Source organism: Bacillus sp. 165 (assembly GCF_017742235.1).
Lineage (GTDB): Bacteria > Bacillota > Bacilli > Bacillales > Bacillaceae_G > JAGHKQ01.
The window spans coordinates 173015-264665 of sequence record NZ_JAGHKQ010000005.1 but is presented as its reverse complement, the minus strand read 5'-3'; the positions used below and the strand labels follow the sequence as shown (position 1 = coordinate 264665).

The 91651-nt window shown below is 39.3% G+C and carries 88 protein-coding genes, 3 pseudogenes and 1 riboswitch (1 of these 92 only partly in view); of the genes and pseudogenes, 68 read left to right on the top strand and 23 right to left on the bottom strand.

Annotation, left to right across the window (positions count from 1 at the left end):
• A partial coding sequence (locus J7Q84_RS10675; protein WP_209094546.1) for a transposase occupies positions 1-110 on the bottom strand: 110 nt, incomplete at its 3' end.
• 1293 nt (positions 111-1403) lie between these two features.
• Between J7Q84_RS10675 and J7Q84_RS10670 the strand changes: the two genes are divergently transcribed.
• The 5 genes from J7Q84_RS10670 to J7Q84_RS10650 all read left to right on the top strand — a co-directional run bounded on the left by J7Q84_RS10670 (position 1404) and on the right by J7Q84_RS10650 (position 7184).
• A complete protein-coding gene (locus tag J7Q84_RS10670) occupies positions 1404-2873 on the top strand; it encodes an ATP-binding protein (protein ID WP_209094525.1) in 1470 nt (489 codons plus the stop codon).
• A 247-nt stretch (positions 2874-3120) separates the two neighbouring features.
• Positions 3121-3927 (top strand): hydroxyethylthiazole kinase, encoded by an 807-nt coding sequence (gene thiM, locus J7Q84_RS10665; protein WP_209094524.1) that lies wholly within the window; start codon positions 3121-3123, stop codon positions 3925-3927.
• Between the two features lie 3 nt (positions 3928-3930).
• Complete coding sequence (thiE, locus tag J7Q84_RS10660; protein WP_209094523.1) at positions 3931-4596, top strand: thiamine phosphate synthase; 666 nt, start codon at positions 3931-3933, stop codon at positions 4594-4596.
• 129 nt (positions 4597-4725) lie between these two features.
• Entirely contained in the window at positions 4726-5958 is a 1233-nt protein-coding gene (locus J7Q84_RS10655; protein ID WP_209094522.1) for an aminopeptidase, read from the top strand.
• Between the two features lie 65 nt (positions 5959-6023).
• Positions 6024-7184, top strand: a complete 1161-nt coding sequence (locus J7Q84_RS10650) for a GNAT family N-acetyltransferase (protein WP_209094521.1) — start codon at positions 6024-6026, stop codon at positions 7182-7184.
• Between the two features lie 42 nt (positions 7185-7226).
• On the opposite strand, the gene J7Q84_RS10645 is transcribed toward J7Q84_RS10650, so the two are convergent.
• Positions 7227-8372, bottom strand: a complete 1146-nt coding sequence (locus J7Q84_RS10645) for a glycerate kinase family protein (RefSeq protein WP_209094520.1) — start codon at positions 8370-8372, stop codon at positions 7227-7229.
• Between the two features lie 263 nt (positions 8373-8635).
• Here J7Q84_RS10645 and J7Q84_RS10640 point away from each other — a divergent pair, with 263 nt between their 5' ends.
• The gene (locus J7Q84_RS10640; protein ID WP_209094519.1) at positions 8636-9835 is read left to right on the top strand and encodes an MFS transporter; all 1200 of its coding nucleotides are present in this window, start codon (positions 8636-8638) and stop codon (positions 9833-9835) included.
• A gap of 186 nt (positions 9836-10021) precedes the next feature.
• On the opposite strand, the gene J7Q84_RS10635 is transcribed toward J7Q84_RS10640, so the two are convergent.
• Positions 10022-11254: an aminopeptidase gene (locus J7Q84_RS10635; RefSeq protein WP_209094518.1), complete on the bottom strand. Its 1233-nt coding sequence runs from the start codon at positions 11252-11254 to the stop codon at positions 10022-10024.
• Between the two features lie 295 nt (positions 11255-11549).
• On the opposite strand from J7Q84_RS10635, the gene J7Q84_RS10630 reads away from it, so the two are divergent.
• Positions 11550-12659: an alpha/beta fold hydrolase gene (locus J7Q84_RS10630; protein ID WP_209094517.1), complete on the top strand. Its 1110-nt coding sequence runs from the start codon at positions 11550-11552 to the stop codon at positions 12657-12659.
• Positions 12660-12692: 33 nt separating this feature from the next.
• On the top strand, positions 12693-13148 hold the full coding sequence (locus tag J7Q84_RS10625; protein WP_209094516.1) for a MarR family winged helix-turn-helix transcriptional regulator: 456 nt from the start codon (positions 12693-12695) through the stop codon (positions 13146-13148).
• A gap of 40 nt (positions 13149-13188) precedes the next feature.
• On the opposite strand, the gene pdxK is transcribed toward J7Q84_RS10625, so the two are convergent.
• Positions 13189-14016, bottom strand: coding sequence for a pyridoxine/pyridoxal/pyridoxamine kinase (pdxK, locus tag J7Q84_RS10620; protein ID WP_209094515.1), 828 nt, complete (start codon positions 14014-14016; stop codon positions 13189-13191).
• 496 nt (positions 14017-14512) lie between these two features.
• On the opposite strand from pdxK, the gene J7Q84_RS10615 reads away from it, so the two are divergent.
• From J7Q84_RS10615 to J7Q84_RS10570, 10 genes are all read left to right on the top strand, one after another.
• A complete protein-coding gene (locus J7Q84_RS10615; protein WP_209094514.1) occupies positions 14513-15838 on the top strand; it encodes an N-acetylglucosaminidase in 1326 nt (441 codons plus the stop codon).
• A 435-nt stretch (positions 15839-16273) separates the two neighbouring features.
• Positions 16274-17455, top strand: a complete 1182-nt coding sequence (locus tag J7Q84_RS10610) for a ParM/StbA family protein (protein WP_209094513.1) — start codon at positions 16274-16276, stop codon at positions 17453-17455.
• A 10-nt stretch (positions 17456-17465) separates the two neighbouring features.
• Entirely contained in the window at positions 17466-18023 is a 558-nt protein-coding gene (locus J7Q84_RS10605) for a hypothetical protein (RefSeq protein ID WP_209094512.1), read from the top strand.
• A gap of 290 nt (positions 18024-18313) precedes the next feature.
• Positions 18314-18413, top strand: a riboswitch (SAM riboswitch).
• Positions 18414-18715: 302 nt separating this feature from the next.
• Positions 18716-19621, top strand: a complete 906-nt coding sequence (metA, locus tag J7Q84_RS10600) for a homoserine O-acetyltransferase MetA (RefSeq protein ID WP_209094511.1) — start codon at positions 18716-18718, stop codon at positions 19619-19621.
• 189 nt (positions 19622-19810) lie between these two features.
• On the top strand, positions 19811-21106 hold the full coding sequence (locus tag J7Q84_RS10595) for a homoserine dehydrogenase (protein ID WP_209094510.1): 1296 nt from the start codon (positions 19811-19813) through the stop codon (positions 21104-21106).
• Positions 21106-22164, top strand: coding sequence for a threonine synthase (thrC, locus tag J7Q84_RS10590; RefSeq protein WP_209094545.1), 1059 nt, complete (start codon positions 21106-21108; stop codon positions 22162-22164). The genes J7Q84_RS10595 and thrC overlap by 1 nt, the downstream gene beginning before the upstream one ends.
• Entirely contained in the window at positions 22161-23090 is a 930-nt protein-coding gene (gene thrB, locus J7Q84_RS10585) for a homoserine kinase (protein WP_209094509.1), read from the top strand. The genes thrC and thrB overlap by 4 nt, the downstream gene beginning before the upstream one ends.
• Positions 23091-23246: 156 nt before the next feature.
• Complete coding sequence (locus J7Q84_RS10580; protein WP_209094508.1) at positions 23247-24062, top strand: SGNH/GDSL hydrolase family protein; 816 nt, start codon at positions 23247-23249, stop codon at positions 24060-24062.
• Entirely contained in the window at positions 24059-24988 is a 930-nt protein-coding gene (locus tag J7Q84_RS10575) for an ABC transporter ATP-binding protein (RefSeq protein WP_209094507.1), read from the top strand. The genes J7Q84_RS10580 and J7Q84_RS10575 overlap by 4 nt, the downstream gene beginning before the upstream one ends.
• Complete coding sequence (locus J7Q84_RS10570; protein WP_209094506.1) at positions 24981-25973, top strand: ABC transporter permease; 993 nt, start codon at positions 24981-24983, stop codon at positions 25971-25973. Before J7Q84_RS10575 ends, J7Q84_RS10570 begins: the two co-directional genes overlap by 8 nt.
• Before the next feature lie 61 nt (positions 25974-26034).
• On the opposite strand, the gene J7Q84_RS10565 is transcribed toward J7Q84_RS10570, so the two are convergent.
• Positions 26035-26511: a nucleoside deaminase gene (locus tag J7Q84_RS10565; protein ID WP_209094505.1), complete on the bottom strand. Its 477-nt coding sequence runs from the start codon at positions 26509-26511 to the stop codon at positions 26035-26037.
• 100 nt (positions 26512-26611) lie between these two features.
• On the opposite strand from J7Q84_RS10565, the gene J7Q84_RS10560 reads away from it, so the two are divergent.
• A complete protein-coding gene (locus J7Q84_RS10560; protein ID WP_209094544.1) occupies positions 26612-27301 on the top strand; it encodes a uracil-DNA glycosylase in 690 nt (229 codons plus the stop codon).
• 62 nt (positions 27302-27363) lie between these two features.
• Here J7Q84_RS10560 and J7Q84_RS10555 read toward each other — a convergent pair whose 3' ends face one another.
• Positions 27364-28185, bottom strand: coding sequence for a Cof-type HAD-IIB family hydrolase (locus tag J7Q84_RS10555; protein ID WP_209094504.1), 822 nt, complete (start codon positions 28183-28185; stop codon positions 27364-27366).
• A 149-nt stretch (positions 28186-28334) separates the two neighbouring features.
• Positions 28335-28679 (bottom strand): annotated as a pseudogene (locus J7Q84_RS10550) (purine/pyrimidine permease); the annotation flags it as partial.
• A gap of 141 nt (positions 28680-28820) precedes the next feature.
• On the opposite strand from J7Q84_RS10550, the gene J7Q84_RS10545 reads away from it, so the two are divergent.
• Positions 28821-29111, top strand: coding sequence for a YwdI family protein (locus J7Q84_RS10545; RefSeq protein WP_209094503.1), 291 nt, complete (start codon positions 28821-28823; stop codon positions 29109-29111).
• Between the two features lie 69 nt (positions 29112-29180).
• Positions 29181-29552, top strand: coding sequence for a DUF423 domain-containing protein (locus J7Q84_RS10540; RefSeq protein ID WP_209094502.1), 372 nt, complete (start codon positions 29181-29183; stop codon positions 29550-29552).
• Between the two features lie 36 nt (positions 29553-29588).
• On the opposite strand, the gene gerQ is transcribed toward J7Q84_RS10540, so the two are convergent.
• The 3 genes from gerQ to hemQ form a co-directional block, all read right to left on the bottom strand.
• A complete protein-coding gene (gene gerQ / locus J7Q84_RS10535; protein WP_348519845.1) occupies positions 29589-30038 on the bottom strand; it encodes a spore coat protein GerQ in 450 nt (149 codons plus the stop codon).
• 43 nt (positions 30039-30081) lie between these two features.
• On the bottom strand, positions 30082-30513 hold the full coding sequence (locus tag J7Q84_RS10530; protein ID WP_209094501.1) for a cell wall hydrolase: 432 nt from the start codon (positions 30511-30513) through the stop codon (positions 30082-30084).
• 317 nt (positions 30514-30830) lie between these two features.
• Positions 30831-31574 carry a hydrogen peroxide-dependent heme synthase gene (gene hemQ / locus J7Q84_RS10525; RefSeq protein ID WP_209094500.1) on the bottom strand — a complete coding sequence of 248 codons (744 nt, stop codon included), beginning with the start codon at positions 31572-31574 and terminating at the stop codon, positions 30831-30833.
• A 210-nt stretch (positions 31575-31784) separates the two neighbouring features.
• On the opposite strand from hemQ, the gene pta reads away from it, so the two are divergent.
• Positions 31785-32756: a phosphate acetyltransferase gene (gene pta, locus J7Q84_RS10520; RefSeq protein ID WP_209094499.1), complete on the top strand. Its 972-nt coding sequence runs from the start codon at positions 31785-31787 to the stop codon at positions 32754-32756.
• A gap of 101 nt (positions 32757-32857) precedes the next feature.
• Here pta and lipL read toward each other — a convergent pair whose 3' ends face one another.
• From lipL to J7Q84_RS18750, 3 genes and pseudogenes are all read right to left on the bottom strand, one after another.
• Positions 32858-33697, bottom strand: coding sequence for an octanoyl-[GcvH]:protein N-octanoyltransferase (gene lipL, locus J7Q84_RS10515; protein ID WP_481747545.1), 840 nt, complete (start codon positions 33695-33697; stop codon positions 32858-32860).
• 190 nt (positions 33698-33887) lie between these two features.
• A pseudogene (locus tag J7Q84_RS18755) lies at positions 33888-34211 on the bottom strand (RsfA family transcriptional regulator); the annotation flags it as partial.
• A gap of 95 nt (positions 34212-34306) precedes the next feature.
• Positions 34307-34589 (bottom strand): annotated as a pseudogene (locus J7Q84_RS18750) (RsfA family transcriptional regulator); the annotation flags it as partial.
• A gap of 234 nt (positions 34590-34823) precedes the next feature.
• Between J7Q84_RS18750 and J7Q84_RS10505 the strand changes: the two are divergent.
• Both J7Q84_RS10505 and J7Q84_RS10500 read left to right on the top strand, forming a co-directional pair.
• Positions 34824-35045, top strand: a complete 222-nt coding sequence (locus tag J7Q84_RS10505) for a YuzB family protein (RefSeq protein WP_209094497.1) — start codon at positions 34824-34826, stop codon at positions 35043-35045.
• A 245-nt stretch (positions 35046-35290) separates the two neighbouring features.
• Positions 35291-36592, top strand: a complete 1302-nt coding sequence (locus J7Q84_RS10500) for an HD domain-containing protein (protein ID WP_209094496.1) — start codon at positions 35291-35293, stop codon at positions 36590-36592.
• Positions 36593-36622: 30 nt separating this feature from the next.
• Here J7Q84_RS10500 and J7Q84_RS10495 read toward each other — a convergent pair whose 3' ends face one another.
• Positions 36623-36811 carry a 2-hydroxymuconate tautomerase gene (locus tag J7Q84_RS10495; protein ID WP_209094495.1) on the bottom strand — a complete coding sequence of 63 codons (189 nt, stop codon included), beginning with the start codon at positions 36809-36811 and terminating at the stop codon, positions 36623-36625.
• A gap of 121 nt (positions 36812-36932) precedes the next feature.
• On the opposite strand from J7Q84_RS10495, the gene J7Q84_RS10490 reads away from it, so the two are divergent.
• On the top strand, positions 36933-37607 hold the full coding sequence (locus J7Q84_RS10490) for a site-2 protease family protein (RefSeq protein ID WP_209094494.1): 675 nt from the start codon (positions 36933-36935) through the stop codon (positions 37605-37607).
• 48 nt (positions 37608-37655) lie between these two features.
• Complete coding sequence (locus J7Q84_RS10485; RefSeq protein ID WP_209094493.1) at positions 37656-38174, top strand: YwhD family protein; 519 nt, start codon at positions 37656-37658, stop codon at positions 38172-38174.
• A 104-nt stretch (positions 38175-38278) separates the two neighbouring features.
• Here J7Q84_RS10485 and J7Q84_RS10480 read toward each other — a convergent pair whose 3' ends face one another.
• Positions 38279-40333, bottom strand: coding sequence for a transglycosylase domain-containing protein (locus J7Q84_RS10480; RefSeq protein WP_209094492.1), 2055 nt, complete (start codon positions 40331-40333; stop codon positions 38279-38281).
• A gap of 280 nt (positions 40334-40613) precedes the next feature.
• On the opposite strand from J7Q84_RS10480, the gene speE reads away from it, so the two are divergent.
• The 4 genes from speE (at position 40614) to argS (ending at position 44766) form a co-directional block, all read left to right on the top strand.
• Positions 40614-41441, top strand: coding sequence for a polyamine aminopropyltransferase (gene speE / locus J7Q84_RS10475; RefSeq protein ID WP_209094491.1), 828 nt, complete (start codon positions 40614-40616; stop codon positions 41439-41441).
• 90 nt (positions 41442-41531) lie between these two features.
• Entirely contained in the window at positions 41532-42410 is an 879-nt protein-coding gene (gene speB / locus J7Q84_RS10470) for an agmatinase (RefSeq protein ID WP_209094490.1), read from the top strand.
• 248 nt (positions 42411-42658) lie between these two features.
• Positions 42659-43099, top strand: a complete 441-nt coding sequence (locus J7Q84_RS10465; protein ID WP_209094489.1) for a YwiB family protein — start codon at positions 42659-42661, stop codon at positions 43097-43099.
• The gene (argS, locus tag J7Q84_RS10460; protein ID WP_209094488.1) at positions 43096-44766 is read left to right on the top strand and encodes an arginine--tRNA ligase; all 1671 of its coding nucleotides are present in this window, start codon (positions 43096-43098) and stop codon (positions 44764-44766) included. Before J7Q84_RS10465 ends, argS begins: the two co-directional genes overlap by 4 nt.
• Before the next feature lie 74 nt (positions 44767-44840).
• Here the strand turns inward: argS and map are convergent, their stop codons facing one another.
• From map to cls, 3 genes are all read right to left on the bottom strand, one after another.
• Entirely contained in the window at positions 44841-45593 is a 753-nt protein-coding gene (map, locus tag J7Q84_RS10455; RefSeq protein WP_209094487.1) for a type I methionyl aminopeptidase, read from the bottom strand.
• Between the two features lie 372 nt (positions 45594-45965).
• Positions 45966-46922, bottom strand: coding sequence for a UV DNA damage repair endonuclease UvsE (uvsE, locus tag J7Q84_RS10450; protein ID WP_209094486.1), 957 nt, complete (start codon positions 46920-46922; stop codon positions 45966-45968).
• A gap of 12 nt (positions 46923-46934) precedes the next feature.
• Complete coding sequence (gene cls, locus J7Q84_RS10445; RefSeq protein WP_209094485.1) at positions 46935-48131, bottom strand: cardiolipin synthase; 1197 nt, start codon at positions 48129-48131, stop codon at positions 46935-46937.
• 256 nt (positions 48132-48387) lie between these two features.
• Here cls and J7Q84_RS10440 point away from each other — a divergent pair, with 256 nt between their 5' ends.
• From J7Q84_RS10440 to J7Q84_RS10370, 15 genes are all read left to right on the top strand, one after another.
• On the top strand, positions 48388-50502 hold the full coding sequence (locus J7Q84_RS10440) for a (Fe-S)-binding protein (RefSeq protein WP_209094484.1): 2115 nt from the start codon (positions 48388-48390) through the stop codon (positions 50500-50502).
• A gap of 82 nt (positions 50503-50584) precedes the next feature.
• The gene (locus J7Q84_RS10435; protein ID WP_481747546.1) at positions 50585-51796 is read left to right on the top strand and encodes an acetyl-CoA C-acetyltransferase; all 1212 of its coding nucleotides are present in this window, start codon (positions 50585-50587) and stop codon (positions 51794-51796) included.
• 107 nt (positions 51797-51903) lie between these two features.
• Positions 51904-52752 (top strand): 3-hydroxybutyryl-CoA dehydrogenase, encoded by an 849-nt coding sequence (locus J7Q84_RS10430; RefSeq protein WP_209094540.1) that lies wholly within the window; start codon positions 51904-51906, stop codon positions 52750-52752.
• A gap of 36 nt (positions 52753-52788) precedes the next feature.
• Complete coding sequence (locus J7Q84_RS10425; RefSeq protein ID WP_209094482.1) at positions 52789-53922, top strand: acyl-CoA dehydrogenase; 1134 nt, start codon at positions 52789-52791, stop codon at positions 53920-53922.
• Positions 53923-53937: 15 nt separating this feature from the next.
• Positions 53938-55077 carry an acyl-CoA dehydrogenase gene (locus J7Q84_RS10420; RefSeq protein ID WP_209094481.1) on the top strand — a complete coding sequence of 380 codons (1140 nt, stop codon included), beginning with the start codon at positions 53938-53940 and terminating at the stop codon, positions 55075-55077.
• 228 nt (positions 55078-55305) lie between these two features.
• Positions 55306-55953, top strand: a complete 648-nt coding sequence (locus J7Q84_RS10415) for a TetR/AcrR family transcriptional regulator (RefSeq protein ID WP_209094476.1) — start codon at positions 55306-55308, stop codon at positions 55951-55953.
• Positions 55954-55962: 9 nt separating this feature from the next.
• Positions 55963-59202 carry a fused isobutyryl-CoA mutase/GTPase IcmF gene (gene icmF, locus J7Q84_RS10410; RefSeq protein WP_209094539.1) on the top strand — a complete coding sequence of 1080 codons (3240 nt, stop codon included), beginning with the start codon at positions 55963-55965 and terminating at the stop codon, positions 59200-59202.
• A gap of 360 nt (positions 59203-59562) precedes the next feature.
• On the top strand, positions 59563-60105 hold the full coding sequence (gene rpoE / locus J7Q84_RS10405; RefSeq protein ID WP_209094474.1) for a DNA-directed RNA polymerase subunit delta: 543 nt from the start codon (positions 59563-59565) through the stop codon (positions 60103-60105).
• A 338-nt stretch (positions 60106-60443) separates the two neighbouring features.
• A complete protein-coding gene (locus J7Q84_RS10400; protein ID WP_209094472.1) occupies positions 60444-62051 on the top strand; it encodes a CTP synthase in 1608 nt (535 codons plus the stop codon).
• A gap of 396 nt (positions 62052-62447) precedes the next feature.
• Positions 62448-63380 (top strand): ABC transporter permease, encoded by a 933-nt coding sequence (locus tag J7Q84_RS10395; RefSeq protein WP_209094468.1) that lies wholly within the window; start codon positions 62448-62450, stop codon positions 63378-63380.
• 11 nt (positions 63381-63391) lie between these two features.
• On the top strand, positions 63392-64312 hold the full coding sequence (locus J7Q84_RS10390; RefSeq protein WP_209094467.1) for an ABC transporter permease: 921 nt from the start codon (positions 63392-63394) through the stop codon (positions 64310-64312).
• Between the two features lie 5 nt (positions 64313-64317).
• Complete coding sequence (locus J7Q84_RS10385; RefSeq protein ID WP_209094465.1) at positions 64318-65349, top strand: ABC transporter ATP-binding protein; 1032 nt, start codon at positions 64318-64320, stop codon at positions 65347-65349.
• Positions 65346-66953, top strand: coding sequence for a peptide ABC transporter substrate-binding protein (locus tag J7Q84_RS10380; RefSeq protein ID WP_209094464.1), 1608 nt, complete (start codon positions 65346-65348; stop codon positions 66951-66953). Before J7Q84_RS10385 ends, J7Q84_RS10380 begins: the two co-directional genes overlap by 4 nt.
• Before the next feature lie 96 nt (positions 66954-67049).
• The gene (locus tag J7Q84_RS10375; RefSeq protein ID WP_209094462.1) at positions 67050-67937 is read left to right on the top strand and encodes a C40 family peptidase; all 888 of its coding nucleotides are present in this window, start codon (positions 67050-67052) and stop codon (positions 67935-67937) included.
• Positions 67894-68694: a serine hydrolase gene (locus tag J7Q84_RS10370; protein ID WP_209094461.1), complete on the top strand. Its 801-nt coding sequence runs from the start codon at positions 67894-67896 to the stop codon at positions 68692-68694. Before J7Q84_RS10375 ends, J7Q84_RS10370 begins: the two co-directional genes overlap by 44 nt.
• Before the next feature lie 163 nt (positions 68695-68857).
• Here the strand turns inward: J7Q84_RS10370 and J7Q84_RS10365 are convergent, their stop codons facing one another.
• Positions 68858-69382, bottom strand: coding sequence for a DUF2529 domain-containing protein (locus J7Q84_RS10365; protein WP_209094460.1), 525 nt, complete (start codon positions 69380-69382; stop codon positions 68858-68860).
• A 169-nt stretch (positions 69383-69551) separates the two neighbouring features.
• Between J7Q84_RS10365 and J7Q84_RS10360 the strand changes: the two genes are divergently transcribed.
• The 14 genes from J7Q84_RS10360 to J7Q84_RS10295 all read left to right on the top strand — a co-directional run bounded on the left by J7Q84_RS10360 (position 69552) and on the right by J7Q84_RS10295 (position 82248).
• Positions 69552-69920, top strand: coding sequence for a response regulator (locus tag J7Q84_RS10360; RefSeq protein WP_209094458.1), 369 nt, complete (start codon positions 69552-69554; stop codon positions 69918-69920).
• 220 nt (positions 69921-70140) lie between these two features.
• Positions 70141-71001, top strand: a complete 861-nt coding sequence (locus tag J7Q84_RS10355; RefSeq protein WP_209094457.1) for a class II fructose-bisphosphate aldolase — start codon at positions 70141-70143, stop codon at positions 70999-71001.
• A 197-nt stretch (positions 71002-71198) separates the two neighbouring features.
• Positions 71199-71843, top strand: coding sequence for a fructose-6-phosphate aldolase (gene fsa, locus J7Q84_RS10350; protein WP_209094455.1), 645 nt, complete (start codon positions 71199-71201; stop codon positions 71841-71843).
• 44 nt (positions 71844-71887) lie between these two features.
• On the top strand, positions 71888-73174 hold the full coding sequence (locus J7Q84_RS10345) for a UDP-N-acetylglucosamine 1-carboxyvinyltransferase (RefSeq protein ID WP_209094454.1): 1287 nt from the start codon (positions 71888-71890) through the stop codon (positions 73172-73174).
• Between the two features lie 23 nt (positions 73175-73197).
• Positions 73198-74163, top strand: a complete 966-nt coding sequence (gene glpX / locus J7Q84_RS10340) for a class II fructose-bisphosphatase (RefSeq protein ID WP_209094453.1) — start codon at positions 73198-73200, stop codon at positions 74161-74163.
• A 287-nt stretch (positions 74164-74450) separates the two neighbouring features.
• Complete coding sequence (gene rho / locus J7Q84_RS10335; RefSeq protein ID WP_209094452.1) at positions 74451-75722, top strand: transcription termination factor Rho; 1272 nt, start codon at positions 74451-74453, stop codon at positions 75720-75722.
• A gap of 143 nt (positions 75723-75865) precedes the next feature.
• Positions 75866-76111 carry a type B 50S ribosomal protein L31 gene (locus tag J7Q84_RS10330; protein WP_209094451.1) on the top strand — a complete coding sequence of 82 codons (246 nt, stop codon included), beginning with the start codon at positions 75866-75868 and terminating at the stop codon, positions 76109-76111.
• A 211-nt stretch (positions 76112-76322) separates the two neighbouring features.
• Positions 76323-76898, top strand: a complete 576-nt coding sequence (locus J7Q84_RS10325; protein WP_209094450.1) for a thymidine kinase — start codon at positions 76323-76325, stop codon at positions 76896-76898.
• Positions 76899-76980: 82 nt separating this feature from the next.
• Positions 76981-78048 carry a peptide chain release factor 1 gene (gene prfA, locus J7Q84_RS10320; protein WP_209094449.1) on the top strand — a complete coding sequence of 356 codons (1068 nt, stop codon included), beginning with the start codon at positions 76981-76983 and terminating at the stop codon, positions 78046-78048.
• Positions 78048-78905: a peptide chain release factor N(5)-glutamine methyltransferase gene (gene prmC, locus J7Q84_RS10315; protein WP_209094448.1), complete on the top strand. Its 858-nt coding sequence runs from the start codon at positions 78048-78050 to the stop codon at positions 78903-78905. Before prfA ends, prmC begins: the two co-directional genes overlap by 1 nt.
• A 227-nt stretch (positions 78906-79132) precedes the next feature.
• Positions 79133-79954, top strand: coding sequence for a stage II sporulation protein R (spoIIR, locus tag J7Q84_RS10310; protein WP_209094447.1), 822 nt, complete (start codon positions 79133-79135; stop codon positions 79952-79954).
• A gap of 63 nt (positions 79955-80017) precedes the next feature.
• Positions 80018-80506, top strand: a complete 489-nt coding sequence (locus J7Q84_RS10305; protein WP_209094446.1) for a mechanosensitive ion channel protein — start codon at positions 80018-80020, stop codon at positions 80504-80506.
• An 80-nt stretch (positions 80507-80586) separates the two neighbouring features.
• Positions 80587-81630 carry an L-threonylcarbamoyladenylate synthase gene (locus J7Q84_RS10300; RefSeq protein WP_209094445.1) on the top strand — a complete coding sequence of 348 codons (1044 nt, stop codon included), beginning with the start codon at positions 80587-80589 and terminating at the stop codon, positions 81628-81630.
• Positions 81631-81687: 57 nt separating this feature from the next.
• Positions 81688-82248 (top strand): manganese efflux pump MntP, encoded by a 561-nt coding sequence (locus J7Q84_RS10295; RefSeq protein ID WP_247739190.1) that lies wholly within the window; start codon positions 81688-81690, stop codon positions 82246-82248.
• Between the two features lie 63 nt (positions 82249-82311).
• Here the strand turns inward: J7Q84_RS10295 and J7Q84_RS10290 are convergent, their stop codons facing one another.
• From J7Q84_RS10290 to J7Q84_RS10275, 4 genes are read right to left on the bottom strand one after another with little or no spacing between them, the layout of a single operon-like run.
• The gene (locus J7Q84_RS10290) at positions 82312-82923 is read right to left on the bottom strand and encodes a flavin reductase family protein (protein ID WP_209094444.1); all 612 of its coding nucleotides are present in this window, start codon (positions 82921-82923) and stop codon (positions 82312-82314) included.
• A gap of 14 nt (positions 82924-82937) precedes the next feature.
• Positions 82938-83549, bottom strand: a complete 612-nt coding sequence (locus tag J7Q84_RS10285; protein ID WP_209094443.1) for an alpha/beta hydrolase — start codon at positions 83547-83549, stop codon at positions 82938-82940.
• Positions 83549-84493, bottom strand: coding sequence for a ring-cleaving dioxygenase (locus J7Q84_RS10280; RefSeq protein WP_209094442.1), 945 nt, complete (start codon positions 84491-84493; stop codon positions 83549-83551). The genes J7Q84_RS10285 and J7Q84_RS10280 overlap by 1 nt, the downstream gene beginning before the upstream one ends.
• Before the next feature lie 43 nt (positions 84494-84536).
• Positions 84537-84923 (bottom strand): DoxX family protein, encoded by a 387-nt coding sequence (locus tag J7Q84_RS10275; protein ID WP_209094441.1) that lies wholly within the window; start codon positions 84921-84923, stop codon positions 84537-84539.
• A 218-nt stretch (positions 84924-85141) separates the two neighbouring features.
• Here J7Q84_RS10275 and J7Q84_RS10270 point away from each other — a divergent pair, with 218 nt between their 5' ends.
• The 9 genes from J7Q84_RS10270 to J7Q84_RS10230 all read left to right on the top strand — a co-directional run.
• Positions 85142-85633, top strand: a complete 492-nt coding sequence (locus J7Q84_RS10270; RefSeq protein WP_209094537.1) for a PTS sugar transporter subunit IIA — start codon at positions 85142-85144, stop codon at positions 85631-85633.
• A gap of 181 nt (positions 85634-85814) precedes the next feature.
• Entirely contained in the window at positions 85815-86231 is a 417-nt protein-coding gene (locus J7Q84_RS10265; protein WP_209094440.1) for an organic hydroperoxide resistance protein, read from the top strand.
• Between the two features lie 145 nt (positions 86232-86376).
• Positions 86377-86820, top strand: a complete 444-nt coding sequence (locus tag J7Q84_RS10260) for a low molecular weight protein arginine phosphatase (RefSeq protein WP_209094439.1) — start codon at positions 86377-86379, stop codon at positions 86818-86820.
• Positions 86821-86852: 32 nt separating this feature from the next.
• Entirely contained in the window at positions 86853-87296 is a 444-nt protein-coding gene (gene rpiB / locus J7Q84_RS10255; RefSeq protein WP_209094438.1) for a ribose 5-phosphate isomerase B, read from the top strand.
• Positions 87297-87403: 107 nt separating this feature from the next.
• Positions 87404-87979, top strand: a complete 576-nt coding sequence (locus tag J7Q84_RS10250) for a TIGR01440 family protein (RefSeq protein ID WP_209094437.1) — start codon at positions 87404-87406, stop codon at positions 87977-87979.
• 53 nt (positions 87980-88032) lie between these two features.
• The gene (locus tag J7Q84_RS10245) at positions 88033-88344 is read left to right on the top strand and encodes a hypothetical protein (protein ID WP_209094436.1); all 312 of its coding nucleotides are present in this window, start codon (positions 88033-88035) and stop codon (positions 88342-88344) included.
• Between the two features lie 106 nt (positions 88345-88450).
• On the top strand, positions 88451-89692 hold the full coding sequence (gene glyA / locus J7Q84_RS10240) for a serine hydroxymethyltransferase (protein WP_209094435.1): 1242 nt from the start codon (positions 88451-88453) through the stop codon (positions 89690-89692).
• Positions 89693-89834: 142 nt separating this feature from the next.
• Entirely contained in the window at positions 89835-90464 is a 630-nt protein-coding gene (gene upp / locus J7Q84_RS10235) for a uracil phosphoribosyltransferase (protein ID WP_209094434.1), read from the top strand.
• 129 nt (positions 90465-90593) lie between these two features.
• Positions 90594-91651 carry the 5' portion of a S8 family serine peptidase gene (locus J7Q84_RS10230; protein ID WP_280635583.1) on the top strand. It continues 1120 nt past the right edge of the window, so 1058 of the gene's 2178 nt are visible here — the first part of the coding sequence; its start codon is at positions 90594-90596; the stop codon falls past the right edge of the window.

The window sequence follows — 91651 nt, the reverse complement described above, 5'->3', positions numbered from 1 at the left end:
GTCAGATCATACTCACGAATAATCTCTTTTCTTGGTTTTCCATTTTGGTAAAGCTGCACGATCTGTTGCTTGAAATCTTCAGTAAAGGTTCGGCGTTCTCTTTTGGCCATGTAGATTCTCCTCAAATGTTTTTATATGTAGTCTACTTGACCTTAAAAATTCTGTCCAACTAAGTGTAGCCTATCCAAAGTAAGATGGGCATTTTAAGAGTAAGGCTGTATTAATTAATGTGATGGCCGAGTAGTATTCTTAAAATAGATACTTTTTTATTTTGAAAATTACGACTAGTCCTTATTTTAAACAACGTCTTTTAGAATTAGGAGAACAGTTCATATGACCTATACCATTACCTATGTTTTCTTAAATCATTTCTGAATACGGCAGAATGTTATTTTATACAATTTGCAGACATTCATGTTATAAGCAAGTGATAAATATTATTTAACCAATTGATAAACTAAGGGTTTAAGGGTATTCATAGAAATAAAAGAGGAACTGATTTGAATAGAGAAGAAAAAACGGTTCTTGCAGGAAGCTAGCTTGGAGAATCGCCTGCTATTCGGTGTGGTGCTAATGGAATTAAGGTTGGGAAATAATTAGCTTAACTATATTTAAAAAGAAAAACCAAAGAGATTTAAGGATATACAGAGCAGTTTAAGTATACTTTGATAAGCGATCCCCTAGCTGAAGAAACGACCCGTCTAATGACTCTAATTGCATATAAATACATCACTTATCTCTTATAGCCTTTAAAGTAAAGTGTAAGCATAACAGAAATTATTATCCCAATAATTAATAAAGAGCCTATTCCTGAACTATATACTACGTATATAGTAATATGGCGGAAAGCATTTACTATAAGAAACAGAAGTAAAAAGACACCTAAAATCAAAACCAAAGCCATATTTTTATTTCGATTTCTGTTCAAATCAACCAGCCCCTTTTTAGAAGCTTTACTTAAATAATAAAGACCCTTCATTACAATTTGCTTCGTTATAAAACACTATGTTAATTACATCTTGTATTATTCTAGGAGGAAGAAAATAATTCCTTTAATGACCATTTTTTCATAAGTAAGACAATGAAGAGTTCTTGGACAAAGACTTTACAAAATGACCATTCTTCAAACAGTTTGAGTCCTTCTCTCTTTTTTATTTTATTTTTGAATAGAATTAAGCAGCCGTATGGCTCATGTTAATATATTCGAGATTATTATATTGCTATAAAACACATTTAAATTGGTGTATAAAATATAGTTTTTCAGCCTAAATGTACTGCTGGATAAAATATCATATGGCATTTTTGTGGGAACATAAGGAGATACCGAAAAAAAGGTGGTAAAATGGTAATCAGCATATGAGATAAATCAATCATTTTCATCAATTTATATAAGAGGGAGATTCATGGTGAATATAAATAAACATTATCCAGGAGATCAGCCTGTTGTAACACAGGACAATCTGATCTTGGAACATTATGGTTTAAATGAATTAAACTTTGAATCCATTAAAAGCTATCGTCAAAAATTTCAAACAGCTAAGCCAAATCATCCGTGGAATGGACTTGAAATAAAAGAGTTTTTATACAAGATTGGTGCATGGGGAAAGTTGCGTAACACAAGTAAAGAGGGGCTCACACTGGCTGGGTTATTGATGTTTAGTGAAGAGAGAATCATCTCGGAAGTTTTACCTCAATATTTTCTGGAATATAGAGAAAGTACGGATGGTATACCGAGTGAGGGTTGGAGCAATCGATTCACTTCACAGGATGGTACATGGTCAGGGAACGTCTATGATTTTTATTTTAAGACTATGCAGGATTTAACGGGTGATATAACAGACTCACCTAAAGTGGATGGAGAGCTTGTACATGCTTGTCTACATGAAGCGCTAGTTAATGCACTAGTACACGCTGATTACTACGGTGAAGGCGGTATCGTGATTGAAAAAGAAAAAATGATATTTCGCTTCTCCAATCCAGGCTTATTAAGAACACCCACGGAGCAAGCACTGGAAGGGAGGATTAGTAATCTTCGCAATCCAAATATATTCAAAATGTTCATTCTAATTAACTTTTGTAAACGAGCGGGATCGGGATTAAAGAAAATTGAATCTGTTTGGTCGATTTATAACTGGGATGAACCAGATTTAATGCAGGATACGCAGTTAAATCGAACTATTTTAACCTTGGATAGACAAAGTACAATCGATAAACAACAGTATAGGAGCAATGATACATTTGTGAACGAGGAGTATGATTATTTTGATATAGAAATGAGCAAAAAAACAGACTCCATAAATAAAAATACCAACTCCTATAACAAGGAATTGGACTCCTACAATAAAGAATTTGAGTCCGTAAATAACGAATTGGACTCCGTTAATAAGGGTATAAACTCCATAAATAAAGAAACCAACTCCTTAAATAAAGAGAAAAACCCCTGTAATAAGGAAAGAAACTCCGTTAATAAGGGGGTTGACTCCATGAATAATGAAGAACCGCTTTTTAATATGACAGATGAGTTAGAAGAGGATAACCAGGACGTGAATCTTATTCCTGATGATGTAGAGCTTGGCATGCAAGAAATGGCGGCAAATATCGAGAATGATGAATCTCTTGATCATAAATTATGGACAATATCAGAAGTGGCAAGAAAGAAAAGACGCTTGAGCCCGCGTGTACTAGAAGGTATTATTTTGTCCCTTTTAGAAGTAAAGCCGTTAATGTTAAAAGAATTAGCTCATTTGTTAGAAAGAACTCCTGATGGATTACGTAATAATTATTTAGGAAAGCTTTTAAATGAAGATAAAATTCAGCTTAAATACCCAAATCAAATCAATCATCCAAAGCAGGCTTATATTATTGGCAGGTAAGATTAGATAATATACTATGCTTGTTATTTTACTCATTAAAGAGTACACTTTGACTGAATAGAATATTATATCGGGAGTTTGCGGAAGCAGACTGAGAGTACGGCTAATCTGTCGTTGACCGTTAGAACCTGTTGGGTAATGCCAGCGTAGGGAGAGTGTAGAACACAATTACAGGCACTTTTGCGTACGCAGAGTGTCTTTTTGCTTTTTATATATCTCCCTAAGGTAAGAAAGGGGATAAAAGAGGATGAGAAAAAAAGATGTCGTAAAAATATTAGAAAAGATTCGGGAAAACAACCCGCTTATACACAATATTACAAATGTAGTTGTTACTAATTTTACTGCAAACGGTTTGCTGGCATTAGGAGCTTCTCCAGTAATGACATATGCCAAAGAGGAAGCAGCGGATATGACTAAACTTGCAGGAGCATTAGTATTAAATATTGGTACATTGCGAGAGGAAGAAGTAGAGGCTATGCTACATGCCGGTGCTTCTGCAAATCAGCATGAAGTACCAGTTATTTTTGATCCTGTAGGAGCAGGAGGGACTCCTTATCGTACCGATACTGCGAGAAACATTATAAAAAAAATCAACATTGCGGTTCTAAGAGGAAATGCAGCAGAAATTGCCAATGTTATTGGAGAAGAGTGGACAATAAAAGGGGTAGATGCAGGAGCTGGTAATGGAGACAGCATTACGATTGCAAAAAAAGCTGCACAACGGCTAGGTACAGTTGTAGTGATAACAGGGAAAGATGATGTGGTTACAGATGGTGAAACAACCTATATCATACATAATGGCCACCCTTGTTTAACGAAGGTAACCGGAACAGGATGTCTTTTAACGTCTGTCATTGGTGCATTTGCAGCAGTAGAGTCAAATAAAGTACAAGCTGCGGCTTCTGCATTAGTGTATTATGGAATTGCTGCTGAATTAGCAGCAGACAAAACAGAGGGGCCTGGAAGTTTTCAGATGGAGCTTTTAAATCAATTGGCACTCGTTACATCTCAACACATTGAAGAATATGCTTCTTTTACGAAGGCAAAGGTGTAAGAGATGGCTCAAATAAGCAAGGAACAAATGAGAGAATTATTGAAGGTCTACTTTATTATGGGCAGCAGTAACTGTAATAAGCACCCATTAGATGTGATGAAAGAGGCTATAGAGGGGGGCATCACTCTTTTTCAATATCGTGAAAAAGGGAAGGGCGCTTTAAGTGGTGACGAATATTATGAACTAGGGAAGCAAATACAAGCACTTTGCAAGCAGCATAATATTCCATTTATTGTGAACGATGATGTGAAATTGGCGTTAGCTCTTGATGCAGATGGCATTCATATTGGACAAGAAGACGAAGCAGTTGAGATAGTACGCAAAAAAATAGGAGATAAGATATTGGGCGTTTCTGCTCATACGATAGAGGAAGCGCGTGTTGCCGTAGAAAAGGGGGCTGATTATCTAGGAATAGGCCCAATCTTCCCTACGGCTTCTAAGGAAGATGCAAAGGCAGCGCAAGGGACTATAATGATTGAAAGCTTACGTAAGATAGAAATGGATATTCCTGTTGTAGGGATTGGGGGTATTAACGCTGTGAACGCAGCTTCAGTAGTAGAAGCTGGTGCAGACGGTGTATCACTTATTTCCTTTATCAGCCTCTCTTCTTCTCCATATGAAAGTACGAAACAGATAGTAGAAGCAGTGGGAAAGGGTCTAAGAAAATAAGAGGAATTTCAGTCGGATAGAATATGTATCCGGCTTTTATTTTTATCATTCGTTTCGGAATTTTCTGTTATAATCAAGATGAGGAAACCTGTTTATATTTTTAAATACATATAGATGGAGGAAAAAGACATGAATCAATTTGAACAAAACCTTGAAAAATATGCAGAACTTGCTGTTCGTGTAGGAGTTAGAGTAGAAAAAGGACAAACGCTTGTGATTAATGCTCCGCTTCCTGCCGCGGAATTTGTTCGCAAAATTGCTGATAAAGCATACGAAGCAGGCGCAAAAAATGTTCATGTAGAGTGGAATGATGAAAAGCTTACACGCATTAAATACGAAAAAGCACCAGATGAGGCTTTTACTGAATTTCCTATGTGGAAAGCTAAAGGATTTGAAGAAATGGCGGAGAACGGAGCTGCATTCTTAAACATTTATTCACCAAATCCAGATCTTTTAAAAGGGATCAATCCGGAGCGTATTGCAGCTGCTAATAAAACAAGTGCAACAGCGATGAAAAACTATCGAAGCTATCTTATGGCAGATAAAGCACGTTGGTCTATCATTTCTATTCCGACGGTAGATTGGTCTAAGAAAATCTTCCCTGATGTGACAGAAGAGGAAGCAATGGAACAGTTATGGGAGGCAATTTTTAAAGTTACTCGTATTGATCAAGAGGATCCAATTGCAGCGTGGCATCAGCATAATGAAACTTTAAAGCAAAAGGTAGCATACTTAAACAGCAAGCAATATAAGCAGCTTGTTTACGAGGCTCCAGGAACAAATCTAACTGTGGAATTACCTGAAAATCATTTATGGCAAGGGGGAGGTTCCGTAAGTCAAAGTGGAACTCCATTCAATCCGAATATGCCGACAGAAGAAGTATATACAATGCCTCATAAAGATGGAGTCAACGGTACTGTCTGCAGTACAAAACCGTTAAACTACGGTGGGAACGTTATTGATAACTTTACTTTAACGTTTGAAAACGGGAAAGTAGTCGATTTCACAGCTGAAGAAGGATATGATACATTAAAACTTTTACTAGATACAGATGAAGGTGCACGCCGTTTAGGTGAAGTTGCTCTTGTACCTCATCATTCTCCAATTTCAGATTCGGGCTTGATTTTCTATAATACTCTATTTGATGAAAATGCCTCTAATCATCTTGCGTTTGGTGAAGCATATCCAGTGAATTTAGAGGGCGGCACAAGTATGTCTCCTGAAGAGCTTGCCGAACATGGAGCAAACAAGAGTCTTGTTCATGAAGACTTTATGATTGGTTCTGCTGAGATGAATATTGATGGTGTAACAAAAGAAGGTGTACGTGAACCAATCTTTAGAAATGGAAATTGGGCTATTTAATTTAGCAAGAAAGCTGTATTCTCTCATGAGAATGCGGCTTTCTTTTCATAAGGGGGAGAAAATGAATGCTTGAGATTCGAAAATTGACAGAGCAAGAATATGATGAATGTTTAACTTTATCAGAATATGCTTTTCAATATCAACTATCAGATGTTGATAAAGAAAAAAGAAAGTCATTGTTGAAGAAGCAAGAAGTTTGGGGAGAATTTGAACACGGTACATTGCTGTCTAAGTTACAATTGATCCCATTACAAGTGTTTATTGAGGGGAAGCAGTATGAGATGGGCGGTATAGCAAGTGTTGCTACATGGCCAGAACACCGAAGAAGGGGTAGTGTGGCAAGACTGCTTAAGCAAGCACTGCTTTCTATGAAAGAACAATCCCAAACCATCAGTTTTTTACATCCTTTTAATGTGGGTTTTTATCGGAATTTTGGATGGGAGCTCTCTATTTCGTTAAAAAAATATTTAATAGAGGCAAAAGATTTATATTTTTACCCTAATGTAAAGGGGAAAATAGCAAGGGTAGATAAGATTGAAAGCTGGGAATTGTTGAATTCAATTTATGAATCTTATGCTGTGCAATATAATGGTATGTTGAAGAGACAGGAGTATTGGTGGGAGCACCGGGTATTGCCAAGGGACTTCCGTGCTGCTGTGTATTTTGATGAGAATGATACTGCTAAAGGGTATATTTTGTATAAAATAAGTGAACGGATAATTGATATTCAGGAATTTGTGTATTTAGATGAAGAGGCAAGGTGCGGGTTATGGAATTATATTTCCCAACACGATTCGATGGTTGAAAAAGTAAAAATCGTTGCTCCTTCAGATGATCAATTGCCGTTTTTATTACAAAATCCAAAAATGCAGCAGGAAATGGTATCGTATTTTATGATTCGCATTGTAGATTTACAAAAATTCTTAACGGATCATCCTATTGCAAAGGTAAGGGAGCCTCTCTGTATTCATGTAACAGATGAGTTTGCTGACTGGAATACAGGGACGTATATACTCGAAAATGGTAAAGTTACCTTTCAGTATGAAGCAAGACCGAGCGAAAAGTCGATAAAAACGGATATTCAAACAATGGCAGCCCTTCTGTTAGGTGCTCAACAGCCCCAATTTTTATATCGATGCGGTAAACTGCAAGGAGAAAAAGAAGAGATAGAAAAATTGGACCGGTGCCTGTCACTGCAAACATCTTGCTTCTTAGATTTCTTTTAATATAAATACAAGGCATCTGTCTCTTTTACAGATGCCTTGTATTTATAAAGATAGTTTCTTTATTAGTTGAGCAATCTGTCCTGCGGTAACCTCCACTTGCTTATAGGCAATATCGTGGGTTAAGGCATATTCAAGAGTAAGACACTCTGTTTGAATGGAAAATACAGCATCCAAATACGCATTTAAAGAGTTCAGGTCTGTATCAATACGCCCTGCAATACCGATAACGAGCTTTCCATGCTTTTTGGCAAGTTTGGCTACTGCTATAGGAACTTTGCCGAGTAAGGTTTGTTCGTCTAGACTTCCTTCACCTGTAATGACAATATCAGCTTTCCTCACGTGCTCCTCCAAATTAGTATGCTGCATGATAAGCTCTGCCCCAGAAGTAATCTCAGCCTGTAAACAGGCAGCTAATGAACCACCTAGGCCTCCTGCTGCCCCTGCTCCAGAAACAGTTTGTACAGAAACCCCATACTGCTCGGTTAGCAGTTGTTCAAATTTCTGCATTGCTGTATCCAATACTGAGATTTCCTGGTCTGTTGCTCCCTTTTGACGGGCAAAGATAAAAGCAGCACCATGAGGACCATAAAATGGGTTGATAACATCAGTCGCTGCCATAAATGTGCATGCATCTAATTGCGGTAGTTTGTTAGTATCTGAAAAGCTATGGATATGCAGCAAAGGATTCCCTGTATTTCGAATTAACTGTCCTTTCTTATCGAAAAAGTTCCACCCAAGTGCTTGAAGCATACCCACTCCTCCATCATTTGTTGCGCTTCCTCCAAGCGAAATAATAAAGTGACGATAGCCTCGTTGCACAGCATCTTTAATTTGTTCTCCAAGTCCGTAGGTATTAGTATTCATAGGATTACGCTGGTTCTTTGCAATTAGAGGCAGTCCACTGCTTTGGGCACACTCGATAAATACTATATCTTTTCCATCTTGATGAAAGACTGCATACTTCGCTAGAACAGGCTGCATTAAAGGGTTGTGAACCTGTAGCCTCATTTCATGCCCCCTATTCGCATACAGTAAGGCTTCGAGGGTTCCCTCACCTCCATCAGCCATGGGTACAATCTTAACCTGTGCCTCAGGATGTGCATGGAGAATGCCTTGTTTTACAGCCCTTCCCACTTGTATAGCAGATAAAGAGCCTTTAAAAGAATCCGAAGCTATAACATATTTCATTTATAATCACCGTACCTTTAGGAATCAGAAATTCGTTCTTATAATCAGTGTATCTTTTATTAATAGATAGTAAAACTTTTCGCTGCGAATTAGTAGGAAGTAGATAAGAAAAGTGAGCAAATATGCTTTAGTTAATTTCCGAGGGAATAAACAAGAATTGAAAAGGAAAAATACAAAATAAGAGTATCAAAAGTAGTTTGTTTTATTATTTTTTTGGTAAAATATTCTGGTTATGTTAACGAAAATATAAAAGGGGAATCGAGATGAAGAAGGAATCAACGATTTCAAAACGCAAGCTGCTCGGGATAGCCGGTTTAGGATGGATGTTTGATGCCATGGATGTTGGAATGCTATCTTTTATTATAGTAGCCTTGCAGAAGGAATGGAATTTAAGCGCCCAACAAATGGGGTGGATTGGCAGTGTGAACTCTATAGGGATGGCTGTAGGCGCTCTAATATTTGGGGTGATGGCGGATCGAATTGGAAGGAAATCTGTATTTATTATCACTTTGTTAATGTTTTCCCTTGGCAGCGGATTGTCAGCGCTCGCACCTACTCTCGCTGTATTCCTTATTCTGCGTTTTATCATTGGTATGGGGTTAGGGGGAGAACTGCCCGTTGCTTCTACGCTAGTGTCTGAAAGTGTTTCAGCGGCGGAGCGCGGTCGTGTAGTTGTATTGTTAGAAAGTTTTTGGGCTGGTGGATGGTTAATTGCAGCTCTCATTTCATATTTTGTCATCCCGAACTACGGATGGAAGATAGCGTTACTATTGAGTGCACTTCCTGCTTTATATGCTCTGTATTTACGTGTGAAATTACCAGATTCACCACAATTTAAAGCTGCTTCTCAAAACCAATCAGCATCGGAGAAAATTGTAGGAGTATGGGCTAAGCCTTATACACGTTCTACCATTATGCTGTGGATTCTATGGTTTTGTGTAGTCTTCTCTTACTATGGGATGTTTTTATGGCTTCCAGCTGTTATGGTTATGAAAGGATTCAGCCTTATTAAGAGCTTTGAATATGTTCTGATTATGACGTTAGCACAATTACCAGGCTATTTCACTGCAGCATGGTTAATTGAAAGGGCTGGACGGAAATTTGTTCTGATTACATATTTAGTCGGTACTGCTATAAGTGCATATTTCTTTGGAGGGGCGGAATCATTGTCTTTCTTAATTACATCAGGTATATTTTTATCCTTCTTTAATTTAGGAGCATGGGGAGCTCTATATGCGTATACACCGGAACAGTATCCTTCGCAAATTCGCGGAACGGGTGCAGGAATGGCAGCATCCTTTGGCAGAATTGGTGGAATACTCGGGCCACTGTTGGTTGGGTATCTTATAGCACAAAATATATCAGTTACAACGGTTTTTACAATCTTTTGTTTTGCTATCCTAATAGGAGCTGCGGCAGTCCTTATACTTGGAAAGGAAACAAAACAACGAGAGCTAACATAATTGATTAAAAAAACGATGTGCGTCCGCATGTCGTTTTTTTAGGAAGAACAATAAAAAATGTATATAAAGTAAGAGTAGCAGCGGGAAAGCAGTTATAAGAATAGATACAGGTGGAAGAAGGGGCTCATTTCAGCATAGGTGGTAAAAGGCCAAGAGAAAGTCTCTTGGCCTTTTAGTACTGTGGGATTAAAATGCCCAATTGCCATTACGAAATAATGGCTCACGTGAACCATCCGCTGTAATACCGTCTATATTCATTTTCTCGGAGCCAATCATAAAGTCCACATGTGTAAGACTGGAGTTTGCTCCATGTTGCTTTAATTCTTCTTTTGACATTGTTTTTCCGCCTTCTAAGCAAAACGGATAGGCACTTCCTATAGCGAAATGACAGGATGCGTTTTCATCAAATAAAGTATTGTAGAAGATAATATCAGTATTAGAGATAGGAGAGTTGTGAGGTACTAAAGCAACTTCTCCTAAATAATGAGATCCTTCATCCGTTTCTATGAGGTGTCTTAATGTTTCTTCTCCCGTTTCTGCTTTGTAGTCAACGATACGTCCACTTTCAAATGTTAAGGTGAAGTTTTCTATCACATTCCCGCTGTAATTTAATGGTTTAGTGCTGGATACATATCCGTTGACTCCCGTTTGTAATGGTAAGGTGAATACTTCTTCAGTAGGAATATTAGCTGTAAAGGATACTCCTCTTTCATTCGTGCTTCCTCCTCCTATCCAAACATGTTTTTGAGGAAGCTCAACTATTAAATCTGTACCTGGAGCTGTATAATGCAATGCTGTATAATGTTTGCTGTTTAAGTATTCTACTTTGCTTTGTAAATTTGCACTATGATCTTGCCATGCCTGTACAGGGTTCTCTAAATCAGCACGTGTTGCCTGGAAAATAGCGCTCCAAAGTTGTTGTACTTGCTCATCCTTCGGTACATCAGGGAATACCTTTGCAGCCCATTCTGGTGATGGAACTGCTGCTACATTCCAGCTAACTTTGTCGGACAGGATGTAGTTACGGAATATTTCCATAGCTTTTCCAGCAGCTTTATTGGCATTAGAAATGCGTTCAGGATTTATACCTTTCAGTAAATCAGGATTAGAAGACTTAATAGATAAGAAAGCTGCGCCTTTTTCCGCGAGCTCTTCTCGCTCTGTTGCTACCCAAGAAGGGAATTCATGAAAGGCTTCATCCGGAGCTAAATCATACTTTAGTCGTGTTAATACTTCATCTTCCCAGTTTACGTATACGTGCTTTGCACCTGCTTCATATGCTTTTTTTACTGTAGCACGTACAAATTCAACAGCTGCCAGTGGAGCATTTATATGAAGGGTTTGTCCCTCTTGAATGTTAACTCCTACACGCACTATTAATTCCGCATATTTTTCTAAATTATGTTCAAATGTTGACATAAGCATACCCCTTTATGTAAGTGTAATAATCATACTGCTAAAATGAATGATAACAAATACGTTCCTAATAGAAAATATATTATATTTTTTATTTTCTGTAAAATCTTCCGAAAGCAGTGCTATATTTCTCTACCGTATTACGCTGCTCATAGAAGGTTTATTTTCTCTTATTTCTCTAGAAAAAAAGGTTTTTCTGCCCGCTTTATATAATGCATGTTATAAGTGTATGTTTTTATTACTGTTTCTTGAAAGAGTACAATCATAAATAAGCTAAAAAGAAGGATGTGCATTTTTTGTGTTGGTCAGAAAACAGGATTTTTTTCTTGAAAGCTATACATTAGAGTGTGGTGTATCAATTCCTGTTAAGGTAGGCTACGAAACATATGGAACGTTAAACAAAGAAAAAAGCAACGTTATTTTAGTATGTCACCATTTTAGTGCAACGAGCCATGCTGCAGGTAAGTATACTGATTCAGATATGAACCCTGGCTGGTGGGACGCATTAATTGGACCAGGGAAAGCAGTCGATACTAACCGTTATTTTGTTATTTGTATGGATAATCTATGTAATGTGCAAGTCAAGAACTCAATGGTTGTTACCACGGGCCCTATATCTATTAATCCCAAAACAGGCAAGCAGTATGGTATGTCGTTTCCTCCTTTTACATTTCATGACATGGCGGGTATTCAGCATGCATGTATTCAACTGTTAGGAATCCATCATCTTACAGCTGTAATTGGTCCTTCTGCGGGAGGGATGATAGCTTTGCATTGGGCGGTGCAATATCCAGATAAGCTAGATGCGTGTATAGGTGTAATTACCAATGCACAAAATCCTGTTATGACTTCTTTTAATGTACTGCAACACGGGATTCGTGCAATTCAATTAGACCCCTATTGGAAAAATGGACAATACTATGGAGAGCAAGAGCCTGTTGAAGGATTACATTTAGCTTCACAAATGATGTTTACAAATGCTTTTCACTGTGATTGGTATGAGAGTGAATTTCCTCGAAACAGCCAAGACCGGAGACCTTATTTGCATGTATCCAATCAAACCTCCTTTGAGAAGAATATGTACAACACAGTTATGGACAACATAGTCTACTATGATGCGAATCATTGGATCTATACATGCCGTGCTACTATGATGCATGATATAGCACATGGACATTCTTCTTTAGAAGAAGCGTTACAAAAAATTCAAGCTAACGTCCTCCTGATTTCTTGTAATCAAGATATCCTTCAACCGCCGCAATACAGTGAACAGACAATCCGTATATTACAAAAGCAAGGGAAAAAGGCTGAGTTTTTTGCTTTTGATAGCTTAAATGGTCATATGGCAGGTATAGTAGATGTTCCGTTATTTGAGAATAAAGTAAGAGATTGGCTAGGAAGAATCTAGGCTTTTACTGTGTATAAGATCGGGGGGAAGATGGTGGAGGTTACTGCGCTAAAATACTTAATGGAACAATATGAAGAGGTAGTAATGTTTATAAACCGAAAGCTGACAGCGTTTCTTGCAGAGCAACTTGCAGGTGAGGTTACAGCGGAGCAGTTTTTTGTATTACGTTCGATTAAGAAATACGGGCCATGTCCAATCAGTATGTTAGAGGGTTGGAATAACGAAAACCGTAATGTTATTCTAATCATAACAGAGAGGCTAATAAACAAAGGATATGTTATCCGTACGATAGATCCTCAGGATTCACGTGTTACTTTATTAGAAACAACAGAACAAGCAGAAGATGTGTTGAAATCAGGAGAGGAGAAAATGTATCAGTTTATTTCCCCTTATCTTGGAGATCTTGAGCAAGAAGAAGTAGAAAGTTTTACACGTATTTATAAGAAGATTCACGATTCTATTAGAAAAAAAGAATCGCACTCTGTATAAGAATAAAAAATGGCCATCTTTCGATGACCATTTTTTATTCTTATACAGTCTCTCTTCCAGCACCATATTTCCGATAAGCACCATGATGAGTTGGACCGACATATTCATTTAGTTTAAAAGAATGACGAATTGCATCTGTAATGAATGCTTTAGCTGTTTGAATGGCTTCTTTTACAGGTTTTCCTTTTGCCAATTCAGCTGCAATTGCGGCTGAATATGTGCAGCCAGCACCATGAGTATATGTTGTATCGATTTTTTCAGATTCCAGAATATCAAAGTCTGTACCATCAAATAATAAATCAATAGCAGCTTCTTGTCCTGCCAGCTTATTTCCACCTTTAATTAATACATACTTAGCGCCGAGTGAATGGATTTTTTTAGCGGCTTCCTTCATATCAGCTAAGTTATTAATTTTTATACCACTTAATTGATATGCTTCAAACAAGTTTGGTGTCACAACCAATGCTTTGGGAACTAGGACGTCACGCAAACAGTCATTTGTCTCAGGGTGAAGAGCTTCATCTGCACCTTTACATACCATTACTGGATCAACCACTACATTTGTAATATTATTTTTTTCAATCATTTGAGCAGCAGTTTCTATAATTTCAGTGGAACCTAACATACCTGTTTTCAAGGCATCTACTCCTACACCTTCCATTACAGTTTCTAATTGTGGTTTTAGTATTTCAGCTGAAATTGGGAAGACATTATGAGCCCAGTTGTTATGAGGATCCATCGTTACAATTGTTGTAAGAGCAGTCATACCATATACACCAAGCTCCTGGAACGTTTTCAAATCTGCTTGGATGCCAGCGCCTCCACTTGTATCAGAACCTGCAATTGTTAATGCTTTATGAAGTGTCATTGTAAATCTCCCCTTTTCATATGTAAAAATCCTCTTATTACTATGTACTATTTTGAGTGTGAATATAAACAAAATCAAAATAGAAAAAGGTAAATATCTTTTCTTTGATTATATAGCTTTCCTATACAACGTCAATTATTTTCTCTCTTCATATATATTTTTCCGGAATAGAAAAAATGTATTTATTAGATATCAAAAGATCTCTATACATAGTTATTCCTCTTTTTTCCTCCATTAGTAAAATGTTTATTACCCACGGGTGAATATTTTCTACTATAATAAATTATGACAACTGTGTTAGATTACTGTGTGTTTTTTATAGTTCCTGTTAGATAACAGCTTTACATTAAAACTTCAAGCAAATATGAACACCATGTTATTGGTGATTTTTTTTCTGTGTAGTATAACGTTTTTGATTCTATAGTTTACTAGATTACTATAAAACTTTACATACGTGCACTGCACAGTATACAACAAGAGCACTGGAGGAGATGAAATGAGGATAAGGACAATTGTAGCCGGAGTAACTTTGATGAGTGGATTGGCGTTTAATGTGTTAGCAAATAATCCATTGTCAGCAGAAGCAGCTGGAGAGGGAACCGGTAAAGTCACTGCTTCTGTTTTAAATGTCAGGCAAGCTCCGACTACTTCCAGTCAGATAATTTCACAAGTTAAAAATGGTCAGCAAGTGACTATTAAAGATATAAAGGGAGATTGGTACTTTATTGAAAATGGAGCAAAGGACGGTTGGGTATACTCAAAGTATATACAATATGTACAGCCAGCTGGACCTGCAACAGTTATAGGTGAGGGAACAACGACTGCGAACTTAAATGTGCGTAAAGCACCGTCTCTATCAGGTACTCGTATTACAACATTGGCAAAAGGAATAAAGGTGTCCATCCATGAAACAAAGAATGGCTGGCATTATATTACAGCAGGAAGCGTAAGCGGCTGGGTATCCTCACATTATGTATCCGTTCAATCGAATGGGTTAGATCCTGCTCCAAATCCGGGCGGGGAGACAAGCCCTATAAAAACGGCATCTTCGTATGCTGAGATTGATTTGCGTACACCATCTAATATAACAGCAGCGGAAATTAATAAATATATTCAAAAGTATCATCCCGACAGTCCTATTGCAAATATGGGTGATGCATTTGTAGCTGCAGGAAAAAAATATGGTGTAAATGCATTATACCTAGCGGCTCATGCTTTCTTGGAAACAGGTTATGGGAAGTCTGAAATTGCTTATCGTAAAAATAACCTGTATGGTTTAAAAGCGTATGATCGTTCTCCATTTGACAGTGCTAAATATTTAGCAAGCTATGAAGACAGTATTAATATCAATGCGGACTATGTAAGAAAAAATTACCTTACTACAGGCGGAACATATTATAATGGCCCTACTTTAAAAGGCATGAATGTCCGATATGCATCAGATAAAAGCTGGTATAGTAAAATCGCAGATATTATGCAGCGTATTAAGCCATACCAAGCATCTCAATATCAACCGGTTATTATGCCGAATAACGGTCCATCATTTAATGTAGACGCAATTGGTAGCGGCGTTCCGTATCAAGCTTTTGCAACAGGAACAAAAGGTGTTATCACAAAATCTGTAGAGTATCGTGTTGTACCGTTTCCATTCTCAGATTCAAAGATTAAGAGTACAACAGTAAGACCAAATGTACAAGGTACATTCAAGGCTAATACAGAAGTTAGTGTTATTAAGAAAGATCCTAAAGGCTGGGTAGAAGTGGTTCACCCAGGAAATTCTAAAACATATTGGGTTCCTGGTGACAGCATAACAGTCAAATAATAACTATACTGCATAAAAAGGTGCTTCTTGAAAAGAGGCACCTTTTTTATGAAAAATAATATAACTTCAAAAAAGCTTATTCACTTGCTCGAGTGCGAGGTGGTAGACAGATAAAAAAACAGGCAAGCAAGAATGTTCAAATTAGATGATTACATATTTGTGTACATGTTTACAAATATGTGTACAGTTGTGTACTAAAAAGTAAACATGTATACAGAAGTGTATACAATTGTATTCAAAAAAGTATACATGTAAACAAAAAGTATACAAGCTTTATTTGCAAGATGTTTACAGTTTTGTGTACAAAATTACGAAAATATGTATAACATTACAATTCGATGATAAATGTGGAATTAATATAAAATAACTTATAGAATCAGAGTAATCTTTACTAAAGTTGAATATTATACCGAATTAATGGAAGGGATGATTTCATTGACAAATGCTCGTATTGCTGCAGTTGACGTAGGTAATGATTCACTTAAAGGTATTTTTGGCAAAATGGAGGTACAAATTAACATTCCCAATGTAATTGCCAGAGATATAGAAGATCGTCCGGTCATCGGGATCGAAGAACTGAACAAGCAAAATCCTGTTGATGGGATTCATATTCGTGTACATTCTCCTACTTTAAGAGACAATAATGCGATTTATCGTGTCGGTAATCTTGCAACTAAAAGTGACAACCCCTCAGAATTAGACCCGGGAAGCAACAAATCCGAAGAAGATCAAACCCTCATCATGTTATTTGCTTCGTTGGCGCTAGATGCAGCACAAGAAGAAAATAAACAACTTTTTAAGCGATCCAATAATGTAATAGATGCTACATATATATTAGGAACAGGACTTCCTCTTCGTGAAGTAAAGGAAGGAAAAGATGTAGGGTATCGATCTAAACTACTAGGCTCTGTTCATCAAGTTGAATTTTTAGTAACTCCAAGGTATCAAGGGTTAAAGATAAATATTAAGTTTGAAGAAGTGAAGGTCTATCCTGAAGGCTTTGCTGCCTATATTAATCTTGTAATGGATAATAACTTAAACATTATTAATAAGGACCTTATAGATAAAAGAATTTTAATTCAAGATATTGGCGGATTGTCAACAGATATTGCTGTAATTAAAAATGGCAAGGTGGATGATGATAAAGCTCAAGGCTTTAATTTGGGAGTCTCTGAATCGCTTGAATCCATTCGAGAGGAGATTCGTTCTAAGCATGGAGTAGAGCTCGATAGCCGCCGTGATGTTGTAGAAATAATCACAAAGAAAAATGACCGAAATCATATTATGGTAAAAGGAAGTCGGACAAGTGTTCACGACATTACAGATCGTACGCTTTTAGAGTTGGCGAAAAAGCAATATCGTCATTTACGTAATGTTTGGCAAAAAAACTCTCAAACAGAAATTTGCTATTTTGTAGGTGGAGGATCAATTATTCTTAAGGATTATCTAAAAACATTAAATAATAGCTTGGATGGCTATAATATCGATTTCTTCGAAGATGAGCAAGAAAGTATTTGGATGATGGCAAATGCTTATTATAAATTAATTGCGGATTTTTCAAGGAGAACCATGAAAGAGACGAAAAACGAAGAACAAAAATTGGCAAAGACTAAATAGGTGATTGTATATGAAGGAAGCGGAAATTAAGAGAGGAAAACCTATTACATTCCGTATCCCGTCTGATACACCGGATCATATCATAAAGCATTTGCAACGATTAAAGGAAACAGAAAAAAGGAACTTTTCAAGTAAAGTGGCTGAATTTGTTGTAAATGGTATTAATAGTGCTGTATCGAAGGAGAAGGAAGCTCTTACAATTCCTCTTCCTAAAGGATTGAGTAAAGAACAGAGAGATTGGCTAAAGCATGAGCATTCAGAAGCCTTGCTTGGTAGCATTGTCTACCAGTTATTGTCAAACCCTGTTCGTACTGCGTCTCTGCTTGCAAGTCTTAACAGTAATGCATTAGATATTGAAGAAGCGTTATACCTGCAAGAAGAGGCTTATGTTGCTGTTAAACCTAGGGGAGAAACCGAGCATGCAGCAACGGTCGCTGCATTGGATGATTTAGATAATTTTGATTGGGAGCAGGTCCAGCAATCTGAAGTATTTAATCAGGTAGAAGAGCAGGAAGAGGAAAAAATGGAGGACCTTCTAGGGGATTTCTTGGCTCAGATGAACAAATGAGTAAAGAAGGAAAAGAGTTAATAGGTTTACAAGGTTGTAGAATTATTGATAATTAAAACAGAAAACCGCAAGGGATCCCTGCGGTTTTCCTCTATGTCTGGTATTGGTAGTTTTACTTCGCACCTACTATATTTTAATTTGCTCCTTTTTCAGTAATAATTTGGTATAAGCCTATTTTAAAATTAGGCAGGATAATATGGAATGATTAAGTTCGCTTGATGTTTAAATATTCAGAAAAAAACATTGACAGTTATATAAAATTCTTTTACAATGACGCTAATTGAATTGCATTCTTATCAAGAAAGGCAGAGGGACTGGCCCAGTGAAGCCTTGGCAACAGCCGATATCGGAATTGTGCTAAATCCAGCAGGTTTACCTGAAAGATAAGAGATTGGCTCCAATATGTCTGAGTATGCAAAGCCGCTTCTTTTATTTTTAGGAAAAGAAGCGGCTTTTTGTTTTGGAAGAAGAAAGGATAGATGCATAACAGAAGTAGGGAATCTAGAACAATGTTGTTATATAGAAATATCATTTGTAAATTGATACAGCCAAAGGATTAGTAGTGTTATTTTATCTAGAATCGAAAAAATATATTTGTACTCGAATTGATAGCATGATTTTTGAGTGAAACGTACGTTAGTTAGAAAATTTACTGGCAAACATTGAACATGTTTTGACTGGAGGAACAACGAATGCCAATCATTATTGATAAAGAATTACCGGCACGGAAGGTGCTGCAAAATGAAAATATTTTTGTTATGACAAAAGAACGTGCGGAAACACAGGATATCCGCGCATTAAAGATTGGGATTTTAAATCTGATGCCGACCAAAATAGAAACGGAAACACAGCTGCTTCGTTTAATTGGAAATACACCGTTACAGGTAGATGTACAGTTACTTCATATGGAATCTTATACTTCAAAAAATGTAACGCAGGAACATTTGACGAGCTTTTACAAAACATTTAATGATATTCATGATCAAAAATTTGATGGATTTATCATTACTGGTGCACCGATAGAAACCTTGCCGTTTGAAGAAGTAGATTATTGGGATGAGCTAAAAGGTATTATGGAGTTTACCAATACTAATGTCACTTCTACTTTACATATTTGCTGGGGTGCACAGGCAGGACTGTACTATCATTATGACATTCCTAAATATACACTTGATCAAAAAATGTTCGGTGTATTTGAGCACGAAGTGAAGCGAATGAATGTACAGCTGCTGCGCGGATTTGATGATATCTTTTTAGCGCCCCATTCTCGTTATACTGAGGTAAGGAGAGAGGATATCGAACGAATTAAAGAGTTAGAGATTTTAGGAGAATCAGAGGAAGCTGGTGTTCATCTAGTTATGGGGCAAGATGGAAAGCACATATTTGTGCTTGGGCATAGTGAGTACGGCAGGGATACGTTAAGAAGTGAATATGAACGCGATGTGAATCGAGGACTAGACATTACTATTCCAAAGGCATATTTTGAAGGGGATAATCCACGAAACAAACCGATTGTAACGTGGAGAGGACATGGAAATCTTCTTTTCTCGAATTGGCTTAATTATTACGTATACCAGGAAACACCCTATCTTTTATAACATGATATTGTTGTGAGCATTGGCGCAGAAAAAATTGAAAAACTGCTTCTCGCAATAACGTGTGAGGCAGTCTGTTGTTAGGTGAAAACCGAATCTGCGTTCATTTAATTCTGAATATTAATAATATATTGTTTTTTAATTTTGGCGCTTATATAATGACATTTAAATACATTTTTAGGGGGATATTCCATGAAGGAGATTCAGGTAGGACTGCTAGGACTTGGCACTGTAGGAAGCGGTGTTGTCAAAATTATTGAGAACCATCAAGACAGGCTTAGACATCAAATTGGGTGTCCTGTTAAAATCTCAAAAGTGTTAGTTCGAGAAATTGATAAGGAAAGAGCAGTTCAATTATCACCCGATCTTCTTACAACCAATGTACATGATATTATCAGCAGTCCAGACATTAATGTAGTAATTGAAGTGATGGGAGGACTGCATGATGCGAGAGAATACATACTAACAGCTCTTCGGAATAACAAACATGTGGTTACAGCAAATAAGGATTTAATGGCTGTATATGGAACAGAGTTGTTATCAGTTGCAAAGGAAAATAGATGTGATTTATTTTATGAAGCGAGCGTAGCTGGAGGGATTCCCATTCTTCGCAGCATTGTAGATGGATTATCGTCTGATCGTATTACAAAAATGATGGGAATTGTAAATGGTACGACAAACTTTATTTTGACAAAGATGAGCAATGAGGGAAGCTCTTATGAAGATGTTTTAAAAGAGGCGCAAGAGCTTGGATATGCAGAGGCTGACCCAACATCTGATGTTGAAGGGCTTGATGCGGCAAGGAAAATGACAATTTTAGCAACGCTTGGATTTTCTGCTAACGTAGAGTTAGAAGATGTGAAGGTAAAGGGAATTACGCGTATTACGGAAGAAGATTTAAATTATAGCAAAAGTCTTGGATATACAATGAAGCTGATTGGTCTTGCCAAACGCGATGGGGAGAAACTTGAAATAAGTGTAGAACCGACTCTGCTTGCAAATAATCATCCTCTTGCTTCTGTTAATAATGAATACAATGCTATTTATGTGTATGGAGAGGCTGTAGGAGAAACAATGTTTTATGGTCCAGGTGCTGGAAGTCTTCCAACTGCAACTGCGGTAGTTTCTGACTTAGTTGCGGTTATGAAAAACATGAGGCTAGGCGTGAATGGAAATAGCGCTGTGTCTCCTCAATATCCGAAAGTATTAAAAGAAGACCATGAAATTTCTGTAAAGCATTTCTTGCGTATTCATGTGAAAGATGAAGTTGGTGTGTTTGCTCAGGTTACATCTCTATTCTCTCAATACGGCGTAAGTTTTGAAAAAATTATTCAAGTTCCTTTACTAGAAACAAATACAGCTGAAGTAGTTATTGTGACGCACCGAGCATCCTTGGCAGACTATAATACCATTTTGCAAAAGCTGCAAGAGCTTGAAAGCATCGAGGGAATTAAAGCGAGTTATAGAATCGAAGGGGATCGAAAATGATGTGGAGAGGACTTCTAGCTCAGTATAAAGAATATTTGCCGATTACGGAAAAAACACCGTCTCTTTCGCTGCAGGAAGGGAACACCCCTCTTATTCTGCTTGAACGTCTATCTCAAGAGCTTGGTGTAGAAGTTTATGTAAAAATAGAAGGAGCTAACCCGACAGGTTCTTTTAAGGATCGTGGAATGGTAATGGCAGTAGCAAAGGCAAAGGAGGAAGGCAGCCGCACGGTCATTTGTGCTTCCACAGGGAATACCTCAGCGTCGGCAGCGGCATATGCAGCTCGCGCAGGCATGAAATGCATCGTAATGATTCCAAATGGAAAAATTGCTTATGGAAAGCTGGCCCAGGCAGTGATGTATGGAGCTGAGATTGTAAGTATTGATGGGAACTTTGACCATGCGCTGCAAATGGTACGTAAATTAAGTGAAACAGCTCCGATTGCACTTGTGAACTCCATCAATCCTTATCGAATTGAAGGGCAAAAAACAGCAGCCTTTGAAATTTGCGATGCCCTAGGCGAAGCCCCTGATATTTTAGCCATTCCTGTAGGAAATGCCGGTAATATTACGGCGTATTGGAAAGGATTTCAGGAATATCACGATAATTGCGGCACACAATTGCCTCAGATGCGCGGATTTGAAGCGGAAGGCTCAGCGGCGATTGTAAGAGGACACAAGATTGAAAACCCGGAAACCATTGCCACGGCTATCCGTATTGGAAACCCAGCAAGCTGGGATAAAGCTGTGGCAGCTGCACGGGAATCCCGTGGAAAAATCGATGAAGTAACAGACGCAGAAATTTTACAGGCATATGAATTACTGGCAAGGACCGAAGGGATTTTTGCTGAGCCTGGATCATGTGCATCGATAGCGGGTGTAATTAAGCAAGTCAAAACTGGAGAAATTTCTAAAGGAAGCCGGATTGTTGCTGTATTAACAGGGAATGGCTTAAAGGACCCTGATATTGCGATTAAAACAAAGAACATCCAACCTATTGTTCTGCCAAACGATGAAAAGATCGTATTGGAGCATATTGAAGGAGTTGTATTGCGATGACAGCTCCTTTATTTACAATAAGAGTGCCTGGAAGTACCTCAAACCTTGGTCCTGGCTTTGATTCTATTGGACTTGCCGTTAATAAGTACTTGATAGTGAAGGTATATTCTCATTATGAATGGACTTGTAAGTCCAAATCAGAGCTATTATCTGGGATGCCCGAAGATGAACAAAATTTTCTTATTCAAATAGCTTGTAAAACAGCACAGCAATATAACGCTATGCTCCCATATTGCCGATTAGAGGTTGAAAGTGAGATTCCTCTTGCACGCGGGTTGGGAAGCAGCGCTTCTGCTATTGTTGCTGGAATTGAAATTGCCAATATACTCTGTGATCTTGGATTGACTAAGCAGGAAAAACTGGAACTGGCCTGTAGTTTCGAAGGGCATATTGATAATGTAGGGGCATCTCTGTACGGAGGAATGACAACAGGTACATATGGGGAAGAATATACAGCTTTAGTTTCCTACCCTATTCTTGAAGTAGAGATAGTGGCAGTCATCCCTTCTTATGAATTGAAAACCAGTGCAGCGAGACAAGTGCTACCTAAGCAGTTGCCCTATAAGCAAGCAGTAAGAAGCAGCGGGATGGCGAATTTACTTGTTGCTGCTATTCTTACGAATAATTGGAAGATTGCAGGAGAAGCGATGCAGCGCGACTTGTTTCATGAATCATATCGTCTGTCTCTTGTTCCAGAGCTTGAACTCCTTCGAGGCTTCTCACAACATGAGCACATATTTGGATGTTCATTAAGTGGTGCTGGGCCAACTGTCATATGCTATGTTGCTAAAGGAGCAGGAAAAGACGTACAGCAGTATTTACAACCATTTTTTCCAAAATGCATAGTTGAAGTGCTAGAGGCAGAAAATAAAGGGATACAGGTCTATTATAATTCAGTAGAACAAGAACACCTTGAAAGCTTATAGCTTTTGAGGTGTTTTTCGTGTAAATAGATACAACTTTGTCAGCATAGGAAATCATGAAGAACATAATTAGAAGTAAAAGTCAGATGAAGGCATGGATTTTTTTGTTTCTCTTTTTTTGTTTGATATAATTATCCAAAAAACATGGAGACGATAACAATGAGGTCAACATTTGTAAAAGTAATGCTATTGTTAACGATTATTTCATTTAGTTTCTTTGCCTATGGTTTTGTAATGGGTGTCAAAGATGTATTGAAGCCAGAGGCTTCTAATTTGCCTCAATTGAATGAGAAAAAAGAAAGAGCAAAAATAGGGAAGGAACAGTTACATATTGTAAGCTTGGGAGACTCTCTTACACGCGGCGTAGGTGACAAGGAGGGAATTGGATATATTGGAAGGGTTAAAGGGAATTTAGAAACACAGTACGGGCAAAAAACTATGCTTGTCAATTTGGCTGTGAGTGGCGCAAAAATGAAGGATTTAGCTGTGCAGCTATCCAGTAAAGGAGCACAATACTCCATTCAACAAGCCGATATTATTATATTGACTATTGGAGGTAACGATTTGTTTCCTGGGTGGGAGACACTTGGAAATGTAGATTTCACTAAATATCGACCAGATGTCACAACGTTTGCAGAGAATGTCAATAACATTTTAACCGAGTTAAGAAAGCTGAATCCTGAAAGTCCTATTTTCTGGGTAGGTTTATATAATCCATTTGAAGATGTCCAGGACCTGAAGGGGTCATCAGAAACAGTTGTGAATTGGAATAGTGTGCTTGAGAAAACAGCGTTAAACTATTCCAAGACGTATATTGTTCCTATGTTTGATTTGTTCCAAAGCAGAGGGAATGAATTACTATATACAGACCACTTTCATCCAAATGATAAGGGATACGAACTTATAGGATCTCGTCTTATGCAAAATATAACGAGTCAATTGAATATACACATGAAAGACGGTGAGGCAGAATGAGTGACGATAAAGAAAAGGTTTTGACAGTAACAGGGCTAACAAAAATAATCGGTAAGAAAGCATTAGTAGAAAATGTTTCATTTGATGTATATAGAGGGGAAGTTTTTGGTTTTTTAGGTCCTAATGGTGCAGGAAAAACAACAACTATTCGTATGCTTGTCGGTCTGATTAAACCGACTAAAGGAAGAATAGCCATCGGCAGCTATGATATCAAATCCCAGTTTTGTCACGCTATGCGCCAGGTTGGCAGCATTGTGGAAAATCCAGAATTGTATACGTATCTCACAGGATGGGAAAATTTAAAACAGTTTGCCCGTATGCTGGGGAATATTACAGATGAACGTATTGCAGAGATTACAAGGATGGTACACTTAGATAAACGTATTCACGACCGTGTAAAAACATATTCTTTAGGAATGAAGCAGCGTCTCGGTATTGCACAGGCTCTTCTTGGAAAACCGAAACTGCTTATTTTGGATGAACCGACAAATGGACTGGACCCTGCTGGTATTCGTGAGCTTAGGGAATTTGTTCATGAGCTTGTGAGAAAAGAAAATATGAGTGTGTTTATTTCTAGTCACTTGCTAAGTGAAGTACAGATGTTGTGTGATCGAGTTGCCATCATCAATCATGGGAAAATGATTACTGTTTCTACAATTGAAGAACTGGTGACAACAGCAACAGACAGAGTAGAATGGAAGGTTTCACCGTTAGAACGTGCAAAAGCTGTTTTAGAAACGTCTGAAGCTATTAAAGAACTGCATGAACAGGATGGAACTCTAGTTTGCCGTATGCCGCTTGAGCAAATTAGCATATATACAAAGGCTCTGATTGAAGAAGGGGTTCAAGTACATGGGGTAAGGGAAGTTGTCGTTACTTTGGAGGATCTGTTTATGGAGCTTACAAGGGGGGAAGAGAGTGCGTGAATTTTTTAATCTTGTTTATAACGAGGCAGAGAAGGTTTATCGAAAAAAACGCATTGCGGTAGTGATTCTTATTTTAACTGTGTTGATTCCTATTTTTGTATATGCTCAATTTAAGCAAATAGAAACGACTATCAAGCGCCTGGGAACAGACGATTGGAGAGTAGCGTTGCAACAGCAAATCGTTGATACGCAAAATAGGTTGAACAGTTCGAGGCTGCCAGAAGAGTGGCGCCAGTGGTTGAAGGTAAAAGTAGAACAGCAGCAGTATTATCTAGAGCATGATATAAATCCTACTGCACCGGGAGCCCCTACTTTTGTAAGAGGATTTATTGAACAAGGCATTACATTATTTATTCCGCTGCTTGTTATGATTATAGCCATTGATATTGTGTCTGGAGAGCGAAGTGATGGGACAATAAAAGTACTGCTTACAAGGCCAATTCGAAGGTGGAAAATTTTATTGAGTAAGTATGTTACGATGCTGCTATTTGTTTCATTAATACTGCTTATTGTAGGAATTTTATGTTATGTCATATCAGGGATTATCTTCGGTTATAAAGGATGGGGTATGCCTATTCTGACCGGATTTATGATCGAGAATGATAATTTAAATACAAGCTTTGTTCATCTTATTCCACAGTGGAAGTATATTACGATGGCTTATGGATTAGCATGGTTTGTGGCGGTCGTTGTTGGAACGATATCTTTTATGATATCGGTATTGATTCGCAATACTCCCGCAGGAATGGGTGTTATGCTGGCAGCGTTGATTGCAGGGGGAATTTTAAGTAATTTTTCTACTGCATGGGAAGGAGCAAAATATATTTTCAGCGTAAATCTTACATTGACAGATTATTTATCTGGTCAGCTTCCTGCACTGAAAGGATTGTCTATGGGTTTTTCGCTCCTAAATTTAACTGTGTGGGCAGTGGCTTCTTTATGTATTGCATTTTTTGTATTTACAAAGCAAGATATGACTAGTTAAAAAGAGTTGTCCGGAATAAACGGACAACTCTTTTACAAAAAAATAACTGTTTTTATGAATTTTAATATTCGATTTTATCTTGCTTTTCTGTCCATAAATGAAAAGGGTTTTGTTCCTTTTCAAGGAAAAAAGGGAGCCTATTTGTAGGGATGATTCGTTCTTCAATAGGCTGAGAAACCTCATTGTAAATTAAGGCATCATCGAATCCTATGTGAGCTGCTTCTTCACGGGTGAAGCAATAATAGATTTCTTTCGGTCGTGCCCAGTAAATAGCACCGAGGCACATAGGGCATGGCTCACAGCTTGTATATAAAATACAGTCCTTTAATTGAAAATCGCCAAGTACTTGACATGCTTTTCGAATGGCTTGCACTTCTGCATGCGCAGTCGGATCGGTAGAGGATGTTACTTCATTTGTTCCTACAGCAATCACCTTTTCATCTTTTACAATAACAGCCCCAAATGGCCCTCCTTTTCCCTGCTTTACATTTTCAAATGCTGCATCAATAGCGAGTTTCATAAATTGTGGATGCCCCATTCTTACGCCTCCTCTTCCTTTTCCTCATCGAAAAAAATGTGTAGTATTAAGTGTATGAGCAAAACATAAAAGAAAGACTGAGAGATGAGGTGTGAAGCAATTGGTACAGCAGGTTTTGAAGAATGATTGGTGGCCGTTGTTACAAGAGGAATTTGAAAAACCATATTATAAAGAGCTTCAAGAATTTTTGAAGCATGAATATGCTACACAAATAGTCTATCCGGATATGAATGATATTTTTAATGCATTGAATTATACAAGCTACACTGATACAAAGGTAGTTATTTTAGGCCAAGATCCATATCATGGGCCGAATCAAGCACATGGCCTTAGCTTTTCAGTAAATCCGGGTGTACGTATTCCCCCATCATTACAAAATATCTTTAAAGAACTGCATAATGATATTGGCTGTCATATTCCAAATCATGGATCATTAGTGAAATGGGCACAGCAAGGTGTATTGTTGTTAAATACGGTTTTAACAGTTCGCAAAGGAGAAGCTAATTCTCATAAAGGAAAAGGGTGGGAGCTTTTTACAGACCGTGTAATTGAGCTGTTAAATGAACGTGAAAAGCCAGTTGTTTTTGTTTTATGGGGGAATCCTGCACAGAAAAAAATGCGCCTAATCACAAATAAACAGCATTATTTTATTAAATCAGTTCATCCAAGTCCGCTCTCAGCACATCGCGGGTTTTTTGGAAGTAAGCCGTTCTCTCATATTAACACTTACTTACAAAGCATTGGCGAAGAACCGATTGATTGGGAGGTCCCTGATATACAGAATACATAATGTGAGATGTAAGTTGGATAATTACATTGTTACTTATATAAAAAAACCTCCTGGGAGGTTTTTTATATAAGTACAACTTGTTTAAGTACAAATTCTTCGATAACTTTAGCTACTCCATCATTCATGTTTGTGTCAGTAACATAGTTCGCTTTTTGTTTAATACTGTCGGGAGCATTACCCATGGCTACTCCTAAGCCTGCAAATTCAATCATTGCTAAATCGTTGTAGCTGTCCCCGACTGCAATCACTTCTTCACGTGTGATGCCAAGTGTTTGAATCAAAAGGTTTAGACTTGTTCCTTTTGTTACACCAGCCTCGGTAAACTCCAGGAAAAATGGTTTGGAACGTATAACATTCATCTCATCTGCAAGCTCTTGCTGCAGCTTCTCTTCTACCTGAGCGAGACGCTCGGGTTCTTCTACCATCAATACTTTTACTACAGATTCAGTCACTGCTTGTACAAAACTATTAACTTCAGCAATAGGCAGTCCTGTAATCTCACTTTCAATCTTTGTAAACGCGTTATCTGTTTCTGTGACAATTACATCATCCATATATGTATGAATCCATACACCTTCTTGGCGGCTGATGTCATATAGACGATGAACTGTTTCTGGCGGTAAGGTACTGCTGAATAATTCTTCCTTTGTTTTGCAATTAATGATTTTCGCACCGTTAAAGGATAAAATAAAGCTCCCGTATTCGGCTAGATAAAGCTCTTCAGCAAGGGCATGCATTGCAAATGTCGGACGTCCTGATGCCAATACCACCTTTACTCCTAATCTTTGTGCATCCATTAATGCTTGTTTTGTACGAGGAGAAATAGTATGGTCGTCACGCAGCAATGTATCATCTAAATCTAGTACAATCATTTTGTAAGTCATTGTTGTTAGTCCTTTCCTTATATAAATACACTCTTATCCTAGCAACAATGCTTTCTAGAGGCAATGAACAGTTTGTTTCCAAATTATGAATTTTGTTGTGGAATCCTTTGCTATCTAATTGCAAAGAATACTTCTATCACAATACACATAACAGATCCGAGCAAGCTGAGCAATATTGCAATCACTCCGCTAGCCATCAATGAAAATTGCAGTACAAGTAATGTTTCGGATGGAGATCCAAATAAAACGGTCCCTAAGCTGGCATAAAGAGAAAATACGCCCCACCAAAGTCCAGCAGGTCCTTCATTAATAGGGAGACAGTGTCCAAGCCATGCTTGAAGAATTCCTGCGATACCAAGGACAAACAGTGTTCTTTGGATAAATGATATGGTTTCCATGTCGTTGAGTCCATAGTTTGCAGCAATTGTAATAGGTACAATGATGCAGTTAGCTAAAATAAACATCCATTGTAAGGATGAAAGAGCCATTTTTATGATATAGAACCTCTTTTCTAGCAAAGTACAGTATTGTAATATAACATTTTAAACTTCATATTCAAAAAAGGGAATTCAGGAGATATTAAAGAAAAATAATATTATAATAGTATTGAAACGCATAATCGAGAGGTGAAAAATATGCAAATTTCTATTGATAAAGTGTTAAATAAAATGTCTCATGAGATAAAAGCTGCTGCTGTGCAGAAACATAATGAGCAAAAAATGAGAGAGCATCTCACTGCTATTCGAGCATTATGTGAGCTTTTGCTAGAAGAATCGCCAGCAGCAAGTACAGCTATTTCTGAACGCGAAATGGCTATGATGACAGGAGAATGGAAGAATCCAAAAGCAGGGAACGTATCAGGGACCGCCTCTGTACGTTATCAAGAAGAGGAGGATGCTAACGGTTCATCTTTGTTTGACTTTTAGGAGAAAAACAGTTGGCATATCTATTCAATTTTCTTTATCATAAAAATAAAAAGAAAATAGGTGGCATTTATGAAAATATTTTTCTTACTAGGTTGTATTAGCGCCTTTTTAACCGTTGCTTTAGGAGCATTTGGGGCACATGGTTTAGAAGGGAAAATTTCTGCAAAGGCTTTAGAAGTATGGAAGACGGGCGTTACATACCAAATGTTTCAAACAGGCGGGTTGTTTGTAGTGGCTTTCTTAGGATACAAGCTTTCTGGATCAGCGCTTGTGTCTTGGTCTGGCTGGCTCATGGTAACAGGTATTTTATTGTTCTCTGGCAGCTTATATATTCTTAGTGTGTCTGGTATTAAAATATTAGGTGCGATTACTCCGCTTGGAGGTGTCACCTTTTTAACGGCATGGGTTTTACTTGGAATTGCTGTCGTAAAAGGATTATAAAAAAAGCTGACAGTCCACAGGGACTGTCAGCTTTTTTTAATATGGGCGAGAGGAATATGCGCCTAACTGCCCCGGCAAGTAGGTAATCGCCTCATCAAACTCTACATAATCTAAGTAGACCATCAGCAATAAGTAGCGTTTTCCTGTAGTAGCATCACTAATGATAATATGATCTCTGCCCGCGGCTTCAATGGTCCCTGTGAAAGTTTTTGTGCCAAGTGAACTGCCGCGCTCGAATGTCATATATACGGTTGCTTTTTTTCCTTTATTCAATCGCAGAATGTTTTCAATGTAGGATTGCTCAATTGGCAGCTGGCCTGTAGCGACGGCAAACTGAGCCTGTACTTGCTGTTGCGGCGGTATTGAATAACCTTGCGGCATAGCAGCTTGTTGAGGAACTTGTTGTCCTGGAGGTAAGTAGCCTCCTGAGGGCTGATAAAAGCTTCCTGCACCGTATGGATTTTTTGGCTGTTGATTTTGACTCACAGTGAAACCCTCCTTTTAAAGATGTAATATAGATATGTTGTGATTAAAACGTGTTGTACACATTTGGACAATCACTTCCGGTAGGCTGGAAGAAGCAATGATTTTTATGCCTTCCTGAGTTTTTCTGATCATACCAAGTCGGTGGACAAGGACCGGCAGGGCGGAAAAACCAAAGAGCATACGTACCCGGCCAAAAACGCTCTCCATTAATCGTTCTTCGTGCCAATGCTATTTCACTTTCTCGTGCACGTTGATAAAAGTATCCTTTTTGTGTTGCTTCAAATCCCCCTGGATCTTGGAATACCATTTGCCTCAGGTTTGTAATATTTTTGAAATCCAGACAGTTGCCTCGAACACGGTTGACGCCTACATTTCCTACCAGCAGCATTCCTTGCTGACCTTCACCTTCAGCTTCTGCTCTCATCAATCTAGCGAGAAGCTTTACATCTTCTTCAGTTGCTTTAATAACACCCATCTGCTCACCTCATTCTTGTTGCTTCTAGCTGTGGATGGAGAAGGACTTTAATGTATCCATGTAAAGATGCTAAAAGAGGTTCAGATTATTAGGATTTATGAAAGGAAGGGTGAATTTATTGAATTATGAACCACTAATTCATACGTATGAAGGGCAACAGAGAGATATGACAAACAACTAAGACAAATTGCCTAGGACCAAGAGAAAATGAAACTAGCCCGAATCCGCATTTGCCATAGCATATTTTTTAAGTGTATGAGGGAAGAAAAGCTTTTTTATACTTAAAAAAGCTTCGTGCTAATGCACGAAGCTCTTAATTATACGTATAAGAATTTTGCAACTCGATCTTCTGTGAGGATATTTCCGACGAAGAATGTACCGAATTCACCGTAACGAGCGCTCACTTCATCAAAGCGCATTTCGTATACAAGCTTTTTAAATTGCAGAACATCATCAGAAAATAAGGTTACACCCCATTCATAATCGTCAAACCCTACTGAACCTGTAATGATTTGCTTTACCTTTCCAGCATATTGACGCCCAATTTTACCGTGGCTGTACATCATTTTTTTACGTTCTTCCATAGGAAGCATGTACCAATTGTCATCACCTTGTCTGCGCTTATCCATCGGATAGAAGCAAACATGATTTACTCTTGGTAACATTGGATACAAACGAGCTAATACTTGCGGGTTCTGATATGGGTCTTCGTCAGCTGGCAAGTAGTTGCTTAATTCTACTACAGATACGTAAGAATAAGATGGGATTGTATATTGTGCCAATTTAGACTTATTGAATTCATTTTCAATTTCATTAAGCTCTTCCATTGTCGGGCGCAAAATCATCATCATAAAATCTGCTTTTTGACCAACAATAGTATAGAGTGCATGACTGCCTTGGTTTTCAGTTTCTGTTTTATTCCATTTTTCAATCATGTTTAAGAACTCAAAAATGGCACTTTGACGTTCGTCACTTGTAAGCTCTTTCCAAGCCGCCCAGTCCATGGTGCGGAAGTCATGTAAACAATACCAGCCTTCTAATGTTTTTGCAGCTTCATTCATTTTAATCCAACTCCTGCTACTGAATTTAATCTCATTTCTTACTATAACATAAATGAGTAAAAACATACGAATTCTATGCAAGCCTTTACATATCATGTAAAAATCTTATGAATATTATTAATAAATGATTATTTTGCGTTTTGCTGTTTTTTAAATCTTAAAAGTTTTATTCTAGAAAAGGAATCCATTTCAGATATAGGAGGATGTATCGTGAGCGATTTATTTGTAACGTTAAAAGAAAAATTAAAAGGAAAAGGTGTTACGATTGTTTTTCCAGAAGGTACAGATGAAAGAATTTTAGGCGCGGTGGACCGTTTAGCGCAAGAAGAGTTGGTAAAACCGATTTTAGTGGGAAATAAAGATGAAATCATTGCAAAAGCGGCGAATCTTAAGCTGTCCTTATCTGGAATCGATATCTATGATCCAAAAACATATGAAGCAATAGATGAGCTTGTAGCTTCTTTTGTAGAACGTCGTAAAGGAAAAGCTACAGAAGAAAGTGCTCGTGAAATTTTGCAAGATGAAAATTACTTCGGAACAATGCTTGTACATACTGAGAAAGCACAAGGTCTTGTAAGCGGAGCAGCTCATTCTACAGCAGATACAGTACGCCCGGCATTGCAAATTATTAAGACAAAGCCAGGCGTTTCCAAAACATCCGGCGTGTTCATTATGGTACGTGAAGAAGAGAAGTATGTATTTGCAGACTGTGCAATCAATATCTCTCCATCCAGTCAGGATTTAGCTGAAATTGCAATTGAAAGTGCAAAAACGGGGGAATTATTTGGAATCGAGCCGCGTGTAGCGATGCTAAGCTTCTCTACAAAAGGGTCTGCAAAATCTCCAGAAACAGAAAAAGTAGTAGAAGCAGTACAGGTTGCAAAAGAAATAGCACCAGATTTGACACTAGATGGAGAATTTCAATTCGATGCAGCATTTGTCCCATCAGTGGCAGAAAAGAAAGCTCCAGGATCTGTTATTAAGGGGGATGCAAATGTATTTGTATTTCCAAGCTTGGAAGCAGGAAACATCGGTTACAAAATTGCACAGCGTTTAGGGAATTTTGAAGCAATTGGTCCAATCCTGCAAGGATTAAACAAACCGGTGAATGATTTATCTCGTGGGTGTAACGAAGAAGATGTATACAAGCTTGCATTAATTACTGCAGCGCAAACATTATAAAAAGCATATGCGCCGATTCGTTAAAAAGCGAATCGGCTTTTTGTTTCAGTGTAAACGATGGTATCTTTTTTAAGAGGTACATCAATTGCATAAAAAGGTACTTATTCAAGTGCCTTTTCATTTCGGTCTACTATTCTTTGTAAGTTATGTTCGTACAATGGCAGTTCTTCCATTGTCAATCCGGAGGGTGTTACTATTTCTGAAAGTTGCTGGAGAGCTTGCAATAGGCGCAGCATTAAATCGGAAATAGTAATGGTTTCACTAAGCAGTTCGGTAAGAGAAGCCATCGTGTCAGGAATAATAGCAGGATAAATAAACTTTGTTTGTTCTCCTTGTAAAGCAATATTATAAAAATCTCGAACCAGCGCAGCCCTTTCTGATCCACTTCCTAATGCACATAAGTAAATTTGTACAGCTATACCGCCGCGAATCCGGCGTTGTGAAATGCCGGCAAATTTTTTATCATTGATGCTTAAATCATAGCTTCCAGGGCAATAAGAGCCTACAATTTCTTTTGCCTCAATAGTTACATTGTATTCGGCAAGCATGGTACGAATTAAATTCCACATAGCATCATAGCCGACATTAATATCAATTCCTTTTTCTGTTTCGCGTAAAATAAGAGAAATGTTTAATACACCTTCATCTAAAACAACGGCTAGTCCACCGGAATTTCGTACAATAACATTGTAGCCTCGGTGCTGCAGAAATTTAATACCCTCTTTGAGAAATGGAAGCCTGGAGTCTTGGATGCCAAGTACAATGGTATCATGGTGTACCCACGACCTTGCAATGGAGGAAGAAGCACCGTTTCCTACTGTAGTACATAATGTATCGTCAATCGCAAAGGATTGCAGCGCTTGAAATTGGGGACCGAGGGTAGACTGGTCAATTACGCGCCATTCCTTTTGATATAATATAGGATGAATATCATTCAACATACGAAAATAACTCCTTATTTCGTTTTGTTACAGCCATATGTATTATAGCAAAAAAAAGATAGCTATCCTAATAGCTATCTTTTTTGATAGAGAAGAATGTATAAAATAAGAGATGCATTTGCTTCTTCCTGTATTTTTTATTGTGTGTTCGGATTGCTTTGTTCAGAAAGTAAAGCAAGAACGGTTTCTCTTATTCGGCGATTTTTTCTAAATTGCCGTTACGATCCATGCGAAATGTGGTTTGGGAGCGGTCTTCTTCTTCAAATAGTGCAAGCTTACGTGCCCGGTTCATAATCTTCATGATTGTGTCGTAATCTTCCTGAATCGTATTGGATTCACGTTCTAATTTTTGAATTTTATTTTCTAATTCTTCATTGAGCTTTATATACTCCTGATTTTCTCTCTTTAATCTTTCGTTTTCTGTTTGTAATGCAGAAGCTTTTACATTGGAACTGCCGATAGAATGCAAGAAGTTAATGACGTCTGTCATTGTAATAGATTTCGGCAATGCCGGGGCTGGAGCAGGATCCGGAGCTGGTAAGCTGCTTGATAAAGAAAGCCCCTCAAGTTCATCATAATCCTCGCTGTCTAAATCAATGGAAGGAATATTTAGGGCGGGTGGAGAGTATAACAGTTTTTTCTTCGCTTGCTCTCCGCTTGAGGCCCGCATTTTCTCTTTTCGATGTTTTTTAGCCAATTGTAACGCTTTATCATAGTTATATCTCACGACTGCGTTCCAACGGAAGCCGCATGCAGCGGATGTGCGATTCAGTTTGTCACCTACTTCTTCGAACGCATTCAGTTGTGTGCTCCCTTCACGAACATGCCGAAGGACAGTTTCAGCCAATAATAAATCATCTTCCTCTGTCCAAGCATCTTGCCTCAATTTCATAGATTCATCTCCTCTTTTTTATTTCTGAATGTCTTATTTTTAGAATGGACAACTCATTTAGCTTTTATACCAACCTTTTAAAAATATAGTAGATTAAAAAGTATGGAGAATAGTGGAGTACATATAGAAAACTTGCATAGTCAAAAAAGAAAATGTAAAATACCTTTTAGCTGTTTTAGAACTTGTAAATACTATACCTGTGAAAAGTTTGATATAGAGAAAGGGTTGTAAATAATGGGAAATGAATTTCGAATATGCGACGATTGTCAGGCAACAAATATTAAGACATTGGTTCCTCGCTTGAAAAAAATAGATGATGCTGCAGATATAAAAATTGGCTGCCAATCTTATTGTGGCCCAGGACGTAAAAAATCTTTCGCATTTGTAAATAATCGTCCGGTTTCAGCGCCAAATGAAAATGAATTAATTCAGAAAATTGAAGATAAACTAAAGTAAGTTAAAAGCACTTCTGAATGAAAGAAGTGCTTTTTTTAATTTAGTATTGATCTGGTTTCGAATCCAATTTCAAGACTGTGAGGAAAGTAATAAGGCGTAAATGGAGCTCTTGCTCCTGGAAGTGTCCCGTTATATAAAATATGAAGTATGGGTTAACATAATGTAAAAGTAAATAGTCTTTAATTTCAATGACTCGTAAATTTAGCTATAATAAAAGTACTATAGTAACGGAAGGGGGTATTGACTTGTTATATGCTAATGGCAAGTTAGATGAGAAGAAAGTATTTAAAGACCCCGTACATAGATATATTCATGTTCATGATAAAATTATTTGGGATTTAATTGGAACAGCTGAGTTTCAAAGGCTGCGCCGTATTCGACAGCTCGGCACAACTTTTTTTACGTTTCATGGAGCGGAGCATAGCCGCTTTAATCATTCCTTGGGGGTATACGAGATTATTCGCAGAATGATTGACGATATTTTTGAGGGCAGACCGCAATGGAATGCAGAAGATCGTCTGCTTTGTTTATGTTCTGCACTTCTTCATGATGTAGGGCATGGTCCATTTTCTCATTCTTTTGAAAAGGTATTTGGTCTCGATCACGAGAAGTTTACACAACGGGTTGTTCTTGGGGATACAGAAATTAATAAGGTGCTGAGCCGAGTAGATATCCAATTTCCACAAAGAGTAGCAGAAGTTATTGCTAAAACTTCAAGCAATAAACTGGTTGTCAGTATGATTTCAAGTCAAATTGACGCAGATCGGATGGATTATTTGTTGAGAGATGCATATTACACGGGAGTAAGTTATGGTAACTTTGATATGGAGCGTATTTTAAGAGTGATGCGTCCATACGGGAACCAAGTAGTCATTAAATCCAGTGGTATGCATGCAGTGGAGCATTACATCATGAGTCGTTATCAGATGTACTGGCAAGTGTATTTTCATCCTGTTACGCGTAGCTCAGAAGTTATATTAACAAAAATATTGCACCGCGCAAAAGTACTTCATGCGCAGGACTATATATTTAAAAACAAGCCAATCCACTTCTATTCTTTGTTTGAGGAGAACGTAACGATAGAAGATTATTTACGATTAGATGAAAACATTATGTATTATTATTTTCAAGTCTGGCAGGAAGAAGAAGATGCTATTTTAAAGGATTTATGCCGTCGTTTTATGAACAGAAATCTATTTAAATATGTAGACTTTACAGATAAGCATGGTTTAAATAATTGGCTGGATTTAAATAATCTGTTCAAAAAAGCAGGCATTGATCCTGAATATTATTTAGTTGTAGACAGCACTTCTGATTTGCCCTATGACTTTTACCGTACAGGAGAAGAGGAAGAGCGTCTGCCCATTTTACTTCTGATGCCAAATGGAGAGCTGCGGGAATTATCTAGGGAATCTGATATTGTAGAAGCGATTACTGGAAAGAAACGGACAGACCAAAAGCTTTTTTATCCTCATGATTTAATATATGAGGATGGGAGAAGAGGGAAAGTAAAGGAGAAGATTATCAGCTTGTTAGAAGGGAAATAAAAGAAGCAGCTTGTGAGCTGCTTCTGGGAATTACTCGATATCGCTTAAGCGCTTGCCACCAATTGCGTAATGATTTTTAGACATTTCTTCAATGAATACAACGATTTTGTCTGCAGGTGCACCAGTGGTTTCACTAACCGCAGCTGTTACTTTTTCTGCAAGGGCTTGCTTTTGCTCTTCTGTGCGCCCTTCTAGCATTTTTACTGTTACGTATGGCATTATAATCGCTCCCTTTATTATGTATCTTGCACAATCTTATTATAGCTGAAGATAGATACAAAAATCCTAAAAAATATAGAAAGTAATCGCGAAGAGAAACTAAAGAAAAAGGGGTTTGGAAATGGAAGGTTTTTTAGCTTATCCTTTAAGGGAAATTCCGCTTGTTGTTATTTCGTTAATGCTGGCATTTTCACTGCATGAATTTGCTCATGCTTATGTAGCTTATAAATTTGGAGATCCGACTGCAAAAAATCAAGGAAGACTTACACTATCTCCTTTTTCCCATCTTGACCCAATTGGAACCATTGCGATTTTTCTTATTGGTTTTGGTTGGGCACGGCCGGTCCCTGTTAATCGCTATCATTTTAAAAACCCTCGTTTAGCAGGAATTCTTGTGTCTGTCGCTGGGCCGTTGAGTAATCTTTTTTTAGCGACTGCTGGTCTGGTTATCTGGTATAGCTTTGTGAAATTTGGTGTACTGGATATGGCTTCTCCTGCAGTAAATCAAACGCTGCAAGACTTCTTCCAAGTGTTTATCGGATTAAATATTGTTTTATTTGTTTTCAACCTGTTGCCATTTCCGCCGCTGGATGGTTATCGGATTATTGAAGATTTAGCTCCTCCGGGTATACGGGCGACGTTAACTCAATATGAAAATTATGGTGCATTGATTTTTCTCATTCTTGTCATTACACCTCTGGATCAATATACGATTCAACCTATCTTCCAGGTTGCTATTCCATATGTATGGAATCTTTTGCAATCTTGGATCGGCCCGTTATTTGGAATGTACTAGTAGACTGTTGTAAAATTAGAATTAAAAGTGGAGCAGGGAGGTATTCCAATGGAAGAACAACCAAAAAAGAAAGCGATTGGGTTCAATATATTAAAAAATGATTCGACAAGCGGGCACGGCGGATTCGGAGTTGGAGCTTTGAGCTTAGAGAATATTTCTCCGGTGTTTATCGATGTGACGGAAGGAGAAGCATTCGTTGATATAGGGGCTATGCATGCAAGAAGCGTAGTGGAAAAAGGAATTAAATTTTTGGCAAACAAAGATGAAGTGCCGAATGGAAAACCATATTGGCTTGTGTGGGTAACGATAGAACGCACAGAGAAAGGGGCTTATTATGCGGGTGCGACAGCTTGTGAAATGACCGTAGATCGTGAAATACGCCGGGGATATAAATCTTTGCCAGAACATGTGAATAAAATGGATAAATCATTAAAGCGCCATATTCTTGTTGACCATATGGATGAAAAGTCTAAACATGTATTGGCACAATTCCTAAAGAACCATGATGAAAGCATGTGGAACCTCTCAAGTGAAAAGTTAAAAACGGATCTTTTAAATAACGAATAATCTTGTACAATTGTTGGAATTGAAGTAAACTATAACCGATACCGATTTACATTTAAAAACTAGGACAACGAAACGCCTGCGGCATTCCCGCAGGCGTTTCGTATTTACCAAGGAAGATATTTTTTGTACCACTTTTCTTGTTGTTTTGCTTTGATTTTCATATCGTTAAAACTATCTGGTTCATGAAGATGGTCCATACAATATTCAGTAGGCTCTGTCCCTTTCACAAAATACATTTTTATCCAAATAGGACAGTCTTTTGTGGCAATTTTTCCGTTTCTAGGGTCGATATTCAGCCCTACCACTCCTGCAGGCTTTGTGAATTTCTTTTTTGGTTCATCTTTGAGCGATTCTTCCATAACATTTGCCCAAATTATCTTTGCATAGCGCTGTTCACTAGGGTTAGTAATAATTTTTCCTTTATCATATCCAACCCAAACACCTGTTACGAGCTGCGGAGTAAAGCCAATCATCCAGCTGTCGGTTTTAGTAGAACCTGATTTTCCTGCATAGGTTCGAGTTAATTTGTTCATGATGGTTTGTCCAGTTACAGAAGTATAGCTGCCAAGCTTCGGATTGAACATACCTGTCATCATTTGTGCTGTTACATATGCTATATCTTTATCTAGTACTTGTTCTCTTTCTAAGTGAGAATCATACAGAACATTGCCGTCTTGGTCAATGACCCTACGGATAAACACCGGTTTAGCTTTCTTACCTCCATTAGCAAACATGCCGTAAGCAGCTGTCATTTCAATCGGTTTTACTGGAGAAGTTCCTAATGCTAAAGCAGGAATAGCCTCTAGTTTGCTTGAAATTCCGAATTCCTTTGCTGTGTTCACTAGTGCTTTTTCACCTAAAAATAAGTGAGTCTTCACTGCGTAGATATTATCAGAAACAGCTAATGCTTCTTCCATGGTGATGAATTCATCGGCATAGTAATTGTTGTAGTTTGAAGGTTTATAAGTTGATACCCCATCATTCATTTTAAAGGTTGTATATTCGCTTTTTAAACGCGTTACGGGTGTAAATCCTTGTTTTAAAGCAGCATAATACAAAAAGGGCTTAAACGAAGAACCGGGTTGTCTATAGGCTTGCGTAGCTCTATTAAATTGGCTCTTCTTATAATCTCGCCCTCCCACAAGAGCTTTCACTTCTCCTGTTCCAGGATCCATAGATACTACAGCTGTTTCAATTTCTGATGAAGCAGGAATTATGTCTTGTACCTGTTTTTCCACTATTTCTTGTACATTTCGATCTAAAGTCGTATATATGCGCAAGCCGCCGCGCTGTACTGTTTGTTCATCCATACCCAGCTCTTTTATAAGTACAGATTGCACCATGTTTTGAAAGTATGGTGCAATTGTTGGCGCTTTTGCCTGTTCAAGAGGGTGATAAAAAAGCTTTTCTTGCGCTGCCTTATCTCTTTGTGTTTTTGTAATAAACCCTTGTTTTTCCATTTCCTTCAGAATTAAGGCTTGCCGTGCTTTTGCCCTTGCTTCGTTAATATAGGGAGAAAAATAACCTGGACCTTTTGGGATTCCAGCAAGCATGCTTGCTTCTGCTAATGTTAAATTTTTTGCGGATTTACCAAAATACAAACGTGAAGCAGCTTCAATTCCATACGCACCGTGTCCATAGTAAATAGTATTGAGATATCCTTCTAAAATTTGTGATTTATTGTAGTTCACTTCTAGGCGAACTGTATATAACGCTTCTACTACTTTTCGTTTCCATGTTTTATCGTGGGTAAGGTATAAATTACGTGCGTATTGCTGGGTAATAGTACTGGCGCCTTGTACTTTGGCCATCGCCCGTACGTCCGCAAGTAAAGCACCTGCAATCCGTTTGACATCAAAGCCGTGATGGTCGTAAAAACGTTGATCCTCCACTGCTAAAGTGGCGTACTTTACATACGGAGAAATATGCTCCATATCGATCCAATAGCGGTTTTGTCCAGTATGGCTTTGACCAATGACAGAATTATCATTCGCATAAAAGACAGTTGTTTGCGGCACTGCTATAGGTGGCGGACCTGCAATTTTAGCAGCTAAAAATATTATGGAAACAATTGCGGCAAGTATAAATGAAGCCAGCGAACCAATAATAAGAACAGCACGCACATATTTAATAGCTCTTTTATTTATGGTAAGTTCCATGTGCATCCCCCTTATACAAAATGCTCTTATTAGTATTGAGGGATTTGCTTTTTTTTAAACTAATATAGCGGAAGTTTATTCTTCAGCCCTGCAGCTTTTACACCTGGATTTTTAAGCGCAGGATCGGGCTCCTAAAAGTACAATAGGGTTCAGAGAAGAGGAAAAGAAACTATGCTTAAAAAAATTACTGATTTTTTTACTTTTCGCTATACATTTTTGGTTATTTGTTTTATTTTGATTAAGGGACAAAAAGTCTAAAAGAAGGGTAGTGGATAACAAAATGGAACTATGGTTCACAGAAAAGCAAACAGAAAACTTTGGTATTACTGCGAAAATTAAACGCACTTTACATACAGAGCAAACGGAATTCCAAAAGCTTGATATGGTAGAAACAGAAGAATTCGGTAATATGCTGATTTTAGATGGCATGGTAATGACAACTCAAAAAGATGAGTTCGTGTATCATGAAATGGTGGCGCACGTGCCATTATTCACTCATCCAAACCCTGAAAATGTTCTTGTAGTAGGCGGCGGTGACGGTGGAGTTATTCGTGAAGTATTAAAGCATCCAAGCGTGAAGAAAGCAACTCTTGTAGAGATTGACGGAAAAGTAATTGAATACTCTAAAAAATACTTACCTGAAATTGCTGGAGAGTTGGAAAATCCTCGTGTTGATGTAAAAATTGATGATGGCTTCATGCATATCGCTCAAAGCGAGAATGTATACGATGTAATTATGGTAGACTCTACAGAGCCTGTAGGGCCTGCAGTAAATCTATTTACAAAAGGCTTTTATGCGGGTATTTCTAAGGCATTGAAAGAAGACGGTATTTTCGTGGCACAAACAGATAACCCTTGGTTCACACCAGAATTGATTTCAACAGTATTTAGAGACGTAAAGGAAATCTTCCCGATTACACGTCTATATACAGCGAACATTCCGACATACCCAAGTGGTTTGTGGACATTCACAATGGGTTCTAAAAAACATGATCCTCTTGCAGTAAGCGAAGAGCGTTTCCATGAAATTGAAACAAAGTACTACACAAAAGAGCTTCACAAAGCTGCTTTCGCTTTACCGAAGTTTGTTGGCGATTTAATTAAATAAGAGCTTTCCTTATGGGAAGGAAACAAAAAGATATAAATGAAAAAGAACGCCTTTTCTAAGGCGTTCTTCATACATAAAGGAGGAAAAAGTATGCGTTTTGACGAAGCATATTCTGGAAATGTTTTTATTAAAAGTCATCCAAGCTATGAAGAGGCGGAAGCGGTTATTTACGGTATGCCAATGGATTGGACTGTAAGCTTCCGTCCAGGCTCTCGTTTTGGCCCTTCTCGTATTCGCGAAGTTTCTATCGGATTAGAAGAATATAGCCCATATATGGATCGTGAATTAGAAGAAGTAAAATACTTTGATGCAGGTGATATTCCACTTCCGTTTGGGAATGCACAGCGTAGCCTTGATATGATCGAAGAGTATATCGACGGATTATTGGCAGACGGCAAGTTCCCATTAGGAATGGGCGGTGAGCACTTAGTATCTTGGCCGGTTATTAAGGCAATGTATAAAAAATACCCTGATCTAGCTATCATCCATATGGATGCACACACTGATCTTCGTGATTCTTATGAAGGTGAACCATTATCTCACTCCACGCCAATTAAAAAAGCGTGTGATTTAATCGGTCCGCAAAACGTGTATTCTTTCGGAATTCGTTCTGGTATGAAGGAAGAGTTTCAGTGGGCAAAGGAAGTAGGCATGAATCTCTTTAAATTTGACGTACATGCTCCTCTTAAAGAAGTATTGCCTAAACTGGCAGGACGTCCTGTATATGTGACAATTGATATTGACGTGTTAGATCCAGCTCATGCTCCGGGTACAGGTACATTAGAAGCAGGCGGTATCACATCAAAAGAATTGTTGGCTTCCATCATGGAAATCGCAAATTCTAATGTGAAGGTAGTCGGTGCAGATGTTGTAGAAGTAGCGCCGGTATATGATCATAGCGAGCAAACTCCAGTTGTGGCGAGCAAATTGATTCGTGAAATTATCCTTGGATTAGTGCAAAAGCGCTAAACATGAAATATAAAAAACGCTTGGATAAAGCAGTATCCAAGCGTTTTTATCGTTATAAGAAGGCTCATTTTGCTTAAGATTACTCGATCGTGCAAAAAGTATTAGCGGGCCGGCAAAGAGTTCAGACCATATTCTGCGTGAAACATAGTATATTTTTTGATATGATAGTGAAAGTGCGCTTATAAATATGCTAATTATGTTCATGCTAATTTTATTATGTATATACAAGATTGAAAGGTGTGCAGAACGTGGACAATCAATCCGCAGGCTTACCCGTGAAGCTGAAATTTACTACACAAATCCGAGAAGGAACGCGTAAGGAAACCGTTGCTTTTGAAGCTGTTGGTCTATACTATGTAAAGGGTCAAAATACATACCTGAAGTTTCAAGAACCGAACGAACATGGGGACATCGACACAATTATAAAAATACAGGATGAGAGTGTCCTTATTATGCGTTCTGGTGTTGTTTCTATGAGACAAGTACATAAAAAAGGGGAATGGACAAAAGGAACCTATAGAAGTGAGCTCGGTGTGTTTTCATTGGATACAAAAACAGACAATGTCCTATTCGATTGGTCGGATAAAACAAAAAAGGGGCAGTTATTTGTTACGTATGCTTTGCTTTTAAATGAAACGGAAGCAGGACGATATACGATTACAATCAACTTTAAGGAGGAAAGAAAATGAATACTCTAGAGCAAGTGAAAGAGTTATTGAAAGCAGAAATTAAAGCAGCTGTACTAAAAGCAGGTTTAGCTCCAGAAGAACAAACTCCTGATGCTGTGTTAGAAGTGCCAAAAGAGAAAGCGCACGGCGACTTTTCTACAAACATGGCCATGCAGCTAGCACGTATAGCTAAAAAAGCACCTCGAGTAATTGCAGAGGAATTGGTGAACAGCTTTGATAAGGAAAAAGCATCCATCGATAAAATTGAAATTGCAGGACCAGGTTTTATTAACTTTTATATGGATAATAGTTATTTAACAGACTTGATACCTGTGATTGTACAGGCAGGAGAAGCATATGGTGAAACTAATGCAGGGAAAGGCCAAAAGGTACAGGTAGAGTTTGTATCAGCAAACCCTACAGGGGACTTACACTTAGGGCATGCCCGGGGTGCAGCTGTTGGTGATACATTATGTAATGTGCTTGCAAAAGCAGGATATGATGTAAGCCGTGAATATTATATTAATGATGCAGGCAATCAAATTCATAACCTGGCTCTTTCTGTAGAAGCGCGTTATATGCAGGCTTTAGGGATGGACAAAGAAATGCCGGCAGACGGATATTATGGTGAAGATATCATCGGAATTGGTAAGAGCTTGGCGGAAGAGTTTGGCGATCGTTATGCACATGCAGATGAAAAGGAACGTTACGAGTTTTTCCGTGAGTACGGTTTGAAATATGAGTTAGAAAAGCTGAAAAAGGACCTAGGAAATTTCCGTGTTCATTTTGATGTTTGGTATTCTGAAACGTCTCTTTATAATAACGGTAAAATCGACGAGGCATTGGCAGTATTAAAAGAGCGCAATGAAATTTATGAGCAAGATGGTGCAACGTGGTTCCATTCTACTGCTTATGGAGATGACAAAGACCGTGTGTTGATTAAGCAAGATGGATCTTACACATACTTAACACCAGATATCGCGTATCATCGAGATAAGCTAGAGCGTGGTTTCGAAAAGCTGATTAATATTTGGGGAGCAGATCATCACGGTTATATTCCTCGTATGAAGGCTGCTATTCAAGCTTTGGGATACGATAAAGAGATGCTCGAAGTAGAAATTATCCAAATGGTACAGTTATACCAAAACGGCGAAAAAGTGAAGATGAGTAAGCGTACCGGAAAGGCTGTTACACTGCGTGAATTGATGGAAGAAGTTGGTGTAGATGCAATGCGTTATTTCTTCGCAATGCGCAGTGCAGATTCTCACTTAGACTTTGATATGGATTTAGCAGTATCTAAATCGAACGAAAACCCAGTGTACTATTCCCAATACGCTCATGCACGCGTATGCAGCATTCTGCGTCAAGGAGAAGAGCTAGGCTTAGGGAAAGGTACAGAGGTAAATTATAAGTTGATTGATTCTGAAAAAGAATTTGATTTATTGAAAAAGCTTGGAGAATTCCCAGCAGCAGTAGCAGAAGCTGCACAAAAACGCTTGCCTCATCGCATGACCAATTATGTGTTTGAATTAGCATCTACTCTTCACAGCTTCTATAACGCAGAAAAAGTGTTAGATCGCGACAATTTAGAAAAGAGTAACGCTCGTTATGAGCTTATGAAAGCTGTACAAATTACGATTCAAAATGCATTGAAACTTATTGGGGTAGCAGCGCCGGAGAAGATGTAATATAGAAAGAAGATACGGTGCGTTTTGTTCTCAATATTATTCAAAAGACCTGGCCTTAGTAGACCAGGTCTTTTTTAATCTTCTAGAGCTGTTAAAATGATGGGTTCTCCTTTTGTAATGACAATCGTATGTTCACATTGTGCTACAAGACTTTTATCAGGTGTTAAAAATGTCCACCCGTCTCCGCCTTCAATAATATATTCTGCTTTCGCTGATACGAATGGTTCTACTGCAAGGACAAGTCCTTCTTTTAAGAGCTCACTGTCCATAGGATCAAAGTAGTTTAGAATATGATCCGGCTTTTCGTGAAGGCTGCGGCCGATGCCGTGACCAGTTAGGTTTTTAATGACTGTAAAACCATTCTTTTTAGCTTCATTCCAAACTGCTCTGCCAATTTGATTTTTTTTGGCTCCTGCCCGTGCCTTTTTCATTGCTTCCCAAAAAGCACTTTCGGCAGTTTGGCAAAGACGTTCTTTTATTTCATCGCTTTGACCTATAACAAAAGAAATTCCAGTATCCGCATAATACCCGTCCAGTGCAGCGGAAATATCAATATTAATTAAATCACCGTCTTTTAATACACGGTCTCCCGGAATACCATGAGCTACCTCTTCGTTCACGCTGATACAAGTAACACCTGGGAAATCGTATTCCTTTTCTGGTGCCGATTCTGCACCATGCTCATCCAGCACTCTTTTTCCGATTAAATCCAATTCCTTTGTCGTCATGCCGGGCTTTGCTTGACGCCTCATTTCCTCACGAGCCAGCGCCACGATTCGTCCAATATTACGTAATCCTGCTAATTCCTGTTCATTTGTAATAATCATAGAAAACCTACTTTCTAACATAGGATATGTTATTTTATATTAGCATGATTGCATAGGCGATTCAAAATATTCCATATGATATATCACTTTTCCTGCTCAGGCTTTTGGCAGTTACAAGATGACAGGACGATAGAACGTTCCAGGAAATTATTTCAATAAAATTTCAAAAAATTATAGGGGAAAAGTGTGTAATAATTAAGCACAACTTTGTTATATGCTGCATAGCTGGAGTCATCAGAGATACTTTCTTCGATAACTACCATTGAAGCTGAGCTGTATAAACTGAAAAAGCCCGAATATTCGGGGCTTTTTCAGTGAGAAATCAAGGATTTCCTTGGTTTTCTTATGTTTTTGAAATCATTTGAGGAATCTTTATTTAATTTCAATTTCTGCTCCTGCTATCCGCTTAAATCCTCTCATTTTTGATAAATCCTCGATAAGCTGAAAGAGGGCTTGATCTTTTCGTTTACTTTCGATCATAACATCGAAGTCTCGTTGTGTGCTTTTTGCTATTTGGAAAAAAGGTTTTACAAATTCAGCATTTACAAATTCGGCGTGACTTCGAAATTCTTTTTCATTTTTAGGTGAAGATAAATGAACTTTCGGATTAAGGTTTGTATGCTCCCATGTTTGAAATACAAGTGGCAGCAGTTCTTCAAGGTGAGCTTCACTTGGATTTGCATAGTGGTGGTGATAATCAAAAACAAGTGGAATATGTTCATGCTTACATACTGATAATGTTTCTTCAGTTGTATACGTTTTGTCATCATTTTCTAATGTCATTTGTTTTTTGATGTGCACAGGAAGCTTACGAAGATTGTCATGAAAACGCCGGATAGCAGCGTTTTTATCACCGTAAGCCCCGCCAACATGAATATTAATAAAGGACTTATCTGCAATCCCCATAGCGTTCAATACATTGTAATGATACTCCATATCTACCACTGCATTATCTGTGATATGAGGCTTATCGCTTGTAAACAATGTGAATTGATTAGGATGAAAGCTGACACGTAATTTATATTGTTGCGCTAGATTTCCAATTTCTTTAAATTCATTTCGAAATAAATTTACATAATCAAAGTTCACCTCTGGATGAGTGGCTAATGGCACCATGGAGGAAGAAAAGCGATAGAGATGAATTTCATGGGCAATGTTATAGTGTAATATTCTTAATGTATTGCGAAGATTTTCTTTTGTAATCGTGTAGAGCTTCTCTTCGCGTTCTTGTTGATTAAGCTGCTTCCATCTAGTAAAGGTCATAGTTTTGGCAGGTGAGCATTCCCAGAGAGATAGTGCATGAGATACATAACCGAATCGGATTTTCAATATGTCCACTCCCTATAAAAAAAAAGAAATTGTTGCAGCAATCCACTCTCTGCATCTTTGCTTCATAGTGATATGTTCAAAGTGCTCAAGTGTAAGTTTGCGTGAATTTTCAAGATCTTGGTCTATTTCTTTTGTGACAATATCCATGAATGGCGATTCATAGAGCAAACAGTTCATTTCATGGTTGATATACAGACTCCTTAAATCAAAATTAGCGGTGCCAATATCACACACTGTTTCATCTGCTTTAACGATCTTAGCGTGAAAAAAACCATCTTCAAATTGATGCACTTTACAGCCTGCGCGCAGCAGTTTACGAAAGTAAGGAAACGCAGCTTCTTTAACAAAAGGGTGATCTGATTTAAGAGGAACAAGAATCGTTACCTTCACTCCCCTGTGCAATGCGTCTAATAGTGCATTCATTATCGATTTTCCTGGAACAAAATACGGTGTACCGATATATAATTCGTTTTTCGTATTATGAATTAAGTCCAAGAATGTTTGCTTTAAGTAGGCACCATCCGTTGGGATAAAGCGATGAGGAACAGTTCCTTTTTCTAAAGGCGGAAAGTATTTTGTTTCACGAATAAGATATTCTTTCGTGTCATCATACCAATCATGTAAAAACTGTTGCTGTAAATCCACCACTCCTTCTCCAGTCAGGCGCAAATGATAATCTCGCCAGTTTCCAAGCTTAGGATTGTGACCAAGATATTCTTCTCCTATATTAAATCCGCCAATATAACCAATTTTTCCGTCGAGAATTGTAATTTTACGGTGGTTGCGTTGATTCAGTGAGTAAAACCAAAACGGGAATCGGATTTTATGACAAAAGGAAAAATGGACTCCAGCATCTCGGAGCTCCTCTATCGCTTTGTTTGATAAATGATGGCTGCCGATACGGTCCAGCAGTAAGCGTACTTCTGTTCCTTGTTGAGCTTTTTTCTTTAGTATGGTTAAAAACTCATTGCTTACTGTGTCATTATTTACAATGAAAAATAAAATATGGATATGTTCTTTTGCATTTCGTATATCTTGAAATAGGTCATCGTATAATGTTTTTCCATCTGTATATAAACGAAAATCGCTTTGACGTAGCGGGAGAATCCGTTTTTTCACACGTTTTAGCTGAGCTTTTCTGCCTAGATAAAAATCAACTGGCAGCCAAATAAGTAACAAGGCGAGCAAGAAAGTAAAAAAAGTAAGCATACGGGAGCCCCTCCAGATTCAAGTGTTTTTAGTTTCGCCTGATGTTGGGTGGATTATGATTGAAAATGCGTTTCATTGTGTCGAAAGAATTTGTATTGTTGTATAACAAAAAAAGGGTTGACTGAATGCTCACTCATACTATAATGAAAGTAGGGTATGAATTCAGAAAATTAATTATTATCTAAAAGGAGGTAATTTTCTAATATAATTTTTATTTTAGTAACGTCGTCAGTCATAAGAGAGGGGTTAAAACGAGATGAACGTGTGGCTTCTGGTTAATTGGTGCGCTTTTCTTGCAGTGACAGGATATGCACTCTATCTATTTGCTTATTTGATTAAAACAAGAATTGAGTATATAAGGCTCGGAAAAAAGATTGAATTTGATAACAAAGTAAAAGAACGCTGGGATCGCGTCAAAGTTAATGTCTTCGGCCAAAAAAAGCTTTTGAAAGATAAAAAAAGTGGCCTTATTCACGTCATGTTTTTCTACGGTTTTATTTTAGTCCAATTCGGAGCGCTGGACTTTATTTGGAAAGGACTTGTGCCTGAGTCACATTTACCGCTTGGACCACTGTATCCTGCATTTACTTTCTTCCAAGAAATTATCACCTTAGTCATTTTAACTGCAGTATTTTGGGCGTTTCATAGACGCTATATTGAAAAGCTTGTTCGTTTAAAGCGTAATTTCAAATCAGGCCTCGTTCTTATTTTTATCGGGGGATTAATGCTTTCTGTTCTACTTGGAAACGGAATGGGTATTATTTTGGATGGCGGAGAAGCGTCATGGAGTGAACCGATTGCTTCTGTAATCGCATACATTTTTTCTGGCATTGGAGAAACAGCTGCAACGGTTGTGTTTTACTTCGCATGGTGGGTACACTTATTGATTCTTCTTACATTCTTAGTGTACGTGCCGCAATCTAAGCATGCACATTTAATTGCCGGTCCGGCAAACGTATACTTCGGCCGCTTAACGAATCCAGGAAAACTGGAGAAAATTGATTTTGAAGACGAGACACAAGAAACGTTTGGTGTTGGAAAAATTCAAGATTTTAAACAAACGCAGCTTATTGACTTATATGCTTGCGTAGAGTGTGGAAGATGTACAAATATGTGTCCGGCAACGGGGACAGGTAAAATGCTTTCTCCAATGGACTTGATTTTGAAGCTTCGTGACCATTTAACAGATACGGGAGCAGTTGTAACGTCTCGTACACCTTGGGTACCAGCTTTTGCATTTAACAATACGCAGGGCAATCAGCTGGCGTTATCGGCTGCGGGAAAAGGACAGCAAGAGTCTGCAGCGGCAGTGTTGGAGTATAGCCCAAGCTTAATCGGCGATGTTATTACAGAAGAAGAGATATGGGCATGTACAACGTGCCGTAACTGTGAAGATCAGTGTCCAGTTATGAACGAGCATGTAGATAAAATTATTGACCTTCGCCGTTACCTTGTTTTAACAGAAGGAAATATGGACGCAGAAGCACAACGGGCGATGACAAACATCGAGCGTCAAGGGAATCCGTGGGGATTAAACAGAAAGCAGCGCGAAGACTGGCGCGATGCTCGAGAAGATGTTCATATTCCAACTGTGAAAGAGGTAAGTAAGGCAGGAGAAGAATTTGAATATTTATTCTGGGTAGGCTCTATGGGTTCTTTTGATAACCGCAGCCAGAAAATTGCTTTATCATTTGCGAAGTTGATGAATGAGGCAAGCATTAAGTTTGCTATTCTTGGAAACAAAGAAAAGAACTCAGGAGATACACCGCGTCGTTTAGGAAATGAGTTCTTATTCCAAGATCTTGCTAATAAAAATATTGAAGAGTTTGAAAAAGCGGGCGTAACGAAAATCGTAACAATTGATCCGCATGCCTACAACATCTTTAAAAATGAGTATCCAGACTTTGGCTTACAAGCAGAAGTATACCATCATACAGAGTTGTTGGATCAATGGGTGAAAGAAGGCCGTTTGAAACCAATTCATACTGTGAATGAAACTATCACATATCATGACTCTTGTTACCTAGGGCGATATAACGAAGTGTATGAAGCACCTCGTGACATTTTAAAAGCGATTCCGGGTGTTAAAGTTGTTGAAATGGAGCGCAAACGCGAGACCGGAATGTGCTGCGGAGCCGGAGGCGGCTTAATGTGGATGGAAGAAACAGCAGGTACGCGCATTAACGTAGCAAGAACAGAACAAGCACTTGCTGTAAAGCCTTCTGTAATCAGCACAGGGTGCCCATATTGCTTAACGATGATTTCTGACGGCACGAAAGCCAAAGAGGTAGAAGAGCAAGTACAAACATTGGATGTTACAGAAATTTTAGAGCGTTCTGTAGTAGGAGATAAAACAGAGGCAGCTTCATAATTTACAGGTCACATGAGAATAAAAGGGTGTACAGGTGTACGCCTCTTTTACAGACGACAAACCGAGCGAGCGTTCAATCGAGATGCTTAGCTTTAAGAATGGGGGAGTTAAGATGACGAAAACAGTAATTCTAGGTGCAGTAAGAACACCGATTGGAAGATACGGCGGTGCATTGAAAGATGTAAAAGCAGTGGAGCTTGGGGGCATTGCAATTCAAGGTGCATTAGAAAAAGCAAATGTGGCGCCTAACGATGTAGAGGAAGTTATCTTTGGTCATGTGCTCCAAGGAGGGCAAGGGCAAATTACATCACGCCAGGCAGCGAGGCTAGCGGGAATCCCTTGGGAAACCCGTGCGGAAACTATCAATAAAGTGTGTGCTTCCGGTATGCGAAGCATTACTTTTGCAGATCAAATCATCCGTACAGGCGATCAATCTTTAATCGTGGCAGGCGGTATGGAGTCCATGAGTACAAGCCCGTACCTTTTGAAGGGAGCACGCTGGGGGTACCGTATGGGGAATGGCGAGCTTTTAGATTTAAACTTGGCGGATGGTCTAACATGTGCGTTTTCCGGCATTCATATGGGAACGTATGGCAGTGACGTGGCGAAAGAAGAAGAGATTTCTAGGGAATCCCAAGATGAGTGGGCTTATATCAGCCATATGAGAGCAGTGAAAGCACGTAAAGAAGGTTTAGTTACAGAAGAAATTGTTCCTGTAACGGTCCCTCAACGAAAAGGAGAGCCAATTACGGTATTGCACGACGAATCTCCTCGTGAGGACACTACAGTAGAGAAGCTTGCAAAACTAAAACCGGTATTTGGTGCTGATGGAACGGTAACGGCAGGGAATGCCCCGGGTCTGAATGATGGAGCGGCAGCGCTTGTATTAATGAGCGAAGAGCGAGCATTACAAGAGGGAAGAACACCGATTGCAACAATTTTAGGTCATACGGCAATGGCGACAGAAGCGAAAAATTTCCCAAGAACTCCAGGATTAGTTATTAACGAGTTATTAAAGAAAACAGGTAAAAAAGTAGAAGATATTGACTTGTTTGAAATCAATGAAGCGTTCGCGGCTGTTATTTTAACAAGTACTAAAATTGCCGGATTGGACACTGATAAGGTGAACGTACATGGTGGTGCGGTCGCACTGGGACACCCAATCGGTGCAAGCGGTGCCCGTATCGTTGTATCCTTGATTCATGCCTTGAAGCAGCGCGGCGGTGGAATCGGTATTGCTTCTATTTGCAGCGGCGGCGGCGGCGGCGACGCTATTATGATTGAAGTACATTAAAATTAGAACTTTGCATCTTTAGCAGAAAGCTAGATTGCTAGAACATGAAAAGGGAGAAGCTCACAGCTAGAGCTCTTCTCCCACTATAAATAGAGGAGGAAGCGATGATGAAGGTACAAAACATAATGGTAATCGGTGCAGGACAAATGGGATCTGGTATTGCTCAAGTATGTGCGATGGCAGGTTACAAGGTAGTATTGCAAGACCTGAAGCAGGAACAAGTAGATAAGGGTATCAGTGTGATTACGAAAAACCTTTCTCGCCAAGTAGAAAAAGGACGTATGACAGAGGAAGAAAAGCAAGAAACGTTACATAACATTACTTCAGCATTAGATATTCAAAGTGCAAAAGATGCAGACCTTATCATTGAAGCAGCAGTAGAAAGAATGGACATTAAAAAGCAAATTTTTGCTCAGTTGGATCAAATTGCACCAGAGCATGCCATCCTGGCAACAAATACTTCTTCATTACCTATAACAGAAATTGCAGCAGCAACCAATCGTCCTGAAAAGGTAATTGGAATGCACTTTATGAATCCGGTACCGGTTATGAAGCTTGTAGAAATCATTCGTGGCTTAGCTACAGCGGATGAAGTATATGAAGCAATTGAAAATATTACGAAGGAGATCGGAAAAACACCGGTTGAAGTAAACGACTTCCCTGGATTCGTATCCAACCGTATCTTATTGCCGATGATTAACGAAGCAATTTATGCATTATACGAAGGTGTTGCAACAAAAGAGGCTATCGATGAAGTAATGAAGCTTGGTATGAATCATCCGATGGGACCATTAACGCTGGCTGACTTTATTGGTTTAGATACATGCCTATATATTATGGAAACACTTCATGAAGGCTTTGGCGATGATAAATACCGTCCATGTCCATTGCTAAGAAAGTATGTAAAAGCAGGCTGGTTAGGTAAAAAGACAGGACGAGGGTTTTACGAGTATTAATAATCTTCTAGTTTATCAACAGATGAGGTGAAACAGATGAACTTTTTATTAACAGAAGAACAAGAAATGATGCGCAAGATGGTACGTGATTTTGCTCAGAATGAAATCGCTCCTTTTGTCCAAGTAATGGAGGAAACGGGAGAATTTCCTAGGGAAATATTGAGAAAAATGGGCGAGCTCGGCTTAATGGGGGTTCCGATCCCGGAAAAATATGGCGGGGCGGAAATGGATTTTATCTCATATGTTTTAGCAATTAATGAGATATCCCGTGTAAGTGCGACTATGGGTGTTATCTTAGCAGTTCATACATCTGTAGGTACGAATCCTATTTTATACTTTGGAACAGAAGAGCAAAAGCAAAAGTATATTCCAAAGCTTGCGAGCGGCGAATATTTAGGTGCCTTTGCCTTAACGGAACCGAGCGCAGGTTCGGATGCAGGCAGCTTAAAATCTAAGGCTGTTAAGAAGGACGATTATTATATTATTAATGGTTCTAAAGTGTTTATTACGAATGGTGGCGAGGCAGACACTTATATTGTTTTTGCTTCTACTAATCCGGAAGAAGGAAAACGAGGAGTATCAGCATTTATTGTAGAACGTGATACACCTGGTTTAATCATCGGAAAAGATGAACATAAAATGGGCTTGAGCGGGTCAAGAACGGTACAGTTAACATTTGAGGATATGAAGGTACCGGCAGAGAACTTGCTTGGCAAGGAAGGCGAAGGCTTTAAAATTGCGATGGCCAACCTTGATGTAGGACGTATCGGTATCGGGGCACAGGCATTGGGAATTGCAGAAGCTGCATTGCAATGTGCGAATGATTACGCATTGGAGCGCCAACAGTTTGGGAAGCCAATCTCAGCACAGCAGGGGATTGCTTTTAAATTAGCGGATATGGCAACAAGCATTGAAGCAGCGAGGCTGCTTGTATACCGTGCTGCATCCTTACGTGCACAAGGTCTTCCATGTGGTAAGGAAGCATCTATGGCAAAGTTGTTTGCATCCCAGACAGCAGTAGAAGTAGCAATTGAAGCGGTGCAAGTGTTTGGCGGTTACGGTTATACGAAGGATTATCCAGTAGAGCGCTTCTTCCGTGATGCCAAAGTATGCGAAATTTATGAAGGTACAAGTGAAATCCAAAGATTAGTAATCAGCAAGAATTTATAGAGGGGGATATTTTCCATGCAATTTAAATTAACAGAAGAACATGAAATGATTCGTAAAATGGTACGTGATTTTGCAAAAAATGAAGTAGCTCCTACAGCTGCAGAGCGTGATGAAGAAGAGCGTTTTGACCGTGAAATTTTCGATAAAATGGCGGAGCTTGGATTAACAGGGATTCCTTGGCCTGAAGAATACGGCGGTATCGGTAGCGATTACTTAGCATATGTTATCGCAGTAGAAGAGCTTTCCCGTGTATGTGCATCTACAGGTGTCACATTATCCGCTCATACTTCTTTAGCAGGGTGGCCGATTTATAAATTTGGTTCAGAAGAGCAAAAGCAAAAATTCTTACGCCCGATGGCAGAAGGAAAGAAAATTGGAGCTTACGGCTTAACAGAGCCTAGCTCGGGTTCAGATGCTGGAGGCATGAGAACAACTGCGAAACGTGATGGTGACCACTATATTTTGAACGGCTCGAAAATTTTTATTACAAATGGCGGGATAGCTGATATCTATGTGGTCTTTGCTTTAACTGACCCAACTTCTAAGCAACGCGGTACAAGTGCATTTATTGTAGAGAGTGGAACACCTGGTTTCTCTGTAGGAAAGAAAGAACAAAAGCTTGGTATTCGTTCTTCACCTACAACTGAAATTATGTTTGAAGATTGCCGTATTCCAGTGGAAAACCTTCTTGGTGAGGAAGGTCAAGGCTTTAAAATTGCAATGCAAACATTGGATGGCGGACGAAACGGAATCGCTGCTCAAGCTGTTGGTATTGCACAAGGGGCATTAGATGCATCAGTGGAATACGCTAAAGAAAGATATCAATTTGGTAAGTCCATCATGGCTCAACAAGGAATTGCATTTAAATTGGCTGATATGGCTACAAAAATTGAAGCATCCAGACTTTTAACATATCAAGCTGCTTGGCTTGAATCTGAGGGACTCCCGTATGGAAAAGAATCCGCTATGTCTAAACTGTTTGCTGGGGACACAGCGATGAAGGTAACGACTGAAGCAGTTCAAGTCTTTGGTGGTTATGGTTATACAAAGGATTATCCGGTAGAACGCTTTATGCGTGATGCAAAAATTACACAAATCTATGAAGGAACGCAGGAAATTCAAAGACTTGTTATCTCTCGTATGCTGGCTAAGTAAGTAGAAGAACTTGAAGCAGCAGCTTTTACTAGAAAGATAAGCATTTATTCTACATGAACGGAAAGCAAAGCCCCGCTTTAAGACTGTGAGAAAGCACGGAGTACAAGCGGGGGAATTGCTTGTAAAAGTCTCATTCGTTGGGATTTCGTTAATGCATGGATAGCTCTTGCGGTCTGCGGAACAACCGTTTCGGATCCGCTTTTCTTAAAGCATTTCTAGAGGTGAATTATGGGGAAGCACACTATAAAGGCATCGGTAAAAGATGAAAAATTAATTGAAATCCGCCGTGAACAAATGATTAAGGGCGCGGTGCAGTTGTTTAAACAGAAAGGCTTCCATCGTACCACAACAAGAGAAATCGCAAAGGCGGCAGGTTTTAGCATCGGCACTCTATATGAATATATTCGTACTAAGGATGACGTATTGTATTTAGTATGTGACAGCATCTATGAAAATGTAAAATTGCGTCTTGAGCAAGTATTAGACATCGAAAAAGGAAGTCTGGAAAGTTTGAAGATGGCGATTGCCAACTATTTTAAGGTTATGGATGAGCTCCAAGAGGAAGTTTTAATTATGTATCAGGAAGTACGGTCGCTTTCTAAGGAGTCCATTCCGTATGTATTAAAAAAAGAGCTTGAAATGGTACACATGTTTGAGTGTATTCTTCAGCAATGTGTAGAGAACAATGTATTTTTCTTAACAGATCGTGAAATTGAGCTCATTGCCCACAATATTTTTGTACAAGGACAAATGTGGGGCTTTCGCCGATGGGTTCTTCAAAAGCTGTATACACTTGAGGAATATATAGAAATGCAAACAAAGTATCTACTTACAGGTGTTCATATGAACGAAACATATTTAAAAATGGGAGAGTGAATTATGGCTGTGATTGAAGTATACCGTCCAAAACATAAAGTACGTTTTGTAACAGCTTCCAGTTTATTCGATGGGCATGATGCGTCCATCAACATTATGCGCCGTATTTTACAAGCAAGCGGTGCGGAAGTTATTCATTTAGGACATAATCGTTCAGTAGAAGAAATCGTTAATGCTGCGATTCAAGAAGATGTGCAAGGTATTGCTATTTCTTCCTATCAAGGAGGACATGTAGAATACTTTAAATATATGTACGATTTATTGAAGGAAAGAGGTGCTTCCCACATTCGTATTTACGGAGGCGGGGGCGGTGTTATCATTCCGCGTGAAATAGATGAGCTTCATCAGCATGGAATTACAAAGATTTTCTCTCCGGAAGATGGACGTCGCTTAGGATTACAGGGCATGATCAATGAAATGCTGAAAGAGTGTGATTTCCTGACAGCGGGTGATTTAACGAAGGAGCTTGAAAAAATCGAGCAACTCGACACAAATACAATTGCGAGATTAATTACACTTGCGGAAGAAAGTGTTGGAACGGGAAGCACGATTTTTCAATCTTTATCTGAGCGAGTAAAGGGTGCTGCACCAGTACTTGGTATTACAGGAACAGGTGGCGCTGGAAAAAGTTCTTTAACGGATGAACTTATTCGCCGTTTCTTACATGAATTCCAGGAAATGAAACTTGCAGTCATTTCTATCGATCCGACAAAACAAAAAACAGGCGGCGCTTTGCTTGGAGACCGTATTCGTATGAACGCAATCAATTCTCCGCGTGTATATATGAGAAGCTTGGCGACACGTGAATCACGCTCTGAGCTTTCTCTTGCCATCAGAGATGCGATTACAGTTGCAAAAGCAGCAGGCTTTGATTTAGTCATTGTAGAAACAAGCGGAATTGGGCAGGGGGATGCAGGCATTACAGAGTACAGCGATATGAGTATGTATGTAATGACAAGTGAATTCGGTGCACCGACACAGTTAGAGAAAATTGACATGATTGATTATGCTGACCTTATTGTCATTAATAAATTTGAGCGTAAAGGATCTGAAGATGCATTACGTCAAGTACAAAAGCAGTATCAGCGCAGTCATATGCTATTTGAACTTCCACTTGAAGATATGCCTGTATATGGTACAATTGCAAGTCAATTTAATGACTCAGGTACAAACAACGTATTCTTGAAGCTGGTAGAATTGATTAATCAAAAGACACAGATGAACTTGCAGCCGCAAGTAATCAAGGCAGGAAAAGTAGAAAAGCAAAATGTGATTATTCCGAATGATCGTCGTTATTACTTGCGTGAAATCACTGATACGGTGCGCAATTATCATAAGAGCACGGAGCAACAAGCGAAAGTGGCTGAACGTGTATTCCAAATTGAAGGAGCAGCTGAAGCAATTAAAGAGCAAGATGGAGACTTACAAGCTGTAGAAGCGTTGCAAGCAGTAAAACATAGCTATGAAAATGCTCTTTCTCCGCAAGCTAAGATGATTCTTGACACATGGGATGCAGTAAAAGAGCAATATGCGGGTGATGAGTTTATTACAAAAATCCGTGATAAAGAAATCCGCACAAGCTTAAAAACGAAAACACTTTCCGGAACAGAAATTCCAAAGGTAATGCTTCCAAAGTACAGCAACTACGGGGAAATTCTACGTTGGGTACGTAAGGAAAATGTACCGGGACAATTCCCGTATACGGCTGGTGTATTCCCGTTCAAGCGTGCTGATGAAGATCCGAAGCGACAGTTCGCAGGAGAGGGAACACCTGAACGTACGAATCGCCGTTTCCATTATCTATGCAAGGATGATAATGCGAAACGTTTAAGTACAGCGTTCGACTCTGTAACATTATATGGAGAAGACCCATCTTATCGTCCGGATATTTTCGGTAAAATAGGTGAGAGCGGTGTGAACGTATGTACACTGGATGATATGAAGAAGCTGTATGGAGGTTTTGATTTATGTGCTCCTTCTACGTCTGTATCCATGACGATTAATGGTCCTGCTCCGATTATTCTAGCTATGTTTATGAACACAGCTATTGCGCAGCAAGTGGAAGCAACAGAGAAGGAGCTTGGACGTAAGGTAACAGTGGAAGAATACGAACAAGTAAAAGCAAGAACATTACAAACAGTGCGCGGTACAGTGCAAGCCGATATTCTTAAGGAAGACCAAGGACAAAATACATGTATCTTCTCCACTGAATTTGCGTTGCGCTTAATGGGAGATATTCAAGCATACTTTATTGATAACAAGGTACGTAATTATTATTCAGTCTCTATCTCTGGATATCATATCGCTGAAGCAGGAGCAAATCCGATTTCTCAGCTTGCTTTTACGCTTGCGAACGGTTTTACCTATGTAGAATATTATTTGAGCCGCGGTATGAAGATTGATGATTTTGCGCCAAATCTTTCTTTCTTCTTCAGTAACGGTTTGGATGCAGAATATACAGTAATCGGACGTGTGGCGCGCCGCATTTGGTCTATCATTATGAAGGAAAAATATGGAGCAAACGAACGCAGTCAAAAACTTAAGTACCATGTACAAACATCCGGACGTTCTTTGCACGCACAGGAAATTGCATTTAACGATATCCGTACAACATTGCAAGCGCTGATGGCTCTTCATGATAACTGTAACTCACTTCATACAAACGCTTACGATGAGGCGATTACAACACCAACTGAAGAATCTGTACGACGTGCGATGGCTATTCAGTTAATCATTACCAAAGAGCATGGCTTAACAAAGAATGAAAATCCGTTGCAAGGCTCCTTTATCGTTGAAGAACTGACTGACCTTGTGGAGGAAGCAGTACTACAAGAGTTCGATCGTATCAATGATCGCGGCGGCGTTCTTGGCGCTATGGAAACACAATATCAACGCGGTAAAATCCAAGATGAATCTATGCATTATGAAATGCAGAAGCATACAGGCGAGTTGCCGATTATCGGGGTAAACACATATTTGAATCCGAATTCGGCATCGGAGGAAGATGTAAATAATATGGAAATCGCTCGTGCTTCTTATGAAGAAAAAGAAACACAAATCATTAATTTAAAAGCATTCCAAGATACGCATAAAGATGAAACAGAAGTGGCATTAAAGCGTCTGCAGCAAGTTGCAATGTCGGGCGGAAATATTTTTGCAGAGTTGATGGAAACTGTTAAAGTAGCAAGCCTCGGACAAATTACACGTGCTTTATATGAAGTAGGAGGACAGTACCGCCGCAACATGTAGGGAAATCATTGTTGATTTCCTCTTTTTTTTGTATAATGCACTTGTTTATGTGGCATATTTGATGTAGTTTTGTTTATAATGAGTGGTATGGATTTTTTTGTATTGAACCTATAATGAGACTACATACTATACGGGTTTTATGTAGGAACGTAGTGGAATGGCAGCTAGAAGGCACTGTAATCTTGCATGAATAGGCAGTAAAATGCTGATTCGGGGATGAAAGCAATCGAAAAGGCAGAATGGAAAGAACCACGATAAGGTCAGATGGATTTAACTAACTATCAGTGCAAAGGAATATATCCGGCTGATACAAGTTTTACTTTATAAACTCTTACATTTTAAAGAAAGGGTGTGCCTCGCTTGAAATTAGAGCAGTATTCACCGGAAGAATTAAAGGAATTATCCATGATTGAGCTTGCTCATGCCATTATGGAAAACCGAAAGCAAGCTATCACTTTCTCAGACGTAGTCAGCGAAGTGGCAAATATCTTGGGTTTATCAGAAGAACAAGTAGTCGACAAACTATCTCAATTCTACACAGATTTAAATATCGATGGACGTTTCATTTGTATAGGAGAAGGTCGTTGGGGTCTTCGCAGCTGGTATCCATATGAACAAATTGAAGAGGAAGTATTGCCTCAGCCAAAACCTAAGAAGAAGCGTAAGGCTTCAGAAGAGGATATGGATGAATTTGTTGCAGAAGAAGAGGAAGATTATGATGATCTTGAAGATATCGATGAGATAGAAGATCTGGATGAAGAAGATTTAGATGATGATGAAGCAGAAGATTTTGATGATCTTGATGATGAAGATGATATCGAAGATTTAGATGATGAAGACGAAGATTATATTGAAGAAGATGAAGTAGAATATGATGAAACTGAAGAAGATGAAGAAGCGTAATTGATGAGTAACAATGAGAAAGGCGGACTTGTGTCCGCTTTTTTATTTTCAAATAATATTGTCTATTGAAAAGGATGAAGATTCTTATTGACTTTTTAAATAAGGCTATGTAGAATACTTTTTGGGCTCTTTAAAAAAGATCGAATTAGAATTACTGATGAATATATAAGAAAATTGCTCCCTCTTTACGTATGGTACGGCAGGGATGCAATTTTCTTTTTTGTTTTTATAAAGCTTTTCTAAAAAAAGGTTATATTAAAATATGAGCACCTTTGTTCCTACATACGTTGCTTAGCGACGGTGAATATAGAAAGTTCAACAACAGAAGGGAGAACATTATGACTAAGTATATTTTTGTGACTGGCGGTGTTGTTTCATCATTAGGAAAGGGGATTACGGCTGCTTCCCTTGGGCGTTTGCTCAAAAATCGCGGTTTGAATGTAACAATTCAAAAGTTTGACCCTTATATTAACGTGGATCCTGGAACAATGAGTCCGTATCAACATGGTGAGGTATTCGTAACTGATGACGGAGCAGAGACGGACTTGGATCTTGGGCACTATGAACGTTTTATCGACATTAACTTAAACAAATACAGCAACGTAACAACAGGGAAAGTATATTCTGCTGTACTTCAAAAAGAGCGTCGCGGAGATTATTTGGGAGGAACGGTACAGGTTATTCCTCATATTACGAATGAGCTGAAAGAACGTGTCTTCCGTGCAGGGCGCGAAACAAATGCAGATGTTGTTATTACAGAGATTGGCGGTACAGTGGGAGATATCGAATCCTTGCCATTCCTTGAAGCAATCCGTCAAATTAAGAGTGATATCGGCCGTGACAACGTAATGTATATTCATTGTACATTGATTCCTTACATTAAAGCGGCTGGCGAAATGAAAACAAAGCCAACTCAGCATAGCGTAAAAGAGCTACGCAGTCTTGGTATTCAGCCAAATATTATTGTTGTTCGTACAGAGATGCCAGTTTCTCAAGAAATGAAGGATAAGCTTGCTCTGTTCTGTGATATCGACCAAAAAGCTGTAATTGAAGCACAAGATGCAGATACACTATATGCTGTTCCTTTATCATTACAAGAACAGAATATGGATCAAATCGTTTGTGACCATTTGAAGTTGGATACAAAGCCTGCAGAAATGACAGAGTGGAAAGCGTTAGTAGATAAAGTACGTAATTTATCTAAAAAAACAAAGATTGCTTTGGTTGGAAAGTATGTTGAATTACAAGATGCATATATTTCTGTTGTAGAGGCACTTCGCCATGCTGGATATTCATTTGATTCTGATATCGAAATCAATTGGATTAATGCTGAGCATGTAACAAAAGAAAATGTACAAGAATTACTGGGAGATGCAGATGGCATTCTTGTACCAGGTGGATTTGGTGACCGCGGTATTGAAGGGAAAATTCTTGCTACTCAATATGCGCGTGAAAACCTTGTTCCATTCTTAGGAATTTGTTTAGGTATGCAGCTGGCTTCTATCGAATTTGCACGTAATGTACTGGGATTAGAGGGAGCACACTCTGCTGAAATTGATCCGAATACAAAGTATCCGATTATCGACCTGCTTCCTGAGCAAAAAGATGTAGAGGATTTAGGCGGAACACTTCGTCTTGGATTATACCCTTGTAAGCTAATGGAAGAAACAAAAGCATTCAATGCTTACGGTGAGCCGGTTGTATATGAGCGTCATAGACATCGTTATGAGTTCAATAACCAATTCCGTCAAGAGATGGAAAATGCAGGATTTATCTTCTCTGGAACAAGCCCTGACGGCCGCTTGGTAGAAATCATTGAAATTAAAAACCATCCTTGGTTTGTGGCATCTCAATTCCACCCGGAATTTGTATCACGTCCAACAAGACCACAACCATTATTCCATGATTTTGTACAAGCATCTATCATCAATAAAGAGAATAAGTAAATTATGAGAGCGACTATCCAAATGGATAGTCGCTTTTTTATGGAAGTTATGCATGGAGACTATGTTTAGTCATTTCAGTTTGCGGTATATAAGAACATAAGGGAGTTCTTATATAGGGATTGGTGTAAGTGACTATAATAAATTCGGTGTCATATGATTCAAACGAAGAGTGCATACAATATACATTTAATAAGATATATCATTTTTAAATTTATATATAAAAATAATAATTCCCTAATAAGAAATTGAAGAAAAATTTCAATAATAAAATGAAATTTGTAAAAAAATCTATCAAATTCCGTGAAATTTCTGTATAATTTATAATAGTTCTGAATATTTTTAATTTTAATTTTAGGTGAAAAATGAGAAATAACATTACATCAAAGGGGGGAAGTTATGTTTCAATATTTAATTCGCCGTATATTATCTACATTAGTTACGTTGCTCATTATCATAGCTGTTACATTTGTACTCATGCACAGTGTTCCTGGTTCCCCGTTCAATCAAGATCAAGGTAAAGGAACAAGCGATGCTGTTATGGAGAATTTGAATACGCGTTATCATTTGGACGAGCCGTTACATATTCAATTTTTCTATTATGTTGCTTCTCTTTTAAAAGGTGATTTAGGAATCAGCATGAAGCAATCGGGTACTTCCGTAAATGAACTGCTCAGCCGCGGATTTCCCGTCAGTGCTGAACTTGGAATGTATGCTATTTTATTAGCTGTTTTGACTGGGATTACCTTAGGGATTATTGCTGCATTGCGTCATAATCAGGTTATTGACTATATAGCTATGACGTTTGCTGTTATTGGTATTTCTGTACCGAGCTTTATTTTAGCTACCTTTTTAATTCAACAAGTTGCAGTAAATTGGGGGATTTTACCGGTTGCTACCTGGCAAAGCTGGAAGCATATGATTTTACCGACTATTGCCTTGGCGACGGGGCCTACAGCGATTATCGCCCGTTTAACACGAAGCAGCATGTTAGAAGTATTAACGCAAGATTATATCCAAACTGCACATGCGAAAGGTCTGCATCCTGCACGTATCGTGGTTGTGCATGCACTGAAAAATGCCTTACTCCCTATTATAACCATTTTGGGTACATTGGTAGCTGGTGTATTAACAGGAAGTTTTGTTATTGAGAAAATCTTTGCTATCCCGGGGATGGGTAAGTATTTTGTAGAGAGCATTAACAATCGTGATTATTCAGTTATTATGGGGACAACCATTTTTTATAGCATCTTATTAATTGTTATGTTGTTAATTGTAGACTTCATTTATAGCTGGCTGGATCCGCGTATAAAACTGCATCATCAAAAGTGAGGTGAACAGAAGTGGAATCAATAGATCATTTATTTGTGCAACGGGAAAGAAAAGGGAATGCAGAAGCAGTTGTACGACCATCTTTATCCTACTGGCAAGACGGATGGCGCCGATTAAAGAAAAATAAATTGGCGATGACAGGGCTGGTTTTTTTAGGGATTTTATTTTTGGGTGCCGTAATTGGACCCATTATATCTCCTTATGATGTTTCACAGCAAAATGTAGTGGAGGGAAGCCAGCCTCCAAGTGGCGAGCATTGGTTTGGAACAGATGAGCTTGGGCGTGATTTATTTGCCCGTGTTTGGTACGGAGCTCGAATCAGCTTGTTCGTCGGGGTCATAGCTGCGCTTATCGATATGACCATTGGTGTATTGTATGGCGGGTTTTCTGGATATAAAGGCGGAAAAACAGATAACTATATGATGCGTTTTGTAGAGCTTTTATATGGTATTCCTTATTTATTGGTTGTTATTTTACTTATGGTTGTAATGGGACCGGGTCTTCACACTATTATTATTGCCCTCACCATTACAGGCTGGGTCGGCATGGCACGAATCGTGCGCGGACAAGTTATGCAGCTGCGATCACAAGAATTTATTTTAGCCTCTCAAACGTTGGGAGCAAGTACGTTTCGTGTTATTTTGAAAGGACTGCTTCCAAACACAGTTGGCCCTATTCTTGTAAATATGACACTCTCTGTTCCATCTGCTATTTTTGCAGAGTCGTTTTTAAGTTTTTTAGGACTGGGTATTCAAGCGCCGTTTGCAAGCTGGGGTGTACTTGCGAATGATGGATTATCCGCTATTCTAACCGGAGATTGGTGGCGTCTTTTCTTCCCTGCGATATTTATTTCCTTAACGATGTTCGCTTTTAACGTCTTAGGGGATGGTCTGCAGGATGCCCTTGATCCGAAACTGCGGAAAGGGGATTAACAACTATGAGTTTTGTAGAAGTAGAAAATTTAGAGGTTGCATTTCGTACATATGGAGGATTTGTACAGGCAGTTCGAGGAGTATCCTTTTCTATTGAAAGAGGAGAGACCGTAGCCCTAGTAGGAGAATCTGGATCAGGTAAGTCGGTCACGGCAAAAAGTATTTTTGGTATGATTCAGTCAAATAAAGCTGTACAAGTCAATGGTTCTATTAAAGTTGCAGATCAGGCTGTGTTATCCCTTACCTCTTCTGAACTGCGAGCGTTGCGCGGACGGCGCATGGGGATGATTTTCCAGGATCCGATGACAAGCTTGAATCCTACCCTTACAATCGAAACACAGCTGACTGAAGGAATGGTTACCCATCTGGGTATCACGAAGAGGCAAGCGAAGGAACGCGCTTTGGACCTGCTGGATTTAGTAGGGATCCCTAACCCGAAAGTAAGGGTTGGCCAATATCCACACCATTTTAGTGGCGGGCAACGGCAGCGTATAGTCATAGCCATGGCACTTGCTTGCAATCCTTCTCTTTTGATTGCGGATGAACCAACAACGGCGTTGGATGTTACCATTCAAGCGCAAATATTGGAACTGCTAGAGGATTTAAAGGAAAAGCTGGATTTATCTATTTTACTTATTACACATGACTTAGGTGTTGTGGCGCAAGTTGCTGATCGAGTCATGGTCATGTATACAGGAAAACTAGTGGAAACAGGGGATTCCAGCGATATTTTTAAAGCGCCGGCACATCCTTACACAAAAGGCTTGTTAGAAAGTATTCCAAATCTAAATAGTAAACGCGAGGATGTGCTGCAAAGCATTCCAGGAACACCTCCGGACCTATTCCAGCCGCCAAAAGGATGCGGCTTTGTAGATCGTTGTCCGATGGCAATGGAGGTATGCGATACAATATACCCGCCTATGACAGTCATTGAACAAGAGCATAAAACGGCATGCTGGCTTCAGGATCCGCGGGCAAGGCAAGCATTTTCCTCAAGTGCTATACAAATATATAATGGGAAAGGGGTAATCGTATGAAGAAGTGGTTAGCAGTTTTAATGACAATGTTGCTCATGCTAAGTGCATGTACGGCAAAGCAGGATTCATCTGCTTCACCTGAGAAAGGCAAAGAAGCAAAGAAGATTTTAAATTTGAATAACGGCAATGAGCCGACAAGCTTTGACCCTCCAATTGGATTTGACGGGGTATCTTGGAATGCGTTGAATAACCTCGGGGAAGGTTTGACGCGTCTAGGCAAAGATCATCAGCCAGAACCTGCAGCAGCAGAGAAATGGGATGTTTCTTCTGATGGTAAAGTCTATACGTTTCATTTGCGTAAGAATGCAAAATGGTCTAACGGCAAACCTGTAACAGCAGAGGATTTTGAATATGCATGGAAGCGTATGTTAAGTGCTGAATTGGCGTCTCCAGCAGCATTCCTAGCTTACTTCATTGAAGGAGCTGAAGCATATAATACAGGGAAAGGCTCTGCAGATGATGTAAAGGTGAAAGCAGTAGACGAAAATACATTTGAAGTAACGTTAACAAGTCCGCAAGCCTTTTTCTTAAGCGTTATTACGAATCCTTCTTTCTTCCCGGTTTCTAAGGATGTTGTAGAAAACAATGCAGACTGGGCAAAAGAAGCAGCTACATTTGTAGGAAACGGTCCATTTAAGCTTACAAAATGGGAGCATTCCAAAGAAATGGTATTTGAGAAGAATGAGCATTATTGGGATGCAAAGTCTGTTAAGCTTGATGGTGTGAAATGGGCAATGATTAACGATTCCAATACAGAGTATCAAATGTACCAAACAAATGAATTAGACTCTTCCAGTGTTCCTTCTGCGTTAGCGGAAAAGTTGATAGAAGACGGGAAAGTAAAAATGGAAGATCAAGCAGGCTTAGAATTTTATCGATTCAATGTTAATATGGAGCCTTTCCAAAACCAAAAAATTCGCGAAGCCTTTTCGTTGGCAATTGATCAAGAGAAGATAGCAAAGTATGTAAAGCGCCAAGGACAAAAGGCAGCATATGGTATGGTATCGTACGGCTTTGAGGATGCAAGCGGTCAGGATTTCCGTAAACATAACGGTGATTTAATTAAGACAGATACAGCAAAAGCTAAACAGTTATTAGAGGAAGGCATGAAGGAAGAAGGATACAAAGCCCTTCCGGAAGTTACGTTGACATATAGCACGAGTGATGGCAATAAGATGGTAGCAGAGGCTCTGCAGCAAATGATAAACGAAGCATTGGGAGTAGATATTAAGATTGCGAACATGGAGTGGAATGTGTTCTCCGAAGATCAAAAAGCAGGTAAATTCCAATTTTCTCGCGGCTCGTTCCTTGCTGATTACGGAGACCCTGTCAATTTCTTAGAAAACTTTACGACGGGTAATATCATGAACCGTACAGCTTGGAGCAACGCACAGTACGATGAGTTAATTAAGAAATCTAAGCAAGAGAAAGAGGAAAAGCAGCGCTTTGAGTATCTATATCAAGCAGAGCAGTTATTGCTGAAAGAATTGCCTGTAGTTCCTCTATACTTCTACGCTCAAACATATTTGCAAAAAGATAATATAACAGGTGTTGTTCATCACCCAGTTGGTTATCTAGAATTAAAATGGGCAGATAAGAAATAAAGTAGTTAGACACCTCGTTCCAAGAAATTTTTAAGATTAAAGCAAAACCATCGCTTTTTGGCGGTGGTTTTGTCTGTAACAAGAGGAGGAGAAAACATGAAGGCAACAGTACGTGTACCTGTCGCAAATGTGTGGACACATCCTGTAGAAGGAGAATGGCTTAAATTAGCTCTTGCTGCTTCAGGGTGGATGAAATATTGGATAGACAGTTTGGCACATAAAGAGCGGATGAAATTATATGAAGATAATTTAATGCAAACACAAGTGCTTTTGGGCGATCAAGTGGAAATTTTAAAAGAGGAAGGAGAATGGGCAGAGGTAGCGGTATTATCGCAAGCATCCTCTAAAAATGAACAAGGATACCCAGGTTGGATGCATAAATCTCAATTAGAACAAGGGGTTTCTGGACAAAAGAGGCACTTTGTCATTATGGTACCAGAAGCACTGCTATGGGATGAAGAGGAATCTTCCAAGCAGTCTATCGTGTTTCAAACAACCCTTCCGGTTATAAAAGAAGAAGGAGAGTGGACATTTGTTGCTGTTCCTGATGGAATACGAAAGATAAAGAGTGAAGCTGGGATTGTGATAAATGGCATGCAGCCAGTTGATAAGAAACAAGGGAACGACTTGCTGGCGTATGGCATACAATTTTTAGGATTGCCGTACCTTTGGGGCGGAATGAGTGCATGGGGATATGATTGTTCTGGACTTACTCATACATTAGCAAAAGCATGTGGATATTCGATTCCTCGGGATGCCCATGACCAAGCAAAAATGGGAGTGGAAGTCGCAAAAGAAGCGTGGCTTCCAGGAGATTTGCTGTTCTTTGCACGTAATGGAAAGATTCATCATGTAGGAGTATACGCAGGGGAAGGGAAAATGCTGCATGCACCGATGACCGGTTCTTCCATTGAAATACTTGATTTGGCGGGTACATATTATGAAGGGGCTCTTTGTAATATACGTAGAGTATGGAATGCGTAACATGTCATTTTTCTTGGATATTGAACAGCTTTTACAAAAAATAGAGGGTACTGTGAGTCTTGCATTAGAAGGAGAAGTAACGTATCACTATCAAAGTGACATTATCCATCGGTCAGCCAGTTTAATTAAGATGCCTATTTTAACAACTGCTTTATTTCAAGCTGAACAAGATATATTGGATTTAAATGAAACCGTCTCTTGTTCGGTACTCAGTAAAGTAAAGGGGAGCGGAGTAATTGCATCTTTTAGGGAAGAGGCTGTTCTTATTGCACACGATCTGCTGACATTGATGATTACAGTGTCTGATAACGATGCTACAAATTGGGCTATCAAAAAAATAGGAATGGTTCCTATTCAGCAAACCATAAAGGATCTGGGACTTACGAACACGGCACTCAATCGATATATGCTGCAGGACCCAGAAGAAGCAGGAGGCGATAATTTTACTACGGCACGAGACATGGTAAAGCTGCTTCATTATATGGACACTTCCCCTTTGCAAGATTTATTTTATCGTCCGCTCTTAGAGCAACAGTTTCGTGAAAAATTACCTGGAGCATTAGAATATGAAACGCGAGTAAAGGTAGCAAATAAAACGGGCGGCTTGCAGGGAGTGGTTCATGATACTGCTCGATTTCAAGCAGGGGGCCGTGTCATCTATGCGGCGTTGCTTTGTTCAAATATTCAAGATGAACCGTATACAAATTACATACAATCACAGATTGGAAAGCGGATTGCACAATATTTGATTTCATAGCGGATAGATATTAGTTAGTTTTGTTGCAGCCAAGCTAAGCAGAGCCGATTCTAGATGCCTTGGTATCAAGCTTTCGGCCTGTTCCAGCTTATAAAACAGGACGTGAAAATACCTCTTGGCAGCAACTTCACCAAATACTTTGTTTTGTTTGACCAAAGATTGTTTAGTAATCTGCTAATATTTCTTTTATAGTAAACACTACTCCATAATAAGCAAATAGACCTGTCATAATGCTTGGGAAGCCATAACGGGTTCCATCTTCGTCTGGGATTAGTCCTTTAGTTAGTTTTGTATCGATATGAACATCCACGACCTGCTGGAGCGAATCTATTGCATCTTGCAGTGCGGATACTCCTACAACTGCCACCCCTTCATCCTGCAACTTTTTCGCTAATTCAATTGTAACTTGATCATTGGAAAAGCGAGTGAACAGAAGGACTCGGTCTGCTGGTGTGATATTTGCCATTTTTCCTTCGGTAAATAATGGCTTTGTATTTGTCAAAGGTTCTTCTCCCATTGTTGCTTCTAATACAATCGCTTCCATTTCTTTTGTTCCATGTATGTAAATAGTCCCATGACCGACAAGTGCCTGTGCCAGCAGTCTTGCTCCGTCCTCTATATTCAGCTCTTCCTTTTCAGCAATTTGTTTGAAATAGCCAGTCAATTGTGTGGAAAATATTTTTAGCACAAAGTTCCCTCCTTTTGGTGTTTCGACAATCATTATAATCAATTTCAAGAAAAAGGGGAAACTTTGCAGAAAGCAGGAAAAAAATAATTTACATAGAATTAATGTGGGTAGCATATTTGGAGAAAATACAAACAACAATATATAACCATTAATGGAAAGGGTGGGGTAAATGAACGGGAAAATTTTGATTGTGGACGATCAATACGGAATTCGTATTTTATTAAATGAAGTATTTCAAAAAGAGGGGTATCAAACCTACCAGGCTGCCAACGGATTCCAAGCGATTGATATTGTGAAAAAAGACCGTCCGGATTTAGTTATTTTAGATATGAAAATTCCTGGAATGGATGGACTGGAGATATTAAAGAGAGTAAAAGAAATCGATAAAGATATTAAAGTGATTCTTATGACAGCATACGGAGAGCTTGATATGATTCAAGAAGCAAAGGATTTAGGAGCACTATCTCACTTTGCAAAACCGTTCGATATTGATGAAATTCGTAAAGCAGTACGTAATGAAGTAGCGGTAAATGCATAGCGGAATGTGACGAATTTTAAAAAAATTTCGAAAAAACGCTTTCATTTAAAGGTTTACGAATTAATTTGGTTGAGATTATTCAGCCAAGTTGGTATGCTATGGAATGTAGAAAAATGTCCGGTATGTTTTCATTACATATCTTGTTTTACTGATGGTCATACTACCACTTGATAAGAACTTATCGGATAAAAAATGGTCTTGTTATAAGGAGGATTCACCCATGCCTTTAGTTTCAATGAAAGATATGCTGAACCAAGCATTAGAAGGTAAATATGCAGTAGGTCAGTTCAATATCAATAACTTAGAGTGGACACAAGCTATTTTAGCTGCTGCAGAAGAAGAAAAGTCTCCTGTTATCCTAGGTGTTTCTGAGGGTGCTGCGCGTCATATGGGCGGTTTCAAAACAACAGTTATGATGGTTAAAGGGCTAATGGAGGATATGAAGATTACAGTTCCTGTAGCGATTCATTTGGATCACGGTTCTAGCTTTGCTAAATGTAAAGAAGCTATCGAAGCCGGCTTCACATCTGTTATGATTGATGCTTCTCACCATCCGTTTGAAGAAAACGTAGAAACTACTTTACAAGTAGTACAATATGCTCATGAGCGTAATGTATCTGTTGAAGCAGAATTAGGTACAGTAGGCGGTCAAGAAGATGACATAGTAGCTGATGGTGTAATCTATGCTAATCCAACTGAGTGTGCAGAGCTTGTAAAACGTACTGGTGTTGATTGCTTGGCGCCGGCATTAGGATCTGTCCATGGTCCTTACAAAGGTGAACCAAACTTAGGCTTTAAAGAAATGGAAGAAGTTCGTAATTTAACTGGTGTACCATTAGTACTGCATGGTGGTACGGGTATTCCGACTCATGATATCGAAAGAGCAATTTCTTTAGGGACTTCAAAAATTAATGTGAATACTGAAAATCAAATTTCGTTTACAAAAGCGGTTCGTGAAATATTAAACAGCAATTCAGAAGTGTATGATCCACGTAAATATATCGTACCGGGCCGTGAAGCGATTAAACAAACAGTAATCAGCAAAATGCGAGAATTCGGTTCCAGTCAAAAAGCATTTTAATAAATTGGGAATATTAAGAAAAACGAAATGAAACCGTCTAGACTTTTAGACGGTTTCATTTCGTTGTATAATGTAAACGTCACCATTTTACAGAAATAGACAAGGGCATAGGAAAAAGTGCTTTTAGCGTCGAAAAGGGTTGAGAAGAACAAAATAATAAGGGGTAATATACACGTTCATTCAAGGAGGATTTTATTATGAAGTTTTTCATCGACACTGCAAATTTGGAAGAAATTAAAGAAATTAACAGCATGGGAATTTTAGCGGGTGTAACAACGAACCCTAGTCTTGTTGCCAAGGAAAAAGGAGTCACATTTCATGACCGTTTACGTGAGATTACGCAAGAGGTCAGTGGGTCTGTAAGTGCGGAAGTTATTGCAATTAAGGCTGATGAAATGATTGAAGAAGGAAAAGAGCTGGCTGCCATTGCCCCGAATATTACAGTCAAAGTTCCGATGACCGCAGACGGATTAAAGGCAGTAAAGGTATTCAGTGAATTAGGAATCAAGACGAATGTTACGTTAATTTTTAATGCAAACCAAGCTTTATTGGCAGCACGCGCAGGTGCTACCTATGTTTCACCTTTTTTAGGGCGTTTAGATGATATTGGACAAGATGGACTTGAACTCATTGATACCATTGCCTCAATTTTTATTCAGCATGATATTAAAACAGAAATCATCGCTGCGTCTGTGCGCCACCCTGTTCATGTAACCGAAGCAGCACTTCGGGGAGCGCATATTGCGACGATTCCACATAAAGTATTTTTACAATTGATGAAGCATCCGCTTACAGATAAGGGAATTGAGCAGTTCTTAAGCGATTGGAACAATCGCAGTTAATTCAGTAATTGTGATTGTATAGCTTTTGCTGGAAGGAGCATAACATGGAAAAGTTAATTATTGAGGGAGGACATGCCCTTAACGGTTCAATTCGAGTCAGCGGCGCAAAGAACAGTGCTGTGGCTCTCATTCCTGCAACTATCTTAGCGGAAACACCTGTGACAATTGGAGGGATTCCGAATATCTCCGATGTTAACATATTGGGAGATTTACTAGAAGAAATCGGCGGGGCTGTTACATTGAATGAGCAAGAAATGACGGTGGACCCGTCAAAAATGATATCTATGCCGTTACCGAGTGGAAAGGTCAAAAAGCTACGAGCTTCTTATTACTTAATGGGTGCTATGCTTGGACGGTTTAAACAAGCTGTCATCGGATTACCGGGAGGCTGTCACTTAGGTCCTCGTCCAATCGACCAGCATATTAAGGGATTTGAAGCATTGGGAGCAACTGTTACGAATGAACAAGGAGCAATCTATCTTCGTGCAGATGAATTAAGAGGAGCCCGCATTTATTTAGATGTAGTCAGTGTGGGAGCAACCATTAATATTATGCTCGCTGCAGTGAGAGCAAAAGGACGCACTGTTATTGAAAATGCCGCCAAAGAACCGGAAATTATTGATGTGGCTACTTTGCTTACGAGTATGGGCGCTCGTATAAAAGGGGCGGGTACGGACGTTATTCGTATTGATGGAGTCGACTCGTTAAAAGGTTGCTATCATTCGATTATTCCTGATCGTATTGAAGCAGGAACCTTCATGATTATGGCCGCAGCAATCGGACAAGAAATTATCATTGACAATGTTATCCCGCAGCATTTAGAATCAGTCATTGCCAAGTTGCGCGAGATGAAAGTGAAAATTGAGGCCTATGATGACCAAGTGGTAGTCAGAGGTGGAAATGATTTAAAAACAGTAGATGTAAAAACACTTGTATATCCAGGGTTTGCAACAGATTTGCAGCAGCCATTTACAGCGCTTCTGACAAAGGCTCATGGAACTGGTGTTGTGACAGATACTATTTATGGTGCGCGTTTTAAACATATTGATGAACTAAGAAGAATGAATGCCAAGGTGAAGGTGGAAGGACGTTCTGCTATTATAACAGGTCCTGTTTCATTACAGGGTGCAAAAGTTAAAGCAAGTGATCTTCGTGCCGGAGCGGCTTTAGTAATAGCCGGTTTAATGGCAGATGGGATTACAGAGGTTACCGGTTTGGAACATATTGATCGCGGCTATGAGGATTTGGAAAGCAAATTACGCGGCTTAGGCGCCAAGATTTGGCGTGAGAGATTGACAGAGGAAGAAATGGAGCAAGTACAAAATTCGTAGTATCAACTGGGGGAGGAATTATCATGGAAAGAAGTTTATCAATGGAATTGGTTCGTGTAACAGAAGCAGCAGCTTTATCTGCAGCACGATGGATGGGCCGAGGAAAAAAGGATGAGGCTGATGATGCGGCAACAACAGCGATGCGAGACGTATTTGATACAGTACCAATGAAGGGAACCGTTGTAATTGGAGAAGGAGAAATGGATGAAGCTCCAATGCTTTATATCGGGGAAAAGCTGGGTACTGGATATGGACCTCGAGTAGATGTGGCGGTTGACCCGCTGGAAGGAACAAATATTGTGTCTTCTGGAGGGTGGAATGCGCTTGCTGTTCTTGCCGTAGCAGATCATGGCAATCTCCTTCATGCCCCAGATATGTATATGGATAAAATTGCAGTTGGTCCGGAAGCCGTGGGCTTCGTGGATATTAATGCTTCGATTACGGACAATCTTCATGCAGTAGCAAAAGCCAAAGGGAAGGATATAGAAGATGTTGTAGCGACAATTCTGAATCGTCCTCGTCATGCACACATTATTGAAGAAATCAGAAAAACAGGAGCGCGAATCAAGCTCATTAATGATGGTGACGTAGCAGGAGCTATTAATACAGCATTTGATCATACAGGGGTAGATATTTTGTTTGGTTCTGGCGGAGCACCTGAGGGCGTGCTGGCTGCAGTAGCACTTAAATGCTTAGGAGGAGAAATCCAAGGTAAGCTTCTTCCACAAAGCGAGGAAGAATTAACTCGCTGTAAAAAGATGGGGATTCTTGATGTGAATCGTGTTCTTCGCATGGAAGACCTTGTGCGCGGAGACGATGCTATTTTTGCTGCAACAGGAGTAACAGATGGGGAGCTTCTTCGCGGCGTGCAATTTAAAGGAACAGCAGGAACGACTCATTCTGTTGTTATGCGTGCAAAATCAGGTACTGTTCGTTTCATTGATGGCAGACACAGCTTGCATAAAAAACCGAATTTAGTCATGAAATAAAAAAGTAAGCGAAGGTCTAGGCCTTCGCTACTTCTTTTATTGGCAAGAAAGTATAAAGCGGAAGAGATATGCAATATGCTATTCTCTATCTAGAATATTTTGGTTATATCTGGGGAGTAAGCGTAATTTCTTAGCAGAAAAAGTTGATTAAAACTAGAGAAAGAGGTTACAATAGGGAATATTATGCTACTTTTATATAGAGAGACTCATCTTTCCTAATCTAAACCTTCCAATACTTCAACATCAAAACCCAATCAAAACAGAATAAATTAAAGTGTGGTGTATCAATGAGCTTATCAATATCAGCATTAGAAAATATGAAATTAAAAGAGCTTTACGAGCACGCGAAGGAATTCAAAATCTCGTATTACAGCAAATTGAATAAAAAAGAACTAATTTTTGCCATCTTAAAAGCTCAGGCTGAAAAAGACGGTCTATTTTTTATGGAGGGTGTTCTTGAAATCATTCAGTCTGAAGGCTTTGGTTTCTTACGTCCGATTAATTATTCGCCAAGTTCTGAAGATATTTATATTTCTGCCTCCCAAATTCGCCGTTTCGATTTGCGTAATGGAGATAAAGTATCCGGAAAAGTTCGTAAACCTAAGGAGAATGAACGTTATTTCGGATTATTGCAAGTCGAAGCTGTTAACGGTGATGATCCCGAATCTGCGAAAGAACGTGTTCACTTCCCTGGATTAACCGCGCTCTATCCAAATCGTCAAATGAAATTGGAAACAGAAACAAAAAATCTTTCTACGCGTATTATTGACTTAATCGCACCAATCGGATTTGGGCAGAGGGGACTGATTGTCGCTCCTCCAAAGGCTGGGAAAACAATGCTGTTAAAAGAAATTGCACACAGCATTACAACAAATCATCCTGAAGCAGAATTGATTGTCTTGTTGATTGACGAACGTCCTGAAGAAGTGACAGATATTGAGCGTTCTGTACAAGGAGATGTTGTCAGCTCTACATTTGATGAAGTGCCAGAAAATCATATCAAGGTTGCAGAGCTTGTATTAGAACGTGCCATGCGTTTAGTAGAACATAAAAAAGATGTAATTATCCTTATGGATAGTATTACACGTTTAGCTCGTGCTTATAACCTTGTGATTCCACCGAGCGGCCGTACATTATCCGGAGGTATTGATCCCGCTGCCTTCCATCGTCCAAAGCGTTTCTTTGGAGCGGCGCGGAATATTGAAGAGGGCGGTAGCTTAACCATTTTAGCGACAGCTCTTGTGGATACGGGATCTCGTATGGATGATGTCATTTATGAGGAATTTAAGGGTACAGGTAACATGGAGCTTCATTTGGATCGTGCTTTGGCTGAACGCCGAATCTTCCCAGCAATTGATATTCGCCGCTCCGGTACTCGTAAGGAAGAGTTATTAGTACCAAAGGAAAATCTGGACAAGCTATGGGCAATCCGTAAAGCTATGACGGATACACCTGATTTTACAGAAAGATTTTTACGAACATTGCGCAATACAAAAACCAATGATGAATTTTTTCAACGGATTAATGAAGAGAAAAAAGGTGCTGTTACAACAAAGTGAGGAAACCATAAATAGGCAGTTGCAAAAAGGGTAAAGCCTTGTTATAATTTGCTCATGTGTGTTTCATCACTGTTAGAAATGATTCTAGTCAGTATGAAAAACTCTGTTTCGAAAATGATTCAGGGCGGAAGGAGATGAAAAGAATGAGAGCAGGAATTCATCCAAACTACAAAAAGGTAGTATTTATGGATATCAACACAGGCTTCAAGTTCTTAAGCGGATCTACAATGCATTCCAGCGAAACTATCGATTGGGAAGACGGAAACACTTATCCACTAATTAAAGTGGAAATCAGTTCTGATTCTCACCCGTTCTACACAGGACGTCAGAAGTTCGCTACAGCAGCTGGCCGCGTAGACAAGTTCAATAAAAAATACGGCCTTAAGTAATAATAAAAAGCAGGCAAGTGCTTATACGCTTGCCTGCTTTTTTTCGGAAAAAATACATGATAATATCTGCAGAATTAATCTGAACACCAGATTGTAACTGCGTTTTAAGGCATTCGTCTGTGAGACAGAATGCCCGTTTTCTTTCGTCACATATATGGAATGTAAACATACTTAAATATAGGTTATTTTTTTGCAAGGGGGATGGTTCTTAATGTATCTCATGAGTCGAATCGGATGGTTGGAAGTGATATGCGGCAGCATGTTTTCAGGAAAGTCTGAGGAACTGATTCGCCGCGTACGTCGCACGCAGTTTGCAAAACAAAAGGCAATTGTATTTAAACCGTGTATTGACAATCGTTACAGCGAAGAAGATGTAGTATCTCATAATGGAGCGAAAGTGAGAGCTGTTCCGGTCTCATCCTCTTTAAAAATTTATGATTATGTAACAGAAGATATGGATGTTGTAGCAGTTGATGAGGTTCAGTTTTTTGATGATAATATTGTTGAGGTGGTGCAGGACCTTGCAACTCGCGGTTATCGTGTGGTTGTGGCGGGATTGGATCAAGACTTTAGAGGAGTGCCGTTTGGCGTTGTTCCACAACTTATGGCAATGGCAGAACATGTGACGAAGCTGCAAGCTGTGTGTTCCGAATGCGGAGCCCCTGCAAGTCGTACTCAACGTTTGATTAACGGAGAACCCGCATCATTCAACGACCCTGTTATTTTAGTAGGTGCATCAGAATCATATGAACCGCGTTGCCGTCATTGTCATACTGTGCCAAAGTAAATTAAGCTTTATGTGAATTTAGTTGCTTTTATATATTTTTTTAGCCTATACTATTAAGAGTACTTATATTGAGGTGAATGATGTGTTAGATCGTTTACAGGCTGTTGAAGACCGTTATGATAAATTGAACGAACTTTTAAGTGATCCTGCAATAGTCAATGATCCGAAGAAGCTTCGTGAATATTCTAAAGAACAATCTGATATGCAAGATACGGTAGCGGCATATCGTGAGTATAAAAGCGTTTCCATTCAATTGAAGGATGCGAAAGCGATGCTTGAGGAAAAGCTTGATGCCGACATGCGTGACATGGTAAAAGAAGAAATTTCTGAGCTGGAAGTACAGGAAAAGGAATTATCTGAACGTTTAAAAGTGTTGCTTCTCCCGAAAGACCCTAATGATGATAAGAACGTTATCATTGAGATTCGCGGTGCAGCTGGCGGCGATGAAGCGGCATTATTTGCTGGAGATTTATATCGTATGTACAGCCGCTATGCTGAAATGCAGGGCTGGAAACCTGAAGTAATCGAAGCAAGTCCAACAGGGCTTGGAGGATTCAAGGAGATCATCTTTATGATTAATGGTAAAGGTGCATACTCTAAGATGAAATTTGAGAATGGGGCACATCGTGTGCAACGTGTACCGGAAACAGAATCTGGCGGACGTATCCATACATCAACAGCAACTGTAGCTGTACTTCCGGAAGCGGAAGAGGTTGAAATCGAAATTCATGAAAAGGATATTCGTGTAGATACTTTTGCGTCCAGCGGTCCGGGTGGACAGAGTGTAAATACGACCATGTCTGCGGTGCGTTTAACGCATCTTCCGACAGGAGTAGTTGTATCCTGTCAGGATGAAAAGTCTCAAATTAAAAACAAAGAAAAAGCTATGAAGGTATTGCGTGCTCGCGTATATGATAAATTCCAACAAGAAGCGCAAGCAGAGTATGATCAAAACCGTAAGCAAGCAGTAGGAACAGGTGACCGTTCCGAACGTATCCGTACGTACAACTTCCCGCAAAATCGCGTGACGGATCACCGTATTGGTTTAACCATTCAAAAGCTTGACCAAATTCTCCAAGGAAAACTGGATGAATTCATCAATGCTTTAATTATGGAAGATCAAGCGAAGAAGATGGAGGCAAGTTTATAATGCCTCAAAAAATGTATGAAGCCCTCGAGTGGGCTTCTTCTTTTTTAGAAGAGCGGCATCGGGATGCTAATGCGGGTGAATTGTTGCTTTGCCATGTGCTGCAAACGAACCGGACGGGGCTTCTTATGAATTTAAGAGAAGAGCTGACTCAACAACAAGAACAGGTGCTTGTCAAACTGGTAAAGCAGCATGGAGAAGGCATTCCGCTGCAATATGTAATAGGATATGAATATTTTTACGGTCGCAAATTCCATGTAGATGCAGAGGTACTGATTCCTCGCCCAGAAACAGAGGAGCTACTTGCAGGAGTGTTAGACCGCATTCAAAACAAATATGGCGAGCAGTCCATTACAGTAGCTGATATAGGAACCGGAAGCGGAGCGATTGCCATTACATTGGCACTTGAGAATCCTAAATTGAATGTATATACGGTGGATATTGCAGCCACATCTATTGAGGTGGCGAGGGAGAATGCAAAAAATCTGGAGGCGCAAGTCACCTTTTTGCACGGGGACTTGCTTCAGCCGTTTATCACAGAAGGGATTACACTTGATGTAGTAGTATCAAATCCTCCTTATATTCCTATTGAAGATTGGTCCGAGCTTTCTTCTATCGTAAAGGACTATGAACCAAAACGCGCATTAGTTGGGGGAGAAGACGGACTTGACTTTTATCGGCGTTTTATGGAAGAACTGCCGCAAGTGTTAAAACCGAATGCCATCGTAGCATTCGAAGTGGGGGTTGGACAAGGAGAGATTGTAAAGCATATGCTGCAAGCTGCGTTTCCTCTTGCTGCTGTTGAAGTGGTATTTGATATTAATGGAAAAGACCGGATGGTATTTGCCGATATTGGATAGTACTCCCGATTTGGGAGTACTTTTAACTTTTAAATTGTGGATTCGCTGAAAAAAGCGTAGGATTCTCCGAAAAGATGAGAGTTCTGCCGAAAAAAGCGTTGGAGTTGCTGTGTGAAGTGGAACTGCTAAGAATTCTTTTCTTAATAGAATGCTAGATTTTTAAATTTGCTAGTTTAAAAAATCGAAAAGCTGCCCACACTGTGTTAGTGAAGGGACGGTGTGGGGAAATGAAAAAACAAGTAATTACGTTATTGATTTTAATGGTGATTGGTACACAGTTTACTGTGTATTTTGGATATAAAAAAGCAGAAGCAAGCAATGCGACAGTCATTCCAGATGAGGCGATTCGGTTACGTATTTTGGCAAACAGTGATTCGAGTGCGGACCAAGCGTTAAAACGCAAGGTACGGGACGAAGTGAAAGAGCAAATTGACGGTTGGGTACAAGATTTAACTTCTTTTAAAGAGGCGCGCCAGGTCATTCAAGACCACTTGCCTGAAATTGAAAGAACAGTGGCGCAAACATTAAAAAAAGAAGGCAGCAACCAAACATTTACGGTAAAGTTTGGGAAGCATATAAAATTTCCAACGAAAATGTATGGCAACTTTATTTATCCGGCAGGCGAGTATGAGGCTGTTCTTGTGACTTTAGGAAAAGGAGAAGGGGCCAACTGGTGGTGTGTATTGTTTCCTCCACTGTGCTTTCTTGACTTTTCCAACGGTGATGCGGTGAAAAAAGAGAGACCGAAAGCGGTAAAGGCAAAAGAGGGGAAGAAAGAAGTAAAAGCAACAGAAGAACCTAAAGAAACTGTTACTGTAGATAAGGCACTAGAGGGTAAAGCAAGCCCAGCAGTATCTGCATCGGTAAATAAGAAGAAAATAACTGCCGTTGCGTTCGCACAGGAAAAGAGAGTATTTGAGGGTATTGATAAGCAGTCTACCGCTAAGAACACGGTGGAAAAAAAGCAAACAGTACAAGTAGTGGAAGAGGAAGAACCAGAAGTAAAGTTATTAATTGTTGAAGTCTTTTCTTCCTTATTTAAAAAATAAGTTCTATACTTATCCCTCTCTTCATATATTGTATGGTAAGGAGTATGAGGAGAGGGGATTATTATGCAGAATATGCAATTTGTGCAAGATAGGGATATAGAAAAGCTAATCAAGTTTTTAGGACGAGCTAATGTGAAAGAGGAGCGTTTAGAGAAAATCTCACATCAATTTATGATACTAAAGGATGAGAAACAGGATATTATAGCAGTAATTGGCTATGAGCCTGAGGGAGATTGCGCGTTGATTCGTACACTTATTATGTCTCCAGTTGTGGACAAGTCCAAGTTTGTTAAGTTTTTTGAAGCGTTTTTGCAGCAGTTGCATAAAAAGAAGCTGCAAAAGCTGTATTTAATTACAAACAAGCCTGTTTCAGCTGAATTATTTCGTATGTTTAACTTTTCTTCTGTGGATAACAGTAAAGTGGATTTACAAATTCGAAATTTGGATCATTATAAAAAGGCGATGGAGCAGCCCAATGCCTTTGTGTTAGAATGTGAACTATTCACAGAGTTATCCACTGATCAACAAGACTTATCCACATTTCGTGGATAAGTCTTGTTTGTATTTCTAAACTTATCCGTAGTAAACTGTAAGAAATAAGGAATTATCGTAGATAGAGGACGTGAATAACGATGAATACAAAAGTATGGGTTGTGGATAACATTGTTGAAAAAAAAGGAGATTATCCACAATTGCAAGAAGCTGCCTCTTTATTACAAAGTGGAGAAGTTGTAGCTTTCCCTACAGAAACTGTATATGGCTTAGGGGCGGATGCAACTTCAGATGAAGCGGTAGAAAAAATCTTTTTGGCAAAAGGAAGACCAAGCGATAATCCGCTTATCGTACATATAGCGACAACAGAACAGTTGAACACAATTGTTGATGAAATACCTGCCAAGGCAGAGATGTTGATACAGCGTTTTTGGCCGGGACCATTGACGCTAGTATTACCTAAAAAAGAAGGGATTTCTCATCGTGTAACTGCAGGGTTATCCACAGTCGCGGTGAGAATGCCTGATCATCCAATTGCTCTTGCTCTGATTAAACAAGCAAATGTACCTGTAGCAGCTCCGAGTGCTAATCGATCAGGACGTCCGAGCCCTACGTTGGCAGCTCATGTCTATGAGGATTTGAATAAAAAAGTTGCAGGTATCGTAGATGGAGGAGCGACAGGAGTCGGAGTAGAATCGACAGTATTAGATTGTACAAGTGCAGTTCCCGTTATCCTTCGTCCAGGAGGAGTAACTAAAGAGCAATTAGAAGCAGTAATTGGGGAAGTGGATGTGGATGCGGCTTTAAAAGATGAAACACAAACACCGAAATCACCAGGTATGAAGTATACACACTATGCACCAAATGCGCCCTTAACAATTGTGGAGGGAACGCGGGAGTTTTTGCAACAGCTTGTTAATCAAAAAAAAGAACAAGGCTTGAAAACAGGAATTCTTACGACCGAAGAAAATGCATCTTTTTATGTGGGAGATGTTATTGTAGCATGCGGGCGTCGTGAGGCTCTCACAACCGTTGCGGCAAAATTATATGATGCACTGCGTGCTTTTGATACTGCGCAGGTGGATGTTATCTTCAGTGAGTCATTTCCGCAGGAGGGAATAGGCATTGCGATTATGAACCGCTTGCAAAAAGCAAGCGGACACTGTGTAATCTTTGAGAATTAACTTCTAAACCTTCTTGGACGTGCATATTTTTAAGTAGCAAGTCCGAGGAGGGGGAAAATGGATATCCATTATATTATTGGAGAGTTGCTGACACTTCTAATCATGGCATTTGCCTTGGGACTCGATGCCTTTTCTGTCAGCCTTGGCATGGGGATGATTCAGTTAAAGATGAGGCAAATCCTTTACATAGGAATTACCATTGGTACCTTTCACATTATTATGCCGTTAATTGGTATCGTGATTGGCAGAATGTTAACAGATCAATTTGGTTCAATTGCTACCGTAGCAGGCGGGGTGCTGCTCTTGGGCCTCGGATTTCATATTATCTATTCTTGCCTTTTTGGAGAAGGGAAGGATGGTGTGCTTCCGGTTGGATTCGGGCTGCTTTTATTTTCGTTCAGTGTTAGTGTGGACAGCTTTTCTGTCGGGCTGAGCCTCGGTATTTATGGTGCTAGAACAGCGGTTACAGTTATTATGTTCGGTGTGGTTAGTATGATCTTAACATGGACGGGGCTTCTAATCGGGCGTCACGCTAAGCAATGGCTAGGTATGTATGGAGAATTGCTGGGCGGGAGCATTCTTGTTGGATTTGGATTAAAGCTGTTGTTTCCGATATAAAATGGTATTTATGTGATTGAAAAAAGCACGGCGGATGCCGTGCTTTTTTCAATCATCGCTTTTTTATGTCGGGCGTACAATTTCAAATTGCTCTCCTAGCTTTGCATAGTTGTTGCCCGCTAAGCGGCTTACCGGCTGTAACCCTTCTGCGTGAATACGCCCTTTTTCATACAAATGCTCTGCAACGTGAAAGCGAACTACACGCCCTATTAATAGATCACAGGCTGGTTCATTTTCTGTTCCCCCAAGGGGAATGCAACGCTCTAAGACACATTCCATACGAATATTGGCTTCCTGTACGCCTGGTACGCTGATGGCATCACTAGCAACAGGTGTTAAGCCAGCAAGCTCTATTTCACTTTGATTAGGAGGAAGCGGCGCTGCTGTTTCATTCATAGCTTCTACGTATGTTTCATCCGAGATGTGAACGACAAACTCTCCTTTTTGCATGGCATTTCGTGCTGTATCTTTTTGTTCTCCTGCTTTACGCTGGATAGAAACGGAAATTAGCGGTGGATTAGCAGTGACGATATTGAAATAGCTGAAAGGAGCTCCGTTTAATACCCCTTCTGTAGAAAGTGTTGTTACGAATGCAACTGGACGCGGGATAATGCTCCCTGTCAGCAGCTTATAGTTATCTCGTTCACTTTGTGTGTTAGGATCGATCGACAGCATAGTGTTCACTCCTTCTATTTTGAAAAATGCAGTGTAAACCATTGTTTGGCAGCTTCGGCTTCGCTTCGTGTCAATTGGTGGCCGAAGCTTTCCCAATGAACAGAAACATCCGCTCCAGCTTGTAATAATAATTTTTCCAGGTCTTGTGTCTCTTCCTTTTTGCAGATAGGATCATTTATTCCAGCAGCAATAAAAACGGGAGTGCCCTCTAATGCTGGTAGCTTTATTCCGCGTCTAGGGACCATTGGATGGTGTAAAATAGCCCCTTTTAATGCCTGTTCATAATGAAACAAAAGGCTGCCTGCAATATTTGCGCCGTTGGAGTAACCGACAGCGACGATATTATTTCGAGGAAAGTCGTATTGTTGGGCTGCCTCATCTAAGAATGTGTGCAGTTCTTTTGTACGAAAGACTAAGTCCTCCTCATCAAATACTCCTTCTGCTAAACGCCGAAAAAATCGAGGCATACCATTTTCCGATACATTGCCCCGCACGCTCAATATATTAGAAGAAGGAGAGATTAAATCGGCAAGAGGAAGCAGATCATGCTCTGTTCCTCCTGTGCCATGAAGTAAAAGTAATGTTGGTGCGAGTTCATTTGTTCCTTTATGAAAAATATGGCGCATTATTTATCTTCCTCCAATACTCGTACTTTGGCTGGGAGCAAGATGCTTTCAAGCTCTGTTCGTTTTGGTTCTAGCCATGGTGGAAGCAATAGTTTTTCTCCCAGTTGTTCAAACGGTTCATTGTACATGAATCCAGGTGGGTCTGTAGCAATTTCAAATAATATGCCGCCTTCTTCCCGGAAGTAGATAGCATTGAAGTATTGCCTGTTAATAATAGGTGTTACTGGATAACCATGGCTCTCAATATGTTCCCTCCAGCTCTCATGGTCTTCGTAGCTATCGGCGCGCCATGCGATATGATGCACTGTACCGATTCCCATTTGTCCGAAAGGAAGAGGAGTGCGCTTTACATCAATAATGTTACCCCGTTCTCCTGTAGAACGGAAGCGGATAAAGTCACCTTCCTCTGAAACTTTTTCTAGTCCCATTACAGCTTGCAATACTTTTGCTGTTTCAGCAGGGGTAGCAGATAATAATACTGCCCCTCCAAAGCCTTTAATTCCATGATGTGCCGGTACACCGCCAAAAGCCCATTCGCTGGTTGGTCCTTCTTTTCTTTCCACAAGCTCCAAATGAAGACCGTGCGGATCAGTGAACTCCAAATAAGTCTCTCCAAATCGTGTTGTTTTTTCAACTGTTACATTAAATGAAGTTAAGCGTTCTTCCCAAAAGGAAAGCGAGCCGCTTGGCACCGCAAAGGATGTTATTCCAACCTGGCCTGAGCCAATACGTCCTGGGTACGCATCCGGCCAAGGGAAAAACGTCATAATAGTACCGGGGCTGCCTTGCTCGTTTCCAAAGTACAGGTGATATGTGCCTGGATCGTCAAAGTTCACAGTTTTCTTTACGAGACGAAGTGCCAAAATTCCTGCATAAAAGTCAATATTCTCTTGTGGATTTCCTACAATTGCTGTTATATGATGAATTCCTGTTGTTTGTTTCATATTTTGTCACCTCTTAGGAAATATCTTGAATTCGAGATAAAAATCATAATAAAGTATAAGCGCCTGGCCCGATTAACGCAATACCTATGGCTACAACGATTAATATAAGATTGTATTCATAGCCGTTTTGTGTAATCCAGAAGCCGTTCTTTGCATGTACTTTAACAATAGCTACTAACATTGTTGCTGTAATTAATAATGCCCCAATCCATGTGAAAACTCCGCTGGCGAATAACAATCCGCCCAGTAATTCACTTGCTCCTGCCATAAATGCCATTGCTACACCTGGCTTTATCCCTATAGATTCCATCCATCCTCCGGTTCCTTTTAAGCCGTAACCTCCAAACCAACCGAATAACTTTTGCGAACCATGACCGATAAATGCTACCCCTACTACTAAACGAATAAGCAATAAACCTAAATCCATCATTTGAATGTCCCCCTTATGAAATGTTTTTATTAACTTACTTTATGTTAGTTATGATATTCTTATTACTTACTTTTGTCAAGTAACTATATAAATTTTTTAGATAGATTTTTACAAATATAATGCAAGTGTTAGGAATTATCGACAACAAGTTTAAAACAAAGAAAAATGAGGACAATTAAGGTATAGTAAAAATGTAAGTTAGAAGGAGGATTTGAATGATGTTTAAAAAGCTGTTTAGCTCAAAAATAAATCAAGAAACTATTGTTGCTCCCTTAACGGGAGAGGTGAAAAATATAGAAGAAGTACCTGATCCAGTTTTTGCACAACGGATGATGGGTGATGGTATCGCGATTGTACCGACAGAAGGTAAAGTAGTAGCTCCCGTAGATGGAGAGATTGTACAACTGTTTCATACAAAGCATGCAATTGGAATTCGTTCACAGCAAGGACTGGAAATCCTGATCCATGTGGGACTGGAAACTGTTAATTTAAAAGGTGAAGGCTTTGAAGCACATGTAACAGAAGGGCAAAAAGTAAAAGCTGGGGATTTGCTATTGACGTTTGATCTTCCTTACATAAAGCAAAATGCGAAAGACATCATTACCCCTATGGTTATTACGAACAAAGATATTGTAGATTCACAAGATAAAAATGTGGGCATGCAAGCTCAACGAGGTACAACCATGGTGATGCAGGTAAAATTAAAATAGCTGCATACTGAAAAAGTATATACTTTCAAAGCAAAGGCACATTCTGTGAAAGGATGTGCCTTTTGTTTATCCTGCAGTTAATACAAAAAAATAAATTGACGGGTATGTTTTTTTGTATTATAGTTGTGATAAATTAAATTGTTTACAATTTAATATTATAAAATTAAAAAGAGGGATAAATATGGATCATTTATATACTGCGCAAGTAAAAGCGACAGGCGGGAGAAATGGAAAGGTCATTTCTGAAGATGGTGTAATCAATTTAGATGTAAAAATGCCAAAAGCATTAGGAGGACCCGGAGGAGAAGCGACCAATCCGGAGCAATTATTTGCAGCTGGGTATGCAGCGTGTTTTGATAGTGCTTTAAATTTAGTGGCACGTACGAAACGGATTAAAGTAGGCATCACAGAAGTTACTGCACATGTTTCGATTGGGAAAGCTTTTGATGATGGATTTGAACTTGCAGCAACCTTACAGGTAAAGGTCCCTGATGTATCACGAGAAATAGCGCAAGAATTAGTAGAGGCGGCTCATCAAGTATGTCCGTATTCTAAGGCAACAAAAGGCAATATGAATGTAACATTAGAAGTACTTTAATAGAGGGGAGCTGTCGTTTGCAACGGCAGCTTTTTTGTTCTATAGTTTTAAAAAAACAACACATCTGGCAAGATAACAGTAGAAAAAGGAAAAAGATAATATGTGTGCGAAGGTTATAAAGACATAAACTAAGGAGGGAGAAGCGGTGAAACGCATTTTATTTGTATGTACAGGAAATACATGCCGCAGCCCGATGGCAGAGGCGGCACTTCGCCATTACGGTAAAGAAGCTTTTGAAGTACAATCTGCAGGAGTGTTCGCTTCCGCTGGGAGTAACGCATCTTCTCACGCTATACGTGCGCTGGAGGAGAGGGGAATCAGCATCAATCATCAATCTCAACAGGTGACAGAAGAACTGATTTCTTGGGCTGATGCTGTGTTAACCATGACTGCCAATCATAAAGCGGCTATTTTGTATCATTTCCCAGATATGCAAGAAAAGGTCCATACTTTATATGAATTTGTAGAGACGGATTTTAAAGATATTTCTGACCCGTTTGGAGGATCGCTTCAAGTGTATCAAGAAACATTGCATGAATTGGAGCGTTTAATTCATCAGATGATCCAAAAGGAAAATGATGGTGTATAATGACAAAGGATAAATTTTAAGGAGGTACCATCATGAAGGTAGTAGTAGCATCAGACCACGGCGGTATGAATATTCGTAAAGAGATTACAAATTTATTAGAAGAAATGGGAATAGAGTATATTGACTTGGGCTGCGAGTGTGATGCTGGATCGGTTGATTATCCGGATTTTGCGTTTCCAGCAGCAGAAATGATTACAAGCGGAGAAGCGGACAAAGGAATTCTCATTTGCGGGACAGGCATTGGAATGTCTATTGCAGCCAATAAGGTAAAAGGAATTCGCTGTGCGTTAGTACATGATACATTTAGTGCAAAAGCAACTCGTGAGCATAATGACACAAATATGCTGGCAATGGGGGAACGTGTTATTGGGCCAGGTTTAGCAAGAGATATCGCTAAAATATGGCTTACAACAGAATTTGAAGGCGGTCGACATGAAAACCGCGTGGGTAAAATTAAATCGTACGAGAATAAGTAGAAATTTCGTTGAATCTGTAGAAAAATTTTTGTACGTTTCTTACTTTTACGAGAAAAACAAGCATGATATAATGTGTTGAATGAATCCACGAAAGGAAGAATCGCCAAATGGTTGATGAATTAGACCAAATAAAAAAGCAATTACGAACGTTGCTGTCCGACTTTCAACAGCAAGCCTCCCTTGATGAAGGTGCTGTTTTTGTTACAGGATGCAGTACAAGTGAAGTAATCGGTGAAAAAATTGGAACGTCCGGAACGATGGAAGTAGCCGAAGCGATTTATAACGCTTTAAAGGAGTATGCAGCAACCCATCAAATTCAACTCGCATTCCAATGTTGTGAGCATTTGAATCGCGCATTGGTAGTAGAGCGGGAGACAGCTATTAAACATAATTTAGAAATTGTATCTGTTACGCCGGTTCGTTCGGCAGGCGGAGCTTTGGCTACTTATGCTTATTATAATATGAAAGATCCGGTAGTGGTTGAATTCATTAAAGCGGATGGCGGAATCGACATCGGTGATACATTCATCGGTATGCATTTGAAGCATGTAGCTGTTCCTTTGCGCAGCACAGTTAAGCAGGTTGGATACGCCCATGTGACGATGGCTAAGACAAGACCAAAACTAATCGGCGGAGCGCGTGCCGTTTACTCTATAAAAGAAGAAACCTATACTTGCGGCTAAAGAACAAGGTATTGGTACAAACCATCTCATTGCTTATATGAGGTGGTTTTTTTATGCAGGATATTCGGATTGAATGTAGATGGGAACATAGGGAGCTGGGACAAAAAAACGAGGAGTCGGAGCAAAAAGAGTGGAATCCGTGCAAAAGTAGGAAACCAGCACGAACAGGTCACCATAGTCGGAGCGAATATTATGAGATTAGAACAATGGGGCATACAGATGATACATATGGACTTCTCGTAAGACGAGTACAGCTATTCGAAATGCTTTTGCATTCTCTTCATGTTTTTCGTACATTTCCAAAGAATCCGCAGTTTTTTTCTTTCTCAATAGCGGAGAATCATGCTAAAATAAAATTGAAATAAATATGAATGTTAAAGTTGATTATGATTTAAATATTCGTGTTTTTAAGTATGGATACGGGCAACCTAAAGTGTTTGTTTGGTTTGTTCAGGAAAAAGGAGGATTCTCATGGAACATTTAAAGCAGCAAGACGCAAAGGTATTTGAATCTATACAGGCAGAATTAGGGAGACAACGCTCTAAAATCGAATTAATTGCTTCTGAGAACTTTGTAAGTGAAGCAGTTATGGAAGCACAAGGCTCTGTATTAACGAACAAATACGCAGAGGGTTACCCAGGCAAGCGTTATTACGGCGGCTGTGAGCATGTGGATGTGGTTGAGGATATCGCAAGAGACCGTGCAAAGCAAATTTTTGGAGCAGAGCATGCTAACGTACAGCCGCATTCCGGTGCACAAGCAAACATGGCGGTTTATTTTACAATTCTTGAGCAAGGCGATACGGTATTAGGGATGAACTTATCTCATGGTGGTCATTTAACACATGGAAGTCCAGTAAACTTCAGTGGTGTTCAATATAACTTCGTAGAATATGGGGTAGACGCTGATACACATCGGATCAATTATGAAGATGTGTTGGAAAAAGCTAAAACACATAAGCCGAAGCTGATCGTAGCAGGCGCAAGTGCGTATCCTCGCGAAATCGACTTTAAAAAATTCCGTGAAATTGCAGATGAAGTAGGCGCATATTTAATGGTCGACATGGCGCATATCGCTGGTCTGGTTGCAGCTGGCTTGCATCCGAATCCTGTGCCTTACGCAGATTTTGTAACGACAACAACACATAAAACATTACGTGGTCCGCGTGGCGGCATGATCTTATGCAAAGAGAAATATGCAAAACAAATTGATAAATCTATTTTTCCAGGTATTCAAGGCGGTCCATTAATGCACGTAATCGCTGCCAAAGCAGTAGCATTCGGAGAAGCGTTGCAAGATAGCTTTAAAGAATACGCTCAAAATATTGTGAGCAATTCCAAGCGTTTAGCAGAAAGTCTGCAAAAGGAAGGTTTAACACTTGTATCTGACGGCACGGACAATCATTTGATTTTAGTTGATGTGCGCAGCTTAAATCTAACTGGGAAAGTAGCAGAGCATGTATTAGATGAAGTGGGAATTACAGTAAATAAAAATACGATTCCATTTGATCCAGCAAGTCCGTTCGTAACAAGTGGTATTCGTATTGGAACGGCAGCGGTAACATCCAGAGGCTTTGGCCTAGAAGAGATGGATGAAATTGCATCTATTATGGCGTATACGTTAAAAAATCATGAGAGTCAAGAAGCATTAGAAGAGGCAAGCAAGCGTGTAGAAGCATTAACTGGGAAATTTATTTTATATAAAAATATGTAAATAAGATAGTGTTTTTGAAGGGTTGCGTCCAAATAGGGGTGCAACCCTTGAATCTTATGTAGGTTTTCGTTTACAATCGGTAATAGTGTAAAGAAGGAAACATTTCATTGCACTCGAAAATGTATTCGAAGGAGAGATAGATATGGGAAAGGTTTACGTATTTGATCACCCGTTAATCCAACATAAGCTTACATATATTCGTGATAAAAACACAGGGACGAAGGAGTTTCGGGAGCTTGTGGACGAAGTAGCGAGCTTAATGGCATTTGAAATTACACGTGATTTGCCATTGGAGGAAATTGAAATTGAAACTCCAGTAAGCAAAGCGAAAACAAAGGTAATTGCAGGAAAGAAATTAGGTTTAATTCCTATTTTACGTGCAGGATTAGGTATGGTAGACGGCATTCTGAAATTGATTCCAGCTGCAAAGGTAGGCCATGTTGGTTTATACCGCGATCCGGAAACACTTCAGCCGATAGAGTATTATGTAAAGCTTCCTAAAGATGTAGAAGAGCGTGACTTTATTGTTCTTGATCCGATGCTGGCAACAGGCGGTTCAGCTGCAGAAGCAATCAATTCCTTGAAAAAACGCGGCGCTAAAAATATAAAGCTAATGTGCATTTGTGCAGCTCCAGAAGGGGTAAAAGTGGTACAAGACGCACATCCGGATGTTGATATTTATGTAGCAGCATTAGATGAAAAGCTAAATGATCATGGCTATATTGTGCCAGGTTTAGGTGATGCGGGAGACCGCTTGTTTGGAACAAAATAAAGAATCCCCCTCTCTTTGAAAGAGGGGTTTTTGCATTTGAAAGAACCGCTTTTTATTTAATAAATACATGAAAGATTTTTACATAAAATAAGCAGGGAGGAAAAAGATAGTAGAAAAAGGAGTATATGCATGATTTCTATACTTACTTTCTTGTCTGTCTTCCTCTTTTCTGCTCAGGCCCATGCAATGACCTATCCTGATCGTCCATCTGCACCACATGGGTACGAAAACGAATGGGAAATTGTGATTGCGGAAGTAAAAGAGGAAGAATTGGCCCGTGTACAGGACGTAATTCGAACACAGCTTCCAAGCGCGACTATTCGGCAAGTATATAAAACTGCATTATGCGGACTTAGTATAAAAGGAAAGAGAAGCGAGCTGCGACGATTGGAAAAGATAAAGGGGATTATTCGTGTCACACCTGCTGCAGTATACAAAACGGATGTAGAGGAGAGCGTCCCGTTTATAGGAGCTACTGATATTCGAGGGAAGTTGGATCCGAAAGGAAACAGACTAACAGGAAAAGGGATTACAGTAGGAGTCATTGATACTGGAATTGATTATACTCATCCAGATTTAAAAAGAAACTATACAGGCGGATATGACACAGTTGAACAAGATACGAATCCTATGGAAACAAGAGGGAAGTATAAAACAAACCATGGATCACATGTCGCTGGTATAATTGCGGCAAATGGTAAGGTGAAGGGAGTAGCTCCAGAAGCAAAAATAAGGGCATACCGTGCGCTTGGGCCCGGAGGCTTGGGAACAACAGAGACAGTTATTGCAGCGATTGAAAAGGCAATAGAAGATAAGGTCGATATATTGAATTTGTCTTTAGGAAATGATGTGAATGGTCCTGATTGGCCCACAAGCGTTGCATTGGATAAGGCGGTAGAAAAAGGAATTGTTGCAGTAACCGCATCTGGTAATTCCGGACCTCAGATTTGGACAGTGGGATCTCCCGGGGCATCTTCTCAAGCAATTTCCGTAGGTGCTTCTTCCCCTCCTATGCAAACTCCTTATTTGCATGCCGGCAATAAAGGTTTTCTTCTTACTTTTATGGAAGGATCCCCGGATTGGCAGTTGACAAGAACGATGGAATTTATGTTTTGTGGATTGGGCTTAAAACAAGACATAAAGGATGTAAAAAATAAAATCGTTCTGGTGGAACGGGGCCAAATCCC

Bases quoted from the DNA above. Each gene is read 5' to 3' on its own strand.
- J7Q84_RS10495 (WP_209094495.1), bottom strand. From the start codon at position 36,811: ATGCCATACGTAACAGTAAAAATGCTAGAAGGGCGCACAGAAGAGCAA.
- J7Q84_RS10380 (WP_209094464.1), top strand. From the start codon at position 65,346: ATGAAGAAGTGGTTAGCAGTTTTAATGACAATGTTGCTCATGCTAAGT.
- upp (WP_209094434.1), top strand. From the start codon at position 89,835: ATGGGAAAGGTTTACGTATTTGATCACCCGTTAATCCAACATAAGCTT.
- J7Q84_RS10345 (WP_209094454.1), top strand. From the start codon at position 71,888: ATGGAAAAGTTAATTATTGAGGGAGGACATGCCCTTAACGGTTCAATT.
- J7Q84_RS10575 (WP_209094507.1), top strand. From the start codon at position 24,059: ATGAGTGACGATAAAGAAAAGGTTTTGACAGTAACAGGGCTAACAAAA.
- J7Q84_RS10355 (WP_209094457.1), top strand. From the start codon at position 70,141: ATGCCTTTAGTTTCAATGAAAGATATGCTGAACCAAGCATTAGAAGGT.
- rho (WP_209094452.1), top strand. From the start codon at position 74,451: ATGAGCTTATCAATATCAGCATTAGAAAATATGAAATTAAAAGAGCTT.
- J7Q84_RS10250 (WP_209094437.1), top strand. From the start codon at position 87,404: ATGGTTGATGAATTAGACCAAATAAAAAAGCAATTACGAACGTTGCTG.
- thiE (WP_209094523.1), top strand. From the start codon at position 3,931: ATGGCTCAAATAAGCAAGGAACAAATGAGAGAATTATTGAAGGTCTAC.
- J7Q84_RS10485 (WP_209094493.1), top strand. From the start codon at position 37,656: ATGGAAGAACAACCAAAAAAGAAAGCGATTGGGTTCAATATATTAAAA.
- J7Q84_RS10480 (WP_209094492.1), bottom strand. From the start codon at position 40,333: ATGGAACTTACCATAAATAAAAGAGCTATTAAATATGTGCGTGCTGTT.
- J7Q84_RS10670 (WP_209094525.1), top strand. From the start codon at position 1,404: ATGGTGAATATAAATAAACATTATCCAGGAGATCAGCCTGTTGTAACA.
- J7Q84_RS10530 (WP_209094501.1), bottom strand. From the start codon at position 30,513: ATGGGTGTTATTAAAGCAACTGAAGAAGATGTAAAGCTTCTCGCTAGA.
- argS (WP_209094488.1), top strand. From the start codon at position 43,096: ATGAATACTCTAGAGCAAGTGAAAGAGTTATTGAAAGCAGAAATTAAA.
- spoIIR (WP_209094447.1), top strand. From the start codon at position 79,133: ATGAAAAAACAAGTAATTACGTTATTGATTTTAATGGTGATTGGTACA.
- J7Q84_RS10640 (WP_209094519.1), top strand. From the start codon at position 8,636: ATGAAGAAGGAATCAACGATTTCAAAACGCAAGCTGCTCGGGATAGCC.
- J7Q84_RS10395 (WP_209094468.1), top strand. From the start codon at position 62,448: ATGTTTCAATATTTAATTCGCCGTATATTATCTACATTAGTTACGTTG.
- J7Q84_RS10580 (WP_209094508.1), top strand. From the start codon at position 23,247: ATGAGGTCAACATTTGTAAAAGTAATGCTATTGTTAACGATTATTTCA.
- J7Q84_RS10615 (WP_209094514.1), top strand. From the start codon at position 14,513: ATGAGGATAAGGACAATTGTAGCCGGAGTAACTTTGATGAGTGGATTG.
- J7Q84_RS10645 (WP_209094520.1), bottom strand. From the start codon at position 8,372: ATGAAATATGTTATAGCTTCGGATTCTTTTAAAGGCTCTTTATCTGCT.
- map (WP_209094487.1), bottom strand. From the start codon at position 45,593: ATGATTATTACAAATGAACAGGAATTAGCAGGATTACGTAATATTGGA.
- prmC (WP_209094448.1), top strand. From the start codon at position 78,048: ATGCCTCAAAAAATGTATGAAGCCCTCGAGTGGGCTTCTTCTTTTTTA.
- speB (WP_209094490.1), top strand. From the start codon at position 41,532: ATGCGTTTTGACGAAGCATATTCTGGAAATGTTTTTATTAAAAGTCAT.
- J7Q84_RS10425 (WP_209094482.1), top strand. From the start codon at position 52,789: ATGAACTTTTTATTAACAGAAGAACAAGAAATGATGCGCAAGATGGTA.
- glpX (WP_209094453.1), top strand. From the start codon at position 73,198: ATGGAAAGAAGTTTATCAATGGAATTGGTTCGTGTAACAGAAGCAGCA.
- J7Q84_RS10635 (WP_209094518.1), bottom strand. From the start codon at position 11,254: ATGTCAACATTTGAACATAATTTAGAAAAATATGCGGAATTAATAGTG.
- J7Q84_RS10285 (WP_209094443.1), bottom strand. From the start codon at position 83,549: ATGCGCCATATTTTTCATAAAGGAACAAATGAACTCGCACCAACATTA.
- J7Q84_RS10545 (WP_209094503.1), top strand. From the start codon at position 28,821: ATGCAAATTTCTATTGATAAAGTGTTAAATAAAATGTCTCATGAGATA.
- J7Q84_RS10435 (WP_481747546.1), top strand. From the start codon at position 50,585: ATGCTTAGCTTTAAGAATGGGGGAGTTAAGATGACGAAAACAGTAATT.
- J7Q84_RS10655 (WP_209094522.1), top strand. From the start codon at position 4,726: ATGAATCAATTTGAACAAAACCTTGAAAAATATGCAGAACTTGCTGTT.
- thrB (WP_209094509.1), top strand. From the start codon at position 22,161: ATGACAGCTCCTTTATTTACAATAAGAGTGCCTGGAAGTACCTCAAAC.
- speE (WP_209094491.1), top strand. From the start codon at position 40,614: ATGGAACTATGGTTCACAGAAAAGCAAACAGAAAACTTTGGTATTACT.
- J7Q84_RS10650 (WP_209094521.1), top strand. From the start codon at position 6,024: ATGCTTGAGATTCGAAAATTGACAGAGCAAGAATATGATGAATGTTTA.
- J7Q84_RS10295 (WP_247739190.1), top strand. From the start codon at position 81,688: ATGGATATCCATTATATTATTGGAGAGTTGCTGACACTTCTAATCATG.
- cls (WP_209094485.1), bottom strand. From the start codon at position 48,131: ATGCTTACTTTTTTTACTTTCTTGCTCGCCTTGTTACTTATTTGGCTG.
- thrC (WP_209094545.1), top strand. From the start codon at position 21,106: ATGTGGAGAGGACTTCTAGCTCAGTATAAAGAATATTTGCCGATTACG.
- J7Q84_RS10270 (WP_209094537.1), top strand. From the start codon at position 85,142: ATGTTTAAAAAGCTGTTTAGCTCAAAAATAAATCAAGAAACTATTGTT.
- rpiB (WP_209094438.1), top strand. From the start codon at position 86,853: ATGAAGGTAGTAGTAGCATCAGACCACGGCGGTATGAATATTCGTAAA.
- J7Q84_RS10370 (WP_209094461.1), top strand. From the start codon at position 67,894: ATGAAGGGGCTCTTTGTAATATACGTAGAGTATGGAATGCGTAACATG.
- J7Q84_RS10290 (WP_209094444.1), bottom strand. From the start codon at position 82,923: ATGCTGTCGATCGATCCTAACACACAAAGTGAACGAGATAACTATAAG.
- J7Q84_RS10565 (WP_209094505.1), bottom strand. From the start codon at position 26,511: ATGGGGCATCCACAATTTATGAAACTCGCTATTGATGCAGCATTTGAA.
- J7Q84_RS10325 (WP_209094450.1), top strand. From the start codon at position 76,323: ATGTATCTCATGAGTCGAATCGGATGGTTGGAAGTGATATGCGGCAGC.
- J7Q84_RS10595 (WP_209094510.1), top strand. From the start codon at position 19,811: ATGAAGGAGATTCAGGTAGGACTGCTAGGACTTGGCACTGTAGGAAGC.
- fsa (WP_209094455.1), top strand. From the start codon at position 71,199: ATGAAGTTTTTCATCGACACTGCAAATTTGGAAGAAATTAAAGAAATT.
- thiM (WP_209094524.1), top strand. From the start codon at position 3,121: ATGAGAAAAAAAGATGTCGTAAAAATATTAGAAAAGATTCGGGAAAAC.
- J7Q84_RS10505 (WP_209094497.1), top strand. From the start codon at position 34,824: ATGGGAAATGAATTTCGAATATGCGACGATTGTCAGGCAACAAATATT.
- J7Q84_RS10330 (WP_209094451.1), top strand. From the start codon at position 75,866: ATGAGAGCAGGAATTCATCCAAACTACAAAAAGGTAGTATTTATGGAT.
- metA (WP_209094511.1), top strand. From the start codon at position 18,716: ATGCCAATCATTATTGATAAAGAATTACCGGCACGGAAGGTGCTGCAA.
- J7Q84_RS10360 (WP_209094458.1), top strand. From the start codon at position 69,552: ATGAACGGGAAAATTTTGATTGTGGACGATCAATACGGAATTCGTATT.
- J7Q84_RS10375 (WP_209094462.1), top strand. From the start codon at position 67,050: ATGAAGGCAACAGTACGTGTACCTGTCGCAAATGTGTGGACACATCCT.
- J7Q84_RS10420 (WP_209094481.1), top strand. From the start codon at position 53,938: ATGCAATTTAAATTAACAGAAGAACATGAAATGATTCGTAAAATGGTA.
- J7Q84_RS10300 (WP_209094445.1), top strand. From the start codon at position 80,587: ATGAATACAAAAGTATGGGTTGTGGATAACATTGTTGAAAAAAAAGGA.
- J7Q84_RS10265 (WP_209094440.1), top strand. From the start codon at position 85,815: ATGGATCATTTATATACTGCGCAAGTAAAAGCGACAGGCGGGAGAAAT.
- J7Q84_RS10415 (WP_209094476.1), top strand. From the start codon at position 55,306: ATGGGGAAGCACACTATAAAGGCATCGGTAAAAGATGAAAAATTAATT.
- hemQ (WP_209094500.1), bottom strand. From the start codon at position 31,574: ATGAATGAAGCTGCAAAAACATTAGAAGGCTGGTATTGTTTACATGAC.
- J7Q84_RS10605 (WP_209094512.1), top strand. From the start codon at position 17,466: ATGAAGGAAGCGGAAATTAAGAGAGGAAAACCTATTACATTCCGTATC.
- lipL (WP_481747545.1), bottom strand. From the start codon at position 33,697: ATGTTGAATGATATTCATCCTATATTATATCAAAAGGAATGGCGCGTA.
- J7Q84_RS10555 (WP_209094504.1), bottom strand. From the start codon at position 28,185: ATGACTTACAAAATGATTGTACTAGATTTAGATGATACATTGCTGCGT.
- J7Q84_RS10440 (WP_209094484.1), top strand. From the start codon at position 48,388: ATGAACGTGTGGCTTCTGGTTAATTGGTGCGCTTTTCTTGCAGTGACA.
- J7Q84_RS10280 (WP_209094442.1), bottom strand. From the start codon at position 84,493: ATGAAACAAACAACAGGAATTCATCATATAACAGCAATTGTAGGAAAT.
- J7Q84_RS10430 (WP_209094540.1), top strand. From the start codon at position 51,904: ATGAAGGTACAAAACATAATGGTAATCGGTGCAGGACAAATGGGATCT.
- J7Q84_RS10400 (WP_209094472.1), top strand. From the start codon at position 60,444: ATGACTAAGTATATTTTTGTGACTGGCGGTGTTGTTTCATCATTAGGA.
- pdxK (WP_209094515.1), bottom strand. From the start codon at position 14,016: ATGACACTTCATAAAGCATTAACAATTGCAGGTTCTGATACAAGTGGA.
- J7Q84_RS10275 (WP_209094441.1), bottom strand. From the start codon at position 84,923: ATGATGGATTTAGGTTTATTGCTTATTCGTTTAGTAGTAGGGGTAGCA.
- J7Q84_RS10385 (WP_209094465.1), top strand. From the start codon at position 64,318: ATGAGTTTTGTAGAAGTAGAAAATTTAGAGGTTGCATTTCGTACATAT.
- J7Q84_RS10305 (WP_209094446.1), top strand. From the start codon at position 80,018: ATGCAGAATATGCAATTTGTGCAAGATAGGGATATAGAAAAGCTAATC.
- J7Q84_RS10540 (WP_209094502.1), top strand. From the start codon at position 29,181: ATGAAAATATTTTTCTTACTAGGTTGTATTAGCGCCTTTTTAACCGTT.
- J7Q84_RS10490 (WP_209094494.1), top strand. From the start codon at position 36,933: ATGGAAGGTTTTTTAGCTTATCCTTTAAGGGAAATTCCGCTTGTTGTT.
- J7Q84_RS10245 (WP_209094436.1), top strand. From the start codon at position 88,033: ATGCAGGATATTCGGATTGAATGTAGATGGGAACATAGGGAGCTGGGA.
- glyA (WP_209094435.1), top strand. From the start codon at position 88,451: ATGGAACATTTAAAGCAGCAAGACGCAAAGGTATTTGAATCTATACAG.